Annotated in this window: 115 protein-coding genes (2 of these 115 cut by a window edge); 73 read left to right on the plus strand and 42 right to left on the minus strand. The window is 70.0% G+C overall.

Going from position 1 to position 109,459, the window contains the following annotated elements; translation table 11 throughout:
- Window positions 1-496: the 5' portion of an ArsA-related P-loop ATPase gene (locus ACIBHX_RS36445; protein ID WP_397071984.1), read on the minus strand. Its footprint begins 506 nt before the window's first position; 496 of the gene's 1,002 nt are visible here — the first part of the coding sequence; it begins with the start codon at window positions 494-496; the stop codon falls past the left edge of the window.
- Between the two features lie 127 nt (window positions 497-623).
- Between ACIBHX_RS36445 and ACIBHX_RS36450 the strand changes: the two genes are divergently transcribed.
- Genes ACIBHX_RS36450 through ACIBHX_RS36465 form a run of 4 tightly spaced genes read left to right on the plus strand, consistent with a single transcriptional unit; the run spans window position 624 to window position 2,877 of the window.
- Entirely contained in the window at window positions 624-779 is a 156-nt protein-coding gene (locus tag ACIBHX_RS36450; protein ID WP_397071985.1) for a hypothetical protein, read from the plus strand.
- On the plus strand, window positions 776-1,234 hold the full coding sequence (locus ACIBHX_RS36455; protein WP_397071986.1) for a RidA family protein: 459 nt from the start codon (window positions 776-778) through the stop codon (window positions 1,232-1,234). The genes ACIBHX_RS36450 and ACIBHX_RS36455 overlap by 4 nt, the downstream gene beginning before the upstream one ends.
- A gap of 57 nt (window positions 1,235-1,291) precedes the next feature.
- Window positions 1,292-2,083: an NUDIX hydrolase gene (locus ACIBHX_RS36460; RefSeq protein ID WP_397072117.1), complete on the plus strand. Its 792-nt coding sequence runs from the start codon at window positions 1,292-1,294 to the stop codon at window positions 2,081-2,083.
- Window positions 2,083-2,877, plus strand: a complete 795-nt coding sequence (locus ACIBHX_RS36465) for an MBL fold metallo-hydrolase (protein WP_397071987.1) — start codon at window positions 2,083-2,085, stop codon at window positions 2,875-2,877. The genes ACIBHX_RS36460 and ACIBHX_RS36465 overlap by 1 nt, the downstream gene beginning before the upstream one ends.
- Here ACIBHX_RS36465 and ACIBHX_RS36470 read toward each other — a convergent pair.
- Window positions 2,874-3,554 carry a Crp/Fnr family transcriptional regulator gene (locus ACIBHX_RS36470; protein ID WP_397071988.1) on the minus strand — a complete coding sequence of 227 codons (681 nt, stop codon included), beginning with the start codon at window positions 3,552-3,554 and terminating at the stop codon, window positions 2,874-2,876. The genes ACIBHX_RS36465 and ACIBHX_RS36470 overlap by 4 nt on opposite strands.
- A gap of 224 nt (window positions 3,555-3,778) precedes the next feature.
- Between ACIBHX_RS36470 and ACIBHX_RS36475 the strand changes: the two genes are divergently transcribed.
- The 5 genes from ACIBHX_RS36475 (at window position 3,779) to ACIBHX_RS36495 (ending at window position 7,641) form a co-directional block, all read left to right on the plus strand.
- Window positions 3,779-4,513 (plus strand): FadR/GntR family transcriptional regulator, encoded by a 735-nt coding sequence (locus ACIBHX_RS36475; protein WP_397071989.1) that lies wholly within the window; start codon window positions 3,779-3,781, stop codon window positions 4,511-4,513.
- Window positions 4,514-4,616: 103 nt separating this feature from the next.
- A complete protein-coding gene (gene nhaA / locus ACIBHX_RS36480) occupies window positions 4,617-5,837 on the plus strand; it encodes a Na+/H+ antiporter NhaA (RefSeq protein WP_397071990.1) in 1,221 nt (406 codons plus the stop codon).
- Between the two features lie 38 nt (window positions 5,838-5,875).
- Window positions 5,876-6,283: a phage holin family protein gene (locus ACIBHX_RS36485; RefSeq protein ID WP_397071991.1), complete on the plus strand. Its 408-nt coding sequence runs from the start codon at window positions 5,876-5,878 to the stop codon at window positions 6,281-6,283.
- A complete protein-coding gene (locus ACIBHX_RS36490) occupies window positions 6,273-7,187 on the plus strand; it encodes an alpha/beta fold hydrolase (RefSeq protein WP_397071992.1) in 915 nt (304 codons plus the stop codon). The genes ACIBHX_RS36485 and ACIBHX_RS36490 overlap by 11 nt, the downstream gene beginning before the upstream one ends.
- A gap of 10 nt (window positions 7,188-7,197) precedes the next feature.
- Window positions 7,198-7,641, plus strand: a complete 444-nt coding sequence (locus ACIBHX_RS36495; RefSeq protein WP_397071993.1) for a DUF309 domain-containing protein — start codon at window positions 7,198-7,200, stop codon at window positions 7,639-7,641.
- Here the strand turns inward: ACIBHX_RS36495 and ACIBHX_RS36500 are convergent.
- Window positions 7,638-8,828 carry a MarP family serine protease gene (locus ACIBHX_RS36500; RefSeq protein WP_397071994.1) on the minus strand — a complete coding sequence of 397 codons (1,191 nt, stop codon included), beginning with the start codon at window positions 8,826-8,828 and terminating at the stop codon, window positions 7,638-7,640. The genes ACIBHX_RS36495 and ACIBHX_RS36500 overlap by 4 nt on opposite strands.
- 82 nt (window positions 8,829-8,910) lie before the next feature.
- On the opposite strand from ACIBHX_RS36500, the gene ACIBHX_RS36505 reads away from it, so the two are divergent.
- On the plus strand, window positions 8,911-9,417 hold the full coding sequence (locus ACIBHX_RS36505) for a HEAT repeat domain-containing protein (RefSeq protein ID WP_397071995.1): 507 nt from the start codon (window positions 8,911-8,913) through the stop codon (window positions 9,415-9,417).
- Here the strand turns inward: ACIBHX_RS36505 and ACIBHX_RS36510 are convergent.
- The 4 genes from ACIBHX_RS36510 to ACIBHX_RS36525 form a co-directional block, all read right to left on the minus strand.
- Window positions 9,394-10,041, minus strand: coding sequence for an NUDIX hydrolase (locus ACIBHX_RS36510; RefSeq protein WP_397071996.1), 648 nt, complete (start codon window positions 10,039-10,041; stop codon window positions 9,394-9,396). The two genes, ACIBHX_RS36505 and ACIBHX_RS36510, sit on opposite strands and share 24 nt — an antisense overlap.
- A 41-nt stretch (window positions 10,042-10,082) precedes the next feature.
- On the minus strand, window positions 10,083-10,787 hold the full coding sequence (nth, locus tag ACIBHX_RS36515) for an endonuclease III (protein ID WP_397071997.1): 705 nt from the start codon (window positions 10,785-10,787) through the stop codon (window positions 10,083-10,085).
- A gap of 94 nt (window positions 10,788-10,881) precedes the next feature.
- The gene (locus ACIBHX_RS36520) at window positions 10,882-11,121 is read right to left on the minus strand and encodes a hypothetical protein (protein WP_397071998.1); all 240 of its coding nucleotides are present in this window, start codon (window positions 11,119-11,121) and stop codon (window positions 10,882-10,884) included.
- A 213-nt stretch (window positions 11,122-11,334) separates the two neighbouring features.
- Complete coding sequence (locus tag ACIBHX_RS36525) at window positions 11,335-11,979, minus strand: TetR/AcrR family transcriptional regulator (RefSeq protein ID WP_397071999.1); 645 nt, start codon at window positions 11,977-11,979, stop codon at window positions 11,335-11,337.
- Between the two features lie 51 nt (window positions 11,980-12,030).
- Here ACIBHX_RS36525 and ACIBHX_RS36530 point away from each other — a divergent pair, with 51 nt between their 5' ends.
- Window positions 12,031-12,330, plus strand: a complete 300-nt coding sequence (locus ACIBHX_RS36530) for a hypothetical protein (RefSeq protein ID WP_397072000.1) — start codon at window positions 12,031-12,033, stop codon at window positions 12,328-12,330.
- Between the two features lie 48 nt (window positions 12,331-12,378).
- Here the strand turns inward: ACIBHX_RS36530 and acs are convergent, their stop codons facing one another.
- On the minus strand, window positions 12,379-14,349 hold the full coding sequence (acs, locus tag ACIBHX_RS36535) for an acetate--CoA ligase (RefSeq protein ID WP_397072001.1): 1,971 nt from the start codon (window positions 14,347-14,349) through the stop codon (window positions 12,379-12,381).
- Window positions 14,350-14,759: 410 nt separating this feature from the next.
- Here acs and ACIBHX_RS36540 point away from each other — a divergent pair, with 410 nt between their 5' ends.
- The 9 genes from ACIBHX_RS36540 to ACIBHX_RS36580 all read left to right on the plus strand — a co-directional run bounded on the left by ACIBHX_RS36540 (window position 14,760) and on the right by ACIBHX_RS36580 (window position 24,922).
- Window positions 14,760-15,485 carry an oxidoreductase gene (locus tag ACIBHX_RS36540; protein WP_397072002.1) on the plus strand — a complete coding sequence of 242 codons (726 nt, stop codon included), beginning with the start codon at window positions 14,760-14,762 and terminating at the stop codon, window positions 15,483-15,485.
- A 606-nt stretch (window positions 15,486-16,091) separates the two neighbouring features.
- Window positions 16,092-17,120, plus strand: coding sequence for a septum site-determining protein Ssd (gene ssd, locus ACIBHX_RS36545; protein ID WP_397072003.1), 1,029 nt, complete (start codon window positions 16,092-16,094; stop codon window positions 17,118-17,120).
- Window positions 17,117-18,250: a TadA family conjugal transfer-associated ATPase gene (locus tag ACIBHX_RS36550; RefSeq protein ID WP_397072004.1), complete on the plus strand. Its 1,134-nt coding sequence runs from the start codon at window positions 17,117-17,119 to the stop codon at window positions 18,248-18,250. The genes ssd and ACIBHX_RS36550 overlap by 4 nt, the downstream gene beginning before the upstream one ends.
- Window positions 18,244-18,954 (plus strand): type II secretion system F family protein, encoded by a 711-nt coding sequence (locus tag ACIBHX_RS36555; RefSeq protein ID WP_397072005.1) that lies wholly within the window; start codon window positions 18,244-18,246, stop codon window positions 18,952-18,954. The genes ACIBHX_RS36550 and ACIBHX_RS36555 overlap by 7 nt, the downstream gene beginning before the upstream one ends.
- Window positions 18,955-19,295: 341 nt before the next feature.
- Entirely contained in the window at window positions 19,296-20,312 is a 1,017-nt protein-coding gene (locus tag ACIBHX_RS36560; protein ID WP_397072006.1) for a type II secretion system F family protein, read from the plus strand.
- Window positions 20,313-20,954: 642 nt separating this feature from the next.
- On the plus strand, window positions 20,955-21,215 hold the full coding sequence (locus tag ACIBHX_RS36565; RefSeq protein WP_397072007.1) for a DUF4244 domain-containing protein: 261 nt from the start codon (window positions 20,955-20,957) through the stop codon (window positions 21,213-21,215).
- Window positions 21,216-21,649: 434 nt separating this feature from the next.
- Window positions 21,650-21,964, plus strand: coding sequence for a TadE family type IV pilus minor pilin (locus tag ACIBHX_RS36570; protein WP_397072118.1), 315 nt, complete (start codon window positions 21,650-21,652; stop codon window positions 21,962-21,964).
- Window positions 21,965-22,345: 381 nt separating this feature from the next.
- Window positions 22,346-22,930: an Rv3654c family TadE-like protein gene (locus ACIBHX_RS36575; RefSeq protein WP_397072119.1), complete on the plus strand. Its 585-nt coding sequence runs from the start codon at window positions 22,346-22,348 to the stop codon at window positions 22,928-22,930.
- Window positions 22,931-23,308: 378 nt separating this feature from the next.
- Complete coding sequence (locus ACIBHX_RS36580; RefSeq protein ID WP_397072008.1) at window positions 23,309-24,922, plus strand: hypothetical protein; 1,614 nt, start codon at window positions 23,309-23,311, stop codon at window positions 24,920-24,922.
- Between the two features lie 511 nt (window positions 24,923-25,433).
- Here the strand turns inward: ACIBHX_RS36580 and ACIBHX_RS36585 are convergent.
- Window positions 25,434-28,067 (minus strand): DEAD/DEAH box helicase, encoded by a 2,634-nt coding sequence (locus tag ACIBHX_RS36585; protein WP_397072009.1) that lies wholly within the window; start codon window positions 28,065-28,067, stop codon window positions 25,434-25,436.
- Window positions 28,068-28,476: 409 nt separating this feature from the next.
- Between ACIBHX_RS36585 and ACIBHX_RS36590 the strand changes: the two genes are divergently transcribed.
- The 5 genes from ACIBHX_RS36590 to ACIBHX_RS36610 all read left to right on the plus strand — a co-directional run bounded on the left by ACIBHX_RS36590 (window position 28,477) and on the right by ACIBHX_RS36610 (window position 35,010).
- Complete coding sequence (locus tag ACIBHX_RS36590) at window positions 28,477-28,827, plus strand: STAS domain-containing protein (RefSeq protein WP_020542579.1); 351 nt, start codon at window positions 28,477-28,479, stop codon at window positions 28,825-28,827.
- Window positions 28,828-28,829: 2 nt separating this feature from the next.
- On the plus strand, window positions 28,830-29,258 hold the full coding sequence (locus tag ACIBHX_RS36595; protein WP_397072010.1) for an ATP-binding protein: 429 nt from the start codon (window positions 28,830-28,832) through the stop codon (window positions 29,256-29,258).
- Window positions 29,259-29,566: 308 nt separating this feature from the next.
- Window positions 29,567-31,882: a sodium-translocating pyrophosphatase gene (locus tag ACIBHX_RS36600; RefSeq protein WP_397072011.1), complete on the plus strand. Its 2,316-nt coding sequence runs from the start codon at window positions 29,567-29,569 to the stop codon at window positions 31,880-31,882.
- Between the two features lie 632 nt (window positions 31,883-32,514).
- Window positions 32,515-32,982: a SixA phosphatase family protein gene (locus ACIBHX_RS36605; protein ID WP_397072012.1), complete on the plus strand. Its 468-nt coding sequence runs from the start codon at window positions 32,515-32,517 to the stop codon at window positions 32,980-32,982.
- A gap of 18 nt (window positions 32,983-33,000) precedes the next feature.
- The gene (locus ACIBHX_RS36610) at window positions 33,001-35,010 is read left to right on the plus strand and encodes an FUSC family protein (RefSeq protein ID WP_397072013.1); all 2,010 of its coding nucleotides are present in this window, start codon (window positions 33,001-33,003) and stop codon (window positions 35,008-35,010) included.
- Between the two features lie 29 nt (window positions 35,011-35,039).
- Here the strand turns inward: ACIBHX_RS36610 and serB are convergent, their stop codons facing one another.
- The 3 genes from serB to ACIBHX_RS36625 are packed head-to-tail and all read right to left on the minus strand — an operon-like array spanning window position 35,040 to window position 37,923.
- Window positions 35,040-36,257 carry a phosphoserine phosphatase SerB gene (serB, locus tag ACIBHX_RS36615; RefSeq protein ID WP_397072014.1) on the minus strand — a complete coding sequence of 406 codons (1,218 nt, stop codon included), beginning with the start codon at window positions 36,255-36,257 and terminating at the stop codon, window positions 35,040-35,042.
- A gap of 26 nt (window positions 36,258-36,283) precedes the next feature.
- Window positions 36,284-37,270 carry an S-adenosylmethionine:tRNA ribosyltransferase-isomerase gene (locus tag ACIBHX_RS36620; RefSeq protein WP_397072015.1) on the minus strand — a complete coding sequence of 329 codons (987 nt, stop codon included), beginning with the start codon at window positions 37,268-37,270 and terminating at the stop codon, window positions 36,284-36,286.
- The gene (locus tag ACIBHX_RS36625) at window positions 37,267-37,923 is read right to left on the minus strand and encodes an SDR family NAD(P)-dependent oxidoreductase (RefSeq protein ID WP_397072016.1); all 657 of its coding nucleotides are present in this window, start codon (window positions 37,921-37,923) and stop codon (window positions 37,267-37,269) included. The genes ACIBHX_RS36620 and ACIBHX_RS36625 overlap by 4 nt, the downstream gene beginning before the upstream one ends.
- Before the next feature lie 82 nt (window positions 37,924-38,005).
- On the opposite strand from ACIBHX_RS36625, the gene ACIBHX_RS36630 reads away from it, so the two are divergent.
- Together ACIBHX_RS36630 and ACIBHX_RS36635 are read left to right on the plus strand one after the other, a co-directional pair.
- On the plus strand, window positions 38,006-39,121 hold the full coding sequence (locus ACIBHX_RS36630; RefSeq protein WP_397072017.1) for a GAF domain-containing protein: 1,116 nt from the start codon (window positions 38,006-38,008) through the stop codon (window positions 39,119-39,121).
- Entirely contained in the window at window positions 39,121-39,747 is a 627-nt protein-coding gene (locus ACIBHX_RS36635) for a response regulator (RefSeq protein ID WP_397072018.1), read from the plus strand. Before ACIBHX_RS36630 ends, ACIBHX_RS36635 begins: the two co-directional genes overlap by 1 nt.
- Here ACIBHX_RS36635 and ACIBHX_RS36640 read toward each other — a convergent pair.
- On the minus strand, window positions 39,728-40,465 hold the full coding sequence (locus ACIBHX_RS36640; protein ID WP_397072019.1) for a hypothetical protein: 738 nt from the start codon (window positions 40,463-40,465) through the stop codon (window positions 39,728-39,730). The two genes, ACIBHX_RS36635 and ACIBHX_RS36640, sit on opposite strands and share 20 nt — an antisense overlap.
- Window positions 40,466-40,530: 65 nt before the next feature.
- Between ACIBHX_RS36640 and ACIBHX_RS36645 the strand changes: the two genes are divergently transcribed.
- From ACIBHX_RS36645 to ACIBHX_RS36660, 4 genes are all read left to right on the plus strand, one after another.
- Window positions 40,531-41,319, plus strand: a complete 789-nt coding sequence (locus ACIBHX_RS36645) for an ABC transporter ATP-binding protein (RefSeq protein WP_397072020.1) — start codon at window positions 40,531-40,533, stop codon at window positions 41,317-41,319.
- Between the two features lie 94 nt (window positions 41,320-41,413).
- Window positions 41,414-42,337 (plus strand): SPFH domain-containing protein, encoded by a 924-nt coding sequence (locus ACIBHX_RS36650; RefSeq protein ID WP_397072021.1) that lies wholly within the window; start codon window positions 41,414-41,416, stop codon window positions 42,335-42,337.
- Between the two features lie 42 nt (window positions 42,338-42,379).
- Entirely contained in the window at window positions 42,380-43,135 is a 756-nt protein-coding gene (locus ACIBHX_RS36655; protein ID WP_397072022.1) for a sulfite exporter TauE/SafE family protein, read from the plus strand.
- A gap of 30 nt (window positions 43,136-43,165) precedes the next feature.
- Window positions 43,166-43,402, plus strand: coding sequence for a hypothetical protein (locus ACIBHX_RS36660; RefSeq protein WP_397072023.1), 237 nt, complete (start codon window positions 43,166-43,168; stop codon window positions 43,400-43,402).
- Here ACIBHX_RS36660 and ACIBHX_RS36665 read toward each other — a convergent pair.
- The 6 genes from ACIBHX_RS36665 to ACIBHX_RS36690 form a co-directional block, all read right to left on the minus strand.
- Window positions 43,381-44,184: an NAD(P)H-binding protein gene (locus ACIBHX_RS36665; protein WP_397072024.1), complete on the minus strand. Its 804-nt coding sequence runs from the start codon at window positions 44,182-44,184 to the stop codon at window positions 43,381-43,383. The two genes, ACIBHX_RS36660 and ACIBHX_RS36665, sit on opposite strands and share 22 nt — an antisense overlap.
- Window positions 44,185-44,323: 139 nt before the next feature.
- Window positions 44,324-45,196 carry a Rieske 2Fe-2S domain-containing protein gene (locus tag ACIBHX_RS36670; protein WP_397072025.1) on the minus strand — a complete coding sequence of 291 codons (873 nt, stop codon included), beginning with the start codon at window positions 45,194-45,196 and terminating at the stop codon, window positions 44,324-44,326.
- Window positions 45,197-45,259: 63 nt separating this feature from the next.
- Complete coding sequence (locus ACIBHX_RS36675) at window positions 45,260-45,871, minus strand: HD family hydrolase (RefSeq protein WP_397072026.1); 612 nt, start codon at window positions 45,869-45,871, stop codon at window positions 45,260-45,262.
- 1 nt (window position 45,872) lies between these two features.
- The gene (locus ACIBHX_RS36680; protein WP_397072027.1) at window positions 45,873-48,056 is read right to left on the minus strand and encodes a molybdopterin-dependent oxidoreductase; all 2,184 of its coding nucleotides are present in this window, start codon (window positions 48,054-48,056) and stop codon (window positions 45,873-45,875) included.
- Window positions 48,057-48,373: 317 nt separating this feature from the next.
- A complete protein-coding gene (locus ACIBHX_RS36685) occupies window positions 48,374-49,024 on the minus strand; it encodes a hypothetical protein (RefSeq protein ID WP_397072028.1) in 651 nt (216 codons plus the stop codon).
- A gap of 363 nt (window positions 49,025-49,387) precedes the next feature.
- Complete coding sequence (locus ACIBHX_RS36690) at window positions 49,388-49,522, minus strand: hypothetical protein (protein WP_397072029.1); 135 nt, start codon at window positions 49,520-49,522, stop codon at window positions 49,388-49,390.
- A 358-nt stretch (window positions 49,523-49,880) separates the two neighbouring features.
- Here ACIBHX_RS36690 and ACIBHX_RS36695 point away from each other — a divergent pair, with 358 nt between their 5' ends.
- Entirely contained in the window at window positions 49,881-50,744 is an 864-nt protein-coding gene (locus ACIBHX_RS36695; RefSeq protein WP_397072030.1) for a helix-turn-helix domain-containing protein, read from the plus strand.
- Window positions 50,745-50,795: 51 nt separating this feature from the next.
- On the plus strand, window positions 50,796-51,020 hold the full coding sequence (locus ACIBHX_RS36700; protein ID WP_397072031.1) for a DUF397 domain-containing protein: 225 nt from the start codon (window positions 50,796-50,798) through the stop codon (window positions 51,018-51,020).
- Between the two features lie 360 nt (window positions 51,021-51,380).
- Here ACIBHX_RS36700 and ACIBHX_RS36705 read toward each other — a convergent pair whose 3' ends face one another.
- Window positions 51,381-52,766, minus strand: a complete 1,386-nt coding sequence (locus ACIBHX_RS36705) for an MFS transporter (protein ID WP_397072032.1) — start codon at window positions 52,764-52,766, stop codon at window positions 51,381-51,383.
- A gap of 103 nt (window positions 52,767-52,869) precedes the next feature.
- Here ACIBHX_RS36705 and ACIBHX_RS36710 point away from each other — a divergent pair, with 103 nt between their 5' ends.
- The 4 genes from ACIBHX_RS36710 to ACIBHX_RS36725 all read left to right on the plus strand — a co-directional run bounded on the left by ACIBHX_RS36710 (window position 52,870) and on the right by ACIBHX_RS36725 (window position 57,352).
- On the plus strand, window positions 52,870-53,700 hold the full coding sequence (locus ACIBHX_RS36710) for a helix-turn-helix transcriptional regulator (protein WP_397072033.1): 831 nt from the start codon (window positions 52,870-52,872) through the stop codon (window positions 53,698-53,700).
- Window positions 53,701-53,760: 60 nt separating this feature from the next.
- Complete coding sequence (locus ACIBHX_RS36715) at window positions 53,761-54,840, plus strand: CapA family protein (RefSeq protein ID WP_397072034.1); 1,080 nt, start codon at window positions 53,761-53,763, stop codon at window positions 54,838-54,840.
- A 41-nt stretch (window positions 54,841-54,881) separates the two neighbouring features.
- The gene (locus tag ACIBHX_RS36720; RefSeq protein WP_397072035.1) at window positions 54,882-56,585 is read left to right on the plus strand and encodes an SDR family oxidoreductase; all 1,704 of its coding nucleotides are present in this window, start codon (window positions 54,882-54,884) and stop codon (window positions 56,583-56,585) included.
- Window positions 56,586-56,677: 92 nt separating this feature from the next.
- The gene (locus ACIBHX_RS36725) at window positions 56,678-57,352 is read left to right on the plus strand and encodes a TetR family transcriptional regulator (protein ID WP_397072120.1); all 675 of its coding nucleotides are present in this window, start codon (window positions 56,678-56,680) and stop codon (window positions 57,350-57,352) included.
- Between the two features lie 9 nt (window positions 57,353-57,361).
- On the opposite strand, the gene ACIBHX_RS36730 is transcribed toward ACIBHX_RS36725, so the two are convergent.
- Window positions 57,362-57,697 carry a hypothetical protein gene (locus ACIBHX_RS36730; protein WP_397072036.1) on the minus strand — a complete coding sequence of 112 codons (336 nt, stop codon included), beginning with the start codon at window positions 57,695-57,697 and terminating at the stop codon, window positions 57,362-57,364.
- Between the two features lie 162 nt (window positions 57,698-57,859).
- On the opposite strand from ACIBHX_RS36730, the gene ACIBHX_RS36735 reads away from it, so the two are divergent.
- Window positions 57,860-58,390 carry a hypothetical protein gene (locus ACIBHX_RS36735; protein WP_397072037.1) on the plus strand — a complete coding sequence of 177 codons (531 nt, stop codon included), beginning with the start codon at window positions 57,860-57,862 and terminating at the stop codon, window positions 58,388-58,390.
- Window positions 58,391-58,496: 106 nt separating this feature from the next.
- Here the strand turns inward: ACIBHX_RS36735 and ACIBHX_RS36740 are convergent, their stop codons facing one another.
- The 7 genes from ACIBHX_RS36740 to ACIBHX_RS36770 form a co-directional block, all read right to left on the minus strand.
- Window positions 58,497-59,195, minus strand: coding sequence for a hypothetical protein (locus tag ACIBHX_RS36740; RefSeq protein WP_397072038.1), 699 nt, complete (start codon window positions 59,193-59,195; stop codon window positions 58,497-58,499).
- A gap of 161 nt (window positions 59,196-59,356) precedes the next feature.
- A complete protein-coding gene (gene clpB / locus ACIBHX_RS36745; RefSeq protein WP_397072039.1) occupies window positions 59,357-61,930 on the minus strand; it encodes an ATP-dependent chaperone ClpB in 2,574 nt (857 codons plus the stop codon).
- Between the two features lie 5 nt (window positions 61,931-61,935).
- Complete coding sequence (locus ACIBHX_RS36750; RefSeq protein ID WP_397072040.1) at window positions 61,936-62,286, minus strand: heat shock protein transcriptional repressor HspR; 351 nt, start codon at window positions 62,284-62,286, stop codon at window positions 61,936-61,938.
- A gap of 4 nt (window positions 62,287-62,290) precedes the next feature.
- Window positions 62,291-63,466 carry a molecular chaperone DnaJ gene (dnaJ, locus tag ACIBHX_RS36755; protein ID WP_397072041.1) on the minus strand — a complete coding sequence of 392 codons (1,176 nt, stop codon included), beginning with the start codon at window positions 63,464-63,466 and terminating at the stop codon, window positions 62,291-62,293.
- Window positions 63,467-63,481: 15 nt separating this feature from the next.
- Entirely contained in the window at window positions 63,482-64,093 is a 612-nt protein-coding gene (grpE, locus tag ACIBHX_RS36760) for a nucleotide exchange factor GrpE (RefSeq protein WP_397072042.1), read from the minus strand.
- Entirely contained in the window at window positions 64,093-65,958 is a 1,866-nt protein-coding gene (dnaK, locus tag ACIBHX_RS36765; RefSeq protein ID WP_397072043.1) for a molecular chaperone DnaK, read from the minus strand. Before dnaK ends, grpE begins: the two co-directional genes overlap by 1 nt.
- Window positions 65,959-66,087: 129 nt before the next feature.
- Window positions 66,088-66,534, minus strand: coding sequence for a hypothetical protein (locus tag ACIBHX_RS36770; RefSeq protein WP_397072044.1), 447 nt, complete (start codon window positions 66,532-66,534; stop codon window positions 66,088-66,090).
- 49 nt (window positions 66,535-66,583) lie between these two features.
- Here ACIBHX_RS36770 and ACIBHX_RS36775 point away from each other — a divergent pair, with 49 nt between their 5' ends.
- The 5 genes from ACIBHX_RS36775 (at window position 66,584) to ACIBHX_RS36795 (ending at window position 71,883) form a co-directional block, all read left to right on the plus strand.
- Window positions 66,584-67,465, plus strand: a complete 882-nt coding sequence (locus ACIBHX_RS36775; protein WP_397072045.1) for a proline dehydrogenase family protein — start codon at window positions 66,584-66,586, stop codon at window positions 67,463-67,465.
- 9 nt (window positions 67,466-67,474) lie between these two features.
- Entirely contained in the window at window positions 67,475-68,269 is a 795-nt protein-coding gene (proC, locus tag ACIBHX_RS36780; protein WP_397072046.1) for a pyrroline-5-carboxylate reductase, read from the plus strand.
- 409 nt (window positions 68,270-68,678) lie between these two features.
- Entirely contained in the window at window positions 68,679-70,013 is a 1,335-nt protein-coding gene (locus ACIBHX_RS36785) for an efflux RND transporter periplasmic adaptor subunit (protein ID WP_397072047.1), read from the plus strand.
- On the plus strand, window positions 70,010-70,702 hold the full coding sequence (locus ACIBHX_RS36790; RefSeq protein ID WP_397072048.1) for an ABC transporter ATP-binding protein: 693 nt from the start codon (window positions 70,010-70,012) through the stop codon (window positions 70,700-70,702). Before ACIBHX_RS36785 ends, ACIBHX_RS36790 begins: the two co-directional genes overlap by 4 nt.
- Entirely contained in the window at window positions 70,699-71,883 is a 1,185-nt protein-coding gene (locus ACIBHX_RS36795; protein WP_397072049.1) for an ABC transporter permease, read from the plus strand. Before ACIBHX_RS36790 ends, ACIBHX_RS36795 begins: the two co-directional genes overlap by 4 nt.
- Here ACIBHX_RS36795 and ACIBHX_RS36800 read toward each other — a convergent pair whose 3' ends face one another.
- The 4 genes from ACIBHX_RS36800 to ACIBHX_RS36815 form a co-directional block, all read right to left on the minus strand.
- Window positions 71,884-72,618 (minus strand): ABC transporter permease subunit, encoded by a 735-nt coding sequence (locus tag ACIBHX_RS36800; RefSeq protein WP_397072050.1) that lies wholly within the window; start codon window positions 72,616-72,618, stop codon window positions 71,884-71,886.
- On the minus strand, window positions 72,615-73,505 hold the full coding sequence (locus ACIBHX_RS36805; RefSeq protein ID WP_397072051.1) for an ABC transporter ATP-binding protein: 891 nt from the start codon (window positions 73,503-73,505) through the stop codon (window positions 72,615-72,617). Before ACIBHX_RS36805 ends, ACIBHX_RS36800 begins: the two co-directional genes overlap by 4 nt.
- 72 nt (window positions 73,506-73,577) lie before the next feature.
- Window positions 73,578-74,237 carry a response regulator gene (locus ACIBHX_RS36810; RefSeq protein WP_397072052.1) on the minus strand — a complete coding sequence of 220 codons (660 nt, stop codon included), beginning with the start codon at window positions 74,235-74,237 and terminating at the stop codon, window positions 73,578-73,580.
- Window positions 74,234-75,358 carry a sensor histidine kinase gene (locus ACIBHX_RS36815; RefSeq protein ID WP_397072053.1) on the minus strand — a complete coding sequence of 375 codons (1,125 nt, stop codon included), beginning with the start codon at window positions 75,356-75,358 and terminating at the stop codon, window positions 74,234-74,236. Before ACIBHX_RS36815 ends, ACIBHX_RS36810 begins: the two co-directional genes overlap by 4 nt.
- A 110-nt stretch (window positions 75,359-75,468) precedes the next feature.
- Here ACIBHX_RS36815 and ACIBHX_RS36820 point away from each other — a divergent pair, with 110 nt between their 5' ends.
- The 10 genes from ACIBHX_RS36820 (at window position 75,469) to ACIBHX_RS36865 (ending at window position 83,626) form a co-directional block, all read left to right on the plus strand.
- Window positions 75,469-76,632: an acetoin utilization protein AcuC gene (locus tag ACIBHX_RS36820; protein WP_397072054.1), complete on the plus strand. Its 1,164-nt coding sequence runs from the start codon at window positions 75,469-75,471 to the stop codon at window positions 76,630-76,632.
- A gap of 13 nt (window positions 76,633-76,645) precedes the next feature.
- Window positions 76,646-77,428, plus strand: a complete 783-nt coding sequence (locus ACIBHX_RS36825) for a phosphatase (RefSeq protein ID WP_397072055.1) — start codon at window positions 76,646-76,648, stop codon at window positions 77,426-77,428.
- Between the two features lie 312 nt (window positions 77,429-77,740).
- Entirely contained in the window at window positions 77,741-77,944 is a 204-nt protein-coding gene (locus tag ACIBHX_RS36830; RefSeq protein ID WP_026214222.1) for a helix-turn-helix domain-containing protein, read from the plus strand.
- A gap of 164 nt (window positions 77,945-78,108) precedes the next feature.
- Window positions 78,109-78,207 (plus strand): 30S ribosomal protein bS22, encoded by a 99-nt coding sequence (locus ACIBHX_RS36835; protein WP_018654693.1) that lies wholly within the window; start codon window positions 78,109-78,111, stop codon window positions 78,205-78,207.
- Between the two features lie 22 nt (window positions 78,208-78,229).
- Entirely contained in the window at window positions 78,230-79,225 is a 996-nt protein-coding gene (locus tag ACIBHX_RS36840) for an NAD-dependent epimerase/dehydratase family protein (protein WP_397072056.1), read from the plus strand.
- Window positions 79,222-80,124, plus strand: coding sequence for a lysophospholipid acyltransferase family protein (locus ACIBHX_RS36845; protein ID WP_397072057.1), 903 nt, complete (start codon window positions 79,222-79,224; stop codon window positions 80,122-80,124). Before ACIBHX_RS36840 ends, ACIBHX_RS36845 begins: the two co-directional genes overlap by 4 nt.
- A 61-nt stretch (window positions 80,125-80,185) precedes the next feature.
- Entirely contained in the window at window positions 80,186-80,980 is a 795-nt protein-coding gene (locus ACIBHX_RS36850; RefSeq protein ID WP_397072058.1) for an SDR family NAD(P)-dependent oxidoreductase, read from the plus strand.
- Window positions 80,981-81,039: 59 nt separating this feature from the next.
- Window positions 81,040-81,621 carry an RNA polymerase sigma factor gene (locus tag ACIBHX_RS36855; RefSeq protein WP_397072059.1) on the plus strand — a complete coding sequence of 194 codons (582 nt, stop codon included), beginning with the start codon at window positions 81,040-81,042 and terminating at the stop codon, window positions 81,619-81,621.
- Window positions 81,622-81,623: 2 nt separating this feature from the next.
- Window positions 81,624-82,607 carry an LCP family protein gene (locus ACIBHX_RS36860; protein WP_397072060.1) on the plus strand — a complete coding sequence of 328 codons (984 nt, stop codon included), beginning with the start codon at window positions 81,624-81,626 and terminating at the stop codon, window positions 82,605-82,607.
- 32 nt (window positions 82,608-82,639) lie between these two features.
- Window positions 82,640-83,626 (plus strand): alpha/beta fold hydrolase, encoded by a 987-nt coding sequence (locus ACIBHX_RS36865; RefSeq protein ID WP_397072061.1) that lies wholly within the window; start codon window positions 82,640-82,642, stop codon window positions 83,624-83,626.
- Here the strand turns inward: ACIBHX_RS36865 and ACIBHX_RS36870 are convergent.
- The 3 genes from ACIBHX_RS36870 to ACIBHX_RS36880 all read right to left on the minus strand — a co-directional run bounded on the left by ACIBHX_RS36870 (window position 83,597) and on the right by ACIBHX_RS36880 (window position 85,820).
- The gene (locus ACIBHX_RS36870; RefSeq protein ID WP_397072062.1) at window positions 83,597-84,469 is read right to left on the minus strand and encodes an HAD family hydrolase; all 873 of its coding nucleotides are present in this window, start codon (window positions 84,467-84,469) and stop codon (window positions 83,597-83,599) included. The genes ACIBHX_RS36865 and ACIBHX_RS36870 overlap by 30 nt on opposite strands.
- A 14-nt stretch (window positions 84,470-84,483) precedes the next feature.
- Entirely contained in the window at window positions 84,484-85,110 is a 627-nt protein-coding gene (locus tag ACIBHX_RS36875) for a DUF5667 domain-containing protein (RefSeq protein WP_397072063.1), read from the minus strand.
- A gap of 71 nt (window positions 85,111-85,181) precedes the next feature.
- The gene (locus tag ACIBHX_RS36880; RefSeq protein ID WP_397072064.1) at window positions 85,182-85,820 is read right to left on the minus strand and encodes a sigma-70 family RNA polymerase sigma factor; all 639 of its coding nucleotides are present in this window, start codon (window positions 85,818-85,820) and stop codon (window positions 85,182-85,184) included.
- 179 nt (window positions 85,821-85,999) lie between these two features.
- Here ACIBHX_RS36880 and ACIBHX_RS36885 point away from each other — a divergent pair, with 179 nt between their 5' ends.
- Window positions 86,000-87,397 (plus strand): putative quinol monooxygenase, encoded by a 1,398-nt coding sequence (locus ACIBHX_RS36885; protein ID WP_397072065.1) that lies wholly within the window; start codon window positions 86,000-86,002, stop codon window positions 87,395-87,397.
- A gap of 9 nt (window positions 87,398-87,406) precedes the next feature.
- Here ACIBHX_RS36885 and ACIBHX_RS36890 read toward each other — a convergent pair whose 3' ends face one another.
- On the minus strand, window positions 87,407-87,643 hold the full coding sequence (locus ACIBHX_RS36890; protein WP_397072066.1) for a glutaredoxin family protein: 237 nt from the start codon (window positions 87,641-87,643) through the stop codon (window positions 87,407-87,409).
- Between the two features lie 105 nt (window positions 87,644-87,748).
- Here ACIBHX_RS36890 and ACIBHX_RS36895 point away from each other — a divergent pair, with 105 nt between their 5' ends.
- The 7 genes from ACIBHX_RS36895 to hemL all read left to right on the plus strand — a co-directional run bounded on the left by ACIBHX_RS36895 (window position 87,749) and on the right by hemL (window position 95,178).
- Window positions 87,749-88,426, plus strand: a complete 678-nt coding sequence (locus ACIBHX_RS36895) for a redox-sensing transcriptional repressor Rex (protein ID WP_397072067.1) — start codon at window positions 87,749-87,751, stop codon at window positions 88,424-88,426.
- Window positions 88,423-89,697: a glutamyl-tRNA reductase gene (locus ACIBHX_RS36900; protein ID WP_397072068.1), complete on the plus strand. Its 1,275-nt coding sequence runs from the start codon at window positions 88,423-88,425 to the stop codon at window positions 89,695-89,697. The genes ACIBHX_RS36895 and ACIBHX_RS36900 overlap by 4 nt, the downstream gene beginning before the upstream one ends.
- Complete coding sequence (gene hemC, locus ACIBHX_RS36905) at window positions 89,694-90,599, plus strand: hydroxymethylbilane synthase (RefSeq protein WP_397072069.1); 906 nt, start codon at window positions 89,694-89,696, stop codon at window positions 90,597-90,599. Before ACIBHX_RS36900 ends, hemC begins: the two co-directional genes overlap by 4 nt.
- Entirely contained in the window at window positions 90,596-92,143 is a 1,548-nt protein-coding gene (locus ACIBHX_RS36910) for a uroporphyrinogen-III synthase (protein WP_397072070.1), read from the plus strand. Before hemC ends, ACIBHX_RS36910 begins: the two co-directional genes overlap by 4 nt.
- On the plus strand, window positions 92,140-93,123 hold the full coding sequence (hemB, locus tag ACIBHX_RS36915; RefSeq protein WP_397072071.1) for a porphobilinogen synthase: 984 nt from the start codon (window positions 92,140-92,142) through the stop codon (window positions 93,121-93,123). Before ACIBHX_RS36910 ends, hemB begins: the two co-directional genes overlap by 4 nt.
- A gap of 124 nt (window positions 93,124-93,247) precedes the next feature.
- A complete protein-coding gene (locus tag ACIBHX_RS36920; RefSeq protein WP_397072072.1) occupies window positions 93,248-93,871 on the plus strand; it encodes a bifunctional DNA primase/polymerase in 624 nt (207 codons plus the stop codon).
- 14 nt (window positions 93,872-93,885) lie between these two features.
- The gene (hemL, locus tag ACIBHX_RS36925) at window positions 93,886-95,178 is read left to right on the plus strand and encodes a glutamate-1-semialdehyde 2,1-aminomutase (protein WP_397072073.1); all 1,293 of its coding nucleotides are present in this window, start codon (window positions 93,886-93,888) and stop codon (window positions 95,176-95,178) included.
- Here the strand turns inward: hemL and ACIBHX_RS36930 are convergent.
- Window positions 95,168-96,064: an EamA family transporter gene (locus ACIBHX_RS36930; RefSeq protein WP_397072074.1), complete on the minus strand. Its 897-nt coding sequence runs from the start codon at window positions 96,062-96,064 to the stop codon at window positions 95,168-95,170. The genes hemL and ACIBHX_RS36930 overlap by 11 nt on opposite strands.
- Before the next feature lie 171 nt (window positions 96,065-96,235).
- Here ACIBHX_RS36930 and ACIBHX_RS36935 point away from each other — a divergent pair, with 171 nt between their 5' ends.
- Window positions 96,236-97,156: a LysR family transcriptional regulator gene (locus ACIBHX_RS36935; RefSeq protein ID WP_397072075.1), complete on the plus strand. Its 921-nt coding sequence runs from the start codon at window positions 96,236-96,238 to the stop codon at window positions 97,154-97,156.
- On the opposite strand, the gene ACIBHX_RS36940 is transcribed toward ACIBHX_RS36935, so the two are convergent.
- Window positions 97,149-98,006 (minus strand): EamA family transporter, encoded by an 858-nt coding sequence (locus ACIBHX_RS36940; protein WP_397072076.1) that lies wholly within the window; start codon window positions 98,004-98,006, stop codon window positions 97,149-97,151. The two genes, ACIBHX_RS36935 and ACIBHX_RS36940, sit on opposite strands and share 8 nt — an antisense overlap.
- A gap of 226 nt (window positions 98,007-98,232) precedes the next feature.
- Between ACIBHX_RS36940 and ACIBHX_RS36945 the strand changes: the two genes are divergently transcribed.
- Genes ACIBHX_RS36945 through ccsB form a run of 5 tightly spaced genes read left to right on the plus strand, consistent with a single transcriptional unit; the run spans window position 98,233 to window position 102,707 of the window.
- Window positions 98,233-98,871, plus strand: a complete 639-nt coding sequence (locus tag ACIBHX_RS36945; RefSeq protein ID WP_397072077.1) for a histidine phosphatase family protein — start codon at window positions 98,233-98,235, stop codon at window positions 98,869-98,871.
- Window positions 98,872-98,926: 55 nt separating this feature from the next.
- Complete coding sequence (locus ACIBHX_RS36950; protein ID WP_397072078.1) at window positions 98,927-99,493, plus strand: TlpA family protein disulfide reductase; 567 nt, start codon at window positions 98,927-98,929, stop codon at window positions 99,491-99,493.
- On the plus strand, window positions 99,486-100,208 hold the full coding sequence (locus tag ACIBHX_RS36955; RefSeq protein ID WP_397072079.1) for a cytochrome c biogenesis CcdA family protein: 723 nt from the start codon (window positions 99,486-99,488) through the stop codon (window positions 100,206-100,208). Before ACIBHX_RS36950 ends, ACIBHX_RS36955 begins: the two co-directional genes overlap by 8 nt.
- Complete coding sequence (locus ACIBHX_RS36960) at window positions 100,208-101,770, plus strand: cytochrome c biogenesis protein ResB (protein WP_397072080.1); 1,563 nt, start codon at window positions 100,208-100,210, stop codon at window positions 101,768-101,770. Before ACIBHX_RS36955 ends, ACIBHX_RS36960 begins: the two co-directional genes overlap by 1 nt.
- Window positions 101,760-102,707 (plus strand): c-type cytochrome biogenesis protein CcsB, encoded by a 948-nt coding sequence (ccsB, locus tag ACIBHX_RS36965; protein ID WP_397072081.1) that lies wholly within the window; start codon window positions 101,760-101,762, stop codon window positions 102,705-102,707. Before ACIBHX_RS36960 ends, ccsB begins: the two co-directional genes overlap by 11 nt.
- A 412-nt stretch (window positions 102,708-103,119) precedes the next feature.
- On the opposite strand, the gene ACIBHX_RS36970 is transcribed toward ccsB, so the two are convergent.
- Window positions 103,120-103,410 carry a PLD nuclease N-terminal domain-containing protein gene (locus ACIBHX_RS36970; RefSeq protein WP_397072082.1) on the minus strand — a complete coding sequence of 97 codons (291 nt, stop codon included), beginning with the start codon at window positions 103,408-103,410 and terminating at the stop codon, window positions 103,120-103,122.
- 123 nt (window positions 103,411-103,533) lie between these two features.
- Here ACIBHX_RS36970 and ACIBHX_RS36975 point away from each other — a divergent pair, with 123 nt between their 5' ends.
- Complete coding sequence (locus ACIBHX_RS36975) at window positions 103,534-104,451, plus strand: hypothetical protein (RefSeq protein WP_397072083.1); 918 nt, start codon at window positions 103,534-103,536, stop codon at window positions 104,449-104,451.
- Between the two features lie 10 nt (window positions 104,452-104,461).
- On the plus strand, window positions 104,462-104,704 hold the full coding sequence (locus ACIBHX_RS36980; RefSeq protein ID WP_397072084.1) for a hypothetical protein: 243 nt from the start codon (window positions 104,462-104,464) through the stop codon (window positions 104,702-104,704).
- A gap of 43 nt (window positions 104,705-104,747) precedes the next feature.
- On the opposite strand, the gene ACIBHX_RS36985 is transcribed toward ACIBHX_RS36980, so the two are convergent.
- The gene (locus ACIBHX_RS36985) at window positions 104,748-104,969 is read right to left on the minus strand and encodes a BldC family transcriptional regulator (protein ID WP_157248821.1); all 222 of its coding nucleotides are present in this window, start codon (window positions 104,967-104,969) and stop codon (window positions 104,748-104,750) included.
- A 256-nt stretch (window positions 104,970-105,225) separates the two neighbouring features.
- Between ACIBHX_RS36985 and ACIBHX_RS36990 the strand changes: the two genes are divergently transcribed.
- Window positions 105,226-105,444, plus strand: a complete 219-nt coding sequence (locus tag ACIBHX_RS36990; RefSeq protein WP_397072085.1) for a DUF4229 domain-containing protein — start codon at window positions 105,226-105,228, stop codon at window positions 105,442-105,444.
- Here ACIBHX_RS36990 and ACIBHX_RS36995 read toward each other — a convergent pair.
- A complete protein-coding gene (locus ACIBHX_RS36995; protein ID WP_397072086.1) occupies window positions 105,441-106,625 on the minus strand; it encodes a hypothetical protein in 1,185 nt (394 codons plus the stop codon). The genes ACIBHX_RS36990 and ACIBHX_RS36995 overlap by 4 nt on opposite strands.
- A gap of 77 nt (window positions 106,626-106,702) precedes the next feature.
- Here ACIBHX_RS36995 and ACIBHX_RS37000 point away from each other — a divergent pair, with 77 nt between their 5' ends.
- Window positions 106,703-107,419 (plus strand): demethylmenaquinone methyltransferase, encoded by a 717-nt coding sequence (locus ACIBHX_RS37000; protein ID WP_397072087.1) that lies wholly within the window; start codon window positions 106,703-106,705, stop codon window positions 107,417-107,419.
- On the opposite strand, the gene ACIBHX_RS37005 is transcribed toward ACIBHX_RS37000, so the two are convergent.
- Window positions 107,406-108,092, minus strand: a complete 687-nt coding sequence (locus ACIBHX_RS37005; RefSeq protein WP_397072088.1) for a hypothetical protein — start codon at window positions 108,090-108,092, stop codon at window positions 107,406-107,408. The two genes, ACIBHX_RS37000 and ACIBHX_RS37005, sit on opposite strands and share 14 nt — an antisense overlap.
- Window positions 108,093-108,363: 271 nt before the next feature.
- On the opposite strand from ACIBHX_RS37005, the gene ACIBHX_RS37010 reads away from it, so the two are divergent.
- Window positions 108,364-109,236: a helix-turn-helix domain-containing protein gene (locus tag ACIBHX_RS37010; RefSeq protein WP_397072089.1), complete on the plus strand. Its 873-nt coding sequence runs from the start codon at window positions 108,364-108,366 to the stop codon at window positions 109,234-109,236.
- Between the two features lie 57 nt (window positions 109,237-109,293).
- On the plus strand, window positions 109,294-109,459 hold the 5' portion of the coding sequence (locus ACIBHX_RS37015) for a DUF397 domain-containing protein (protein ID WP_397072090.1). The gene runs 38 nt beyond the window's last position; 166 of the gene's 204 nt are visible here — the first part of the coding sequence; its start codon is at window positions 109,294-109,296; its stop codon lies beyond the right edge, outside the window.

Here is a 109,459-nt window from a genome sequence, read left to right on the forward strand (position 1 = left end):
TGACGTTCAGGAAACGCGTGATGCGGCCGGTCGGGGGCGCGTCGAGCACCACGGCGTCGTAGACGCGCTTGCCGTCCCTGCCGCGCCTGCGCACGGCCTCGGTGGTCTTGCCGGTGACCAGCACGTCGCGGAATCCGGGCGCGACCGTGGTGGCGAAGTCGACGATGCCCATCTTGGTCAGCGCGCGGCCCGCGCGGCGCATGCCGTAGAACATCTCCATGTAGTCGAGCATGGCCTCTTCGGGATCGATGGCCAGCGCGTAGACGTCGCCCCCCGAGGGCGCCACCGCGATCTTGCGCTCCTCGTAGGGTAGCGGCGGCAGGTCGAAGATCTGCGCGATGCCTTGCCTGCCCTCGACCTCCACGAGCAGCACCTTGCGGCCACCGGAGGCCAGGGCCAGGGCGAGTGAGGCGGCGACGGTGGTCTTGCCGGTGCCGCCCTTGCCGGTCACGACGTGCAGCCGCACGCCGTCCCAATCCGTGTCGCGGGACTCCACTCCTGAAGGCTACCGAACGGTCACTTGCCGAAACGTTGGCACGGGCCTTTGAGATTCGTCACAGTGGCGCCTGCCTCGCCGTTGCCTCGCTACTGACTCCGTGCGCTCCCTCACTAGGCTGACTCGCATGAAGAAATGGGAGTACCTCACGGCTCCGGTGTTGATCCACAACACCAAGATGATCCTGGACAACTTCGGGGCCGACGGCTGGGAGCTGGTGCAGATCCTGCAGGGCGCCAACCCCGAGCAGCTCGTCGCCTACTTCAAGAGGGAGAAGCAGTGAATCCGGAGGAGAAGCTCGCGGAGCTCGGGCTGACGCTGCCCGAGGTCGTGCCGCCGCTGGCCGCCTACGTTCCCGCCGTGCAGACCGGCACTCTCGTCTACACCTCCGGCCAGGTGCCGATGGTCGAGGGGAAGCTGGTCGGATCCGGCAAGGTCGGCGCCGACGTCACGCCCGAGGACGCGCAGGGCCACGCCCGCATCTGCGCGCTCAACGCCATCGCCGCGCTGAAGGCTCAGGTGGGCGAGCTGTCGCGGGTCAACAGGATCGTCAAGGTCGTCGTGTTCGTGGCCAGCGCCCCGGACTTCACCGGTCAGCCGGGTGTCGGCAACGGCGCCAGCGAGCTGCTGCGCGACGTCTTCGGCGACAAGGGCGTGCACGCGCGCAGCGCGGTGGGCGTCGCGGCGCTGCCGCTGGACGCTTCCGTCGAAGTGGAGTTGATCGCAGAAGTCAGCTGATACCCGGATATGTCACCATGACCGAGTGATGTTCTAGAAGGAGGTCTGGTGTCGGGAATCGTGCTGCCGCAGGAACTAGCCGATCGAGCCAGGGAGATCAACGCGGGCCATCTGGAGCCGGTCACGCCGCGCGATGCCGCCACGGTGGTGATCCTGCGACCCGGACCCGAGGTCTACCTGCTCAGGCGCAAGACCACGATGGCCTTCGCCGCCGGGGCCTACGTCTTCCCCGGCGGCTCGGTGGATCCGCGCGACGCGGACCACTCGGTCGCCTGGGCCGGCCCCACGCCCGCGCAGTGGGGCGAGGCCTTTACCGCGGACGAGCGTACGGCGCGCGGCCTGGTGTGCGCCGCCGTACGGGAGACCTTCGAGGAGTCCGGGGTGCTGCTTGCGGGGCCGGGGCCGGATTCCGTGGTCGAGGACACCACCGGCGACGACTGGGAGGCCGACCGGCTGGCCCTGATCGATCGGAGCCTGGCCTTCGCCGACTTCCTGGCCAAGCGGGGGCTGGTGCTCCGCTCGGACCTGCTGAAGCCGTGGGCTCACTGGATCACGCCGGAGCTCGAGCTCCGCCGGTTCGACACCCGGTTCTTCGTCGCGGTGCTGCCCGCCGGGCAGCGCACCCGGGACGTGGGAGGCGAGGCCGACCAGGTAGCGTGGCAGCGCCCGGCCGAGGCGATCGAGCTGGCCCATGAGGGGAAGATCTTCCTGATGCCTCCCACCTACCAGACGCTCAGCGAGCTGGCCGCCCACGACAGCGTGGAGTCGGTGCTGGCGGCCGAGCGCGAGATCGTCACCATCCTCCCCAGGGCCGTCGAGGTGGATGGCGAGATGCGGCTGATGACCTGATGAGCGGCCTGCACATTCCCCTCGATTCGCCCGACGGCTCCCGCACCGACCACGCCGAGAACCTGCTGGCGCCCAACCCGTCGCTGATGACGCTGGACGGCACCAACACCTGGATCATCGGCACCCGTGACGCCGTCGTCGTCGACCCCGGCCCCGAGGATGAGGCCCACCTACGCCGCGTCGCCGATCACCTGCGGGGGCGCAGGGTCACCGAGATCCTGCTCACCCACGGTCACGTCGATCACAGCGGCGGCGCCAGGCGCTTCGCAGAGCTCGTCGGCGCCCCGGTCCGCGCCCTGGACCCCAAGCACCGGCTGGGCAGCGAGGGGCTGGCCGGCGGCGACGTGGTGACCGTCGACGACCTGGAGATCAGGGTGTACGGCACGCCAGGCCACTCCTTCGACTCCCTGTGCTTCTGGCTGCCGCAGGATCGGGCGATGCTCACGGGCGACACGGTCCTGGGGCGCGGCACCACGATCATCGCCCGCGACGGCGGCCTGGCCGACTACCTGCGCAGCCTGGACGTCCTCAGGAAGGCGGCCGAGGAACTGGAGGCTCAGGCGCTGCTGCCTGGGCACGGCCCGGTGCTGCCCAATCCGATCGGGGCGCTCGACGGCTACATCGCGCACCGCCGCGAACGGCTCGACCAGATCAGGGCGGCCCAGGCGCAGGGCGCCAAGACACCGCGCGAGATCGTGAAGGTCGTCTACGCCGACGTGGACAGGTCGCTGTGGCCGGCCGCCGAGATGTCGGTGCTGGCTCAGCTGGACTATCTGGAGGACGTGGACCGCTAGCGCGAGCGGTTGTACAGGCGGTCCATGTCCAGGATGACGACCGCCTTGGCCTCGATGCGCAGCCAGCCGCGCTGGGCGAAGTCGGCCAGTGCCTTGTTGACGGTTTCGCGGGAGGCGCCGACGAGCTGGGCGAGCTCCTCCTGCGTGAGGTCGTGGTGGACGCGCACCCCTTCCTCGGTCTTGGTGCCGAAGCGGTCGGCCAGGTCGAGCAGCTGCTTGGCCACCCGCCCGGGAACGTCGGTGAAGACCAGGTCGGCCAGCACGTCGTTGGTGCGCCGGAGCCGCTGCGCGAGCGCGCGCAGCAGGTGGAGTGCGACCTCGGGCCGCCCGGTCAGCCAGGGACGCAGGTCGTCGTGGCCCAGCCCGGCCAGCCGTACGTCCGTCAGCGCTGTCGCCGAGGCGGTGCGCGGCCTGGGGTCGAACAGCGACAGCTCGCCGAACATCTCGCTGGGGCCGAGAACGCTCAGCAGGTTCTCGCGGCCGTCAGGCGACTGGCGGGAGAGCTTGATCTTGCCCTCGAGCACGACGTAGAGGCGGTCGCCCGTCTCGTTCTCGTGGAAGAGCGTCTGCCCCTTGGAGAGCTGGACCTCGGTGATGCTCGTGCGCAGCGCCGCGGCGCTCTCGCGGTCGAGCGCGGCGAACAGGGGGGCCTTGCCCAGCACGTCTTCGGTGTTCACTCTGCCTCCTCTGCTGCCATTGTGACTCACCCCACTCTGGGCGGTACACCTAGGTGGGGAATTGGGCGAAGCCTCGCTCCATCGGCGAAGTTTACGGACAAAACCCCCAGGTTAGCGAAATATCGTATAAGCCATGATGATTATGGTGATACGAGAGGCGAGCTGCGCCATCGGGTGAGACGTGCGAGGGTATTTGTCATAATCATTTCGCGATGGGAGGTGCGATGGCAGCGGAGAACGGCGCCGGTGAGCCGCCCGCGCCGCGGCGTCGCGACGGCGACCGGGCGGGCCTGCTGTCACGGGCGGAGGTGGCGGCCGACCAGATCGCCGCGCTCGCGGCCAGGGCCGAGCCGGGCTCACGGCTGGGCACCAAGGAGGAGCTGCGCGGACGCTGCGGCGTCTCGGTCGGCACGTTCAACGAGTCCCTGCGCCTGCTGCAGGCCCGCGGGCTGGTCACCGTGCGGCCTGGGCCGGGCGGCGGGCTGTTCGCCGCCGAGCAGACGCCGATGGTCCGGCTCGGCCACTCGATGCTGGCGCTGGATTCGCAGGTGTCGGACGTCGCCGAGGCCGCGCGCATCCGCGACGCGCTCGATCCGCTGCTGGTCGAGGACGCGCTCTGGCACGCCTCCCCGGCCGACATCGCCGAGCTGCGCGCCCGGCTGGCCGACATGCGGACCGCGGTGCGCGCCGAGGACCCCGACGCCTTCATCCGCGCCAACTGGAAGCTGCACGCGGCGATCGCCGAGGTCAGCCCCAACTCGCTGCTGCGCTCGCTGTACGTCACGCTGCTCGACCTGATCGAGGCGCACACGCTGTCGGTCCTGCCCGATGGGGAGATGCCGCTGATGCCGTACATGGCCGAGCGCTACAAGCTGCACGCGGAGCTGGTGGACGCGCTGGACGCGCGCGACCGCGACGAGGCGCTGCGGCTGGTCCGCCTGCACAACACCACCGGGTAACCGTCAAGGCGCGTATCGATAGGGTGATACCGGGTGTGCCGGGAAGACGGGTCGGCGTGTTGGGGGGACCGTCCCTCTGATTCCAGCCGCCTAGGGGGACCCCGTGCGCCGAGCCACCGAGAAGTGGCCCGTCAGGCCTACCGTCCGCTACGCCCGTACGCTCGCGGAAGCTCTCAGGACGGAGACGATCGGCGGCATCATCATGCTGGTCGCCACCGTGGCGGCGCTGATCTGGGCGAACGTCTCGATCGACAGCTACACGGCGCTGCAGGAGACCGTGGTCGGCCCGTCCGCCCTGCACCTGGATCTCGAGCTGTACCGGTGGGCGCAGAACGGCCTGCTGACGCTCTTCTTCTTCGTGGCGGGGCTGGAGGTCAAGGAGGAGTTCGTCCACGGCGAGCTGGCCAACCTGCGCAAGGCCGCGCTGCCGATCATCGCCGCGATCGCCGGGATGGTGGTGCCCGCGATCGTCTACCTGCTGGTGACCGCGGGCACGCCGGGTGTCGCGCACGGCTGGGCGATCCCGACGGCCACCGACATCGCCTTCGCGCTGGCCGTGCTCGCGGTGACCGCGAGCGCGATGCCGGCCTCGCTGCGGGCGTTCCTGCTCACCTGCGCGGTCGTGGACGACCTGGGCGCGATAACGATCATCGCGCTGTTCTACTCGGAGCATCTGAACCCGGTGATGCTCCTCATCGGGGTCGCGCTGATCGCGATCTACGGGTTCCTGCAGCACAAGCGGGTCAAGGGGTGGTGGATCTACCTGCCGCTCGCGGTGGCCGCCTGGTACTTCGTCGAGGTCAGCGGCGTCCACGCGACCGTGGCAGGGGTCGCGCTCGGCCTGCTGACCCGGGTGTCGGCCGACGAGGCGGAGCAGAGATCCCCGGCCGAGGCCGCGGACCACTACATCAGGCCGATCTCGGCCGGCGTGGCCGTGCCGGTCTTCGCGTTCCTGTCGGCCGGGGTCGAACTCGCCCCTTCCACCCTGGGCATGATGTTCACCGATCGGGTAGTGCTCGGGGTGATGGCCGGGCTCGTGATCGGTAAGTTCGTCGGTGTGTTCGGTGGGGCATGGCTGTCGGTACGGCTGGGCCTGGCCCGGCTGGCGGAGGAACTGCACTGGCGGGACATGGCGGCGGTGTCGCTGCTGGCCGGGATCGGGTTCACGGTGTCGCTGCTGATCGGCGACCTGGCCTTCGGCTCGGACCCGGCACGGAGCGACGGCGTGACCATGGGTATCCTCGCGGCCAGCCTCATCGCTTCGGTTCTGGCGGCGGTGCTCCTTCACCTACGGGTGCGCAACAGGACCCGTGGAGCTGGATGATGTTTGACAGGGCCACCGCGCCCCGATAGGAGACGTGCATGTCCCAGACTCCCGAAGAGGAAGAAACCCTGGGCTCGCTGATCGCCCAGGCGAGCGACCAGATCTCGATCCTGGTCCGCTCGGAGATCGAGCTGGCCAAGGCCGAGCTCAGGTTCGACGCCAAGCGGGTCGGCACCGCCTCCGGCCTGTTCGCCGCCGCCGCGTTCATGGCGCACCTGTGCCTGATCCTGGCCTCGTTCGCCATCGCCTACGCGCTTACCCTGATCATGCCGGCCTGGGCGGCCTTCCTGATCGTGACCGTGTTCTACCTGCTGGTCGCCGGTCTCCTGGTGTTCATCGGGGTCAGGCGGCTGAAGGGCCTTTCAGGGATGAAGCGGACGGGCCGCTCGCTCAAGGGCCTGAAGGAGATAGCCGAGCCAGAGCCGGTGAAACCCGATGCCGCCTGACGAGAGCGTCGTCCAGATCGAGGGCGCCTGGACCCACAGGGCCGTGCACGCCGGCGGCACCCGCTTCCACGTCGTGGAGGCGGGCGAGGGGCCGCTGGTGCTGCTGCTGCACGGGTTCCCCCAGTTCTGGTGGACCTGGCGCCACCAGCTCGCCTCGCTGGCCGCGGCCGGATACCGCGCGGTCGCGGTCGACCTGCGCGGGTACGGCGGCAGCGACAAGACGCCCCGCGGCTACGACCTGCCTACCCTGGCGGGCGACGCGACAGGGCTGATCCGCGCACTGGGCGAGACCGGCGCCATCGTGGTCGGCCACGACTGGGGCGGGCTGCTGGCCTGGACGATGGCTGTGATGGACGCCAAGAGCGTGCACCGCCTGGTCGCCGTGTCCGCCCCGCACCCGCTGCGGCTGCGCGCCTCGCTGCTGAGCCCCGGCCAGTTCAGGGCCAGCCGCTACGCCCTCGGCTTCCAGCTGCCGTTCCTGCCCGAGCGCAGGCTCGTGCGCAGGGACGCGGCGCTGGTCGGCGCCCTGCTCGACCAGTGGTCGGGCCCGGGCCGGCCGGACCCTGAGACCGCGGCCGTCTACCGGGAGGCCTTCAGCATCCCCGAGGTGGCCCACTGTGCGATCGAGTATCACCGCTGGTTCGGCCGCTCGCAGTTCCGCCCCGACGGGCTGCGCTACGCCAGGGCCATGCACACCGAGATCGAGGCGCCCACGCTGCAGCTGCACGGCGCGCTCGACCGGTGCGTCCTGCCCCGCACCGCGCAGGGTTCGAGCCGGTACGTGGCCGCGCCGTACCGCTGGCGGCTGATCGAGGGCGCAGGCCACTTCCCGCACGAGGAGACCCCCGAGGCCTTCGACGCCGAGCTGCTCGGCTGGCTGGCCGATCCCGAGCCGGACAGATAGGGCCCGAACGATGAGAGACCGCGATCCAGAAGGCAGGCCACGCAGCGCCCGGCCGCGCGACGCCTACGGCAGGCCCATGCCGTACGGCTCGACCGGCGTCCCGCGTGTCCCCGACGACTACGCGCCCACCACCGAGCAGGCGCTCGCCGACGGGCGCCGGTTCCTGCGTGACGGCATGCCGTTCAACGCCCATGAGGTCTTCGAGGGCCGCTGGAAGTGCGCGCCCGCGCAGGAGCGCGAGCTGTGGCAGGGACTGGCGCAGATCTGCGTCGGCCTCACCCACCTGCAGCGCGGCAACGGCCGCGGCGCGCTGACCCTCTTCGGCCGCGGCACCGCCAGAGTCCAGTCGTACGGCGAGCCGTACGACGAGGTGGGCCGCATCGCCTCCGCCTTCGACACCGACACCGACCCCGACGAGGCGATCACCGCCGTGCTGGCCGCCCTGCCCGCCTAGTCGCACTCCTGGGTGCCCGCGGGAGTGCTGTCGTTGCGCCCCTGGTCGGCGTCGGGCTTGACCTCGTCGGCCGTCAGCACGTAGCCGGTGTCCTCCTGGCTGATCGCGGCGGCGAAGATCACGCCGAAGACGCGGCCGTCGACGGTCAGCAGCGGGCCGCCGGAGTTGCCGGGCAGCACCTTGCCGCGGATGGCGTAGACCTCGCGGGTGACGTTGGAGCTGCGGTAGATGTCGGGCCCCTCGGCCTGCTGCTTGCTCCTGATCCTGGCCGGTTCGGCGGTGAAGCCCTGCCCCTTGGGGAAGCCGGCGATGATCGCGTTCCCCCCGGTCTTGCCGGCGCCGTCGAAGCTCAGCTGCGGCAGGCCCAGCCCGGGCACGTACAGGATCGCGATGTCGCGCTGCGGGTTGTAGCGCACCACCGTGGCCGCGTGCCGGTTGTTCTGGTAGTCGATGACCTCCAGTTCGCGGGTGACGCCGGCGACCACGTGCGCGTTGGTCATGATCCGGTCGCCGGCGTAGACGAAGCCGGTGCCCTCGATGTGCTTGTTGCAGCTCTCTGCGTTGCCCGAGACCTTCACGATGGCCTTCTGCGCGCGGCCGAGCCTGGCGCCCTGCAGGATGCTGCGCGCCGGCGGCGGTACGTCGACCAGCTGGCCGGCCCCGATCGCGTCGAAGACCGGCGGGAACTCCGAGCGGTCGATGAACTTCTTGAACGGCTGCTGCCAGTTGCGCGCGGACTGCGGGATCGCGTCGTCGACGGTGGTCAGCAGCAGCGAGTCCTTGACCTGCTGCACCAGCGGCGGGAACGAGGTCGACACGATCAGCGACCCGATCAGCCAGCCGATCACCAGCACCGACAGCGCGCTGGCGAACGTGCCGCCGACCGCGTCGGCCACCTTGGCCGGCTCCCAGGTCACGTGGCTGCGCACGACGGCGCCGATGGTGGAGGAGGCGAACTGGCCGATCGTGGCGGCCAGGAACACGATGACGATCGCGAGCAGTGCCTGCGGCGTGTCGCCGCTCACGACGGCCTTGGCGATGGGCGGCGCGATGAACACGCCGAGTACGGCCCCGCCGATGAAGCCCACGAAGCTCATGACGCCGATGATGAAGCCCTGCCGGTAGCCGGAGATGCCGAAGGCGATCACGAGGCCGATCAAGATGAGGTCAAGCAGATCACCGCGCACGCTTCAAAGGTATCCAGCGATCCGGTCAAGCGTGCACGTCTTCAGCCAGGACGGCGTTACCCGCCCGGCTACGGTGAGCGCTATGCCGCCCATTGGAGATCTCATCCAGGCAGCGCTAGGCGACACCGATCCTGACGGGCCGGTGCGCTGGCACGTGATCTCCGTTCTGCAGGAGCGGGCGGACCTGGAGGCCTTCACCGAGGCCCGCCGCCTGTGCGGGGCGCAGACGGTGGCCGAGCGGCTGCTCGGCGTCGACATCATGGGCAGGCTGGAGCCGTTCAAGGACCGGACGCTGCCGGTCCTGCGCTACCTGGCGGCCAGCGAGAGCGACGTCATGGTGCTCTACTCGGTGCTGATCGCCTTCGGTCACCTGGCCGACCAGCGCGCGCTGCCCTCGGTGATGGAGCTGTCCTGCCACCCCGACGCGCGGGTCAGGTACGGCGCGGCCTACGCGCTTCAGCACGTGCTCGGGGACCCGCCCGATCCCGCCGGGCTCGACGCGCTGCGCCTGCTGGCGGCCGACCCGGACGACGACGTGGCCGGCTGGGCCTCGCTCGGCGTCGCGCTAGCCACGAGCCGCAAGATCTAGCATGTCGGGCGGCATGTCCTCCACCCTGCTCGAATCCCACGGCCGCGCCAGCTCGCCGGCGTGCAGCACGGTGTCGAGCACCATCGCGGTGAACCCCCACACCAGCATCCCGCGCACCCGGAAGGCCGGCCCGGCGAAACCGCGCGGGTGGCGCAGCTTGAACCGGTTGCCGGGATCGACCAGCTCGGTGATCGGCACCCGCTCGACCGACTCGACCTCGTGCGGCGAGGCGGCGTGCACCGCCGACGGCTCGTGCCACCACCCGATCACCGGCGTGACCCGGTTGTCGCTGCGCCAGATGTAGAGCTCGCGCATCTCGCCCAGCACCGTCACGCCCGCGGGATCGAGTCCGGTCTCCTCCGCGCCCTCGCGCAGCGCCGCGGCCACGGTCCCGCCGTCGTCGGGATCGACGCCCCCGCCGGGGAAGGCGGGCTGGCCCGCGTGCTTGCGCCCACGCGAGCTGCGCTGGATGAGCAGCACGTCGGGCCCGAGCGGCCCCTCGCCGAACAGCATCAGCACCGCCGCCTCGCGCCCGCCCCTGGCGGGTGGCCGCATCCCTATGGGTACGGGCAGCTGTACGGCTCGCGCGGCCAGTCGGTCAAGCCAGTCGGGCACCTGTATCACGCATCCTCCAACACGCCGACGGGCCGGGGACTTCCCACGATCTACGAGAACGGCCCTGACCTGACGAGCTTCCTGGCCTCGTCGGCGCCCGTCGGCCCGGTGCCGAACGACGGGCACAGGGCGGCCAGCGGGCAGACGCCGCAGGCCGGCTTGCGCGAGTGGCAGATGCGCCGCCCGTGCCAGATCACCCGGTGGGAGAAGACCGTCCACTCGCGCTTGGGGATCAGCTCGCCCACGATGTGCTCGATCTTGACCGGGTCGGTCTCGTCGGTCCAGCCGAAGCGCCGCACCAGGCGCTGGAAGTGCGTGTCCACGGTCAGGCCGGGGACGTCGAAGGCGTTGCCGAGCACCACGTTGGCGGTCTTGCGGCCCACGCCGGGCAGCTTGACCAGGTCCTTCAGCTTGTTGGGGACTACGCCGCCGTGGAGGTCGCAGACGGCCTGGGCCATGCCGATGATGCTGTTGGTCTTGGCACGGAAGAACCCGGTGGACTTGATGATCTCTTCCATCTCGGTCCTGTCGGCCGCTGCGTAGTCCTCGACCGTCGGATACTTCGCGAAGAGGATGGGGGTCACCATGTTGACCCGCTTGTCGGTGCACTGGGCCGACAGGATGGTGGCGACCAGCAGTTCCAGCGGGCTGCCGAAGTCCAGCTCGCAATGGGCGTCGGGGTAGGTGTCCGCCAGGATCCGATTCATCCGGCGCGCTCGCCGTACCAAACCCAGCCGTGTCTCGGGCTTCGCCATGTGGTCAGCGTAGAGCCTCCGGCAATCCGAGTAGCCGTCCACTCGTGGAGCGGGGAACGCTCACGCCCGAGCACGGTGCCGTGCTCGCCACGCGTCAATGCCCGGGGTAGCCGGGGATCTGGCGACGCTGCGAGACGTTGGCCGCCCAGTGCGCCAAGTCGAAGAAGAGGGCGAGGACGATCCAGAACCAGTCCCAGCCACGCAGCCCGAACCCCGGGGTGTAGAGGATCACGTACATCAAGGTCGTGAACGGCAAGAAGATGATGCCGAGCACCGCGAAGAACCAGCTGGAGAAGGCGGCGTTGACCAACCCGGGTCGAGCGATCCAGATCATGACTACCGCGATGCGAGGAAAGAACCCGGCGAACGCTGCGAACAGGCAACCCATAACCGCTATGTGCCTGGATGCGTGGCTTCATAGCTCCATGGGACGGCAAAGTGTCAGGCGCGGGCTACACATTGGCGGCCTCGGCCGGGTCGCCGGGCCAGACCGAGCGCGATATCAGCGGAGCGTGATCCTCGCCGCGTCCCGGGCTTCGCCATGTCCTCAGTGTGGAGCCTCCGGCGGGAGCAGCAGCCGGGTCCAGGTGTCGGTGAGCCAGCGTTCGTAGTGGTCGGGGGTCCAGCCGCGCTCGCGCGTCAGCATGAGGTAGAGCTCGGCGGAGTTGGTGGCCCACAGGACGTCGGCGGCCTCGTCCTGCTCGACGCGGAGCGGGCCGAGGTCGGCGGCGACCAGGCGCATGTTGGCGGCCCGCCGCTGCGAGATCTCCTGCCACAGGGTCGTGAGGTCCGGGTGCGCGGCGGCCTGGAGCACGCCGAACAGCGGGGCCAGACGCTGATGGATGGAACGCACGGCGGCCGCGTAGATGGCGAGCTTGGCGCGCGGGTCGGGCTCGGCCCGCATCCGCCGCGCGTAGTCGCGCTCGGCTCCGGAGACGGCCTCGTCACCGCCGGACAGCGCCGTCTCGATCAGCAGCCGGAACAGCGCCGGCTTCGCGCCGACCGAGGCGTAGACGGTGTCGGCGTTGACGCCTGCGTGCCTGGCGATCGCGGCCATGGTGGTGGTCACGTAGCCGTGCTGGAGGAACTGCGCCGTCGCCGCGTCGAGGATCTTCCTGCGGGTCCTGGCCGCCGCCTCCCGCCGGCCGCTGCTGTCGTAGGGCCTCTTGACCTGGCCGCCGGACGGACTCATGCTGACATTATTCATCCGAGGCTCTCTCGGATCAAATTTGTGGAGGCGGGCATGACCTTCGCATTCACCTACGACGTGCCGATCGGCCGGGACGTCTACCAGCGGCTGGTGCGCGATCTCGGGCCGGAGTTCCCGCCCGGGATGATCCTGCACCTGGCCCACGAGATCCCCGGCGGGCTGCGGTACTTCGACGTGTGGGAGTCGAAGGAGGCGCACGCCGACTTCGTCGAGAACCGCCTCCACCCGGTGGTCGACCGGATCGTCACCGAGACGCTCGGCTTTCGGCCGCCGGAGCCACCGCACACGGAACTGACCGTCGTCGACGTCTGGGCGCCGGGGGCCGCGCATTAGAAAGCCCGCGTCCCTGTGGGGGACGCGGGCTTCGGAGGGCTCGCCGTACTAGTCCTCGGACTTGGCGGAGGGGAGCTTCTCCGAGATGAGGTTCATCACGGTGCTGTCGGCCAGCGTGGTGACGTCGCCGACGCTGCGGTTCTCGGCGACGTCGCGCAGCAGGCGGCGCATGATCTTGCCGGAGCGGGTCTTCGGCAGCTCGGGCACCACCAGGATCTGGCGCGGCTTGGCGATCGGGCCGAGCGTCTTGGCCACGTGGTTACGCAGGTCGCTGGCGATGTCGTCGCTCTCCTCCGCGCTGCCGCGCAGGATCACGAAGCTCACGATCGCCTGCCCGGTGACCGGGTCGGTGGCGCCGACCACGGCCGCCTCGGCGACCTTGGGGTGGCTGACCAGGGCGGACTCGACCTCGGTGGTGGAGATGTTGTGGCCGGAGATGAGCATGACGTCGTCGACGCGGCCCAGCAGCCACAGGTCGCCGTCCTCGTCCTTCTTGGCGCCGTCGCCGGGGAAGTACATGCCGTCGAAGCGCGACCAGTACGTGTCGATGTAGCGCTGGTCGTCGCCCCAGATCGTGCGCAGCATCGCCGGCCACGGCTCCTTGACCACCAGGAAGCCGCCGCCACCGTTGGGGACGCTGTTGCCCTGGTCGTCCACGACGTCGGCGACGATGCCGGGCAGCGGCTTCATCGCGGCGCCCGGCTTGCAGGCGGTGACGCCGGGCAGCGGGCTGATCATGATGGCGCCGGTCTCGGTCTGCCACCAGGTGTCGACCACCGGGCAGCGGTCGTGGCCGATGTGCTCGCGGTACCAGACGTAGGCCTCGGGGTTGATCGGCTCACCCACGGAGCCGAGGATGCGCAGGCTGGACATGTCGTACTTGGCGGGGATGTCGTCGCCCCACTTCATGAACGTCCTGATGGCCGTGGGCGCGGTGTACAGGATCGTGATCTTGTACTTCTGCACGATCTCCCAGAACCGGCCGCGGTGCGGGGTGTCAGGGGTGCCCTCGTAGATGACGCTGGTGGCGCCGTTGGCGAGCGGGCCGTACACGATATAGGAGTGGCCGGTCACCCAGCCGATGTCGGCCGTGCACCAGTAGATGTCGTCGTCGGGCTTGAGGTCGAAGACGGCGTGGTGCGTCCAGGCGGTCTGGGTCAGGTAGCCGCCGGTGGTGTGCAGGATGCCCTTCGGCTTACCCGTCGTGCCACTGGTGTAGAGGATGTACAGCGGGTGCTCGGCGTCGTGCGGCTCCGCCACGTGCTGGTCGCTCTGGCGCTCGACGATGTCGTCCCAGAAGACGTCGCGCTCGTTGACGGCGATCTCCTGGTTCGTCCGCTTCACCACGAGGACGTGCTTGATGCTCGGGGTGTTGGCCACGGCCTCGTCGACCGTCGGCTTCAGCGCGCTCGGGTTGCCCCTGCGGTAGCCGCCGTCGGCCGTGATCACCAGCTTGGCGTCGGCGTCCTCGATGCGGCTCTGCAGCGCGCTGGCCGAGAAGCCGCCGAAGACCACCGAGTGGACCGCGCCGACGCGGGCGCAGGCCAGCATGGCGATCGGCAGCTCGGGGATCATCGGCATGTAGATCGCGACCCGGTCGCCCTCGGCCACGCCAAGCTCGGTGAGCGCGTTGGCGGCCTTGTTGACCTCGCTCTGCAGGTCGGCATAGGTGAGGGTACGGCTGTCGCCGGGCTCACCCTCCCAGTGGTAGGCGACCTTGTCGCCGCGTCCCGCCTCGACGTGGCGGTCGACACAGTTGTAGGCGACGTTGAGCTGCCCGCCCACGAACCACTTGGAGAAGGGCGCGTTCCACTCCAGGGTGGTGTCCCATCTCTTGGCCCAGGTCAGCCGGTCGGCAGCGCCCTCCCAGAAGGCGAGCCGATCGGCGGCCGCCTCGTCGTACGCGGCGGCGGTCACGTTCGCGGCCGCTGCCAGGCTGGCCGGTGGTGCGAACCGGCGGTTCTCCTGCAGCAGGTTGGACAGCGCCTGGGTCTCGTTGCCAGGGGTCTCCGGGGCCACTTCGTGCTCCTTCTATGGCCAGGTTGCATAGGTCGTGTCTCACTTCACCAGCTCACGGGCTCCGGACACAAGAGGTCTAGACAGGTCTGTACCTGGGGGCGATCTGAGTGGTCCGCTTACCAGATGGCATGACAACTGCGATTAAACCGTTGTAATCCTGAAATCCGATAAAGATGGAACGGGCCAATTGCGGTCCATTATGGGTCCCCATTGAGTGGAGTACGGTGGGGGTTTCGGTCCGCGGTGCGCCCTCGGGCGGGTTGGGGGCGCCGTGGCGGCGGGAAGGTGTCCTCGACTCGCCGGAAGCGCCGGTCGCGGGTCGCCGGCCGGAGTGCGGCGGGCGGCCGGTGGGCGCGGCCCTGCCGTACCTCCCTCATAGAGAAGTGTGTACTGGCCGGTAGGGTCGTGATGTGAGCGATCCCCTGGCAGTCATCGCGCGGTTGCCCGGCGTCGAGGACGCGGTGGACGAGGCGCGGCAGGCCGTCGACAGGCTGTACCGGCATCGTGTGCTGCGGCGCGCGAGCCCCGCCGTGTCGGCGGAGTCGTCGCTGCGCGGCGCGCGGGCGTCGGCCGGGCTCGAGGGGGTCGACGTGGCGCTCGACGCGTTGCGGCGCGACGAAGCGCACGATCCTCTGGTCCAGGGCGCGCTGCGGGCGTCGGCGGAGCTCGGGCGGCTGGGGTCGACGTGGCGGCGCGCGCCCCGGCAGGTGCTGGCGCGGTTGCACAGCGTGGCCGCCGCGGGGCTGGTGGAGGAGTCCGCGCTGGGGCGGCCCACGTCGTCGCCCGAGCGGATGAACGGGCTGTTCGACCTGCTCGAGACGCCCACCAAGGCGCCGGCGCTGGTGCTGGCGGCGATCGTGCACGCGGAGCTGGCCGTCGTGCGGCCGTTCGGGAGCGCCGACGGGGTGGTCGCACGGGCCGCTGAGCGGCTGACGCTGGTGGAGTACGGGCTCGACCCCAAGTCGCTGGCCGTCGTCGAAGTCGGGCACCTGGAGCTGCCCTACACGGACGGGCTGGAGGCCTATCGGACCGGGACGCGCGAGGGTGTGGCGCGATGGGTACAGCAGTGTGCCTCTGCGGTCACCCTGGGCGTGCGCGAGGCAACGGCCATCTGCGAGGCGCTTCAGCGGGGTTGAGGGCATAGCTGACGGCGCCTCTGTATGAGACGCCGTCTGCCGGTACGTCACACCGGGTTACCAAGCGTGCACCTGTATTCGTCGCATCGGGTCAAGCCCGTCACGACGCGCCTCCCGCGGCTGGTCGCGCGTGGGTGCCCGGCTGACGCACCCGGACAAGTGGTCCGTGTCCTCTTTCTACGTCGGATTCGCCCTGATGGGAACCCCCGAGAGCAAGACCTTTACTCGTGCGTGGACCGCCCCGGCGCCCATCACGCTCCGTGATCGCCTTTATGTGATCGTTATGGGGCAGCGAAAAAAACTTGGCGAAAATACGAGATTGCTCCTCGACGAAACTCGAGTCGATCGGGCAGCATACGGGGGTATCTCCCGAAACTGGAGCGACTGTGCACGGGATAGCTTTGCAAGTCCCTTGCCATGCTCTGGTCAAGTGTTGAAAGCTTTCTTCTGAAACGGGACCGGCTCTACCCCCCCGGAGCCGGACCGGTCAGGCGACCCCCGCTCTCCCCCCCGGCGGGGGTCGCCCCTTTTCCACAGGACTGCGGCTGTCCACAGAACGCCGCTCGGCTCGTCGCGGCCACGCCCGCCTGCCGCATCGTGTGGGCCATGAACCGTCCACTGGTCATCACCGAGGATCGCGAGCTGCTCGACGACCTGGTGCGCATCGCCGCGGCCGCCGGCATCACGCTCGACGTCTGTGACGCGCCCGCGCACGCCCGCCCGTTCTGGAACCTCGCGCCGCTGGTCGTGGTCGGCGGCGACCAGGCCGAGGCGGTGGCCGCGGCCTCGCCGCCCGTCCGCGACCGGGTGCTGGTGGTGACCCGCCAGGGCGCCGAGCCCGACGTGTGGCGCCGCTGCGTGGCGGTGGGCGCCCAGGGCGTGGTCGACCTGCCCGAGGGCGAGCGGCGACTGGTGGAGGAGTTCGCCGACGCCATGGAGCCGGAGCCGCGTTCCGGCGAGGTGCTCTGCGTGATCGGCGGGCGTGGCGGGGTGGGCGCCAGCGTGCTGTCGGCCTGCCTGGCGCTGCGCGCCTCCGCCGACGGGCTGCGCACGCTGCTGGTCGACGCCGACCCGCTCGGCGGCGGCATCGACGCGCTGCTCGGCAGGGAGGAGTCCACCGGCGCGCGCTGGGCTGACCTGGTCTCACGTGAGGGCAGGGTCGGCTCGTCCGCGCTGCGCGCCGCCCTGCCCTCCTTCGGCGACCTGGCCGTGCTGTCCTTCCACCGCGGCGAGGTGCGGGCGATTCCCGCCCAGGCCATGCGCTCGGTGCTGGAATCCGGGCAGCGCGGCTTCGACCTGGTCGTCGTCGACCTGCCGCGCCACCTCGACCCGGCTGCTATCGAGGCGCTCGGCCGCGCCAACGGCACGTACCTGGTGGTCACCGCCGACGTCCGCGGCGTGCTGGCCGCCGCCCAGGTGCTCGGCGAGGTCAGCCGCCACACGGCCGACGTACGGGCCGTCATCCGCCCCGGCGTGCTCGACGAGGAGGCGGTGACCGGTTCGCTCGGCATCCCGCCCGCGGGTCACCTTCCCGACCAGCCTCGGCTCACGGCCACGCTCAACCGCGGCGAGCTGCCCCAGCTCGGCCCGCGTACCGTGCTCGGCGGCTTCTGCTCGTCCCTGCTGCGCTCATGATCTCTCCCGAGCTGGTCGAGGCGGTCCGGGTACGGCTGGCCAGGGCGGGCGTCGAGCCGAGCGCCGCCCAGGTCGCCGTGGCGCTGCGGGCCGAGCGTTCGGTGTACGGCGACGCCGAGATCCTGGCCGTGGCCAGGGCCCTGTGCGCGGACCTGATCGGCGCGGGGCCGCTCGAGCCGCTGCTGGCCGAGCCGGAGGTGACCGACGTCCTGGTGAACGGGCCGCGCGAGGTCTGGGTCGACGACGGGCGCGGCCTGCGCCGCACCGCGGTCACGTTCCCCGACGACGGTGCGGTCCGGCGGCTGGCGCAGCGCCTGGCGGCCGCGGCGGGCAGGCGGCTCGACGACGCCTCACCGTACGTGGACGCCAGGCTCGCCGGCGGGGTCCGGCTGCACGCGGTGCTGCCGCCGGTCGCCTCCGGGGGCACGTGCGTGTCGCTCCGGCTGCCGCCGCGGCGCACGTTCGCCCTGCCGGACCTGGTGGACGGGCCCGCTCTCGAGGTGCTGTCCGCCGTGGTGTCGGCGCGGCTGGCGTTCCTCGTCACCGGCGGCACCGGCACGGGCAAGACGACCCTGCTGTCGGCCCTGCTGTCGCTGGCCGATCCCGGCGAGCGGCTCCTGCTGGTGGAGGACTCGGCCGAGCTGCGTCCATCGCATCCGCACGTGGTCCGGCTGGAGTCACGCCCCGCCAACCTCGAGGGCGCGGGCGGGGTCGGGCTGCGCGATCTCGTACGGCAGGCATTGCGGATGCGTCCTGATCGGGTGGTCGTGGGGGAGGTCCGCGGTCCGGAGGTCGTGGATCTGCTGGCCGCCTTGAACACCGGGCACGAGGGTGGGTGCGGGACCCTTCACGCCAACGCGGCGGGGGACGTGCCTGCTCGGCTGGAAGCACTGGGGTGCGCGGCCGGACTCAGCCGGGAGGCGGTGCACAGCCAGCTGGCCGCGGCTCTGGATGTGGTGGTCCACCTGTCCCGCGCCGGTGGTCGTCGGCGGGTTTCGGAGGTCTGCCTGCTGGCTCGGGGTTCTGCTGGGTTCGTTGAGGCGGTTCCGGCTCTGACCTTCGGGGTGGATGCGGCAACGCGGATGGGAGTCGGCTATCAGGCCTTGCGGGAGCGGGTGGGGGGATGGTGATCGTTGCCCTGCTGGCCGGTGTGGCCGTCTGGGTGTGGACCGGGCCGGATGCGGCTGCTGTACGGGTGGCGAGGCTGGTACCGGGGTTCCGGAAATTTCGTGTTACGTCGCTGATGCGGGTGATACGTCCGAGTCGGGCTCGGCGTGCCGAGGCTTGGCGGCGGGCTTCGATCGAGCTGTGCCAGGCGCTGTCCGCCGAGCTGGCCGCCGGCCGTACTCCCGGGGAGGCGGTGGCCCGCGCCGTCGGCGCGGTCGGCTTCCCCGACCCGTCGTCTCTGCGTCCCCTGCTGGCCGCGGCCCGCGACGGCGGCGACGTCTCCGCGGCCTTACTCGCCCTCGCCCCTCCCGCGGGAGGTGAGGGCCTGCGCCGTCTTGCCGCCTGCTGGGAGGTCAGCGTGTCTTCGGGAGCCGGTCTGGCCGGCCTGGTGGAGCGCGTGGCGACCACGCTGCGCCACGCCGAATCCCACCGCCAGGACGTGGCCGCCCAGCTGGCGGGCCCCCGTGCCACGGCCCGCATGCTCGCCGTACTCCCGGCCCTCGGGCTCCTCATGGGCGCGGGGCTGGGCATGCACCCCCTCGGGTTCCTCTTCGGAAGCCTGCCCGGCCTGGCCTGCCTGATCACCGGGACAGCCCTGGACGCCTGCGGCCTCTGGTGGACCCACCACATGACCACCCACGCCCTCCACACCCACCCACCCTCCTGACCACCGACCCCGCGCCCACCCCAACCCGCCCCACACCCCGATCCGAACCACTTCAGACCCACAACCGCCCCGCAAACCCTGCCGCGCTGTCCCACAACCGCACCGCTCGATCCCGCAACCGAACGAGGAGTCGTATCGCCGTGATCCTGCTCGCCCTGCTCTGCGCCTGTGCCGCCACCTGGCTCTGGATCCCACCCCCGACCGCCGCCGCCCGCCTGTCTCGACTCCTCCCGTCCAGCCCTGCTCGGACGGGTCCCACCGCATCACGGGCACCCGGATCACCCGCAGCTGAGCCGTACCCCGCGGACCCAACGTCCCCTGCGCCCTACCCCATCGGTTCGATGTCGGCCGCCCCATTCCAGTTCGGCCAGGAGACGGGCACGGCCTTCCGCCACGGCAGCGAGGCTGCAGCCTTCCACGGTGGCGGGCCGCTCGCGGCTTTCCGACATGGAGGCGGGGAGGTCGCAGCCTTCCATGGCGGCGGGCCGCTCGCGGTCTTCCGGCATGGCGGAGGGGAAGTCGCGGTCTTCCGGCATGGTGGTGGGGAGGTCGCAGCCTTCCGGCATGGCGGCGGGGAGGCGGCAGGCTTCAACGGTGGCGGGGCGGTCTCGGCTTTCCGCGGCAGGGAGGGCGCGGCCTTCAGTGCCGGGACGGCGACTGCCGGGCCATTCCGCGCCGCGACGGTTCCAGCCGGAGCGCCGCCGCACGGTGAGCTCGCTCGTATGCCGTGGTTCGCCAGACCCTTCTCACTTCACAAGCTGGACCGCCGTACGGTCACCACGGCCATCCCCATCGCCATCGCCTGCGGACTCCTGGTAGGCGGCATCCCGGGAATCGCGGTCGGCGCGGTCGCCTTCATCGTGACCGCCCTGATCCTCCACCACCGCGAACCCCCGGAGACCAAGCAAGTCCGCGCCCGGCTGACCGCCGACCTCCCCTTCGCCGTAGACCTGATGGCCGCCTGCCTCCAAGCCGGCCACCCCATCTCCACAGCCACCGAAACAGCCGCAACCGCCATCAAAGGCCCCCTAGGCGACCGCCTGGCGTGGATCAGCACCCAACTCCGCCTAGGCGCAGACCCCGCCCCCACCTGGACCTACCTGACCACAGACCCACCCACGGCCCCCCTGGGCCGAACCATGAGCCGCTCCGCCCAAACCGGCGCACCAGTAGCCGACGCCCTGACCCGCCTGGCCAACGAATCCCGAGACGCCGCCCGCGGAGCCGCCCTCGCCACGGCCCGCACAGTAGGCATCAAAGCCGTAGCCCCCCTCGGCCTCTGCTTCCTCCCAGCCTTCGTCCTCCTGGGCATCGTCCCCGTAGTAGCCGGCCTAGCCTCCACCATCACCCTCCCGTAACCCCCTCACCCCGCGCCCGCCTCCCATCACGCTTCGCCCAGCCCCGCCCTGCCTCCGCCCTGCCAGCCACCGACTCGGGGCACTGAGAGCACGTCGCGCCGCCACCCCTCGCGCCCCCACCTGTCGCGCCCCCACCCGTCGCGCTTCCGCCTCGACATGGCCCGCCTCCGCCCCACCTGCCACCGACTCGCCGCGCCGGGAGCAAGTCAGCCCAGTCCCTCGCGCCGCTACCCGTCCCGCCCCTGTGCGTCCCTCGGCGGTGCGTCGGTGCATGGGCATGCGGACACACGAGTGCCGCCAGCCGCCCTTTCCCGCTCTTTCGGGAGTAGACCGCCCCTTAACGCGCCCTCATGTCCCCACTCCGGGCATGCGGTGACAACAACGCGCGCTCTGCTCAGCGCTCGCCTGGCGCAACATGTCTCGCGGCAACGCGTGCCCCCTCGCTATGGCGCAGCTCAGAGCTCGGCGATGTGCGACCGTCCCGCAATGCTTCGGTCGAGGGGCGGGTTATCCACAGGCCAGGGCGGTCGAGCAGGGTTGTCCACAGAGCGGTGTTCGGCTCCGTGGGGACGTGGCCACATCGACGACCCTTGGACTCCCAAACGCCGGACGACCCGGCGCCCGAGCATCTGGGAGGCACCGATGCACGACCTGCTCACCCGCACACCCAGCCCGGAGCCACGCCCATCGTCGATGGCCTCACGCCTGCGGCACTGGTGGAAGGCCCGACTGATCATGTACGCGACCACCAACCGGGAGCGAGGCATGTCCACCGCCGAATACGCCGTGGGCACCATCGCCGCCTGCGCCTTCGCTGCCCTGCTCTTCAAGGTGGTCAGCAGCCCAGAGGTCCACGACATGCTCGCCAAACTCATCGACCGAGCTCTCAAGATCGCCGGATGACCCACCCTTCCACCAAGTCGGCCCGCCGAGCCCACCCCGGCCCGGCGGCCGACGCCCCACCGCACCCCGAGAACCCCACAGCCTCCATCGCCGAGGTCAACGCGGGCTCCGATGCGAGCGCGGGGGCCACGGCAAGCTCCAGTGCGAGCGCGGGGGCAAAGCCAGGCTCCGGCACGAGGGCAGAGGTCAACGCTGGCTCTGGTGCGAGCGCGGGGGCCAAGGCGGGCTCTGGTACGAGCGCCGGGGTGGCCTCGCGTACCAAGGAAGGCGGGGGTTTCTCCACGACGGCTAGCGCGGGCTCCATCGCGAGGGCAGGGGCCACATCTCACGCGAAGGGTGGAGCGAGTTCTGATGGGAGGGCTGGGGCTGTCTTCGGTGTGTGGCCTGGAAGGGCTCAGAGGCGGCGTGGGCGGGCTTCGCGGGGCTCGGTGACCATGGAGACGGCCGCGGTGCTTCCGGCGCTCATGGTGGTTCTGGCGGCCGCGCTGTGGGTGATCCAGGTTGTTGGGGTTCGCCTCGAATGCGTTGATGCAGCCCGTACGGCGGCGCGGGCATCAGCCCGTGGCGAGGACCTCGACCAGGTCCGAGCCGTAGCTCAAGCCGCCACCCGCCCGAACGCCCAGATCGCCATCACCCGCGACCCTGACCACACCAGAGTCGAGATCACGATCGAGGTACGACCCGCCTGGGGCCCCACGTTCCCAGCCATCCAAGTCTCAGCCACCGCCACAACCGACACAGAGCCCTAACCCCGAGAACCGAACACGGCCACCACAAGCTGGAGCCCACCGCTGGGGAGTTCAACCGTGCCCGACGCAACCGGAGGTCTAGGAGGAAGGTTGCCCACCACCACCACCACCAAGGACCGCGCGACTGCCACCGCTGCCAATGACCGCCAGACCGCCAACGTAGGCAAGGACCGCCAGACCGCCGCAACCGACATGGAGCCCCGGACCGCCACACCTGGCACCGAGCACGGGGCCCTGACCACTGGTAAGGACCGCCAGACTGCCGCAACTGAGGTGGAGCGCGGGATCGTCGCAACCGACACAGAGGGCGGGATCGCCTCACCTTGCATGGAGCGCGGGACCCTGACTGCTGGCACGGATCGCCAGGTTGCCGCAAGCGGCATGGAGCGCCGGACCGCCACAGCTGGCATTGAGCGCGGGGCCCTGACCACTGGTAAGGATCGCCGGACTGCCGCAACTGAGGTGGAGCGCGGGACCGTCGCAACCGACACAGAGGGTACGGACCGTGGGTATGTGATCGCTGGCAGGGGTTGTGGGGCCGCGACCGCTGGACGGGAACGCAGGGCCGCGAGCGTTGGCAGGGAGCGTGGGGTCGTGACTGCTGGCGGGGAGCGTGGGTCTGCGACGTTGTGGGGAGTGACGGCCATGGCTCTGCTGATGGCGGTCGCCACGATCACTGCCACGGTGGGGGCTGTTCGCGTGGCTCGTCACAAGGTCTACGACGCCGCCGACCTCAGCGCCTTGGCAGCCGCCCGGCTGGCTCTGGCCGATCCCGAGGGCGCTTGTGCCCGAGCTGCCCGACTCGCCCGCCAGAACGGCGTAACCCTCGACCGATGCATCATCACCGACGAGATAGCCGACGTGTGGACCTCGATCTCGATCTCCATCCCCGGCCTGGGCCCGCGAACGGTGATCGGCCGAGCGCGTGCCGGCCCCGCCCAACCGGCACCCAGCATCCCGCCGTAACCCTCGCCTTAGCGACGCAAAGAAGTCCTCTGTAGGCAACGAGTCCGGTGGTGGCGTGTGGTGAATCGCGTGGTTGCGAATAAGGGTGGGGGCTAAATGGGTGAATGGGGCTTGTGGGGGAGAAGGGGCTAGGTCGCAATCGAATCACGACTTCTTAGACGCGGTGTCCAAGAGTTGGAAATCTCACATAAGGTGCCGCTTACCCTCGGTCCATGCCGTCTGGGGCGGAATTCCGGAGATGCCGGTGCCGGCTCGCTAAGGTGCGGAGCCGGGGGTGGTCGGTAATCGTATCGGCCGGGGGACTGCACTTCCGGTCGCCGCGTGGGCGCCCCGAGCGGGTGGCCGGGCGGCGGCGAGCTCTCGATGAAGGGAAGCGTCGTGACGGCGGTTGGCAGGATGACGGCTGCGGCGGTGATCGTGGCGGGTTCCATCATGCTCGGTGGCACCGCTCACGCTGCCGTGGCGGCACGGCAGGCCGCGCCGGTCCAGCTTGCTGTGCGCGAGGCGGAATCTGGGCAGATCACCTCGCCGTCGGACGGCCAGGTGATCACGAGCGGATCCGTGCCGATCTCCGCGCATACCGGGATGATGCAGCTCAGCATGGCTCTGTACGTCGAGGGTCCGTCCACGCCCAGGCAGAAGGTCGCCAGCGGTGGCGCGAACCAGACGTTGTCGGGCACCTTCGACGCCGGAAGCGCGCCGAACGGCACCTTCACCGTGACCCTCAAGGGTGAGATCACCGGGACGACCTACTCCACGAGCACGTTCAAACTGAAGCGCCCCGCCACCGCACCGAGCGGCGTGAACGCCGCGCTGCAGGGCAAGAACAAGATCGTCGTGACCTGGAGCAAGGGCTCGGAGCCCGATCTCCAGTCGTACGAGGTCTCCACCACGCAGTCCGGCATCGTGGGCCGCCTCGGCACCGACAGCGCGTGCTCTGGCTCCACCTGCAAGGCGACGCTCGCCGTACCGGCCAAGGCCGAAGGACAGAAGGTCGGATTCACGGTCAAGGCGTACCGGGGTGACGGCGACGGAGGGTCGATCGCCTCCAGCAGCTCAAGCCCGGCTTACGTGACGATCCCGGCGGCGGTGCAGCCGAAGAAGACCAAGAGCCCCACGAACCAGCAGTCTCCCAAGACGACCACGCAGAACCTGCCGACCCTCCCCAACGGCAAGAAGCAGACGCTGCCGACGGTCATCCCGACGCACCGGGCGGTTCCCAAGAATTCCAACAAGCTGCCGGCCATGCCCAACACCGACCCGAAGGGCAACTTCCCGCTGCCGACGGCTACCGAGGGCACCAACGACGGCCTCACGCCGGACACGAGCAAGACCGGGACGACCCCCGCCGACTCGCAGGTCAAGGCGCAGTCGTCCGAGTCGCCGATGGGCAATATCGGGCAGTACGGGCTCTATGTCGCCGGTGGATTGCTCCTCCTGCTGCTCGCGGCGCACGGTGGTGCGTGGGCACGCCGCAGGGCGCTGGCCGCGAACGGCGGCGGGGCCGCGGCGGCGGCGCCGTCGGTTGCCGTTCCCCCCGCGGGCGACGGGCCGAGGTTCGCCGAGAGCGTCCCGCCCACCACTACTGCGCCGCGCCGCCCCGCCGTCGTCCTGGCGGTCGCCAAGACCCGGACCACCGACACCGGGTCGAGCGATGCCCAGGGTGATCAGGCCAAGGACGAGGCGCGGACGAAGGTGCCCGAGCAGGCCCGCGTGGAGCCCGCCGCGCTCGCGCGCTACCTGAGCACCGACGACGTCTCCGAGGGTCGTCCGGAGCCCGTCCGGATCGCCCTGCCGAGCTCGGCGGTGACCGTGATGCCCGAAGGGTCCGTGACGCCGCCCGCCGTACGGATCGAGGACCGCTGGGACGACTACCTGCCGCCGTCGCCGCGCGCGATGGAGGACAGCGGCTTCTGGGAGCGCCCCGCCCCTGGCGACTTCTGGGCCGCCGACGAGGACCCCGCCTACGCCCGCCGCGCCGAGGAAAGCTGACCTCTCCGTCATCACGCTCGCGGTGCGATGCTTCCGCGCGGTGCACGGTGCTCGTGTGGGTTTGACGCTTGTTGTGCGGCCGGTCGTGATGTGTTCTGACGTGCTGTTATATGGCTGGTCGTGATGTGTTCTGACGTGCTGATATGCGGCTGGCTATGACGTGATCTGACGTGCTGTGGCTGGTTGTCATGTGATCTTGGCGTGCTCTCGTACGGCTGATTTGATGTGCTCTTGTACGGCGAGCCGTCCCACCGCCAGTCGCCGGCCAGGGTTGGCCGCCTCCAGGGAGACGCTCGCCGACCCGCACGCGCCGGCCGCCGTAACGCCGCTTTCTGCCCGCCTCCCAGGGATCTCATGGGCTTCTGCCCGCATCCCTGGGGTCCTTTGGGCTTCTGCCGCATTCCAGGGGGCTTTCGGGGTCCGCGTGCCGCGCGCATCGTGGGCCCGGCTTCGGCAAGGGTGGGTCATCGCCGCAGGAGCCTGGTGACGGTGACCCTCGGAATCAGTGGCGCTAGTGGGGGGCTAAGAGGGTGGCCAGGAGGCGGAGGGCGCCTTGTTTGTCCAGGGGGTCGTTGCCGTTTCCGCATTTGGGGGACTGGATGCAGGACGGGCAGCCGCGATCGCATTCGCAGGAGGCGATGGCTTCGCGGGTGGCCGTGAGCCAGTCCCTCGCGCGGGCGTAGCCACGTTCCGCGAAGCCGGCGCCGCCTTCGTGGCCGTCGTACACGAAGACCGTGAGCAGGCCCGTGTCCGCGTGCAGTTCGGTCGAGACGCCGCCGATGTCCCAGCGGTCGCACGTGGCGAACAGCGGCAGCAGGCCGATCGAGGCGTGCTCCGCCGCGTGGGCGGCCCCGCCGAGGTCGAGGCCCTCGGCGGCGAGCGCCGCCACCTCTGTGGCGGGCAGCGTCCACCAGACCGCGCGCGTGCGCAGCGTACGCGGCGGGAGGTCCAGCGGCTCGTCGCCGAGCACCTCGCCGGACTGGAGGCGGCGCTTGAGGTACGAGACGACCTGCCGCGTCACCTCGACCTCGCCGAAGTGCAGGCTGCCGGAGCCGAGGGGGCGCGAGCGCAGCGACGCCAGCACGGAGATCTCGGTGACATCCCGGGCGAAGGTCGTGTAATCGGGCTCCGCCGCCGCCACGAGCGCGACGCCCTCCTCCAGGTCGAGCTGCTCGACCAGGAAGGTCTCGCCCTGGTGCAGGTAGACGGCGCCGGTGTGGACGGTGGTGTGCGCGGACGGTTCGTCCACGCTGCCGAGCAAGCGTCCGGTGGAGGATTCGACGACCTGGATGGGCGCGCCACCTCCGCCTCGAATATCGGCCAGGTCTGTGGCCCGCTCTCGTCGTGTCCAAAACCAGCCGGCGGGACGCTTGCGGAGCAGGCCGTCGGTGACCAGACCATCCAGGACCTCGCCGGCCGTGTCGCCGAAGATCAGCAGGTCGTCGTCCGTCAGCGGGATCTCGGCGGCGGCCGCGCACAGGTGCGGGCCCAGGACGTACGGGTTGCTCGGGTCGAGCACGATGGCTTCAACCGGCTGTCCGAAAAGGGCCTGCGGGTGGTGGACCAGGTAGGTGTCGAGGGGGTCGTCTCGGGCGATCAGTACGGCGAGCGCGTCCTGGCCGTCGCGGCCCGCCCGGCCCGCCTGTTGCCAGAGTGATGCCCTGGTGCCCGGCCAGCCCGCTATGAGCACCGCGTCCAGGCCTGAGACGTCTACGCCGAGTTCGAGGGCATTCGTGGTGGCCAGGCCCATGAGGGTGCCCGCCCGCAGCGCCTTCTCCAGCAGCCTCCGGTCCTCGGCCAGGTAGCCGGCGCGGTAGGCGGCGACCTTGTTCGGCAACTCGACCCACTCAGGCTCGGTGTACGGCTCGGCCTCCCCGAGGGCGTCTCCCGCGCGGCTTCCCCCGGCCCCCGGGGCTTCCACTGCAGAGGGGCGGGAACCGGTGGGGTTCGAGGGGTTGCGCGCCGTGCGCGTTGCGCCGGGGTCCGCCGTGGGGGTGTTCGCCGTACCGGCGCCAGGGACGGGGGAGGTGGGGGGAGCCACGCTGAGGTCCGCGGTGGAGGCCGGTGGTGCGGCAGGGGAGGCCGCGTCGGTGCCGTCTTGGGGCGTGACGGAGGTTGCAGGGGCGGTCGTCGAGAGCGTGGCCCTGGCTTCCGTGGTGGTGGGGCGGGACGCGGGGGGTTCCGAGGGGTTGGGGGCCGTGCGGGTTGCGCCGGGGTCCGCCGTTGGGGTGTTCGCCGTATCGGCGCCAGGGACGGGGGTGGCAGAGGAGGCAGCGCCGGGGGCCGGGCTCGCCGTACCGGCGCCGGGGATGGTGGTGGCATGTGGGAGGGGCGCTGCTGGGGGCGTGGGGGGGCTTGTGGGGGCGTTGGAGGGGGTTGCGGGTGGGGGGTGGGGGGTGGCGGAGAGGGTTAGGGCTACGTCGGCGAGTTTGGCGCGGGCCGAAAGGGCGACCGTTTCCGCGCCTCGGCGGGAGCGGACGAAGGCGAGGGTGCGGACGTCCGCGAGGACGAGGTCCGCGAGGAGGTCCGCCGCTTCGGCGGTGGCCGTGCGGCGGACCGGGGCGCCGCCTTCGCCGCGGAGGTCCGTCAGAGGCGGCTCCCAGAGAGCGATGGTGGTCGAACCCCTGGGCGAGGCGTCCTCCGTCACCTCGGACATGTCCAGCCCTGTCAGGCGCCGCCCGAAGAGCCCGGGTTCCGAGGCCGTGGCGGAGGCGAGGAAGAACACGGGATGCGTGCCGTACCGGGCGCTGACGCGGCGCAGTCGCCGCAGGATCTGCGCGACGTGGGAGCCGAAGACCCCGCGGTACCCGTGGCACTCGTCCACGACGACGAGCCGCAACCGCCGGAAGAACGACGACCACTGGGCGTGCCGCGGCAGCACGCTCCGATGGAGCATGTCTGGATTTGTCAGGACGTAGTTGGCGTGCTGGCGGACCCACGTCCGCTCCTCGAACGGCGTGTCCCCGTCGAAGCAGGCCGCCCGCACCTGCGTGATACGCAACTCGCGCACCGACCGGAACTGGTCGGCCGCCAGCGCCTTGGTGGGCGTCAGGTACAGCACCGTGCCGCCGTCCAGGCACGCGGCCACCGCCGGGGCGAGGTACGCCAGGGACTTCCCGGACGCCGTACCGGTGGAAATGATCACGTTTCGGCCACGATGGGCCAGGTCGGCCGCTTCGTACTGGTGTGGCCAGAGACCCGATATGCTCCGGTTCGCCGAGCGCGTAACGAGCACTTCGGGGGTCCATTTGGGCCATCCCACTTGACCCGCCTGACGTGCTGGAACATGCTCCACATGAGTGACGCGCTCATGACGTGCGGGAACGCCGAGCAGGTGGTGGAGGAGTGGACCTGGCCGGTGTGGGGAGGAAGCGAAGGAAGTCACTGTTTCCAGTCTGGCATCCATGGGCAAAGTCGCCGGGAATCGTGATTTCGTATAGACACAAGCCAGACGCATGGTTGAATGCCGCGCGTCAGGGTCCGACGGTCGGGAGCCCCGCTCCAGACTGCCAGGCCCGCAAGGGTACTTTCGCAGGCGAGGCGCTGGAGGATCTGTGGATCTGAAGCTGGATCACCACAACGAGGACCGACTCACCATCGTGGAGGTCGAGGGTGAGATCGATGTCTACACCGCGCCGAGATTGCGTGAGCTGCTGATCGACCTGGTGAACAAGGGCAACTTCCACCTCCTGGTGAACATGGAGAAGGTCGACTTCCTCGACTCCACCGGTCTCGGTGTGCTGGTCGGCGGGCTCAAGCGGGTGCGTGCTCACGACGGCTCGCTGGAGCTGGTCTGCACGCAGGAGCGTATTCTGAAGATCTTCCGGATCACGGGTCTGACCAAGGTCTTCGGGATCTACGCTTCGGTCGACGAGGCCAAGGAAGCTCACGGCAAAGACAAGTAGTGATGGCTACCGTCGAGCTGACGTTCAGCGCTCTCCCCGCGCACGTGCGGACCGCCCGGCTGGTGGCCACGGCGATCGCACGCCGTACGGGCGTTGAGGAGTCCTTGCTGGACGAGGTCAGGCTCGCTGTGGGCGAGGCGTGTTCCCGGGCGGTCGAGGCGCACCGCGCCCACTGTCCGGGCGAGCCGATCCGGATCGAGCTGCGCGACGACGCGGGCCGGTTCGAGGTCACCGTCAGCGACCAGGCCCCCAGTGACGAGACCGACCACGAGCAGCCAGTGGATCTCGGCCTGCTCTCCGAGTCGTTCACCTCCGGATTCGGCATCGCCGTGATCGCCGGCCTTGCCGACGACGTGGAGGTCTTCCCCAGCCCCAAGGGCATGCGCATCCGTATGAGCTGGCCTGCCGCCCCCAACGCGGCCCCGGTCTGAGCACTCACCCCGGTTTACGGTCGGCACCTAACTAGGTGTTGTCATGACCGTAAACCGGGGGAAATTACGGTTGTCAAGGCATGATTCAGGCCATAGCCAGGGCCTAACCGAACGTTCCTCCAAATGGCCTGCTCCAGAGCCTTCATATCCACGCAGGCCGTGCGTAGACTCCCGGCACCGGCCAAGGTGATCCGGCATAACTGCGGACTCAACTGGAAGCGGCACCCACAGCCCGGATGGTGCCGCACCGCCCGACGACATTCGCAGCACCACCGGGCAGGACGTACCAGTCTTGCCGAGGAGAACGGATGTTTAGGCACTTGCTGGCGATGGAGCCGGCGTCCAATCTGGCCCTGAGCGGTAACAATCTCACCATCGTGATCGTGGTCGCCGCGGTCGCCCTCATCGCCCTCGCCGTAGCCGGCGGCCTGGTGCGCGAGGTGCTGTCCGCCGACCAAGGCACCGAGCGCATGCAGAACATCGCCCGGGCCGTCCAGGAAGGAGCCTCCGCGTATCTGGCGCGGCAGTTCCGCACACTGGCGATCTTCGTCGTCCTGATCCCCTTCCTCTTGTTCCTGCTACCGGGCGAGACCGATATCCGCATCGGCCGCTCGATCTTCTTCGTGGTGGGCGCGGTGTTCTCCGCGCTGACCGGGTTCATGGGTATGTGGCTGGCCGTGCGGGGCAACGTCCGCGTCGCCGCCGCGGCCCGCGAGGCCGGCGAGAAGCGGGCGATGCGGATCGCCTTCCGTACGGGCGGCGTGGCCGGCATGTTCACCGTGGGCCTCGGCCTGCTGGGCGCCGCGGTCGTCGTCCTGATCTACCGTGGCGACGCCCCGAGCGTGCTCGAGGGCTTCGGCTTCGGCGCGGCGCTGCTCGCGATGTTCATGCGAGTCGGCGGCGGCATCTTCACCAAGGCCGCGGACGTCGGTGCCGACCTGGTCGGCAAGGTCGAGCAGGGCATCCCCGAGGACGACCCGCGCAACGCGGCGACCATCGCCGACAACGTGGGCGACAACGTCGGTGACTGCGCGGGCATGGCCGCCGACCTGTTCGAGTCGTACGCCGTCATGCTGGTCGCCAGCCTCATCCTGGGCAAGGTCGCCTTCGGCGAGCAGGGTCTGATCTTCCCGCTGATCGTTCCCATGATCGGTGTGCTCACCGCCATCATCGGCATCTTCGTCACCCGCCTGCGCGACAAGGACCGCAACGGCATGGCGGCGATCAACCGCAGCTTCTTCATCTCGGCCGCGATCTCCGCGGTGCTGGTGGCGGGCGCGGCGTTCTGGTACCTGCCCGACAGCTTCAGCGGGCTGACCGGCTCGGCCGTGCAGTCGACCGCCAGTCCGCGCCTCATCGCGATCGGCGCGGTGCTCATCGGCCTGGTCCTGGCCAGCGCCATCCAGCTGCTCACCGGCTACTTCACCGAGACCAACCGGCGCCCGGTGAAGGAGATCGCCGCGAGCTCGGTCACCGGTGCCGCCACGGTCATCCTGTCCGGCATCAGCGTCGGCCTGGAATCGGCGGTCTACTCGGCGCTCATCATCGGCGGCGCGGTCTACGGCGCGTTCCTGCTCGGCTTCGGGAACGTGACGATCGCGCTGTTCGCGGTCGCGCTGGCGGGCACGGGTCTGCTGACCACGGTCGGCGTCATCGTCTCGATGGACACCTTCGGTCCCGTCTCCGACAACGCGCAGGGCATCGCCGAGATGTCCGGCGACGTCGAGGGCGAGGGCGCCCGGGTGCTCACCAGCCTGGACGCGGTCGGCAACACCACCAAGGCCATCACCAAGGGCATCGCGATCGCCACGGCCGTGCTGGCGGCGACCGCGCTGTTCGGAGCCTTCCGCACCTCGGTCGAGACCGAGCTCGCGGCGGCCACCACGTCGGTCAAGAACGCGCTCGGCACGTTCTCGACCTTCAGCCTCAGCATCGACCAGCCCAACGTGCTCGTCGGCCTGATCATCGGCGCGGCGGTCGTGTTCCTGTTCTCCGGTCTGGCGATCATGGCCGTGGGCCGCGCCGCCATGCGGGTGGTCTTCGAGGTCCGCGACCAGTTCCGCAACAAGCCCGGCATCATGGACGGCACGGAGACGCCCGAGTACGGCCGCGTCGTCGACATCTGCACCCGCGACTCGCTCCGCGAGCTGGCCACGCCCGGACTGCTGGCGGTCATGACGCCGATCGCGGTCGGCTTCGCCCTCGGCTACCCCTCGCTCGGCGCGTTCCTCGCGGGCGCGATCGCGTGCGGCACGCTGATGGCGGTCTTCCTGGCCAACTCCGGCGGCGCCTGGGACAACGCCAAGAAGCTCGTCGAGGACGGCCACTACGGCGGCAAGGGCTCCGAGGCCCACGCCGCCACGGTCATCGGCGACACGGTCGGCGACCCGTTCAAGGACACCGCGGGCCCGGCCATCAACCCGCTGATCAAGGTGATGAACCTGGTCGCACTCCTGGTGGCTCCCGCCGTCGTGCTGTACGCCGGCAACCCGGCGGTCCGCATCGTCGTCACCGTCGTCTCGGTGGGGGTCGTCGTGGGCGCCATCATCATCTCCAAGCGCCGCTCGGCCGCGGTCGAGCCCGCCAACGACAACAACCGCGAACAGGCTCCGGTCGCGTCGTAGCTCATCCCGTAAACGCCCGTCCTCGCCATCCGCGCGAGGACGGGCGTTTTCCTTTCCCCGAGGTCCTGCACGGCGAGTTCTCGAGGTCTTTAAGGCCGAGTTCTCAACTCTTGTACGGCGAGCCGCCCCATCCGGCCGCCCGCCGCACTTCGGCTCAGGACCTGCGCCCGGCGCTTCCGGCGAGTCGGGGACTGCTGCCCGCCGCCACGGCGCTTCGTCATCGTGGCGCGCCGGGCCCCGGCTCGTCGCCGTACATGGCGCCGCCCTTCGCCGTACGCCGTCCCGCCGACCCGGCGCCTGGAAGGGCGAGCCCATGGGCGCCAGCACCGCCCATGCGGGTCCCAGCCGTACAGCACCGCCTATGCGGGTCCCAGTCGTGCAACACCGCCCAAGCAGGTCTTAGCCGTACAAGGCGTACAAAGAGCGCTCGAGAGGACGGAGACACATCGGGGATCACAAGTCGTCAAGGGCGTCTTCGTGAGGGACTGGGGGCTCCCGGTGGGAGACTGGGCGGATGGAAGACAGGCCGCCGACCGGCGGCAAGACGCTGGCGCTCATCCTCCTGGCGATGCTGGTGATCCTTGCTGTGATCGTCGCGCTCGCCACCTGGGCGTCGAGGGGTGGGTGATCGCGTGCGCAGGCTGATCGTGTTCCGGCACGCGAAGGCCGCCCAGGTGCCGGGGCTGGACGACCGCGAGCGCCCGCTGACCGAGCGGGGCGAGACGGACGCCAGGCGGGCGGGGAACGAGATCCGAGGTCTGGGGCTGCAGCCCGACCTGGTGCTGTGCTCGCCGTCGCTGCGCACCAAGCAGACGGCCGAGCTGGCCTTCCCCGGAGGGCCGATCAGCTTCGAGACGGAGATCTACCAGGCCTATCCGGAGGAGCTGCTCGAGCTGGTCCGGGGGGCCGATCCGGAGTTCGACACGGTGGTGCTGTGCGGCCACAATCCGGGCGTCCACGAGCTGGCGATCGCGCTGGCGGGCGGTGAGTACCCGTTCAGGCCCGGCGCGTTCGCCGTGATCGAGGTCGATTCGCCGTGGGTAGACCTCTGGCCAGGGGAGGGACGCCTGGCGACACGCTGGGATCCCAAGGGGGTCTAGACACATCGGGGGAAGCCCATGCGGGGGGCCGCGCTCGCGCTGCGACGCGGCTTCTCGCTGCCCGCGCGCCCGCCGTGGGGGTACGGCCTGCTGTGCGCGGTGGCGATCGCGTCCCCGCTCCTGCTGGGCGCGCTGACCAGGCAACCGGTCACGGGCGTCTTCGTCGCCCTCGGCGCCTATTTCACCGCTTTCGGCGACCTGTACGGCCAGCCGTACGGGACCCGGGCGAAGACGCTCGTGGTGAAGCTGGTGCTGATCGCGTTGGGATGCTGGCTGGGCCTGCTGGTGGCGCCCTGGCCGTGGGTGGGCGTTGTGGTGGTGGGCCTGGTGGCCGCTGCCGGCGGGCAGTGGCGGCTGATCGGGATGCCGCCGGTGCTGGCCACGGTCATCGGGTTCTACGCGCTTGTGCCCGCGAGTCCAGGGCCACCGCTGCAGATGGCGCTGGGCGGGCTGGTGTTCTGCGTGCTGGCGCTGGCGCTGTGGCCCTTCCGCAGGCTCGACCCGCTCAAGGACGCGCTCAACGATGCCGTCGAGGCGATGGCGGCCATGCTAGACGGCCTGGCCCTGCCCGAGGAGGAGTGGGCCGAGCGGCGCGAGCACGGCTCGAAGGCGCTGGACGCCGCCGACACGGCCTCGGCCGCCTTCCACAGCACCGATGACAAGACCCGCTCCGCCGACGCCGCGGTGCAGACCCTGGTGCGGGTCTTCCACGAGAGCGTCGCCCTGCGCGCGCTGCGGGCAGAGACGGTCGAGGATCAGGCCGAGATCGACACGGTGGTGTCCGACCTGTCGGCGGCGCTGCGCGACTCGACCAGGGTCGCCCCCGCCCTGGCGCGGACGGCGGCCCTCGCCGAGTGGATCTCCGGGCTGCGCGCCCGCCGGCGGACCGATCCCGCGTCGCTGCGCAGGATCGCGGTTCTCGGGCAGGTACGGCGGTGCCTGGACCGGATCGCGGTGGCCGTGCGCACGGTCGGGATGCTGGCCACCGACGGGGTCCGGGCGCCCGCCCGGCTGCCCCGCTTCTCGTGGAAGCTGGGCAGCGAGGAGCCGGAACACGCCAGCAGGCTGGGCATCGCGGCGGCGGTCGCGATGGCGCTGATGGTGGGGCTGCACGAGCACTACGGCAAGTGGTTCGTCTTCACCGTGATGCTGGCCCTGCGCTCGACCTACGGCGACACGGTCGACCGGGTGGTGCTGCGGGTGTCGGGCACCGTCGTCGGTGCCGCGATGGCGGCGGTGATCCTGGCGGCGGTGCCGGGGCCGTACACGATCGTGGGGACCGTGCTGGTCCTCGCCACGCTCGGGTTCGCGCTGCGGGTGGTCAGCTACGCCTACTGGTCGGTGTTCGCCACGCCGCTGGCGATGCTGCTCGCCGACTTCTCCACCCGGCTGGACTGGAAGGCCGCCGCCGTCCGGCTGGTGCTCACGGCGGCGGGCGGCGTGCTGGCACTGGTGGCCGCGCGGGTGCTGTGGCCTCGGGGCGAGAAGAGCAAGATTCCCGGGCTCATCGTGGACCTGCTGCGCGAGCACGGCATGCTGGTGCGGGCGCTGGCCGAGCGGGAGCTGGACCGGGTCCCCGAGCTGACCGAGTCGGCGGGGCAGGCGGCCGACCGGCTGGCCGACTCGCTCGACCGGCTGGAGAAGGAGCCGGGCGGCAGCGCTCCGCCGGGGCTGCGCGAGGCGGTCATCCGGGCCCGGCGGCTGCGGGACGACGCCATCCTGGTCGCGGCCGTGCTACGCGGGTCGGAGATCGGGCTGGACGCCACCGCGGCGGTGCTCGACGCGGTGGCGGACCGGCTGGCGGCGGTGGCGCAGGCCGTACAGGATGACAAGGAGCCGCCGGAGGCCGACGAGTTCGAGGCGGGGCTGTCGGAGCTGGCCGGTGAGGTGAGCTCGCTGATGGAGGAGGCGGCGGCGGGCGAGCCGACCGCGGTGCGCAGGCAGCTGCGGCACGCGGTGACAGTCCACCCGGCGCTGAAGTCGCTGAGCAAGGACGCGCTCGCCCTCGCGCAGGCGGTCACCCGATGAGCCCAGGCGTTACCTGGTGAGCTCAGGCGTTACGCGGTGAGGACGCCGTCCTCGGCGTCGGCCGCCTCGACCTCGTCTCGGGAGATGCCGAGCAGGTAGAGGATCGAGTCCAGGTAGGGCGTGTTGACGGCGGTGTCGGCGGCCTGCCGTACGACCGGCTTGGCGTTGAAGGCGATGCCGAGCCCGGCGGCCGCGATCATGTCCAGGTCGTTGGCGCCGTCGCCGATCGCCACGGTCTGGCTGATCGGCACCCCGGCCTCCAGGGCGAAGCGCTCCAGGGCGCGGGCCTTGCCGGGCCGGTCGACGATCTCGCCGAGCACCTTGCCGGTGAGCTTGCCGTCGACGACCTCGAGCAGGTTGGCCGCCGAGTAGTCGATGCCCAGCTCCTCGACGAGGGCGTCGGTGATCTGGGTGAAGCCGCCGCTGACGATGGCGAAGCGGTAGTCGAGCCGCTTGAGCGTGCGGACCAGGGTGCGGGCGCCGGGGGTGAGCACGACCTCCTGGCGCACCTGCTCGAACACCTCGGCGGGCAGGCCCTTCAGCAGCGCCACCCGGCGGCGCAGCGACTCGGCGAAGTCCAGCTCGCCGCGCATGGCCTCCTCGGTGACCCTGGCGACCTCCTCCAGGCAGCCCGCGTGAGCCGCGAGCAGCTCGATGACCTCGCCCTGGATCAGCGTGGAGTCGACGTCCATCACGATCAGCCGCTTGGCCCTGCGCGACAAACCCGTGCGCTGGACGGCCACGTCGACCTGGTGGGCGGCGGCCTCGGCCACCAGCTCGCCGCGCAGCGCGGACGGGTCGGCGCCGGAGACCGACATCTCGACGCAGGTGACCGGCCACTGCGCCAGGCGCTCGATGCGGTCGATGTTGGCGCCCGCGGCGGCGATCCGCCCAGCGATGCCCGCGATCGCGGCGGGCGACAGCGTGCTGCCGAGCACGCTGACCGACAGGCGGCCGCGGCGGCGCTGCTCCTTGGTCTGCGACCCGGTGGACAGCTCCACCTCCATGCCGAGGTCTTCTGCGACCCGTTCGACCGCGGTCCACATGGCGCCGAGCGTGCTGCCCGTGCCGGTGGACGGGCCGCCCGCGTAGGCCACGAGCACGCCCAGGGTCAGCCTGCCCCGGATGACGACCTGCTCGATGTCGGCCACGTTGACTGGGAAACCGGACAAAACGGAGAACAGGCGCGAAGTAACACCAGGTCGGTCGGGGCCGGTGAGCGTGATCAGGAGCGTGCGCTGGTCCACATCGAGCCACGGTACTGTGCCCCGTCCTATGCGCGTGCAGCCGACCCCAGGATCAGGTGGGAGTCGCCGAATTCGTGCCAGAGGTAGCCCTCTCGCAGTGCCGCCTCGTAGCCCCTGGTCAGGGCGGTTTCGCCGGCGATGGCCGACAGCATCATCAGGTGGGTGGAGCGCGGCTCGTGCAATCCGGTGATCAAACCGTCCACCACGTGGACACCCGTCTCCGGGGTGACGAGGTGGGTCGTCCATCCGGAGGCGGGACCGCCGTGCGCCACGGTTTCCAGCGCGCGGACCACGGTGGTGCCCACCGCGATCACCCGCCCGGCGTGCTCCACCTGACGCCTGGTCCAGTCGGGGACCTCGTACCACTCGGCGTAGGGCGGCTCGTCCTTCTCCGGCGAGGCGACCCCGGTGTGCAGGGTGATCGGCGCGATCCCGATGCCCCTGGCCACCAGGGCGGTCACCAGGTCCGCGGTGAAGGGTCGCCCGGCGCTCGGCATCTCGGCGCTGCCCGGCACGGTGCCGAACACCGTCTGGTACTCGGCCAGTGGCCAGTCGCGGCGCACGTAGGAGTACCGGATCGGCGCGCCGTACTTATCGAGATATTTCAGGACATCTTGGTCGAGGGACGCCTGCCACAGCCGGGGCGTCTCCCGCGCGAGGAGCCGCAGCGTGGCGCCCCCCGGCAGCGGTAGCCACTCGCCCGCCTCACCGCCGTGGTAGGGCTCGGAGGCCTTGGCCGTACGGCGGCGCAGCTCGATCAGCCACGTCCCGTCCTCCCGCGCAGTGGAGAAGTGCACGGACAGCCGGTCCAGCCGGACCGCCGCGGGAATCGTCGCGGAGTTGTTGACCACCAGCAGGTCGCCGGGCTCGAGCAGCTCCGGCAGGTCGCGGAAGCGGTGGTGCGTGGGCTCCCGCTCGCCGTCGGACATCAGCAGGCGGACCCCGTCCCTGACCGGGGGCGGCTCGTGCGCCGACAGCGCGTCCGGCAGCGCGAAGTCCAGCGTCGCGGTCATTGCAGGCTCACCCTGCCGCTCGCGGGCCGGGCCCTGACCAGGTCGTGCAGCGCCGCCGCCACCTTGGCGGGGTCGGTGGCCTGCGCGGCTTCCTCGGCTCCGACGGCGTCGGCCAGCATCCTGGTGTGCATCTCGCCCGGGTCCACCCACCAGACCGCCAGGTCGGGCTCCTCGGCCGAGAGCACGTTGGACAGCTGCTCGAGTGCCGCCTTGGTGGCGCCGTACCCGCCCCAGCCCTCGTAGGCGCCGGTCGCGGCGTCGGAGGTGATGTTCACGACGGCCCCGTGCCTGGCGCGCAGCGCGGGCAGCGTGGCCTGGATGAGCGCCAGCGGCGCGGTCACGTTGGTCTCCAGCACCACCCTGAACGCCTCGAGGGGGTATCCGGCCAGCTTCGGCAGCGGGGTCACGCCCAGGTCGCTGGCGTTGTTCACCAGCAGGTCCAGCTCGGGGACCGCCTCGGCCAGCCGTTCTATGTGCGCGGCCTCCGTCACGTCGCCAGGGATCGCCGTGGCGCCCAGCTCAGACGCGACGCGCCGCAGGTCGTCCGCCCCGCGGGCGGTGAGCACCAGGCTCCAGCCCGCACCCGCCAACGACCTCGCCAAAGCGAGACCGAGACCGCGGGAGGCGCCGGTGATGAGTGCGGTGTTCGTCATGCCTCGAAGCTACGAACGGCGGCGGAAAGGCACATCGGGCTGCGGGTCTGGGCACTTGGACCTAGGACCATAGAGTGGGTCCGTGACGCCCGACCGAGACGAGATCCTGCAGGCTGTGAGCTCGGCCGTGCTCGCCGTCACCCGCCACCTGTCGGTGCGCGAGGTGCTGCAGGTCATCGTGCGGTCGGCGCAGCGGCTGCTGGACGCCCGCTACGCCGCGCTCGGCGTGCCCGACGAGGACGGGTCCTTCGCCGAGTTCGTCGCCGAGGGCATCACCGACAAGCAGTGGGACGCCATCGGCCCGCTGCCCCGCCAGCACGGCATGCTCGCCGCGATGCTTCAGGAGGGCGTGCCCGCCCGGCTGCCCGACGTGCGCGAGGACCCGCGCTTCGGCTGGTGGCCGAAGGCGCACCCGGTGATGAAGGACTTCCTCGGTGTCCCCATCCGCGACGGCGAGCAGGTGCTCGGCATCATCTTCCTGGCCAACAAGCGCACGCCCGGCGGCTTCACTCAGGAGGACCAGGAGCTGCTCACGCTCTTCGCCGCGCACGCCTCGATCGCGCTCATCAACGCCAGGCTGTACGAGCGCGGCCGCGAGCTGGCCATGCTGGAGGAGCGCAACCGGATGGCCCGCGAGCTGCACGACGCGGTCACCCAGAAGCTGTTCTCGCTGCGCCTGACCGCCCAGGCCGCCGCGGCGATGCTGCAGAGCAGCCCGGAGAAGGCCGAGGTGGAGCTGGAGCGGGTGCAGAAGCTGGCCGGGGAGGCGCTGGCCGAGCTGCGCGCGGTGATCGTCGAGCTGCGCCCCGCCGAGCTCGACAGCCACGGGCTGGCCGAGACACTGCGCAAGCACGTGCGGATGCTCGACCGGCTGTACTCCTCGCAGGTGAACTTCGAGTTCGACGAGCTGCCGCCACTCGACCCGGAGATCGAGGTCGTGGTGCTCAGGGTGGCGCAGGAGGCGCTGCACAACGCGCTGCGCCACTCCGGCGCCTCGCGGGTGGACGTACGGCTGGCCTACGAGGGAGGCAAGCTCGCCCTCACGATCACCGACGACGGCAGCGGCTTCGAGCAGGCCGACAGCCGCGGGCTCGGATTGATCTCGATGCGCGACAGGGCGGAATCCGTGGGCGGAGCCATGACCGTCGGCTCGTCCCCCGGCGCGGGTACGACGGTCCGCGTGGAGGTGGGGGTCTGATGATCAGGATCGTGATAGCCGACGATCATCCGGTGGTACGGCAGGGCCTGCGCACTTTCCTCGACCTGCAGGACGACCTCGAGGTCGTGGGCGAGGCCGCCGACGGCGAGCAGGCCGTCGAGCTGGTCGGAGAGCTGAAGCCCGACGTGCTGCTGCTCGACCTCAAGATGCCGGTACTCGACGGGCTGGGCACGCTCGGCAGGCTGTCGGGCTCGGCCACCAGGATCGTGGTGCTCACCTCGGTGAGCGACCGTTCCGACGTGGGCCCGGCGATGCGCGCGGGCGCCTCGGGGTTCCTGTACAAGGACGTCGACCCGCCGGCGCTCGTGCAGGCCGTGCGCGCCGTGCACGGCGGCCAGGTGCTGTTGGCCCCCGAGGCGGCCGAGGCCGTGCTCGGGGGTTCAGGCGGCGCGGCTCCCAGCGTGCCGGGTCCCGCGCCGCTGACCGAACGGGAGCGTGAGGTGCTCGCCCTGATCGCGGCGGGCCGCTCCAACAGGGAGATCGCCAGGGCGCTCACCGTGGCGGAGAAGACCGTGAAGACCCACGTGTCCAACGTGCTGATGAAGCTGGGCGTACAGGACCGCACCCAGGCGGCCCTGTACGCGGTCAGGCACGGTCTGGCGTAACCGGCTCGAAGATCGCGTGGTGGGCCGCCACCAGGGCCCTGCGGACCGCGCGGTCGAGCTCGCGCAGTGCCTCGCCACTGGCGGCGATCTGGCCCGAGGTGAGGCCGCGCTCGTCCGCCGCCCGCACCACCGCGGCCAACCTGCCCGCCAGCTGCGCCACCCGGTGGGCGCGCCCCGGGTAGCCGGGTGCCAGCTCCGCGCCCGCTCTGCCCAGCCTGCCGGGCCGCTCCTGCGCGGGGCCGTCGACGCCGCTCAGCGCCTCGGTCGCCGAGCGCATCGCGGCCGACAGCTCCCGCTCGGCCTCGGCCAGCGACGGCAGGTCCTGCCGCACGGGTCCGGACTCGTGTACGGCCAGCCGTACGCCGACGTAGGACGAACCGCGCACGTCGGGCTCGGGCACGAGACCCGCGCACGCGTCCTTCAGTACGGCTATCGCGGCCTGGCCCGCGTCGACGGCCGCCGAGTTGAAGGCGGGCGGGCCGGACAGGCCCAGGGGGTCACCGGGGGCGGGAAGCGCCAGGCGGAGTTCGCTGAGGCCGGCCGTACGCAGGTCCGCCAGGTAGCGGCGCAGCGGCACGTCGCCGTCAGGACCGGCGACGACCGTCGGCCCGGTGATGGTCTCCACCTGGTCGGCCGCCTCGTCCAAACCGACCTGACCGCGCAGCCAGGCGTTGCCCCAAGCGACCAGCGCGAGGGATATGGGTGATTCAGAGGGCACCGATCCACGATAAGCGCTCGCCCTGCAATAGGTTTGTTCCCAGCGGTCGCAAGGGAGGTTCGGGGATGGGTGGTCAGGTGCTGCGGCTCCAGGACGTCGCCGTCAGGCGCGACGGGGCGGCCTTGCTCCGCGGCATCGACTGGACGGTCAACGAGGACGAGCGCTGGGTCGTCATCGGTCCCAACGGCGCGGGCAAGACCACGCTGCTGCAGGTGGCCGCCACGCTGCTGTATCCGAGCGAGGGCGAGGTCGAGGTGCTCGGCGAGCGGCTCGGCCAGGCCGACGTCTTCGACCTGCGGCCGAGGATCGGGCTGGCGAGCGCCGCGCTGGCCGAGAAGATCCCGCCGGAGGAGAAGGTCATCGACCTCGTGCTCACCGCCTCCTACGCGATCATGGGCCGGTGGACCGAGGAGTACGACTCCAACGACGTCACCAGGGCAGTCGAGCTGATCGACATGATGGGCGCGGCCCACCTGATCCGCCGTCGGTTCGGCACCCTGTCGGAGGGCGAGCGCAAGCGGGTCCAGATCGCCAGGGCGCTCATGCCCGACCCCGAGATGCTGCTGCTCGACGAGCCGGCCGCCGGCCTCGACCTGGGCGGCCGCGAGGACCTGGTGCGCCGGCTGTCGCTGCTGGCCGGCGACTACCGCTCGCCCACGCTGGTGCTCGTCACGCACCACGTCGAGGAGGTGCCGGTCGGCTTCACCCACGGGCTGCTGCTGCGGCACGGCTCGGTGGTGGCCCAGGGGCCGCTGGAGCACGTGATGACGCCCGACAACCTGTCGCGCACGTTCGGGGTGCCGCTGTCGCTGGAGCGCAACGCCGAAGGCCGTTGGTACGCCAGGGCGTACTAGATCGCTTTCGTGCTTAAACACTGATACCGACCGCTACAAGGCAAAACCAAATATCATTTCCGACGTCGGGCCCCCACGACTTCGGAGCGAAGCCATGACCACCGCGCAGCTCATCGTCGCCCTCGTCGTGGTCGCCGCGGTCGTCTTCGGGGTCGTCCGGACGGTCCGCATCATCCCGCAGGCCACCGCCGCCATCATCGAGCGCCTGGGCCGCTACCACCGCACGCTGACTCCCGGGCTCAACCTGGTCGTGCCGTTCATCGACCGGATCAAGGACATGATCGACCTGCGCGAGCAGGTGGTGTCGTTCCCGCCCCAGCCGGTGATCACCTCCGACAACCTGGTCGTCTCCATCGACACCGTGATCTACTTCCAGGTCACCAATCCCAAGGCCGCCACCTACGAGATCGCCAACTTCCTGGTCGGCGTCGAGCAGCTGACCGTGACCACGCTGCGGAACGTCGTCGGCGGCATGGACCTGGAGCGCACGCTGACCTCCCGCGAGGAGATCAACACCGAGCTGCGCGGCGTCCTCGACGAGGCGACCGGCAAGTGGGGCATCCGGGTCAACAGGGTCGAGCTCAAGGCGATCGACCCGCCCACCTCCATCCAGGACTCGATGGAGAAGCAGATGCGCGCCGACCGCGACAAGCGAGCCGCGGTGCTGACGGCCGAGGGGCAGCGGCAGGCGGCCATCCTGGCGGCCGAGGGCGAGAAGCAGGCCGCCGTCCTGCGTGCCCGTGGCGAGGCCGAGGCCGCGGTGCTGCGGGCCCAGGCAGAGGCGGAGGCGGCCGCCATGCGGGCCAAGGGGCAGGCGGACGCGATCGGGATGGTGTTCAAGGCCATCCACGAGGGCAACCCCGACCAGAGGCTGCTGGCCTACCAGTACCTCCAGATCCTGCCGGAGATCGCCAAGGGCGACGCCAACAAGATCTGGATCATCCCGTCGGAGATGGGCAAGGCCCTGGAGAACCTCGGCGGCCTGTTCTCCCCGCCGAAGGACACCGAAGAGCGGTAGCCGTACAAGATCGCGAAGGCCGCGTCCCCTAAGGTCTGGCCCATGGGTCCATGGGAGGCGGTCGCAGTTGTCGCCGCAGGTGTGCTGGCAGGCGGCATCAACGCGGTCGTCGGGTCGGGGTCTTTGATCACTTTTCCGACGCTGGTGGCGGTCGGCCTCGACCCCATCACCGCGAACGTCTCCAACAACATCGGGCTCGTCCCCGGGTCCTTCACCGGGGCGTACGGCTACCGCGCCGAGCTCGAGGGGCAGCGGGAACGGCTGCTCAGGCTGGGCGCCGCCTCGGCGCTCGGGTCGCTGATCGGCGGGATCCTGCTGCTCTACCTCAACCCGAACGTGTTCCACTTCGTCGTCCCGGTGCTGATCGGCCTGGCCTGTGTGCTCGTGATCATCCAGCCCAAGCTCAACGGCTGGCTGGCGGCACGTCGAAAGGAGCCACACCCGCACGGGGGGATCGAGCTGTGGCTGGGCGTTCTGGGCGCCGGGATCTACGGCGGGTACTTCGGCGCGGCGCAGGGCGTGCTGCTGATCGGCCTGCTCGGCAGCTTCCTCGACGAGCCGCTGCAGCGCGTCAACGCGGCCAAGAACGTGTTGTCGCTGATCGTGAACGCGGTCGCGGCCGTGCTGTTCATCCTGATCGCGCCGGTGAACTGGTGGGCGGTACTGGCCGTGGCGGTCGGCACCGCCGTGGGTGGGTTCCTGGGCGCCAAGATCGGCCGCAGGATCCCGGCGCCCCTCCTGCGCGGCGTCATCGTCCTGGTCGGCGTCGTCGCGATTATCAAACTGGTGTACGTATAAATATCAGCCTTTCTGGGTATAAATCTGGACATGAAGGGTGATCGGGTGGAGATCGTCATCGACGCGGGCGGTTCCCCGCGCACCTACGAGGTCGTCGCCACTCGCGCCGGTCGGCGCGTCGAGGTGACCACGCGACGCGGGCTAGTCGAGGTGAGCGAGGTCACGCGCAGCGGTACCTCGGTACGCACCGCGCGCTTCATGTCCAGCCGCATCCTCGCCCTGGTCGAGCACCCCGCCGACGAGAATCAGCGGAAGTCGTCCGCGTGATCCTCCGCCCACTGGCGGAACGTCAGCGCCGGCCTGCCGAGCAGGCGCTCGACGGTCGCGGTCACCTCCTCCGGTGAGGTGACGAACGCCTTCCAGGTCTCGAGCGCCGTGTCGACGAAGCCGGGATCGCCCCAGGCCGCCAGCAGATGCTCGCGGGCGACCTCGGGGGACAGGTCCTCCCAGCGCACCTGCCTGCCGACCACCTCGCCGATGGTCCGCACCTGGTCCTCCTGGCTGATCACCGCCGGCCCGCTCAGCTCGTACGCGGCGCCGCCGTGCCCGGCCGAGGTGAGGGTGTGTACGGCCACGGCCGCGATGTCCTTCTCGTGGATCAGCGCCCGCCTGGCCTGCCCGTACGGCCAGCGGACCACCCCTTCGCGGATCTGCGCGGCCCAGCCCAGCGTGTTCGCGGCGAAGCCACCTGGTCGCAGGAACGTCCAGCTCAACCCCGTCTGCCTGATCAACCCCTCCACACCCTGGTGAAAAGCGGTCCCATGGCTGGCCGACAGGTACACGATCCGCCGGGCGTGCCGGGCGATCCGCTCGATCACGGGGGCGGCGGCGCTCGCCTCGAAGCCGGGCCAGACCAGGAAGACGCTCTCCACGTCCCGCAACGCCCCGTCGATACTCCCGGGGTCGGTGAGGTCACCGCGTACGGCGTCGCCCGGCACCTTCTCGGGGTTCCGCACGAGCGCGCGGACGTCCAGACCGGCCTCGGCCAGGGTGGAAAAGACGTGCTTGCCGACATTGCCGGTCGCGCCGGTCACAAGAATCCTGCTCATGCCCCGACGCTAAAACCTCAACCAAACCTAAGGTCAACCCCGGCGGAGGGGGACCTAAGGTCAACCCAGGTGGAGGGGAACCTCAGGTCAACCCCGATGGAGGGCGAACTGCAGGTCAACCCCCGGGAGAGGGCGGACCTCAGGTCAATCCTGGGCGCACCTGGATGGTGCCGTCGCGCCGGATCCGGGTCTCGAAGCAGGGTGCGGGCGCGGTCGCGGGGCCGTGCTTGACCGAGCCGTCCACCAGCCGGAACGTGCTGCCGTGCCACGGGCACACCACGCAGGCCTCGCCGTTCTCCACGACCAGCGTCCCCTGGTGCAGCGGGCCCGCCAGGTGCGGGCAGCGGTCGGCCAGCACCGTGACTCCCTCGCCGGTCCGCAGCACGAACAGCTGGATGTAGCCCAGCCGCCTGGCCACCGGCCGCCCTTCGGGCAGGTCCTTGATCGGGCACAGGTCGTGCCAGCCCAGCGGGACGAGATGGGAGACCTGGGGCGCGTGGTTGGCGCCCGCCCCCTGCCGGTAGGCCAGGATCCCGCCCAGATAGCCGCTGACCGAGGCCGCGGCGAGCCCCGCCAGCGACAGCGCCCGTCCCCGCCCGCCGTTCAGCCGGGAGATCAGCGAGGCGGAGAACAGGGCGAGCGCGCTCAGATTTGCCAGGATGTGCACGAACCCGACACGCTGCTGCTCGCGGTGCAGGGAGGACCAGTCGGTGAGCCCGGCCGCCGCGGTGGGGGCCGCGGAGCCGATCCCGACGGCGAGCAGCAACTGGGCCGCCCGGGGATCGGCATCGGAGAAGTCGAGCACCGTCGAGGAGATCCAGCAGCCCAGGCTCACCGTGGCCAGCGGCGGGTGCAGCGGCTTCCCGGTGGGCACGCCGTGCAGGAAGTCGCGGATGCGACCCTGGGGAAGCGCCGAACGTACGGCCTTGGCCAGCACCCTGATCGGCCCATCGAACGTCTTGGATTTCTCGAGCCGGTCGGTCAGCCCGACCGGCCCCACGAAACGCCGCAAGTGGCGACGTGACGCTCGTACAGTCTCTTTCACGACAAGTCACCTACCCGGGACACTGCCGCATCACTCGGACAGGTGACCTCGGGCGACCGACAGCCGGACCAGCTCGCGGGCGTAGGCGCCGAGCGAGGGCGAGCCCTCTTCGATGATCTGAACCTTCTCCAGCACCTGACCGGCCCGCACCTTGAACTGGCTCCAGGTGCCGCCGTCGGTGTGGTGGTTGGCCAGGATCGGCGCGAACCGGTCGAGCGCCTTGGCGAAGCGGGCCTCCTGCGTCTGCCTGGCCTCGAACTCCGCCCACAGCTCCCGCAGCTCGGCGGCCTGGTCCTCGGGCAGCAGCCCGAAGATCCGCTCGGCCGCCGCCCGCTCCGCCTCCTCCTGGGCGGCCACCGCGCCCGGGTCGTAGATGAAGGTGTCGCCCGCGTCGATCTCCACCAGATCGTGCACCAGCACCATCGCGCCCACCCGCTGCAGGTCGGTCCCCGGTGGGGCGTGCTCGCCCAGGACCAAGGCCAGCATGCCCAGATACCAGGAATGCTCTGCGTCGTTCTCCCGGCGTGAGCCGTCCATCAGGAGGTTGCGGCGGATGACCCGCTTCAACTTGTCGATTTCGACGGCGAAGGCGATCTGGGTGTTCAGGCGGTCCTCTTCTGACGCGATAGTCACGCGCGACACCCTAATGTGCGGTGATCACACCGGTTGGCAAAATGCTGACCGGAACGCCGTTGAACACGGCATTGCCGGAGGGCACGTCCACCGCAGACTCATCGGTCAGAATGTTGACGCTGACCCCGGCGTGCTCGGCCGCCACGCCCTGGCTGCTGCCTGAGTGGCCCCAGCCGTGCGGCAAACTGACCACTCCCGGCATGATCGTGTCGGTCGGCTCGAGCGGCACCGTGACCTCGCCGGTGGCCGAGCGGACCACCGCGTGCCCGTCGAGCCCGAGCCTGGCCACGTCGGCCGGGTTGATCTGCAGCGTGCAGGTGTTGCTGCCGCCGACCAGCGGTGCCACGTTGTGCAGCCAGCTGTTGTTGGAGCGCAGGTGCCTGCGCCCGATCAGCACGATGTCCGGCGGCTCCTGCTCCAGCCGCTCGCGTAGCCGCTGCACGTCCTCGACGAGCTGTGGCGGCGCCAGCTCGATCACCCCCGAGGCGGTCTTGAGCACCTCGGGCAGCCGCGGCTCCAGCGCGCCCAGGTCCAGGCCGTGCGGGTTGTCCAGCAGCGCGCGCAGCGACAGCTCACCCTTGCCCGACCACTCGCCGTAGGGGCCGAGTTTGAGCATCAGGTCGAGCCTGCGTTCCGCTCCCGTCCCGCCTTCCAGGCTTTCCCGCAACTCGGATACGTCCCGGCCTTCGACCCCCGACCCGGGGGTGTCCACGGCCTTGCGCAGCATCTGGTCGATCACGAACTCGTCCAGGTCACCCTCGAGCCCGGAGGCGATCATCGCCAGCCTGGCCAGGATCTGCGCCTCCGACGGCCGGTCGTCGCCCAGCGGCAGCAGCGGCGGGGAGTAGCGGGCGTAGTTGCGCACCGCGAAGCCCAGCAGCGCGAAATCGTAGTGGCCCGCCTGCAGCATCCGCGGCGGCGGCAGGATCACGTTCGCGTGCCTGGTGGTCTCGTTGAGGTACGGGTCGACGCTCACCATGAAGTCCAGCGTCGCGAACGCCTGGTCCAGCCTGGCCCCGTGCGGCGCCGACAGCACCGGGTTGCCCGCCACGGTCATCAGGAACCTGATCTGGCCCTCGCCGCCTGTCTCGATCTCGTCCGCGAGCGTCGCCACGGGCAGCTCGCCGTTGCACTCGGGCAGGCCCCTGACACGGCTGCGCCACCTTCCCGTCGTGTACGGCCGGCGGCCCGCGCCGAACTCCGTGGCGGGCTTGGGGAACATGGCGCCGCCCGGGCGGTCCAGGTTGCCCGTCAGCACGTTCAGCACGTCGACGAGCCACTGGGCCAGCGTGCCGAACTCGGCGGTGCACGTGCCGATCCTGGCGTAGACCGCCGCCGTCCTGGCGCCTGCCAGCTCGCGGGCCAGCCGTACGATCGTCTCCGCGGGAACGCCCGTACGGCGGGCCGCCACCTCCGGCGGGAAGTGCTTGGCCGCCTCCCTGACCTCGTCGAGCCCGTTGACCTCGTGGCGGAGCTCGACCAGGTCCTCGGCAAGCAGCGTGTGGACCAGGCCGAACAGCAGGTAGGCGTCCGAGCCGGGCCGGACGAAGACGTGCTCGTCGGCCAGCGCGGCGGTCCTGGTGCGGCGCGGGTCGACCACGACCAGCTTGCCGCCGCGCGCCCTGATCGCCTTGAGCCGGCCGGGGAAGTCGGGCGCGGTGCACAGCGAGCCGTTGGACTCCAGCGGGTTCGCGCCCAGCATCAGCAGATAGTCGGTGCGGTCCAGGTCGGGCACGGGAACGGCCAGCGGGTGGCCGAACATCAGGCCGCTGGCCACGTGCTTGGGCATCTGGTCGGCGGTGCTCGCGCTGAAGATGTTGCGGGTGCCGAGCGCCTTGATCAGCGGGGTGGCGTAGAGCTGGCCTGCCATGCTGTGCGCGTTGGGGTTGCCCAGGTAGACGGCCACGCTCCTGCGGTCGGTGACCCTGCCGAGCGCCTGCCTGACCGTGTCGAAGGCCTCCTCCCAGTTCGCCTCGCGCCACAGCTCGCCCTCGCGGATCAGCGGCTTGCGCAGCCGGTCGGGGTCCTCGTCGAGCCTGCCGAGGCTGGCGCCCTTCGGGCAGATGAAGCCCCTGCTGAACGGATCGTCCCGATCGCCCCTGACGCTGGTCACATGCCCGCCCTCGTCCAGGGTGAGCGTCAGGCCGCAGACGGCCTCGCACAGGGGACAGGTCCGGTGGACGGTCGACGTCATCGCCACTCCTGAGTTCGTCAGCTGAACTCATCTTGTCCTCCGGACGCGTATTAGTGAAGCAGTGTTTTACCGCTGTACGGCGGGCGGAGAAGACCGCGATACCCGGCCTACGAAGCGCCGTGACGGCGGGTAGGCGTCCCCGACTCGCCGGAAGCGCCGGTCACGGGCCCTCAGCCGAAGTACGGCGGGCGGCCGGTGGCGGCGGCCCCGCCGTACAACAGATAGGTGATGAAGGGTGGGAAGCCCCGGAGCCCCCGCGGTCTCCGGGGCTTGCTCTGGAGCGGGCCCGCGGTCGTGGGCTGGACGCGCCCCAGGTCTCAGCCGATCTGCTTCAGCAGGACTCTGGTGCGCAGATCGGGGGGCTCCTCGATGTCGGATCTCAGCGACATCCAGGAGCGGCGGCCGTAGAGGCGGTCGAGGCCGGGCGAGGCGGCCCCGGGGGCCTCGTCCCTGCGCACGATCTCGACGATCAGCAGGTGGGCACGCCTGCGGTGGCGGTAGACATTGACGCTCCTGGCCCAGCAGGCGGCCGCGATCTCCTCGGCGTAGGCCTCGAACTCCTCGGCGCAGATGCCCGCCCTGGTGAGGATGAGCGCCTTCTCGCCGGTCGTCGTGGGCGTGATCCACAGCACCAGCGGGATGCGTCCCGCTCTGGTGTGCATCGTCGTCTCCAGGCAGGTGCGTTGCAGGCGGTGCCTGGACACCACGCACCAGAAGTGGGCCACGGCCCAGTTGCGGCCGATCCTGGTCACCGCGGGGACCGAGACCGCGCTGGTGAGCATGATGAACGGGATCCATCTGCCCTGCTGGGTCGCGGCCAGCGTGGTCACCGTGAACAGCGTCAGACCGCCGATGAGCAGCAGCTCCGTCCGTATCCGCCAGAGCCTGGCCAGCAGGGTGGTACGGCCGGCGCCAGGGAGGTCCTCGTACGCCGGATAGATCTGGTTACGTGGGTTTCTCGGCGACATTTCAGGACACCTCCTCTGGGATGCGGGGACCGATGGTGAGCTGGTCAAAGCGGGGATCGCGGTAACGGCGGGCCCCGAATCCCGCCTTCGTTACAGTCCAGCCGCGCCGGTATGCGAACTCGTCCTCTTCGGCGCAGAGTTCACGGTCGGCCCATGCGATGAGTTCCCGGATCCGGGACTTGATTCGGCTGAGTCCCTTGGTACCTTGTGAGTACATAGAAGACCCCTTTCGCGGCATTACTCGAGGTGGCTTCTTACGCCGGACCGATCCCCGGTCGCCGGCGTCGTCGCAGGGTGGCAGCCCTTTGTGCGGCGACGGGGCGCCCGATTTCGGTCCGGCTTTTTTCGTGCTCGAATGAGCGTTCAGTAGCGCGTGACGTCCTTCCGGCAAGCGGCCTCCCTGGGGTAGCTCTTCTTATCGGGAACGGCGACGCTGCCGAGGATGCGGCCTGTGCGGCCGCTCGCGATCGTGATCGGGAGAGCCGGGTTCCGTGTCATCGCGGCCTCCTCTCCCTCCAGGCCTCGATCGTCTACCTGGGTCGATGATGCTGCAATAGTCTGAGCAAGAGAAGATTTAGATTTCTTCGCACCTTGCCTGCCTGTTTGCGATGCATCTACATATGCAACTTGCACGAGAACTATCGGAGGCCTGCGAGACGAGAGAGAATCCGGGAACAGGTGGTTCTCACCGAAGGCTCGCTTGCCCGTCACGGTCTCTCCGTGGAAGCTTTGAAGCAAGCCCAAGCGGCACTGCTCGTGCAAGTTGCAGTGTAAGATTGAGCGGAACGGCCCACAATCCCGGGCTCCAAACGACCCTTTCCCGCTACACCTTCATTCCCGACGAGGAGAGTGGACGGTGCCATCAGAGCAGGGCAGCCCGACAGTTCGCAGGCTCAGGCTAGGTCTGGAACTGCGCCTCCTCCGCGAACGCAGGAAGCTCACCGGCGCCGCGGCCGCGCGATCGTTGGGCTGGTCCGCCAGCAAGATCAGCCGGATCGAGTCCGCCAAGACGATGCCGAGCGTCGACGACATCAGGGGGATGGGGAAGCTCTACAAGATCGACGACGAGAAGCTTGAAGAACTCTTCAGCCTGCTGCGGGATGCGGATCAACGAGGCTGGTGGGAAGATTACGAAGACGCTCTGCCGGGGGAATACACAAGATTCCTCGGGTTGGAGGCGGAGGCCATCCTTCATCGACACTGGGAACCCCAGGTGGTGCCGGGCCTCCTGCAGACCGAGGCGTATGCGCGGGAGGTCATCCTGGCCACTCGCGGCATCGTGCGCATCACGCACAGCGGTGTCCGCAGCAGGGTCGAGGCCCGCCTCGACCGGCAGCAGCGAGTCATCAGGCGACCCGACCCTCCCGCGTTCCAGGCGGTGGTGGAGGAGTCAGCTCTGATGCGTCGTTTCGGCGAGCCCTCGGTCATGCGCGAACAGATGGAGCATCTCATTGAGGCATCGCTGTTGCCGCAGGTGAGCGTGCGTGTGTTGCCGCTGGAATCACTCCATCCGGTCAACACCGGCGCGTTTATCCATCTGAGGTTCAAGGATTTCGACGATGTTGTATACCTGGAGCAGTTGTACAACGCTCAATTCGTCGAAGACCTCGCACTGGTGGCTGGATACGAGACAGCCTTCGACCACATCAGGTCCGAAGCGCTCGACGAGGACGAATCGCGGGTCCTCATCCAGCGCAAGGCCATGATGTGGCGTCGTTGAAGACGGATACCTAGAGGGGCAACGGTGCCCCTTCGCCCATTTGGGGAGAAAATGCACATCGACAGCACGGCGGCGGCTTGGCGCAAGAGCCGCTTCTGTAACGGATCGTCGGCCTGTGTCGAGGTCGCCGGCCTCGCGGACGGCAATGTCGCGCTCCGTGACTCCAAGCAGCAGGACGGTCCCGTCCTGGTGTTCACGCCGGACGAGTGGGCCGCCTTCGTCGCGGGTGCTCGCGAGGGCGAGTTCGACCTGGCCGCGCTGACAGCCGGGGTATGAAGAACGGCCCCGGGGTGTTGGTGGACACCGGTCAGGGCCGCTCTCGAGAAGGCTTGTGACAGCCTCTTTCATCACACTTCGGCTCGCGGTCCAAGTCGAGCGTCGAAGGGTTCTCATCCTGGCACCCGGCGCCGTGATGATCAAGATGATCCGGCGGGGTGTCTTTTCATGCGGGCGTGACCGCCCGAGCTGAAAGATTTCCACGACGCCTGCTTCATGCCACACGAAGAGTGAAATCTCCGCGACAAAGAGTTGGCATGACGTGCTGAAATGCCTTTTTATGCGAGGCTGAGTCCCTGGGCGACGCCGTGGCCGTTGTTCAACTTGAATAATTCAACTTAAGCAGTCATTCAAGTTATCTCAGGCTCGCTGGCGGACCAGGAAGATCGCGCTGATGCCGGCCAGCACCGCGAGCAGAGCCAGCGCCGACGCCGTGCTCATCGAGGCCGAGCCGACGTGCGCCGAGCTCAGCGAGATGAACAGCGTTCCCACGGTGGCCACTCCGATGACCTGGCCGAGCTGCATCACGGTCAGCAGCGCGCCGCTGGCGTCCGCCGCGTACTGCGACTCGACCTGCTGCGTCGCCATGTTCGTCACCGCGATCTGCACGCCGAGCCCCGCCCCGATGAGCGCGCTCAGGATGGCGTACGGCACGCCACCCCCCGAGGCGAGCCCCAGTCCGAAGTAGGCGGGCGCGGCCACCACGTACCCGTAGGGCACCAGCGAGCGCTGCAGCTTGGGGGGAAGCCGCGGCCACCCGAGCCCGACGACGGCGAAGGCCAGCGCGCAGGGGACCAGCATCATGCCCGAGGCCAGCGGCGTCAGGTGCAGTTCGCCCTGCAGGTGCAGCGCCGAGGTGAACAGGAACGCACCCCAGGTGGCGGGCCCGAACAGCAGCACCATCAACCCGGGCCGCATGCCGGGCGCCCGCAGCACCCTGGCGTCCACCAGCGGCCGCCCGCCCCGGGAGGTCACCCACCGCTCGACGCGGACGAAGGCCCCGAACGCCACCACGCTCAACGCCATCGAAGCCCAGCCCCACGCCGGCCAGTGCAGATCCCGCCCCAGCACCAGGGGAACGACCAGCAGCAACACCGCGGCGGACAGGCTGACAAGTCCCCACGGGTCCAACCCGGCCTTGCCGCCGCCGTGGTCGGCGGGCAGCACGCGGATCCCGGCGATCCACAGCACCACTCCGATGGGGACCAGAACCAGGAACACGATCCGCCATCCGGCGCCGAGTCCCAGCAGGATCCCGCCGAGCGCCTGCCCGACCACGATCCCGCCGCTGACCACCGCCGACCACAGGCCGAGCGCCCGCCCGCGGGCGGCGCCGGTGTAGTTGCGCTGGATCAGCGTCATCACCTGGGGCATCATCATCGCGGCCCCGGCGCCCTGCGCGAAGCGGAAGGCGACCAGCGAGCCGGTGTTCGGCGCCAGCCCGGCGCCCAAGGTGGTCAAGTTGAACAGGGCCAGTCCGATCAGGAACGCCCGGCGGTAGCCGAACAGGTCCCCGACCCTGGCTCCGGTGATCAAAAGGACGGCATAGACAATGGTGTATCCGGCCACGATCATCTGCAGCCCGGCGCCCGACGAGTGCAGGTCGGCCTCGATGGTGGGCGTGGCCACGTTGACGATGTTGACGTTGAGAATGGCCAGGAACTGCCCGACGAGGATGATCGCGAGAAGCAGTCCGCTGGACCTGGTCCTTTCCGGCTGGGTGGTCAGATCGGCGGTAACGGTCATGTCATAAAGGATGCCGCCATCCTGGTACCAGTAACGAGTGCCCAGTTATCCTGGTATTAGCACCACCTGGATGCCCTCCTTCCCCTGCCTCCATAGTGAAGGGGTGACCGTGACAGCAGACAAGCGCTCCGACCTGGCGGCCTTCCTGCGCACCCGCCGGGAACGCATCACCCCCGAGATGGTCGACCTGGCCCCCGGGCCGCGCAGGCGCACGCCCGGTCTGCGCCGCGAGGAGGTCGCGCAGCTGGCGGGGGTCGGCGTCACCTGGTACACGTGGCTGGAGCAGGGGCGCCCGATCAATGCCAGCACGCAGGTGCTCGACGCCATCGCGCGCACGTTGCGGCTGGACAACGCCGAGCGCCAGCACCTCTACCGTCTGGCGGGCCAGTCCGAGGTCCGCCCGGCGCGCGACGGCGAGCGGGTGACCACGGCGGTGCAGCAGATCCTCGACCAGCTCGACGACATGCCCGCGGTGATCTCCACCAGCCGCTACGACGTGCTGGCCTGGAACGCGGCCTACGCCGCGGTCTTCCCCGAAGTGGTGGATGCCGAGGGCGACGAGCGCAACACGATGTGGCAGACCTTCGTCCAGCCGACCTGGCGCGCCACGCTGGTCAACCGCGAGCAGGAACTGCCGCGCGCGGTGGCCGTCTTCCGCGGCGCCTACAGCCGGTACGCCTCCGACCCGTGCTGGCAGGACTTCGTGCGCAGGCTCTGCGCGGCCAGCCCGGAGTTCGCCCGGCTCTGGGCCAGACAGGACGTGGCCGATCCCGCGCCTCGGGTGAAGATCTACAAGCACGACGTGGTCGGCGAGCTGTGCTTCGCCACGACCAGCTTCAACTGGTCGGCGGCACCGGACACCCGAATGATCGTTTATAGCCCCGTGAACGACGAGACCCGGACAGCCCTCCGATGGGTGATGGACCACACCTAAACGGTCATTTCGTGGCATGCTCGTTTCCTGAATCGCAGGATCGAGTGGAAGCGGCGCCAGATGAGAGTCCCCCGTCCGCTCCCGGTGCTGGCTTCCGCCGTCGTCGCGCTCACCGGGTGCACCACGGCCAGCTCCGAGACGCCGAAGAAGGAGCAACTGGCCGCGACCTCGCCGGCGCGGAAACCCAGCCAGAAGCCCGCCCAGGAGCGCCGGCCGTACACCATCTCCTTCGGCGGTGACGTGCACTTCGAGGGGTCGCTGCGCGGGCGGCTGGGCGATCCGGCGACCGCGCTGGGGCCGATCGCGCAGGTGTTACGCAAGTCCGACCTGGCGATGGTCAACCTGGAGACCGCGATCACCGAGGGCGGCACGCCCGCGCCGGGCAAGAAGTTCACCTTCCGTGCGCCGGCCACCGCGTTCGCCGCGCTGAAGGGCGCCGGGGTGGACGTGGCGTCGATGGCCAACAACCACGGCATGGACTACATGCAGGGCGGGCTGGCCGACTCGCTGGCCGCGATCAAGCGGACGAAGTTCCCGGTGGTGGGCATCGGCAAGGACGAGGACGCCGCCTACAAGCCGTTCACCAGAACCGTCAACGGCAACCGGGTGGCGATCATCGGGGCCACCCAGGTGATGGACGCGGAGTTCGTCCAGACGTGGACAGCGGGCCCCGGCAAGCCCGGCCTCGCCTCGGCCAAGAACGAGGAGCGCCTGCTGCAGGCCGTACAGCAGGCCCGCAAGAGCGCCGACACCGTGATCGTCCACCTGCACTGGGGCACCGAGCTGCAGAAATGCCCGAACCAGGCCCAGCTCGGGCTGGCCCCCAAGCTGGTCAAGGCCGGCGCCGACGTCGTGGTCGGCGGCCACGCGCACATCCTGTTAGGCGCGGGCTACCTCGACAGCGCCTACGTCAGCTACGGCCTGGGCAACTTCGTCTTCTACAACTCCAGCCGCGGCACCACCGGCAGAACGGGCGTGCTTACACTCACCATCAAGGGTCGCAAGGTGCTCAAGGACAGCTGGACACCGGCCGAGATCCAGGGCGGCCTGCCGATCCCGCTGACCGGATCCGCCGGGACCCAGGCCGTGGCCGAGTGGCGGGCGCTGCGCCCGTGCAGCGGGCTGGCCGCCAAGCCCTGACGCGACCTATATTTGGACGCACCGTCCAATAGGAGGCCGCGATGCGCTTGATCGAGTCGGGGGACGTACGGCTGGCGCTCTTCGAGGAAGGCGATCCCGGCAATCCGACCATCCTGCTCGTGCACGGCTATCCCGACACCCACCGCGTCTGGGACGAGGTGGCCGAGATCCTGCGCGAACGCTTCCACGTGGTCCGCTACGACGTGCGCGGCGCGGGCCGCTCGACCGCCCCGCGCGACCACCACGACTACGACTTCGACCACCTGGCCGCGGACCTCGTCGCGGTCCTGGAGGCGATCGGCAAGCCGCGGGTGCACCTGGTCGGCCACGACTGGGGCTCGCTGCAGTGCTGGGAGGCCGTCACCCGGCCGCGCGTGCGCGCGCGGGTGGCCTCCTTCACCAGCTTCGGCGGCCCAGGCCTGGACCAGGCCGCCGCCTTCATGCGGTACGGCAAGCGGCGCGAGGTCCTGAGCCAGCTGACCCGATCCTGGTATATCGGCGCTTTCCAGACCCCGGTGCTGCCGGAGCTGGCCTGGCGCAGGCTGATGCCCGCGGCGCTGGCCAGGACGATGCACGGCGAGGGCATCGAGCCCCGCCCCGGCCACCCCGCCGACACCCTGGTCAGGGACGGCCGCAACGGGCTGTGGCTGTACCGGGCCAACATGATGAACCGGATGCGCGTGCCCGGCGACCCCAACGTGGACGTGCCCGTGCAGCTCATCGAGACCACCCGGGACATCTTCGTCGCGCCCGCGCTGCTGGCCTCCGTGGGGCAGTGGGTCCCGCGCTTCTGGCACCGCCGGGTGCCCGCCGGGCACTGGGCGCAGCGCAGCCACCCAGGGGTGGTCGCCCGGATGGTCGCCGAGTTCGCCGACCACCTGGAGGGCGCCCCGGCCGCCAGGGGGCTGCGCAGGGCCCGCGTCGCCGAGGGTAGTAAGGCCTTCGAGGACCGGCTGGTGGTGGTCACCGGCGCGGGCAGCGGGATCGGGCGGGCCACGGCTCGGGCGTTCGCGGCGCACGGGGCCGAGGTGGTCTGCGCCGACCTGGATCCCGCCGCTGCCGCCAGGACCGCCGACGAGATCGTCAAGGATTTCGCCGGTACGGCTCACGCCGTCGAGGTGGACGTGTCGTCCGCCGATCAGATGGAGACTTTTGCAGGAAATATCGCGAAAAATCATGGGGCGCCAGACATTGTCGTGAACAATGCGGGAATCGCGATTGCCGGTGGTTTTCTCGACCACTCGCTCGAAGACTGGCGCAGAACGCTCGACGTGAACCTGTGGGGCGTCATCCACGGCTGCCGGTTGTTCGCCGCCCAGATGGTCGAGCGAGGCGAGGGCGGCCACATCGTCAACATCGCCTCGATGGCCGCCTTCACCCCGTCGCGGCCACTGCCCGCCTACTCCGCCTCCAAGGCGGCGGTGAAGATGCTCAGCGAGTGCCTGCGGGCCGACCTGGCAGGTCAGGGCATCGGAGTCACCGTCATCTGCCCGGGATTCGTCTCCACCGCGATCGCGCGCAACGCCACCTACCGCGGCGCGGAGGTGCGGGAGGCGGCCGTGCGCGGGCTGGCGATGCGCGGGTATCCGCCCGAGCGGGTGGCGGCTCACGTGCTGCGGGCCGTACATCGTAATGAGGCCGTCGTGCCGGTCAACCTGGAAGCTCAGGTGGGATACGCGCTGTCGCGGCTCTCGCCGGGCGCGATGCGCGCCTTCGCGCGGCTGACCGGTACTATCCGCCGGTGATAAATGCGGGCATTACCGGATGGACCGGCATATCGGCGCGGTAAGAAATCCGGAAATTGGAAGGTAACGATCGCGCATTTGGGGGGAAGATGATGCTCGTGTCCTCCCCGCAGACTGACGACGAATACGATTGTGCGCAGTCGAAGCCGCTCCGGCGGCAGCCTACGCAGCGCCGCAGCGCGCGCCGGGTCGAGCGGATGCTCGACGCCTGCGCCGAGCTGCTCGACGAGATCGGCTACGAGGCGCTGTCCACCACCCGCATCGCCGACCGGGCCGGTGTGGCCATCGGGTCGGTCTACCAGTTCTTCCCCGACAAGCGGGCCATCACCCAGGAGCTGACCAGGCGCAACGTGGAGCAGTTCGTCTCCAGGGTGGGCGCCAGGTTCCTGAAGGAGGACTACCGCGGCTGGTGGGAGGCGGTCGACGCGATCATCGACGAGTACGTCGACATGCACCGCTCGGTTCCCGGGTTCCGTAGCCTGCACTTCGGGGACGTGGTCGACCTCAACCTGCTCGACTCCTACTCCGACAACAACACGGTCATCGCCGGGCGGCTGCGCGGGCTGCTGCTGAAGGAGTTCGGGCTGGCCGACAGCCAAGAGCTCGACGTGGCGGTCCTGGTGGCGGTCGAGGCCGGCGACGCGGTGCTCAAGCTGGCCTTCCGCCACAACCCCGACGGCTCGCCCGAGATCATCGAGGCGGCCAAGCAACTGATCAGGGGCTTCCTGTCGCGCCAGCTGCGTTCCTGGTCGCCCAGGGGCGCCTAGCCCGGGCCGTCAGTCGGCCGTGCTGTTCTGCAGCCAGGCGGGCGGCGGCGCGACGGGCAGGCGCTCGTGCTTGCGATGCTGCTTGGTCTCGGGGCTCTGCGCGAACAGGGTCTGCGGCACCTGACCGGAGATCGTCGACTGCTCGCACGGCGCGGGGAACGACACCGGCCGCGCGTGCCGGCTCTCGCGGGCCATCCGGGCGTTCAGCCGCATCTCGGTGGCGTGCAGGCTCCGCTCGGCCGCCTCGACGGCCTCGAACCGGGCCGAGAGATAGCCCGCCACCCCCGGGACAACGGCCGACAGCGCCACAACGCACGCCAGCGTGAAGGTCATGTGCCTGCCCATCACATACCCCTCCCGTCGCCGTCGCGCGAGGCCTATATGCCCCCGGCCCTGCACAGACACGCGGTGTGTGACCAGCCTTGTGCGAAACGTTGCCAAACCCGTGCGGGATCGGCGATGTGCATTGGCCGGGCAAAGCCGTACCAGGCTCGGTAGTCTCGCGGTGTGGCGCATGTTACCCGTGAGCACCTTGATCGCCTGCTCGAGCAGGCACTTCTGGCAGATGACCACAGTTCGCTGGCGCGGCGGCTGGACGAGGTCGCCTCCGGCTACTCGTCGGGTGACGTCTCCAGGGCATCCATTCTGGTGCTGGCCGCCGAGGAGTGGAGGGCGGCCGGACAGCCCGCGCGCGCCATGGACTGCTTCCAGCGCGCAGTGGAGGACGGCGGCGAGGCCGGCATCGATCCGCGGGCCGGCATCGCCGACACGCTGTTCGAGCTGGAGCGCCCTGACGAGGCGCGGGAGGTCATCGAGACGATCCGCGCCGAGGGCGACATCAGGCCCGCGACCGCGCACACGATCGCCGAGACGCTCGTCGCCTACGGCGATCTGCCGGCCGGCCACGAGTGGGCGACGCAGGCCGTCCTGGCCTGCGACGAGGACGATCCCGAGCACCTGGCCCTGCTGCGCACCCGCTACCGCATCCGGGTCGATCTCGGCTTGCCGGAGGACGAGCTCGACGCGCTGGTCTCGTGACCACGGGCCGCTCGGGACGTCGAAAGGGCCGCGACCTGCCGGTCGCGGCCCTTTCGACTGGAAGATCCGCGGGCGGATGGCGCGCCGCGCCCGCGGATGCGATCGCTCAGTGCAGGTGCAGGCCCCCGAGCAGCCTGTCGACGATGCCGGAGGCGGGCTTGCCACCGGGCACGGGCACCGTGGTCTTGATGCCGTCGAGCGCCTTGGGCGCCTGAGGCAGCGTCTGGGTGACGCGGCTCTTGACCGTGTTGACCGGCTCGGGCAGCGAGAGGGGCGCCTTGCCGCCGATCACGCCGGTGGCGTCCGGCAGCTCGTCGATCGCGAGCCTGCCGGGCAGCTCCGCAGCCCCGACCGCAGGCAGACCCGGCTTGCCGGCCGCGGCGAGCCTGGCGGGCATCGCGGGCAGCCCGGGCACGTCAGGCGCCGCGGGCAGCAGGCTCGACACGTTGGGAAGTCCTGCCCTGCCCGGCTTGGTCATGGGCAGCGCGGGCATCCCCGAGGCGGCCGCCACGCCGCCCACATCGGCCACGCTCAGCACCGCGGTGGCCTGGTTGAGGCCCTGCAGGTGCAGCCGCCTGGCCACCTGGTCGGCGGTCGCGGCGGCGCCACCCGGCCTGGTGGCCAGCCTGTCCCCGTAGGTGGTGTCGGCGTGGATGCTGGTGAGCTCCCCGCAGACAGAGGAGACGTCGGCCGGAAGGACCTTGCTCCGGCACGCGTCAGCGGACGCGGGACCCGTCGCCAGCCAGCTCACCCCCGCGGTCAGAGCGGCCAGCGCAAGGATGCACCGGATATTCCGAGATGACACTTCACGTCCCCCTGATCGTTTTCGTGATCCGACGAACGCTGAAGCTAGTCAGCCGCTCAGGGCGCGACATGCCGCTTGCCCGAACGGTGAGCCTTCCTTTGCCCTGGCGCGCGCGTGCCCCGGCGGTCCGAAGATCCGCCGGGGCACGGGGAAACGACAGGTCAGGCTGCGCGCTCGATCGTGAGCTCGTCGTCGCCGAGATCCACCTTGACCTCGTCGCCGTCCACGACCTCGCCCGACAGGACCGCCTTGGCCAGCTTGTCGCCGATGGCCGACTGGACCAGGCGGCGCAGCGGCCGCGCGCCGTACATCGGGTCGTAGCCCGTCATGGCCAGCCAGTCGCGGGCGGCCGGCGTGACCTGGAGCGTCAGCCTCCTGTCGGCCAGCCGGTCGGCCAGGCGCCGCACCTGCAGGTCGACGATCCGCTCCAGCTCCTCGGTGCCGAGCGCGTCGAAGAGGATCACGTCGTCGAGCCGGTTGAGGAACTCCGGCTTGAACGAGGTCCGCACCGCGGCCATCACGGCCTCGCGCTTGGCGCCGTTCTCCAGCTTGGGATCGACCAGGAACTGCGAGCCGATGTTGGAGGTCAGGATCAGGATCGTGTTGCGGAAGTCCACGGTCCGCCCCTGACCGTCCGTCAGCCGCCCGTCGTCCAGCACCTGCAGGAGGATGTCGAAGACCTCGGGGTGCGCCTTCTCCACCTCGTCGAGCAGCACCACGGTGTACGGCCGGCGGCGCACCGCCTCGGTCAGCTGGCCGCCCTCCTCGTAGCCCACGTAGCCGGGCGGGGCGCCGACCAGCCTGGCGACGCTGTGCTTCTCGGAGTACTCGCTCATGTCGATGCGGGTCATCGCCCGCTCGTCGTCGAACAGGAACTCCGCCAGCGCCTTGGCCAGCTCGGTCTTGCCCACACCCGTGGGGCCGAGGAACACGAACGACCCGGTCGGCCTGTCGGGGTCGGCGATGCCGGCGCGGCTGCGCCGTACGGCGTCGGAGACGGCCTGGACGGCCTGGGACTGGCCGATGAGGCGCCGGCCCAGCTCCTCCTCCATCCGCAGCAGCTTGGCCGTCTCGGCCTCGAGCAGGCGTCCCGCGGGGATGCCCGTCCAGGAGGAGATGACCTCGGCGATATCGTCGGCGCCGACCTCCTCCTTGACCATGGCGTTGGCGGGCTGCTCGGCGGCCGAGGCCTCGCGCAGCGCCTGCTCCAGCCGGGGCACGTCGGCGTACATGAGCCTGGAGGCGGCCTCGAAGTCGCCGTCACGCTGGGCGCGCTCGGCCTCGCCGCGGGCCTGGTCGAGCTGCTTCTTCAGCTCACCGACCTTGTTGAGCCCGGCCTTCTCCTGCTCCCACCGGCCGACGAGGGCGTTGAGCTCCTCCTGGCGGTCGGCCAGTTCCTTGCGCAGGCGCTCGAGGCGCTGCACGGAGGCGTCGTCGGTCTCCTTGGAGAGCGCCAGCTCCTCCATCTTCATCCGGTCGACGTTGCGCTGGAGCTGGTCGATCTCGACGGGACGCGAGTCGATCTCCATGCGCAGCCGCGAGGCGGCCTCGTCGACCAGGTCGATGGCCTTGTCGGGCAGGAAACGGCTGGTGATGTAGCGGTCGGACAGCGCGGCGGCCGCCACCAGCGCGCTGTCGGCGATCTGCACCTGGTGGTGGGCCTCGTAGCGGCCCTTCAGCCCGCGCAGGATCGCGATGGTGTCCTCGACCGTGGGCTCGCCCACGTAGACCTGCTGGAAGCGCCGCTCAAGGGCGGGGTCCTTCTCGATGCGCTCGCGGTACTCGTCCAGCGTGGTCGCGCCGATCATGCGCAGCTCGCCGCGGGCCAGCATCGGCTTGAGCATGTTGCCCGCGTCCATCGCGCCCTCGGCGGCTCCCGCGCCGACGACCGTGTGCAGCTCGTCGATGAAGGTGACGACCTGGCCGTCGCTCTCCTTGATCTCGGACAGCACGGCCTTGAGCCGCTCCTCGAACTCGCCGCGGTACTTGGCGCCCGCGACCATCGCCCCGAGGTCCAGGCTGATCAGGCGCTTGTTCTTCAGCGACTCGGGCACGTCGCCCGCCACGATCCGCTGCGCCAGCCCCTCGACGACGGCGGTCTTGCCGACGCCGGGCTCGCCGATGAGCACCGGGTTGTTCTTGGTCCTGCGTGACAGCACCTGGACGACCCGGCGGATCTCGGAGTCACGGCCGATGACCGGGTCGAGCTTGCCCGCGCGGGCCAGCTCGGTCAGGTCGACGCCGTACTTCTCCAGCGCCTGATAGGTGTCCTCGGGCGTCTCGCTGGTGACGCGGGCGTGGCCGCGCACCCTCTCGAACGCGTCGAGCAGCGCCTGCGGCGTGGCCCCCTGCTGCTTGAGCAGCTCCGCCACCTGACCTCCGTCGGTGGCCAGACCCACCAGCAGGTGCTCGGTGGAGACGTAGTCGTCCTCCAGCCGCTGTGCCCGCTGCGCCGCCGTGTTGATCACGGTCAGCAGCTGCCGCGAGCTCGACGGCGCGCTGACCGTGGCCCCCTGTGCCTTCGGCAGCTGCGCGAGCAGCTCCTCGGTGTGCGCGCGTAGCGTTTTCCAGTCGGCGCCGACGGCCTCCAGCAGAGGTACGGCGGTGCCGCCCGTCTGGGAGAGCAGCGTGGTAAGCAGATGGGCCGGGGCGATCTCGGGGTTGCCCTCCGCGGCGGCACGCCGCATGGCCCCCGAGAGAGCCTCCTGGCTCTTCTGGGTGAGCTTTGTGTCCATATGTTCTAGGCCCCCGGTGGAAGCTCGTAACGAATGAGCGCCCTCACCATCCGCATCTCGGCCCTGAGTCGGTGGACCTCCTCACGCAGCCTCAGGGATTCGTTCTCGAGTTCGAGGATCCGCTTGATGCCTGCCAGGTTGATGCCCTCCTCCTGGGACAGGCGCTGGACCTCGCGGAGCATGATGATGTCGCGCGTCGAGTACAGGCGCCCCCGCCCCGCGGTCCGGCCGGGGGAGACCAGGCCGAGGCGGTCGTACTGCCGCAGGGTCTGCGGGTGCAGACCCGACAGCTGCGCGGCCACCGAGATCACGTAGACGGGGGTCTCATCTGAGAGGTCGAAATAGTTGGCGTCCATCGGCTTACTCGCTTCTGGCTCGCTGGATGAGTTCCGCCCGCGGGTCCTCTCCCGCGGCCGCGGTGTTGAACTCCGACAGGAGCTCGCGTGACTTGTCGTCCAGCGTCTTGGGCACGACGACCTCGACACTGGCCAGCAGGTCACCCTTGGTGCCGTCCTTGCGGGTGACACCCCTGCCGCGGATACGGAACGTGCGCCCGTTGGGCGTGCCCGCCGGGATCCGCAGCGTCACCGGCATGCCCTTGAGCGTCGGGACCTTGATCTCGGCCCCGAGCGCGGCCTCGGTGAACGTGACCGGCACGGTGATGGTCAGGTTCTCGCCCGACCTGCCGAACACGGCATGCGCCTTGACGTGCGTCTGGATGTACAGGTCGCCCGCCGGGCCGCCGTTCTCGCCAGGCGCGCCCTTGGCCTTCAGCTTGACGCGCTGGCCGTCGGCCACGCCGGCCGGGATCCGCGCCTGGATGGTGCGGGTGCTCTTGGCCCGGCCGCTGCCCTCGCACACGGGGCAGGGGTCGTCCACGATCAGCCCGCGACCCTTGCAGTCGCGGCACGGCTCGGAGAAGGCGAAGTTGCCCAGGTTACGGCTGGCCGCCCCGGTGCCCTCACAGGTGGGACAGACCCTGGGGGTCGTGCCCGCCTTGGCGCCGGTGCCGCTGCACCCGGTGCAGGCGGCGGAGCTGGTCAGCCTGAGCGACACCGTGCTGCCCTCGACCGCCTCGGTGAAGTTGAGCGTGACCTCGGACTCGATGTCCTGCCCGCGGCGCGGCCTGGTGGTCGCGCCGGTGGTACGGGTCTGGCCGCGGTTGAACAGGCCGCCGAACAGGTCGCCGAGGCGCTCTCCCGCGCCCCCGCTGCTCTGCTGGCCCGCCGTACCGCCGAACAGGTCGCCGAAGTCGAACGGGAATCCGCCACCGCCGGGCCGCTGGCCTCCGACGCCCGAGCCGAACAGGGTGCGCGCCTCGTCGTACTCCTTGCGGCGCTTGCTGTCGGACAGGACGTCGTAGGCCTCGGAGACCTCTTTGAACTTGGTCTCCTTGGCGGTGTCACCCGGGTTCGTGTCCGGGTGGTACTGCCTGGCCAGCTTCCGGTACGCCTTCTTGATCTCTTCGGCGGTGGCGGTCTTGGGCACACCAAGGACGGCGTAGTAGTCCTTCTCCAGGTAGTCCTTGGTGCTCATCTATGGCCCTTCGTCCTAGTTCTCGTCGTCATCCGCAGACGCGGGGGATGCGTCGCGGTCGGATTCCTCGGCCGGCTCGGAGGGCTCGGCGACCGCCACCCGCGCCGGGCGCAGGACCCGTTCGCCGATCCGGTAGCCGGGCTGGAGCACCTCGATCGCGGTGGGCTCGGTCACGTCGGGCGAGTAGCTGTGCATCAGCGCCTCGTGGACGGTCGGGTCGAACGGGTCGCCCTTCTGTCCGAACGCGGTGAGCCCGAGCTTGGTGACGACCGCTTCCAGTGACTCTGCCACCTTCGCGAAGCCGCCGGTCAGCTCTCCGTGGTCGCGAGCCCTGCCGATGTCGTCGAGCACGGGCAGGAGCTCGGCCAGCGTGCCGGCCACCGCCTGCTCGCGCATCGAGACCCGATCGCGGTCGACCCGCCTGCGGTAGTTGGTGTATTCGGCCTGGAGCCGCTGCAGGTCCGCGGTCCGCTCGGCGAGCAGGTCGCCGTCCACCGGCGCCTCCTCAGCCTGGGGGGCCGGGGCCTCCTGGGTGGCGGAGGCCCCACGCACCTGCCCCGTTTCCGGGTCGATCTTGCGGTTGTCGCGGATCACCGGCTCCTCTTGCCCGTTATCACGCGGCGGCATCACTGGTCCTTCTTCGGCTGGTCTTCGTCGACGATCTCGGCCTCGACCACGTCCTCGTCGGCCTTGGCCTGCTCACCCTCCGGACCGGGCTGGCCCTGAGCGGCCTGCTCCTGTCCCTGGCTCTGGGCGTAGATCGCCGAACCCATCTTCTGGCTGACGGTGGCGAGCTTCTCGGCGCTGGTGCGGATGGCGTCCGTGTCGGTGCCCTCCAGCGCGTTCTTCAGCTCGGAGAGCGCGTCGTTGACCTCGGTCTTGATGTCGCCCGGGACCTTGTCGTCGTTCTCGCGGAGGAACTTCTCCGTCTGGTAGGCCAGACCGTCCGCGTTGTTGCGGACCTCGGCCTCCTCGCGGCGCTTCTTGTCCTCCTCGGCGTACGACTCGGCCTCGCGCATCATGCGCTCGATGTCGTCCTTCGGCAGCGCGGAGCCGCCGGTGATCGTCATCGTCTGCTCCTTGCCCGTGCCCAGGTCCTTGGCGGAGACGTTGACGATGCCGTTGGCGTCGATGTCGAAGGTGACCTCGATCTGCGGGATGCCGCGCGGCGCCGGCGCGATGCCGGTCAGCTCGAAGGTGGCCAGCTTCTTGTTGTACGAGGCGATCTCGCGCTCGCCCTGGTAGACCTGGATCTGCACCGACGGCTGGTTGTCCTCGGCCGTGGTGAAGACCTCCGACCGCTTGGTCGGGATGGTCGTGTTGCGCTCGATGATCTTGGTGAAGATGCCGCCCTTGGTCTCGATGCCCAGCGACAGCGGGGTCACGTCGAGCAGCAGGACGTCCTTGACCTCACCCTTGAGCACACCGGCCTGCAGCGCGGCGCCGATGGCGACGACCTCGTCCGGGTTGACGCCCTTGTTGGGCTCCTTGCCGCCGGTCAGCTCCTTGACGAGCTCGGAGACGGCGGGCATGCGGGTCGAGCCGCCGACGAGCACCACGTGGGCGATGTCGGCGACCTTGATGCCGGCGTCCTTGATGACCTGGTGGAACGGGCCCTTGGTCCGCTCGAGCAGGTCGGCCGTCAGCCGCTGGAACTCGGCCCTGGTGAGCTTCTCGTCCAGGTGCAGCGGGCCCTCGGAGGACGCGGTGATGTAGGGCAGGTTGATGTTGGTCTCGGCCTGGCTGGACAGCTCGATCTTGGCCTTCTCCGCCGCCTCACGCAGGCGCTGGAGGGCCATCTTGTCCTTGGCCAGGTCGACGCCGTGCGCGTTCTGGAAGCGCTTGACGAGCTCGTCGACGACGCGCTGGTCCCAGTCGTCGCCGCCGAGGTGGTTGTCGCCGGAGGTGGCCTTGACCTCCACGAAGCCGTGCCCGTCCTCCTGGCCGACGTCCAGCAGGGACACGTCGAACGTGCCGCCACCGAGGTCGAAGACCAGGATCGTCTGGTCCTTCTCCTTGTCGAGGCCGTAGGCGAGGGCCGCCGCGGTCGGCTCGTTGATGATGCGGAGCACGTTGAGGCCCGCGACCGTGCCGGCCTCCTTGGTGGCCTGGCGCTGGGCGTCGTTGAAGTACGCCGGAACGGTGACCACCGCGTCGGTGATCTTCTCGCCCAGGTAGGCCTCGGCGTCCTGCTTGAGCTTCTGCAGCACGAAGGCGCTGATCTGCTGCGGGGAGAACTTCTTGCCGTCGATCTCCTGGGACCAGTTGGTGCCCATCTCCCGCTTGACGGAGCGGATGGTCCGGTCCACGTTGGTGACGGCCTGGCGCTTGGCGACCTCGCCGACCAGGACTTCGCCGTTCTTCGCGAAGGCGACCACGGACGGCGTGGTCCGCGAGCCCTGCGCGTTGGCGATGACGGTGGGCTCACCGCCCTCGAGGATCGAGACGACGGAGTTGGTCGTCCCAAGGTCGATACCTACCGCACGTGCCATGAGTACGTCCTTGTAGTCAAAGTTGAGTCGGTCAGACTCAACCTACGAATGCCAGGGTCATCTGTCAAACGAGTTGAGCCTACTCGACTCAACCCGCCTGAGTGCTCCGACATTCCCGGCTACGTGGACTTATTTCTGCTTGCCTCCGTCGACGAGCTTGCGGTGGCCGAGCGGGGACTTGAGCTTCACGATCGTGGTCTTCTGGATGGCGATCATGATGCAGGAGACGTTCTTGGACTTGGCGCCCTCGTAGATCGTGAGGGTCACGCGCCTGGCGGTCTCCGTGACCTTGACGTGGTCCAGCACGGTGCACGGGGCCACCCCCGACCACCAGGTGAGCTTGATGTCACGGCCCTTCGCGACCGCCTTCTCCCAGGGGACCTTGTGGGGGTTGATCGTGTGCCCGACGGGCTTGACCGGCTGCGGGGCCTTGGTGGGGGAGGTCGTCACCGGGCTCACGGCAGCGGGGGTCTGCGGGGCCTGGGCCGAGGTCTTCGTCGCGGCGGGCGCGCCTCCGCAGCCCGCCGCGATCAGACATCCGGCCATGAGGGTCGCCGTCGCTGTGATAGTCCGCATATCGATAGGACGAACGAGATGGTCGCCAGGTTCAAGTTAGGCTTGGCATGTGCTGCGTGAGGCCTTGCTGGCCATCTCTAAGAGCAGGCGCGCGGAGCGCCTGATCTCCACCTCACCGCTGACCCGCGACGTGGTCAGGCGCTACGTGGCCGACGACATCGGCGCCGTGGTGCCCGAGCTCACCCGGCGCGGGCTGCTGGTCACCGCTGACCACCTGGGTGAGGAGGTGCGCGACAGGGCGGAGGCCGAGCGGGTCGTCCGGGCCTACGTGGACCTGCTCGACCGGCTGCCCGCCGGCGCCGACGTCTCGGTCAAGCTCACCGCGCTCGGGCTGCGGATGTCGGAACAGCTCGCGCTCGACAACGCGGCCACGATCTGCGAGGCGGTCGCCGAGCGCGGGATCACGCTGACGCTCGACGCCGAGGAGCACGACACGCTCGCGAGCCAGCACTCCGCGCACGCCACGCTGCGCAAGGAGTATCCCGACGTGGGCATCGTCGTGCAGGCCTACCTGCGCGAGGCCGAGGAGCGCTGCCGCCGGCTCGAGGGGGCCCGGGTCCGCCTGTGCAAGGGTGCCTACACCGCCCCCGGGGCATTCCTGTCGGTCAGGGACATCGACCGTTCCTACGCCCGCTGCCTGCGCGTGCTCATGTCCGGCACCGCCTACCCGATGGTCGCCACGCACGACCCGCGCCTGATCGAGATCGCCTCGGCGCTGGCCGTCCTGCACGGCCGCGAGCCGTCCGGCTTCGAGTTCCAGATGCTGTACGGCGTGCGGCCCGCCGAGCAGGAGCGCCTGGCCGGGCTCGGCAACCAGGTCAGGGTGTACGTCCCCTACGGCGAGGACTGGTATCCGTACCTGATGCGCCGTCTGGCTGAAAGGCCCCGCAACCTGGCCTTCTTCGCCAGGTCCCTGCTGTCGCGGCGGTAGGCTGCCTGCATGATTGCGATCCTCGGCACGGGCAAGATGGGCGAGGCTCTGCTGTCCGGGCTGCTCAGGGCGGGGTTCAAGCCGGGCGACATCCTGGCCACGACCCGCCGTCCCGAGCGGGCGCAGGCGCTCAGTGAGTCGTACGGCGTGCGCACGGTGTCCAACCCGGAGGCCGCCAAGGCCGCCGACACGCTGATCCTGGCGGTCAAGCCGCAGGACATGGCGACCCTGCTGGCGGAGATCGCGCCCTACGTGCCCGCCGACCGGCTCGTCATCACCGCGGCCGCCGGCATCACCACCGCCTTCGTCGAGCAGCGCCTCGGCGTCGAGGTGCCCGTGGTGCGCGTCATGTCCAACACGCCGATCCGCTTCGACGAGGCGATGAGCGTGATCTCGGCCGGGGCGCACGCGGGCGAGGAACACCTGCGGCTCACCGAGGACCTCCTCAAGCCGGTCGGCAAGGTCCTGCGCATCCCTGAGTCCCAGCAGGACGCCGCCACCGCCCTTTCCGGCAGCGGCCCCGCGTACTTCTTCTACCTGGTCGAGGCCATGGTCGACGCGGGCATCCTGCTCGGCATGCCGCGCTCGGCGGCCCTCGACATGGTCACCCAGTCCATCGTCGGCGCCGCGGTGATGCTCCGCGACTCGGGCGAGCACCCGGTCATCCTGCGCGAGGCGGTCACCTCGCCCGGCGGCACCACGATCGCGGCGATCGCCGAGCTCGAACGCCACAGCGTCCGCGCCGCCTTCCTCGCCGCCATCGAAGCCGCCCGCGACCGCGGCCGCGAACTCGCCTCCGGCTAACCCCACCCACCCGCCCAACGGGCACAGAGCACCCCGAAAACCTCACGAAAAGGCCCAGGACACCAGGGCGCCCCCACAGCAAGAACCTCGACGGGTCACCCCCAGGGCGCCGGGTCGGCGGGACGAGGTAGGGCGAAGGCGGCGCCCATCAACGGTGGCCAGCCAAGGGCCGGGCGTGCCACGGTTACGAGGCGTCGTTGCGGCGCGCAACCCCGCATCGCCGGAGGAGCGTCTCCCTGGACGGGGCCCGGCCGAAGTGCGGTGGGTGGCGGGAGGGTGGCTTGCCGTACAGCCGAAAGCCCTGAGAAAGGCTAAGTACCCGACTTGCCGTACTGCGCCGTACAGCCGAAAGACCGTAACTACCCGCCTTGGCGTACGGCCGAAAAGGGTGAGCCATACGATGTTTCGGGTGACGATTCGTCGCGGAGTTCTTCCGCTGCTCGTCTTACTCGCGCTGACCGGATGCTCCTCGGGGCAGCCGTCGAACATCCAGGTGGGCGAGGTGAGGCGCGCTCCCGTGACCGAGGTGGTCGAGGCCCCCGCCACCATCGGCGCCCGCGCGACCGCGACCATGCGTTCCCCCGCGCAGGGCACCGTGAAGCGCCTGTACGTCTCCGAGGGCCAGCACGTCGACAAGGGCCAGATCCTGGCCACGATCAGCTCCCCGCAGGCCAGGGACCAGCTGAAGCAGGCGCGTCAGGCCGCGAAGACCCCGGCCGCCCCGAGCCTGGGCACGCCGGGCTTCCACGTCGCCTCGCTGGACACCAGCGCGTTCGACCGGGCGCTGGGCAAGCAGTTCGAGCGCGCCAGAACAGAAGCCAGGAAGATCGAGGACGCCAGAGCCCGCAAGCAGGTCCTGCACGCCATCGGCGTGGCGCAGGCGCAGCAGCGGGCCCAGTCCAAGGCGCTGGCCGACATCACCGCCCAGCTCGGCCGCTCGATCAGCGGCGCGCTGTCCGGCATGACCAGCGGGCTGGCCGCGTCGATGTCCTCGCTGCAGGCCGCCTCGAAGGGGCAGGCCAAGGCGGCGGTGAAGGTGGCCCAGGGCACGGTCGACGCCCTCACGATCAAGGCCCCGTTCGCCGGAGTGGTCACGCTGGGCCGCGCGTCCGGCGGCGGTGGAGGCGGCACGGGCGGCCTGACGAGCCTGCTGAGCCAGCTGCCCGTCCAGCCGCAGCCGGCGGCGGGCACCGGCACCCAGGTCGCCACGGGCGTCCCGGTGTCGGCGGGCGACGCGATCGTCACGGTCACCGACGTCTCCAGGCTCACCCTGGCGGCCAACGTCGACGAGACCGACGTGTTGCTGGTCAAGCCGGGCACGACGGCCACGGTCGAGCTCGACGCGGTCCCCGGCGCCACCTACCAGGCCGGCGTCACCGGCATCGGCGTCACCCCGATGGAGGGCACCACGGGCGGCGTCAGCTACCCGGTGCAGCTGCGGCTCGGTGGCGGCACGTTCGACGACGGCGGCAAGGCGCCCACCCCGAAGCCGGGCATGAGCGCCGTGACTCGTCTCACCGTCCGCCAGGCCCCCGACGCCGTCGCCGCGCCTGCCTCGGCGATCGTCACCAGCGGCCGCGAGAGCGTGGTCTGGCTCGACAGGAACGGCACGGCGGAGCGGCGCGTGGTCAAGCTGGGCGCCCAGGGCGAGGCGGTGGTGCAGATCACCGAGGGTCTGTCGGTGGGCGACCGCATCGTCGTCAAGGGCGCGGACTCGGTACGGCAAGGCCAGGCCCTGTCGTGACACCGGCGTTGGAGTGCGTCGACGTCATCCGCCGGTACCAGCTCGAAGGCGTCGCCGTGGAGGCGCTCAGGGGCGTGTCGCTGAGCATCGGCCAGGGCGAGTTCGTGGCGATCCTCGGCCCGTCGGGGTCCGGCAAGTCGACCCTGATGCACCTGCTCGGCTGCCTCGACAGGCCCACCTCGGGACATCTCAGGGTCAACGGCGTGGAGATGTCGGGCCTTACCGACACCCAGCTGGCCGAGCTGCGCAACCGCACGATCGGCTTCGTCTTCCAGTCCTTCCACCTCCTGGCCCGCACCTCGGCCCTGGAGAACGTGGCCCTCCCCCTCGTTTATCGCGGAATTTCGCGCAATGAGCGGATAAGTCGGGCGAAGGCGGCGCTGGAGTCCGTGGGGCTGGGCCACCGGATGGAGCATCGGCCCTCCCAGATGTCCGGCGGCGAGCAGCAGCGGGTGGCGATCGCCAGGGCGCTGGTGGGCGAGCCCAAGGTGCTGCTTGCCGACGAGCCCACCGGCAACCTCGACACCGCCAACGGCACCGAGGTGATGGCCATCCTCGACCGGCTCAACTCCGAGCGGGGCGTCGCGGTCGTCCTGGTCACCCACGAGCCGGACGTCGCCGCTCACGCCCGCCGCCAGATCCACGTCCGCGACGGCTTGGTGGAGCTGGACACGGGGGCCGCGGCGTGAGGGGGCGCGAGGCGTTCGGGATGGCGCTGGAGGCGCTGCGGGTCAACCGGATGCGCAGCGCGCTCACCATGCTGGGCGTGATCATCGGAGTGCTCGCCGTCGTCGTGCTGGTCTCGGTGGGGACCGGCGCCAAGGACGCGGTGGAGAAGGAGATCTCTGGCCTGGGCACCAACATCATCCTGGTCGTGCCCGGCCAGCTCAGCGTCGGCGCCGCTCCCACGCAGAGCAGGATGACCCTGGACGACGTGGCCTACCTGCGCCGCGTGGTGGGCGATCCGGCGCGGGTCACCGTATCGCTGCAGTCGGGCGAGACCGTCAGGGTGGGCAGGGCCGAGTCGTTCGCCACGATCGTCGGCACCGACCAGAACCTGACCAACATCTTCGAGCGGCCCGTCGCCAAGGGCCGCCACCTGAGCGAGACCGACGTCGACACCCGGCGGCGGGTGGCCGTGCTCGGCTCGGAGGTGGCCGCGAAGCTCTTCGGCGACCTGGACCCGGTGGGCCGCCAGCTGACGATCGCGGGCGCGCGGTTTCGTGTCGCGGGCGTCTACTCCAAGATCGGGCAGACGTTCGGCGTCTCGCGCGACCAGGAGGTGCACGTCCCCGTCACCACCGCGCAGCGGCTGTTCGGCATCCCGCGCATCAACGGCGTCGCGATCGGGGCCGCGACGCCCGACGAGATCGACTCGCTGCAGGGCCGCGTGGTGGCGGCGCTGCAGACCAGGTATCCGGGGGAGAAGTTCTCCGCCGTCACCCAGACCCAGCTGCTCGGCACCATCGGCAGCGTGCTCGGCATGCTCACGGGCGTGCTCGCCGCGATCGCAGGCATCTCGCTGCTCGTGGGCGGCGTCGGAGTGTCGAACATCATGCTGGTCAGCGTCCGGGAGCGGACCAAGGAGATCGGCCTGCGCAAGGCGCTGGGCGCGCGCCAGCGCGACGTGCTGGTCCAGTTCCTGATCGAGGCGGTGCTGCTGACCACGATCGGCGGGCTGATCGGGATCGTGCTGGGCGTCGGCGGCGCGCTGGCCATCAAGGCGCTCACCCCGGTGCCCGCCTCGATCACCTGGTGGTCGATCACGCTGGCGTTCGGGGTGTCGGCCGCCGTCGGTGTCTTCTTCGGCGTGGCGCCGGCGCGCCGGGCGGGACGGCTGGATCCCGTCATCGCCCTGCGCGCCGAGTGATCAGGCGTCCCGCCGCTGCAGCAGCACCGTGCCCGCGACCAGCGTGACCGCGATCCAGGCGAGGTAGACGGCGTAGCCGCCCCAGGCCTTGCCCGCGTCGGGCGAGGAGATCAGTGTCAGGCCGGCGTTGGTGGTGAAGTTGTCGTGCACGAACCTGCCGACATGCCCCGGGATCGCGTTGGTGAGCTGGGGCAGCACGGTCATCAGGGCGATGGCGGAGACGATCGCGCCCGGCGTGTGCCGGATCAGCGCGCCGAGCGCCAGCCCGAACAGCCCGCAGGCGGTCAGGAACAGCCCGGTGCCGTAGGTCATCCGCAGCACGCCAGGATCCCCGAGCGAGCCGAGGTTCAGGATCGTCATCCCGGTGACCACGGTGACGAAGGCGGAGACCATGGAGACCACCAGCGCGATCGCCGTGAACACCAGGACCTTGGCCGCCAGCAGCTTCGGCCTGACCGGCACCGCGAGCAGCGAGGTGCGGATGCTGCCGGTCCGGTACTCGCCGCTGATCACCAGCACGCCGAGGGTGGCCAGCGACACCGCGGCGAACTGCGTGCCCTGCAGCGACAGGGCGGCGGCGTCCAGCGCGGTCTTCGCGCCGTCGACCTGGTTCCTGGCCGACAGGGTGAGCAGCACGCAGAGGCCGAGCATCAGCAGCGCGGTGATGGCGAGGGTCCAGACCGTGGACCGCACGGACCGGATCTTGGTCCATTCGGATCTGATGACGTCGATCATGCCGAGAACTCCAGGCTGTCCTTGGTGAGCTCCATGTAGGCGGCCTCCAGCGTCGGCTGGACGAGCGTCAGCTCCTCCAGCTCCAGCCCGGCCCTGGCGGTGACCCTGCCGATGTCCAGCGGCGTCATCGAGGTCACCCGCAGGTGGTCGTGGTGCAGCTCGCCCACCCCGATCAGCTGCGCCACCTCCGACAGGCGCGGCGAGCGGATCCTGACGTAGGACTGCGAGCTGCGACCGATGAACTCCTCCATGCCGGTGTCGGCGATCAACCGCCCCTTGCCGATCACGATGAGGTGGTCCGCGGTCTGCGCCATCTCGCTCATCAGGTGGCTGGAGACGAACACGGTCCGCCCCTCGGCCGCCAGCTTGCGCATGAACGTGCGGATCCACAGGATGCCGTCGGGGTCGAGCCCGTTGACCGGCTCGTCGAACATCAGGATCTCCGGATCGCCGAGCAGCGCCGCCGCGATGCCGAGCCGCTGCGCCATGCCCAGCGAGAACCCGCCGATCCGGCGGCCCGCCACGTCGGCCAGCCCGACCTGTTCCAGCACCTCGCCGACCCTGGCCCGGCCCAGGCCGTTGCTCTGCGCGATCGCCAGCAGGTGATTGCGCGCGCTCCTGCCCCCGTGCACGGCCTTGGCGTCGAGCAGCGCCCCCACCTTCCGCAACGGCTGCTTGAGCTGCGCGTACGGCACGCCGTCCACGAGCACGGAGCCGTGGGACGGCCGGTCGAGCCCGAGGATCATGCGCATCGTGGTGGACTTGCCCGCCCCGTTCGGCCCCAGGAACCCCGTCACCACGCCGGGCCGGACGTCGAAGGAGAGATCGGAGACGGCGGTCGTCTTTCCGTAGGTTTTCGTCAGGTTGCTTGCCCGAATCGGGATCATGCCTCAAGCGTCGCGGCGCTCCTGCCGGTTTTCGTCGTGCTGGAGGACCGTTTCGGACCTGGGAGCCAGGTCCTACTCGCCCGGCGAGATCAGACCTGCCTCGTACGCCACGATGACGGCCTGCGCCCGATCCCTGACCTCGATCTTGGAGAACACGCTGGTCACGTGGTTCTTGACGGTGGAGGGCGAGACGTCGAGCTCGGCGGCGATCTCCGCGTTGGACCTGCCGCGCCCGATGAGCACGAGGATCTCCCGCTCCCGGTCGGTCAGCCCGGCCAGCTCCGGCGGCACCCGCTCCGAGCGTGGCCTGGCGGCCCGCACGAACGTACCGATCAGCCGGGTCAGCAGCCGCGGCGCCACCGCCGACTCGCCGCGGTGCACCACGCGCACGCCCTCGACCAGCTCCTCGGGCGAGACGTCCTTGGGCAGGAACCCGTCGGCGCCCGCGCGCAGCGCCGCCACCACGTTCTCGTCCAGGTCGAACGTGCTCAGCGCGAGCACCCGCACGCCCGCCAGCTCGCCGGTGATCAGCTCGGTGGCCTTGACCCCGTCCATGCCGGGCATGTGCAGGTCCATCAGCACCACGTCGGGCCTGAGCCGCCTGCTCAGCTGGACCGCCTCCGCACCGTCGGCGGCCTCGCCCACCACGGACAGATCGGGCTGGGCGTTCAGCATCAGCCTGAAGCCGGTGCGCACCAGCGCGTGATCGTCGACCAGGAGCACTGTGATCATGGTTTCTCCAGCGGGATGCGGGCGTGCACGCGGAAACCGCCCTCAGGGCGGGGGCCGGTCTGGAGCTGACCGCCGCTGAGGGCCACCCGCTCGGCCATCCCGCCCAACCCGAAGCCCGGCGTGCCCGCCGGGCCCGCGACGCCGTCGTCCAGCACCAGGACCTCCACCGCGCCGGGCTCGTAGGCCAGGCAGACCGTAGCACGCGCCCCCCGGGCGTGCTTGCGCGTGTTGGTGAGCGCCTCCTGCACGATCCGGTAGACGGCGTGGTCGACCGCGGCGGGCAGCGTCACGGCGCTCCCGGTCACGGTCAGGCTCGCCGGCAGGCCCGCGGTCCTGGCCTCCTCGATGAGCGCGGGCAGCCGGGCGGCGCCCACCCCGGTGGAGGCGTCCGCGCCGTCCCCCTCGTCGGCCCTGAGCACGTCCAGCAGCTGACGCATCTCGGCCAGCGCCTGGCGGGTGGTCTGCTCGGCGCTGGACAGCGCGTCACGCGCGTCGCCCTGATCCTTCGGCAGCGTCGCCCTGGCCCCGCCGACCAGTGCGTTGACCACGCTGAGGTGGTGTGCCACGACGTCGTGCAGCTCGCGGGCGATCCGCCGCCGCTCCGCGCGTACCGCGTTGTCGGCCCGCTCGCGTTCCCTGCGCTCCTGGAGCTCGTGGCGCAGCCGGACGAACTGCCCGATACCCACCATGATCAGCGGGGCGACCATGCCGCCGAACCACGAGCCGGGACCCGGCATGGCCACCTGGTAGACCACCGCGAAGACCAGGGCGCCGACGGCCGTGGCGATCGCGGTGGTGCGGCCGGAGGTGTAGCGGCCGACGCTGTAGTACGCGATCGACTCGGGGATGCTGGCGGTGTTCGCGATGCCGGTGAGCAGCCCGATCGCGTCCAGCACGGTCACCGCGGCCGCTGCCACGAGCGGCCTGCGGCGGCGCACCAGCAGCGGCAGGGTGGACACCAGGAAGTGGGCTGCCGCGGGCAGCACCGGGTTCGGGTTGACGAGCGCGACGACCACGACGATGGCCGCGATGCCCGCGAGCACGGCGACGAGCGTGGTGTCGAAGACCCGTGGACGTTTGAAGAATCGCCATGCGGCCTGGAACGGACGCACGAAGCGCATGATCCGACTCTATGCGGAAAATTCTCGGAGTTAACCGGGCAGGCCGTCTGGACCTTGGTCGTTGACGCTGCGGTAACGTCGGCGCAAGGGCCAGGGAACAGGGAGCACGTATGAGTCGGACGGCACGGGTCATCTGGGACGACGCTCTCATCACCTACGACTTCGGCCACGAGCACCCGCTCGCGCCCGTCCGCGTCGAGCTGACCATGGCGCTGGCCCGCGAGCTCGGCGTGCTCGACAAGGTGGAGGTCACCGGGTGCGCGCCCGCCACCGACGACGAACTGGCCCTGGTGCACAAGCGCGACTACATCGAGGCCGTCAAGCGCGTGTCCGCCACCGGCACGCCCGACCTGTCCGTCGGCCTGGGCACGTCCGACAACCCGGCCTTCGCCGGCGTCCACGAGGCCTCCGCGCTCATCGCCGGCGCCTCGCTCGCCGCCGCCCGCGCGGTGTTCGACGGTACGGCGGAGCACGCCGTGAACGTGGCCGGCGGCCTGCACCACGCGATGGCCAACCTGGCCAGCGGATTCTGCGTCTACAACGACCCGGCGGTGGCCATCGCCTGGCTGCTCGCCCAGGGCGTGGGCAAGATCGCCTACGTGGACGTGGACGTGCACCACGGCGACGGCGTGCAGGCGCTGTTCTACGACGACCCGCGGGTGCTGACGATCAGCCTGCACGAGGGGCCGCGCACGCTGTTCCCCGGCACCGGCTTCCCCGAGGAGACCGGCGCCGACGGCAGCGCGGTCAACGTGGCGCTGCCCGCGGGCTGCGGGGACGCCGGCTGGCTGCGGGCCTTCGACGCGGTGGTGCCGCCGCTGCTGCGCGAGTTCCGCCCCGACATCCTGGTGACGCAGCACGGCTGCGACAGCCACGCGCTCGACCCGCTGGCCCACCTCATGCTCAGCCTCGACGGCCAGCGCACCGCCTACGAGGCGCTGCACCGCCTGGCGCACGAGACCGCGGGCGGGCGCTGGCTGGCCACCGGCGGTGGCGGCTACGAGCTGGTCCAGGTGGTGCCCAGGGCGTGGACCCACCTGATCGCCGAGCTGTCGGGCCATCCCGTCGATCCCGCCACGCCGACGCCCGAGGCCTGGCGCCAGTTCGCCAGGGAGAGGACGGGCGAGGCGCCGCCGCTGACGATGACGGACGGCCGAAATCCGGAATTCCGCGACCTATCCGGTGGTTATGACCCTGCGGACCCCATCGACCGTGCGGTCATGGCGACCCGGAACGCGGTGTTCCCCCTGCACGGCCTCGACCCCATGCCCTAGCGAGGAAGTACCTGTGCTGAGCCGCGACGAACTCCGTGAGCACCTGATCAGAACCCGGATCGCCGGCGATGTCGCGACCTCGCGCGAGAACAACCTCGACCACTACAGCTCGCTGGCCAACCGCGACCCCTACTACATGCTGGGGCTGACGCTGTCGCAGCCCTGGTCCTTCCGCGACATCCTCGCCCTGATGGCCAAGTCCTGCGGCGTCGTGGCCGATCCCGGGCACCGCTGGGGCCAGGACACCATCGACCCCGAGCGGACCATTGACGCGCTCGACGCCATGGCCGACCGCATCGCGGCGGTGCTCTCCCAGGACAGCCCGCGCATCCTGTTCGCCACGGGTCACCCGACCGGGCTGCTCGCCATCCATCTGCCGCTGGCCGCGTTCGCTGCGGAGCACGGCGCGAGGCTGCTGACGCCGGGGGAGGGCTGGACGTACACCGGGTCCGGGTTCGGGCGGGCCAGGAAGATCCGCTACCTGGGCGACGTGGCGATGCTGGACGACAAGGGCGGCTTCGTGCACACCCACGACTCCACGCCGATGGAGCGCATGCTCGCCGAGCTGGGGACGGACCTGCCCGATCTGGTCGTGGCCGACCACGGGTGGGCGGGAGCCGCGGGCGAGGCGGGGGTGCCCACAGTGGCCTTCGCTGACTGCAACGATCCAGCGCTGTTCCTGGGCGAGGCCGAGGGGAAGATCGACGCGGTCGTCCCGCTCGATGACAATGTGCTACCGCGCTATTACTCTCCGCTGACCGAGAGGCTCGTCACACGAGTCTCATGGGGCCTTTGAGTCGAATTCGGTCCTCCCGATACCGTCTTTTCGCGCCTGCATTCCAAGAGGCTCGCAGTCCCTTTGCCAACTTTTGATGGGGGCTGGGCGACTCTTATGTGTACGAAGTTGGACAGTTCCAACCTGATGGCGAGGGGCACGGCCCGGCTGCTGGCCAGCGATTTCGCTGGTTCCGCTGACAGGCGGCTCCGATAACTGGAAAAATAGGGGGTTTGCGCACTCGGAGTCCCGACTTACGCTGACGGCAGTACACGTGCGTGAGCAATGGCACCAGTGGGGATAACCCGGAAACACGTGCGGAAGAGGCGTCCGATGGGTGCAGGCGAAAGACCTCTCAGCGAGGTGAAGTTCCTGACTGTGGCTGAGGTGGCCACGGTCATGCGGGTGTCCAAGATGACTGTGTACCGACTCGTGCACTCGGGCGAGTTGCCGGCCATCCGAGTAGGGCGGTCGTTCAGGGTCCCGGAGCAGGCGGTACACGACTATCTGCGGGAGGCCTACATCGAGGCAGGTTGAAGCAGGAGTAGCGGCGTGCGGGCCCAGATCTCCAGTACGCCGTGAATGCGGTCGCGGGAGGGGTCCGGTCGCCACAGTGCGACCGGGCCTTGACCCTCCGGTAGTCTGTGAGCCGGTGTGCGCTCGCACGCCGTCTCGACTTGCTACCAGTACCTGGGGGTCCCGTGGGCTCTGTGATCAAGAAGCGCCGTAAGCGGATGGCCAAGAAGAAGCACCGCAAGCTGCTGAAGAAGACGCGCATCCAGCGGCGTAACAAGAAGTAACAGACGCAGCTGTGAGGCGCTGATGACCCGTACCGTGCTTGTCACCGGGGTCTCGCGCCACATCGGCGCCCGGGTGGCGAGCGTTCTCGCGACGGACCCGGACATCGGCCGCGTCATCGGAGTGGACACCGTGCCGCCCCCCTCGCTGACCCGAGACGGCGGCGTCTCACTCGGTCGCACGGAGTTCGTCCGGGTCGACCTGCGCAGTCCCGACATCGCGCAGGTGATCGCGGCGGCCGATATCGACACCGTTGTGCACATGAGTCTGGTGAGCGCGCCCTCGCGTAATGCGGGGCGTTCTTACATGAAAGAGCACAACGTCATCGGCACCATGCAGCTGCTCGGCGCCTGCCAGCGGTCGGCGACCGTACGGCGCGTGGTGGTGCGCTCCACCACCGCGGTCTACGGCTCGTCGCCCACGGATCCGGCGGTGTTCACCGAGGACCTCGAGGCCCACGAAAGCCCGAGCCACGGTTACGCCAAGGACGCCGTCGAGGTCGAGGGCTACGTGCGCGGTTTCGCGCGCCGCCGCCCCGACGTCGCTGTCACGCTGCTGCGCTTCGCCAACTTCATGGGGCCCGGCGTCGACTCGCCGCTCACCCGTTACTTCTCCCAGCCGCTGCTGCCGACCGTGTTCGGCTTCGACCCCCGGCTGCAGTTCGTCCACGAGGACGACGCGGTCGAGGTGCTCAGAAGGATGGCGCTGGAAGACCACCCCGGCACGTACAACGTGGCCGGGGCAGGCGTGTTGCTGCTGTCGCAGTGTGCGCGCCGGGCAGGACGGGTGTCGCTGCCGCTGCCCTCGCCGGCCTTCGGGCTGATCGGCGGGGCGGTGCGGCGGATCGGGCTGGTCGACTTCTCACCCGAGCAACTGCGGCTGATGAGCTTCGGGCGGGTGGTCGACACCGGGCGGCTGGAGGCCGAGCTGGGCTGGAAGCCCAAGTTCACCACCACGGCCGCCTACGACGACTTCCTCGACTCGCGCGGGTTGCACGCGCTGGGAGCTGACCGGCGATGAGCGCGCACAGGGAAGAGCAGGAGGCGCAGGTGATCCCGATCACCTCGGCGCCGTCGTTCGCGGAGCCGGACGCGCTGGCCGCCGCGCTGGCGTTCGTGCGCAGGCGGATCGCGGGCGACTACGAGGTCGACGAGTTCGGCTACGACGCCGAGCTCACCGACAAGGTGATGCTCGAGCTGATCAGGCCGCTCTACCGCCACTGGTTCAGGGTCGAGACCGTCGAGCTGAAGAACGTGCCCGACGAGGGCGGCGCGCTGGTGGTGGCCAACCATTCGGGCACGCTCCCCGTCGACGCGCTGATGATGCAGGTGGCGCTGCACGACGAGGCGGGCAGGGCGCTGCGGCTGCTCGGCGCCGACCTGGTCTACCAACTGCCGCTGCTCGGCCACCTGTCGCGCAAGACCGGGCACACGCTGGCCTGCCCCGAGGACGCCGACAGGCTGCTGCGCAAGGGCGAGCTCGTCGGGGTGTTCCCCGAGGGGTTCAAGGGCGTGGGCAAGAAGTTCTCCGAGCGGTACCGGCTGCAGCGCTTCGGCCGGGGCGGCTTCGTGGCCTCGGCGATCCGCGCCGGGGTGCCGATCGTGCCGGTGGCGATCGTGGGCGCGGAGGAGATCTATCCCAAGATCGGCGACCTGAAGTCGCTCGCGCGGCTGTTCGGCCTGCCGTACCTGCCGATCACCCCGTTCTTCCCGCTGCTCGGGCCGCTGGGGCTGATCCCGCTGCCGTCCAAGTGGATGATCGAGTTCGGCGAGCCGATCAGGACCGACGAGTACGAGCCGTCGGCCGCCGACGATCCGATGGTGGTCTTCAACCTCACCGACCACGTGCGCGAGGTCATCCAGCAGATGCTCAACGAGCTGCGACTGCGCCGCGGCCACGCGTTCCCGCCGTTCCTCTGAAAAAGCCGCAACCGTCCGGATTCCACGGGTGTTCTCTCGGACACCAAACGGAAGGAATCCCATGGACCTGCAGCTTTCTGGCCGGGTGGCCATCGTGACCGGCGCCTCCAAGGGCATCGGACTGGCCGTCACGCGGACCCTGGTGGAGGAGGGCGCCCACGTGGTGGCCGCCTCGCGGACCCGTACCCCCGACATGCCGGAAAAGGCAGTACACGTCCCGGTGGACCTCATGGACCCCGAGGCGCCCGCCCAGGTGGTGGCCCGGGCCGTGGCCGAGTTCGGCGGGCTGGACATCCTGGTCAACAACGCCGGCGGCCCGCCGCCCGGCATCACGATGCCCCGGGTGGGCTTCGCGGCGCTGGACGACGCGGATTGGCAGGCGATGTTCGAGTTCAACCTGTACTCGGCGGTGCGGGCGATCCGCGCTGCGGTGCCGGCCATGCTGGCGCGCGGCGGCGGTTCGATCGTGAACATCTCCTCCGGCTCGGCCAGGCAGCCCTCGCCGATGAACGTGGACTACGGCGCGGCCAAGTCGGCGATGAACCACGTCAGCAAAGCCGTGGCCGAGGAGTACGGTCCGCAGGGCATCAGGGTGAACACGATCTCCCCTGGACCGGTCCTGACCGCCTGGTGGACCGAGGAAGGCGGCGCCGCCGACGTGATCGCCGGAATGACGGGCGCCGACCGTGACACCGTCATCAAGCAGGCGGCGCCCGAGATGATGCGGCTGACCACGGGCAGGCTGGTGGATCCGCAGGAGATCGCCGACGCGGTGGCGCTGCTGGTCTCGCCGCGCTCCGGCAGCACGACCGGCGCCGACTTCGCGATCGACGGCGGGTTCCTGAAGGAGCTGTGAACCCATGTGGCGGGTTGTGGCGAGATATCCGTGATTGCTTCCTCACAAGAAGGGCGGAGATGATCGCGCAACCCGCCACCAGGGCCGCTGACGCGGATCTCGTCAGCGCGTCCTGGACCGAGCCCGAGGCGTTCGCGGAGCTGTTCGACCGCTACGCCGGCATGCTCTACCGCTACGTCTCCAAACGGCTCGGTCCAGAGCCGGCCGAGGATCTGGTCGGCGAGACCTTCCTGGTCGCCTTCGCGCGCAGGAGGAGCTACGACGTGGCCTACCTGGACGCCAGGCCGTGGCTGTTCGGCATCCTCACCAAGCTCATCTCCCGCCACCACCGCACGGAATCCGCCCGCTACCGGGCCCTGCTGCGCGCGCCCGTGGACGGCTCGGTGGACTCTCCGGCCGATCGGGTCGCCGCGGGAGTGAGCGCCGAGGCGGCGCGACCCGAGCTGGCGGCCGCGCTGGCCAAGCTCCCGGCCAAGGACCGGGACGTGCTGCTGCTCATCGCCTGGGGCGATCTCACCTACGAAGAGGTCGCCCAGGCGCTGGGCATCCCGACCGGCACCGTGCGCTCCCGCCTCAACAGGGGCAGGCGGAAGGTCAGGGCCGCGCTGGGCGAGACGAACCCGCTGCAGGGAGAGGAGTGACGATGGACGACCTGAAGCTGCTCCGCGACTTCGGCAGAGAGCTCGAGCACCAGCCGCCCGCCACGCTGGCCCGCCAGCGCAACCGCCTGCTGAGCGCGCCGCCCCGCCGCCGCAGGATGAGCTGGCTGTTGATGGCCCTGGTGGCCGCCGTGACCGCCGCCGCGATCGCCGTCCCCGCCACCCTGATCAGCCTCAGCGGCAACAAGCACTCCGCCATCCTCACGCAGCCCCCCGCGGAGATCTCGGGCGCGATGAACGTGCTGCTCATCGGCTCCGACTCGCGCGAAGGCCCCAACGGCCAGTACGGCAGGCCCAACGGGCGCCGCGCCGACACCATGATGATCGTCCACATCCCCGCCAACCGCGGCAAGGTGACCGCGGTCGATCTCCCGCGTGACTCGATGGTCCAGATCTCCGCGTGCAGGTCCGACCCACCACGGATGGCCATGCTCAACTCGGCCTACGGGACCGGCGGGACCTCCTGCCTGATCAAGACCGTCGAGCAGCTGACGGGCCTGCGCATGGACCACTTCGTCGAGCTGGACTTCACCGGTTTCAAACGCATGGTCGACGCGGTCGGCGGCGTCGAGGTCACCCTCCCGCGGCCGGTGAACGACTCGCAGGCCAAGCTCAACCTTCCCGCGGGCAAGACCATCCTCAACGGTGAGCAGGCGCTCGGCTACGTCAGACTGCGCCGCTACGGCGACGGGTCCGATCTCCAGCGGATCAAGCGGCAGCAGGCGTTCATGAAGTCGATGCTGACCAAGGTCCGCGAGGACCCGACCAAGATCCGCCCCCTCCTCACCGAAGTCCGCAAGGCGGTCAAGACCGACCTCGATCTGGAGACCATGTACCGGCTGGCCACGCAGCTGCAGGGCAGCAAGGTCAGCTTCGTGGTCGTCCCGTGGGAGCCCGCACCGACGGACAGGAACAGGATCGTCTGGAAGGAGCCGGAGGCCCACCGGCTCTTCGATCAGCTGAAATAGTCTTATTAGACAGAAAGTCCTATAGTCGCCCCATGGGCTTCAGTCGCGCGGCGCTGGGCGCCGGTCTGCTGGTCGGGGCGGCTATCGGGATCGCCAGGCGCCGCGGGCGACCGTACGAGCCGCTCGGCGGTCACCAGGGCAGGGCGCTCACGGTGGAGACGGAAGACGGCGTACGGCTGGCGGTGGACGTCGAGGAGCCGCCGGACCCCGCGTACGCCGTGGTGTTCGCCCACGGGTGGGTGCTCAACCGGCATTCCTGGCACTACCAGCGGGAGGCCCTGTCCGGCCAGGCCATCCTGGTCACCTACGACCAGCGCGGACACGGTGCCTCCACCACCGGCCCCGGCGCGGGCCACACCATCGAGCGCCTCGGCGAGGACCTGCGTGCCGTCATCGAGGCCGCGGTCCCGCCGGGGCTGCCGATCGTGCTGGTCGGCCACTCCATGGGCGGGATGACGATCATGGGGCTGGCCGCGAGCCACCCCGAGCTGTTCGGCGACCGGATCAGGGCCGTCGCGCTGCTCAGCACCTCGGCCGGGCGGTTGGGCGAGGGCGGCGCGCTGCCAGGCCCCGTGCGCCGGATGACCTCGCTGGTGCTCGACCGGATGCGGGCCAGGGCGGCGCTCATCGACGGGCGTCCCTTGCTCAAGGAACGCGCCAATCTCCCGGTGACCCGCTATGCCGCCTTCGGCCCCAGGCCGCGGCCCGACCACGTGCGGTTCGTCAACAGGATGATCGCGGCCACGCCGACCGAGGTCATGGTGGGCTTCTTCCACGGCATGATGGCCCACGACAAGCTGGCGGCGCTGACGGCGCTCGGCCGGGTCGAGACGCTGGTCATGGTGGGCACCCACGACCGGCTGACCACGCCCGTGCACGCGCGCAGGATCGCCGGGGCGATCCCCGGCGCGCGCCTGGTGGTGGTCCCCGGGGTCGGCCACATGCTGGGGATGGAGAACCCCGAGGTGGTCAACAGGGAGCTGGCAGGGCTAGTCGAGCGCGCGGTAGTGCTTGCGTAGCGCGACGCCCGCGGCGATACCGCCCGCGACCGCGCCGACCCCCGCCGCGATGGGCAGTGCCGCCAGGGTCGCCTTGCGCCCGGTGCGGAAGTCCTTGATCGGCCAGCCGTGCTTCCTGGCGTGCTCGCGCAGTTCGGCGTCGGGGTTGACGGCCACCGCGTGCCCCACCAGCGACAGCATCGGCAGGTCGTTGGCCGAGTCGCTGTAGGCGCTGCACCTGGTCAGGTCGAGCCCTTCGCGCCTGGCCAGCGCCCGCACCGCCTCCGCCTTGGCGGGACCGTGCAGCAGGTCGCCGACCAGCCGCCCGGTGTAGATGCCGTCCCGCGACTCCGCGACCGTGCCGAGCGCTCCCGTCAGGCCGAGCCGCTGGGCGATGACCCTGGCCAGCTCCACGGGCGTGGCCGTGACGAGCCAGACCCGCTGCCCGGCGTCCAGGTGACGCTGGGCCAGCGCCCTGGTGCCCGCCCAGATGCGGTCGGCCATGACCTCGTCGTAGATCTCCTCGCCGAGCCTGACCACGTCCTCGACCTTCGCGCCCGCCACGAACGCCAGCGCAGTCTCGCGGGCGACCTTGATGTGCTCGGGGTTCTCGTTGCCGCGCAGCCGGAACACCGCCTGGCCGATGGCGAACTTGAACAGGTCGGAGGTGGTGAACATGCCGCGCGTGGCCAGTCCGCGGGCGAAGTGGTAGATGGAGGCGCCGCGCATCATCGTGTTGTCCACGTCGAAGAAGGCGGCCGCCTGGGTGTCGGGCTCGATGGGGGCCATCTCGAGCGCGGCCGCCGCCGCGGCCTCGCCGGCGACCTCCGCATCAGCCTCGTGCCGTCGTCGAAGTAGCCGCATGGGCTTCAGCTTACCTAGCCCGGGGGAACCAGCCCCTGGATGTAGGTGAGGTATCCCGAGGCCTGATCCTGCTGCGAGGGGTCCAGCCGTTCCAGCATGGGCTCGACCATGTCCTTCTGGTCCTGCGCGAACTGGTTGATCTTGGGGGAGCGCGGCTCGGCCCGCTCCAGCATGCGGATCCCCGAGCGGGTGGAGTCCTCCATGTCCTTCAGCGTCTTGGTCACCAGCGGGCCGTCGCTGGAGGAGCCGAGCAGCTGCGCCACCTCGGCCGCCCTGGTCTTGGCCGAGTCCAGCTCGCGCTCGGCCCGCTCCACGTCGTCGGTGCTGAGCCTGACCAGTGTGCTCTCCGCGGCCCGCTTGAGCGGGTACAGGGTGTCGCCGGGGACCGCGTGGTAGGTGGCGAACGCCGAGACCATCATCCCGGCCGCCAGGCCCAGCGTGGCCAGCTGGGAGAACCACGAGATGCGCGGGGTGGGGCGGCGATGGGAGCGGGGGGCATGCCGTACCGGATCCTGGCCGGAGAGCAGCTCGCCGCGCAGGCGATCGCGGAACGCCGTGGACGGGCCGCCGCCGAGCGGGAGCCCGCGCAGCTCCGTGAGGTGATCGAGTACGCGCTCGCGGTACCTGCGCGCCCTATCCATGCCTGCTCCCTGAAACCCCCGACACATGATGCTGCCGTGACACCTGCCTAACGACGAGCCGCAGGTGGAGGTTACGCAAGGTCGTGTTTGAGCGCTCTGGCCAGTGCCTTGATCGCGCGGAACTGCAGCGCTTTGATCGCTCCACTCTTCTTCCCCATGATCAACGCGGTCTCTGCCAGTGACAAGCCGTGCAGGAAGCGCAGCACCACGCACTCCTGCTGCTCCGGGTTGAGCTCTCGTACGGCACGCAGCACGCGGTCGTTGATGATGGCGGTGACCACGGCGTTCTCCGGGATGTGCGGTCCGTCGAGCGGGACGTCGATCACCTCGCCGGTGGCGATCTCCAGGCGGTAGCGGCCTGACTTGAAGTGGTCGGTGACCAGATTTCTGGCGATGGTCACGAGCCAGGCGCCGAAATCACGGCCTTGCCAAGTGAAGTCCGAAATTCGGCGAAGAGCGCGCAGGAAGGTCTCGCTGGTCAGATCCTCGGCTAGTGGATGGGAGCCGACGCGGAAGTAGATGTAGCGATAGACAAGATCGAGATATCGGTCATAGAGCGTGCCAAAGGCATCCGTGTCGCCTGTCTTCGCACGTAAGACCAGCGTGCGGAGGTCGTCGGGGATCTCTTCGCGCACGGCAAGCTCGCTCGTCCGGGCGGGACCAGCGACCGCTGGTGCAAGCAGCCCGGCGAACGGCCACGAGTCAGGCATCCGGTATCCCTGGGGGTAAGGGGTGCGGCGTGCTCGAACACTCTAGAAATCAACCGGAAATTCCACAATCCGCTTCGCGATGGCGGGACTAACCGTAACCGGCGGATACCGTGTTGGACCGACCCGTTCCCTCTTCGGCTACCGGCTGGGAGGCATCGTCCGGCAGCATTGGAGTCACCATGGAGATCCTCGTTGCTGTCATCGCGTTCGCGGGTGCGATTCTCGCCGCGATCGCCGCCGGTGTCTTGATCCGCCGACTGCGCGACGAGCCTGAGGGCTGGCTGATCGCGTGGAGCGCCGCCGCGGCCTCGCTGTGCCTGTCACTGGCCGCGATCGCCATCGGCTACCTCATGGGGTTCGGGCCTGCCACCTTCAAGGTCTTCCAGGTGGCAGGGTCGCTGCTGGCGCCGCTGTGGCTGGGCGTCGGGCTGATCCAGCTGCTGGCGAACAGGACGCCGCCGAAGTTCCTGGGCTGGCTGTTCGGCCTGGCGGTCACGGTCGTGAGCGGCGTGATCATGGTGGTCGACCCGCTCATCAAGAGCGACGGCTGGGCCAAGTCGCTGCCCTCCTCGAGCGTGTACTGGGGGATCATCCCCAAGAACCTGCTGATCGGCGTGCACGTCATCGCGGTCCTGATCATGCTGGCCGCCGTCGTGATCGCCGCCGTCAGGTGGCGCAGCGGTGACGAGCTCGACACCGACAACCTGCACGCCACGCTGGTGATCGCCCCCTCGGGGATCGCGCTGGTGGGCGCCATGCGCTTCGCGGTGCCGGGGATCTTCACCACCGCCCTGCTGGTGGTGGCCGCGGCGGCCGTCTGGTACGCCGTGCTGCGTCCGCTGGCGCCGTACGAGGACGACGAGGAGGACGACATCGAGCAGCCCCAGCACGCCCCCGCCGGCCGCCGCGCCAGGCAGGAGCCGGTTCCGGCCGCGCACCACGAGATGGCCCCGCCGCCGGTGGAGCCGCGGCGGCCGCCGAGTCCCGGTCTGGGCGACCTGGTGGCCGAATACCGGGCAGGCGACCAGAACGTCGACTACGCGGCGCGGATGGCCCCGCCAGTGCCCGAGACGGGGCCGGCGACGGGCTACGTGATGAACGGCAGGCACGGCACGGGCCCGCAGGACTTCCCTCCGGCCCCCGCCACGGGCGCGATCTATCCGGGAGCGGAGCTGTTCACCCCCGCACAGCAGCCACCGCCACCGCCGCAACCCCAACCGCAGCAGCAGGCGGGGACGAGCCGCCCCTCACCCAGCATCTTCGGCCTGCTCACCGTCTTCACGCTGATCGACGGCTCGGGGGAGGCCTTCGACCGCCTGGCCGACCAGACCGTGGAGGCGGTCAGGCGCGGCGAGCCCGACACGCTCGTCTACGCCTGCCACGCGGTCAAGTCGGCCCCGCTGCAGCGCATCGTCTACGAGCTCTACCGCGACGAGGTGGCCTACCACGACCACCAGCGCCAGCCCCACGTCGAGCGCTTCGTCAACGAGCGTCAGGCCATGGTGCTCGCCACCAACATCATCGAGCTGAACGTGAACGCGGCCAAGGTCGTGCCGCTGCCCACCGTGATGTTCTAGCGTGGTGTTCTAGGACGACAGCGCGGCGCGGAGCCGGTCCTCCGAAACCCGCCAGAAGTCGTGCTGGACACCGTCGACGAGTGTGACGGGAATCATCTCCCAGTATTTCTCCAGCAGCTCGGGCGACGAGTCGATGTCGATCTCCTCCCACGGCACGCCGAGCTCGCCCGCCACCTTGGCGATGACCTCGCGCGCGTCGTCGCAGAGATGGCAGCCGGGCCTCCCCAGCAACGTGATGCGATGCATGCCACCCACGCTACTTTGTGCATCGGTTCACAAAGGGATTAACCTGAAAGACGGTCCGATTGTGTTCACGCGGCTCAAGCCGCCCGTTCCCTGGAGCTCTGGCACGTGAAGAGCCCGTCCCACCCCCGTGACCGAGGCATCCCCGAAGCCACGGTCGCACGGCTCCCGCTGTATCTGCGGGCGCTGAACGGGATGGCAGAAAGGGGCATCGCGACGGTCTCCTCGGAGGATCTGGCCGTGGCGGCCGGGGTCAACTCGGCCAAGCTTCGCAAAGACCTCTCCCACCTGGGCTCCTACGGCACCAGGGGCGTCGGCTACGACGTGGAGTACCTCGTCTACCAGATCTCCCGCGAGCTCGGCCTGACCCAGGACTGGGCGGTGGCCATCGTCGGAGTGGGTAACCTCGGTCGTGCGCTGGCCAACTACGGCGGGTTCGTCTCTCGTGGCTTCCGCATCGCCGCGCTCGTGGATGCCGACCCCGAAGTCGTGGGCGACGACATAGCGGGGTTGAATGTGGAGCACATCGACGAGCTGGAAGCCGTGATCAAACGGCGTGGAGTTTCGATCGTGGTTCTGGCGACACCGGCTGCGGCGGCACAGGAGGTCTGTGATCGCGTGGTCGCCGTGGGCGTGACCAGCATCCTGAACTTCGCCCCTGTTGTGCTTTCCGTGCCGGACAGCGTCGATGTCCGTAAGGTCGACCTATCAATTGAACTTCAGATCCTTGCGTTCCACGAGCAGCGCAAAGGTGGGGGGCCACTCATGGCCGTGGACAGCCAATGAGCGTTCTGGCGATCGGACTCAGCCACAGGACCGCTCCCGTGGCCATGCTCGAGCGCGTCTCGCTCACGGGTGACACGCTGACCAAGCTCCTGCACGACGTGCAGCAGGACGCCTGCGTGGCGGAGGCGATGGTCGTATCGACCTGTAACAGGGTCGAGGTCTACGCCGAGGTCGAGCGTTTCCACGCCGCCGTGACGGCCGTCAGCCGGCTGCTGAGCGTCCACTCGGGCGTTCCCGTCGACGAGCTGACGCCGCACCTGTACGTCCACTACGAGGACCGCGCCGTGGAGCACCTGTTCTCCGTGGTGTGCGGCCTCGACTCGATGGTGGTGGGCGAGCAGCAGATCCTCGGGCAGGTTCGCCAGGCGCTCAAGCTGGGCCAGAAGCACGGCACGGTCGGCGCCACCCTCAACGAGCTGGTCCAGCAGGCGCTGCGGGTCGGCAAGCGGGCCCAAACCGACACCGGCATCGACCGCGCGGGAGCCTCCCTGGTCACCGCCGGGCTCGCCCTGGCCGGCTCGCTCGAGGGCAAGCGCGCCCTGGTGGTGGGCGCCGGCTCGATGAGCTCGCTGGCCGCCGCCACGCTGGCCCGCGCCGGCGTCACCGACATCGTGGTCGCCAACCGCACCTACGACCGGGGCGTACGGCTGGCCGATTCGGTGGGCGGGCGCGCGGTCGAGTTCTCCGCCGTTCCCCGAGAGCTGGCGGAGGCCGACCTGGTCATCACCTGCACGGGCGCGGGCCGCCACCTGATCACCCCGGACCTCGTGCACGAAGGGCTCTTCCTGCTCGACCTGGCCATGCCGCGCGACATCGACCCCTCGGTGCGCGAGGTGGCCGGCGTCACGCTGGTCGACCTGGAGGCGATCAGGGAGTCGGGCATCGGCTCGCGCGAGGGCGACGCGGTCGCCGCTGTGCGCGCGCTGGTGGCCGAGGAGCTGACCGCCTACCTGAACGCCGAGCGCGCCTCCCGCGTCACCCCCACGGTCGTGGCACTGCGCAGCAAGGCCGCCGGAGTGGTGGAATCGGAGTTGGGGCGCCTGCTGATGCGGCTGCCCGAGCTGGACGGCAAGGTCCGCGACGAAGTGACCCAGACGGTGCAGCGCGTCGTCGACAAACTGCTCCACGAGCCGACCGTGCGTGTCAAACAGCTCGCCACCTCGCCTGGAGGCGATCATTATGCGGAGGCTCTGCGTGAGCTGTTCGACCTCGCTCCGGACAGGCCGGACGCCGTGACGACGCCCGAGGCCGTGAGGGAGGTGGAGCTGTGACGCTCCGGTTGGGGACGCGCAGGAGCCTGATGGCCACCACGCAGTCGCAGATGGTCGCCGACTCCTACGTCTCGCTCACCGGCAGGGCGGTCGAACTGGTGGGCATCACCACGTTCGGCGACGTCACCAAGGCCCAGGTGGCCCAGCTCGGCGGCACAGGCGTGTTCGTCAGCGCGCTGCGCGACAAGCTGGTCGAGGGCGAGATCGACTTCGCCGTGCACTCGCTGAAGGACCTGCCCACCAAGCAGGACGAACGCTTCACCCTGGCCGCGCTCCCTGCCAGGCACGACCACCGCGACGCGCTGGTGGGCCCGCACAAGCTCGCCGACCTGCCCTCGGGCGCCCGGGTCGGCACCGGCTCGCTGCGCCGCGTGGCCATGCTGCGGATGCTCAGGCCCGACCTGGAGTACGTCCCGATCCGCGGCAACGCCGACACGCGCATCGGCAAGGTCGCCTCCGGCGAGCTTGACGCCGTGGTGCTCGCCTCGGCCGGCCTTACCAGGATCGGCCGCGACGCCGAAGTGGCCCAGATTTTCGAGGTTGAGGAGCTGCTACCGGCTCCCGGGCAGGGCTCGCTGGCCGTCGAATGTCTCAGCAACCGCTCTGACCTGGTTGAATTCCTCAGCGTGCTCGACGACCCGCGGACCAGGTCCGCGGTCACCGCCGAGCGCGCAGTGCTGTCCGCCCTCGAGGCGGGGTGTTCAGCTCCCGTGGGTGCTTTCGCCGTCGATGACGGGCAGACTTTGAACCTGACCGCTATGGTCGTCGCGCTCGACGGCCAGCAGGCGGTCCGCAAGTCCGCCGCCGGCTCTCCTTCGGACGCCGTCAATCTGGGCCGCCTGCTGGCGGGCGAGATGATCGCCGAAGGGGCCGACAGATTGATGGGGGAGCAATCCCATTGAGCGCCGATAGTCCAACCTCCGGTCTCGTCGCGTTCGTAGGTGGTGGTCCAGGTGACCCGAACCTGCTGACGCTCCGCGGTGCCGAGCTGCTCGCCAAGGCCGACGCCGTCGTCCTGGACGAGGAGCTGTACGGGCCGCTGCTGAAGCTGTGCCGCGAAGGCGTGCAGATCGCCTCCGACGACTTCGTGGCGCGTGCCAAGAACGGGCAGCTCGTCGTACGCGTGTGCGAGGGCGACCCGATGTTGTTCTCCTCGATCACCGAGGAGGTCGCGGCCTGCGCCGCGGCGGAGGTGGACTTCGAGATCGTGCCCGGTGTCCCGCCGGCGACCGCGGTGCTCACCTACGCGGGCATCCCGCCGGCGACAGCCGTACCCGAGTTCAGGATCGTGGACGCCGCGCAGGAGCAGGACTGGGCCTCGCACGCGGCCTGCCCCGGCACGCTGGTGATCTACAACGGCATCGCCGAGGCCGTGGCGATCGGCAAGGCGCTGGTCGCGGGCGGCAAGCCCGACACCACGCCCGTCGCCGTGAGCAGCGGGGGCACCACGACCGAGCAGTACACCGTCGTGTCCTCGCTGGGGCGGCTGCAGGCCGACCTCAAGCACGCCGGCTTCGCCGAGCCCGCGCTGATCGTGGTGGGCGAGGCCGTGGGCCTGCGCGACAAGCTGTCGTGGTTCGAGACCAAGCCGCTGTTCGGCTGGCGGGTGCTGGTGCCGCGCACCAAGGAGCAGTCGGCGTCCCTGTCGGAGCAGCTGGTCTCCTACGGCGCGGTGCCGGAGGAGGTCCCGACGATCTCCGTCGAGCCGCCGCGCACGCCGCAGCAGATGGACCGCGCGATCAAGGGCCTGGTCACAGGCCGCTACGAGTGGGTCGCCTTCACCAGCGCCAACGCGGTCAAGGCCGTGCGGGAGAAGTTCGAGGAGTACGGGCTGGACGCGCGTGCCTTCGCCGGGCTGAAGGTGGCCGCCGTGGGCGATGCCACCGCGCGGGCGCTGGTCGACTTCGGCGTCAAGCCCGACCTGCTGCCCTCGGGCGAGCAGTCCTCCGAGGGCCTGGTGGCCGAGTGGCCGCCCTACGACTCGATGCTCGACCCGATCAACCGGGTGCTGCTGCCGCGCGCCGACATCTCCACCGACACGCTCGTGGCCGGGCTCACCGAGCTGGGCTGGGAGTGCGACGACGTCACCGCCTACCGCACCGTGCGCGCGGCGCCGCCGCCCGCGCCGGTCCGCGAGGCGATCAAGGGCGGCGGGTTCGACGCCGTGCTGTTCACCTCGTCCTCGACCGTGCGGAACCTGGTCGGCATCGCGGGCAAGCCGCACAACGTCACGGTGATCGCGGTCATCGGGCCGCAGACCGCCAAGACCGCCGAGGAGTTCGGCCTGCGCGTCGATGTCATGGCGGACAATCCATCGGCTTCCGCGCTGGCCGCCGCCCTGGCGGAGTACGGTGCCAAGCAGCGGCAGGCGGCCCTGGCCGCCGGCGACGCGCCGCGCAAGCCCTCGCAGAACCGCAGGGGCGCCCGTAGGAGGGGAGTCAAGTGAGCGCCGAGTTTCCCGTCGCGCGGCCGCGCCGGTTGCGCAGTTCACCCGCCATCAGGCGGATGGTGGCCGGCACCAGGCTGCACGCCGCGGACCTGATCCTGCCCATGTTCGTCAAGGAGGGCCTCGCGGAGCCCGCGCCCGTGAGCTCGATGCCCGGGGTGTACCAGCACTCGCGCGACTCGTTGCGCAAGGCGGCGCACGAGGCGGCCGAGGTGGGCGTCGGCGGCGTGATGCTGTTCGGCATCCCGCGGGCCAAGGACGCGCGCGGGTCGGCCGCCGACGATCCCGACGGGATCCTGCAGCAGGCGCTGCGGGACGTGGTGGCCGAGGTGGGCGACGCGCTGGTCGTGGGCGCCGACACGTGCCTGGACGAGTTCACCGACCACGGGCACTGCGGGATCCTGACCGAGGATGGCGAGGTGGACAACGACGCCACGCTGGAGCGCTACGCCTCGATGGCCGTCGCCCAGGCCGCGGCGGGGTCCCAGCTGATCTCGCCGAGCGGGATGATGGACGGCCAGGTGGGCGTGATCCGGTCGGCGCTCGATGTCGCCGGTTACGGAAATGTGCCGATTTTGGCGTATACGGCGAAGTACGCGTCGGCCTTCTTCGGGCCGTTCCGCGAGGCGGCCGAGTGCGCGCCCCAGTTCGGTGACCGCAGCTCGCACCAGCAGGACCCGGCGGGCCCGCTGGAGGAGGCGCTGCGCGAGGTGCGGCTCGACCTCGCCGAGGGCGCCGACATGGTGATGGTCAAGCCCGCGATGTCCTACCTGGACATCATCCGGCAGTTCAGGGACAACGTGGACGTCCCCGTGGCTGCCTACCAGGTCAGCGGCGAGTACGCGATGATCGAGGCCGCCGCCGCCAACGGCTGGATCGACCGCGACCGCATGATCATGGAGTCGCTGGTCTCGATCAAGCGCGCGGGAGCCGACCTGATCCTGACCTACTGGGCGACCGAGGTGGCGCGCCGCCTCTAACCGGGGGTTTCCCGCTCAGCTCTGTGGCCTGTGCGTTAGAGTGCGATGACAAGTGCTGGTGTGTCCCGCGTGTGCGGATGGCCCGGGGAGCGCCTCAGGCACTTGGACTTCGACGGGAGACACCATGGTGGGGGTACCGCTCGCTCGGCGTACCAGAAAACGGGCGCGACCGACACGGATCGACTCCGTGCTTGAGTACGCCGCTCTGGGCTGGCCGAGCGTCCCCGGTGCCCATCCGCTGCGCCACGGCTCGCGCGCGTGTTCCTGTGACAGGCTCGGGTGTCCCGACCCGGGCGCGCATCCGCTGTCTCCCGCCTGGCAGTTGCAGGCCACGACGGACGCCACCCAGCTCATGCGCTGGTGGCAGGCCGATCCGGAGGCCAATGTGATCCTCCCCACGGGCCGCGTGTTCGACGTCTTCGACGTACCGCTGGCCCAGGGGCTGGACGCCATCAACCAGATTCCCGAGGCTCATTCAGGCCCGGTCGCCGTCAACGGCGACCGGGCTCTGTTCTTTGTGGCCACCCGCGGCAACCCCGACGACGAGGACGAGTGGTGGTCCTGCCAGCTCGACTGCGACCCGGCAGGCATCGACGCCTCGCCCGGGCTGCGCTGGCACTGCCGCGACAGCTACGTGCTCGCCCCGCCCTCACTGCTGCCCTCCGGCAGGCCGGTGTCCTGGCTGCGCGCGCCTGACGGCCGCCCGCTGCCGGATCCCGTGCGGCTGCTGGAGTGGCTGGCAGCCTGAGTACGCTTGAGGCCGTGAGCCGTACAGACAAGTCCGAGCAACTGTTCGCGCGTGCCCAGGCCGTCGTGCCCGGCGGGGTCAACTCGCCCGTGCGGGCCTTCGGGGCGGTCGGCGGGACGCCGCGCTTCATGGTCTCCGGGCAGGGCCCGTACATCACCGACGCCGACGGCAACCGCTACGTCGACCTCGTCTGCTCGTGGGGGCCGATGATCCTCGGCCACCGGCACCCCGCGGTGGTGTCCGCGGTCGAGGACGCCGTCGCCCACGGCTTCTCGTACGGCACGGCCACCCCGGGAGAGGTCGAGCTGGCCGAGGAGATCGTCGGCCGGGTCGTGCCCGTGGAGCGGCTCCGCCTGGTCAGCTCCGGCACCGAGGCCACGATGAGCGCGGTACGGCTGGCCCGCGGGTTCACCGGGCGGTCCAAGGTCGTCAAGTTCGCCGGGTGCTATCACGGGCACGTCGACGCGCTGCTGGCCTCGGCGGGCTCCGGCGTGGTGACCTTCGGGCTGCCGGACACCCCCGGCGTGACGGGGGCCTCCGCGGCCGACACGATCGTGCTTCCGTACAACTCGGTGGAGGCGGTGGAAGAGGCGTTCTCGTCCTTCGAGATCGCCTGCGTGATCACCGAGGCGTGCCCGGCGAACATGGGCGTGGTGCCGCCCGGGCCCGGGTTCAACCAGTTCTTGCGGGAGATTTCCGCGCGCAACGGGGCGCTGCTGATCATCGACGAGGTGCTGACCGGGTTCCGCGTGTCGTCTTCCGGCTGGTACGGGCTCGATCCCGTGGACGCCGACCTGATGACGTTCGGGAAGGTCATGGGCGGCGGCCTGCCCGCCGCGGCCTTCGGCGGCCGCGCGGACGTGATGGCGTACCTGGCTCCCGAGGGCCCCGTGTACCAGGCGGGCACGCTGTCGGGTAACCCGCTGGCCTGCGCCGCGGGCCTGGCCACGCTGCGCAATCTGGACGTGCCGGCCTACCAGCGGGTGGACGCCGCCGCCTCGGCCGTCGGCCGCGCCGCCTCGGAGGCGCTGTCGGCCGCGGGGGTTCCGCACCGCCTGCAGACGGCGGGCAGCCTGTTCTCGATCTTCTTCACCGACGGCCCCGTGACGAACTTCGACCAGGCCAGGACGCAGAACACGGCCGCCTACACGGCCTTCTTCCACGCGATGCTGGACCAGGGCGTCTACCTGCCGCCGTCGGCCTACGAGGCCTGGTTCCTGTCGGCGAGCCACGACGACGAGGCGCTCAACCGCATCGCGGACGCCCTGCCGGCCGCGGCGAAGGCGGCCGCGGAAGTCAGCGGGTGAGCGCGGGTTCCTGCTGGAGTACGGCGGCCTTGCGGCGGCGGGTGTTGGTGTAGAGGACGCCCGCGACGATGAGGGCGGCGGCGGCGAGCTTGAGCCAGGAGAACGGCTCGCCGGTGACCAGCGCCGCCGATGACATGCCGAACACCGGCACGAGGAGCGTGTAGGGCGCCACGGTCGAGGCGTCGTAGCGGCGCAGCAGCCAGCCCCAGACGCCGAAGCCGCCGAGCGTGGAGATGAAGGCCACGTACAGCAGCGACAGCCAGCCCTCGGCGGAGGCGGCGGAGGCGAGCGAGGGAACGCCCTCCAGGGTCAGCGACAGCAGCAGGAGCGGAGGCGCCGACAGCGCGCTGACCCACACCATGAAGCGCAGCGAGTCGGGCGGCGCCGCCTTGCGCTGGGCGACGTTGCCCAGTCCCCAGGCGGCCGCGGCGGCCACGCACAGCGCGAAGGCCACGACGGGCGCGGCGGCGTGGCTGGTGCGGGTGAAGTCGACGGCCACGAGGGCCAGCCCGCAGAACGCGATGGCCAGGCCGATGACGCGGCGGGCGGAAAGCCGCTCACCCAGGAGCGTCACCGCGAACACGACGGTGAACAGGGCCTGGATCTGCAGGATGAGAGAGGTGAGTCCGGCGGGCATCCCTGCCCGCATGCCCACCAGCAGCAGGCCGAACTGGCCGACGCCGATGGTCGCCGCGACCGCGAACACCCACCGCCACGCCACCCCTGGCCGTCCCACGAACAGCAGCGCGGGGAACCCGGCCAGGGTGAATCGGAGCCCCGCGTAGAGCAGGGGCGGGAAGTGGCGGAGGCCCGCCTGCATCACGACGAAGTTGAAGCCCCACACCGCCGCCAGGCCGACGGCCAGTGCCAGGTGGCGGGGCCTCACTTCTTGCGGCGGTTGCGCTGCTCGCGGGCCTGCTCGGCGAGGACCTTCAGGTAGGAGGTGGTCTTGAACGGCTTGCTGATCGCCTTAACGTTTCTCATGCATATATTTTCTATCGCTACACATTCCAGCACAAGCGAGACTTTCTACGCTAAACACTTTAGACTGGCTTACATGTTGGACTTGAACCGCCTCAAGGCACTGCACGCCGTGCACGTCTACGGATCCGTGGGCGCCGCCGCCGACGCGCTCACGGTGACCCCGTCGGCCGTCTCACAGCAGATCGCCAAGCTGGAGCGCGAGATGGGCGCCAGGCTCGTCGAGCGCAACGGGCGCGGGGTCCGGCTGACGGACGCGGCCGGGCTGCTCGCCGAGCACGCCGAGCGGATCCTGGCCCTGGTCGAGACCGCCGAGGCCGACTTCGAAGCACACCGCGGCGAGGTCGTGGGCCGGCTGAACGTCTCGGCGTTCCCCACCGCGGCCCGCGGCATCATGCCGGCCGCCCTGACGGACCTGCGCGGACGCCACCCCGACCTGTGGGTGCAGCTCACCGAGCGGGAGCCGGAGCGGGTCGTGCGTGAGGTCGCCAGGGGCGAGCTCGACCTGGGCATCGTGCAGGACTGGCTGGACCGCCCGATGGCGATGCCCGAGGGCCTGTCGAAGGCGGTGCTGCTGGACGACGTGGCCGACGTGATCGTGCCCGCCGACCACCCGCTGGCCGACAGCAGGGAGATCGAGCTGGCCCAGCTGCACGGCGAGAGGTGGATCAGCTCCTCGCCCGGCACGGTGTGCCACGACTGGCTGGTCTTCACGCTGCGCAGCGCCGACCTGGAGCCGGAGATCGCCTGCATGGCCGACGAGTACCCGACCCAGCTGGCCCTGGTCGCCGCCGGGCTGGGCTGCGCGATCATCCCGCGGCTCGGGCGCGACCACGTGCCCGCGGGGGCCAAGGTGATCCCGATCCGGCCGCGCAAGACCAGGCGCATCTACGCCATCTGGCGCACCGACGCCGCCCGGCGCCCCGCGATCAGGGCCGTCGTCGAGGCTCTCGCCGAGGCCAGCCGTGGCGAGGAGAACGCCTGGGCGGTCAGCTGAGCGCGATCGCCAGCACGCCGCCGAGGATCACCCCGGCGGCGAGCAGGCGGCGGCGCAGGTCGCCCTCGGCGAGCAGCCGCCCGCCCAGCACGACCGCGATCAGCACGCTGATCTCCCGCGTGGGCGCCACCACGCTGACCGGCGCCATCGTGAAGGCGAACAGCACCAGCAGGTACGACAGTGGGATGAGGACCGCCGCGCCGACCACCCGGAAGCGGTGCTCGCGCCAGATCTCGCCGATGCGCGCCCGCCGCGAGCCACCGAGCACGACCGGGGTCAGGGTGAGCGCGCGACCGGCCTCGCCCAGGTAGTTCAGGATCATCGGCGGGACGGCGAGCGCGCTGACCACGTGCGCGTCCCACACCGTGTACGCGGCGATGAACACGCCGGTGGCCAGCCCGTACGCCAGCCCCTTCACGTCGCGGCGCCCGCCGCCGCTCATCATGAACACACCGATGCCGACCAGTGCGATCCCCGTCACACCCGCGGGCCCGGGGTGCTCGTGCATGAACAGGACCGCGACCAGGCTGGCCAGCATCGGTCCCGTGCCGCGCGCGACGGGATAGACCATCGACAGGTCGCCGTGTCCGTAGCCACGCTGGAGCAGCACGAAGTACCCCAGGTGCAGCGTCAGGCTGCCGGAGATCACCGCCACCTGCCCCCACGTCACCGGAGCCCCGGTGATCAGCAGGAAGCCGGCGAACACCGGAGCCCACAGCACGGAGGAGGTGACCGCCACCAGCCAGAGGAAGACGATGCCGTCGGCCTGCGCGGCCTTCTTGCTCAGCAGGTTCCACGAGGCGTGGGCGACGGCGGCGACGAGAATGAGGACGAGAGCCCAGGGGTTCACCGGGGCGACTCCTTCCGAACAGGCGGATAGGAGCCTCCAGGCTTTTGTCCCGTCAGCTGTACGGCTCTCGCATGCGAGGCCGCGGCGCCGCTCGGACCTGACGTCCGCGAAAATGCGGATTCGGAACCCTAGGCGCGATCGACCTCGACTTTACCTGTCGGCTACTTTTCGGGTGAGACCGGCCCCGCCTATGCGGCCCATCGAAAGAGCTAGGCTGTGCCACACCATGGCTGAAACGACCGTCGTCCACCTGCTGCGCCACGGTGAGGTGCACAATCCCGCCGGCGTCCTGTACGGCAGGCTGCCCGGATACCACCTGTCCGAGACCGGCAAGCTGATGGCGGAGACGGTCGCCAAGGCGGTGGCCGAGCGCGACATCGTCGCCCTCCACAGCTCGCCCCTGGAGCGCGCCCAGGAGACCGCGACCCCCATCGCCGCCACGCTGGGCCTGACGGTCCGGCTGGACGAGCGGCTGCTCGAGGCCGACAACATGCTCCAGGGCCGCACGGTCGGCCAGGGTCTGGGCATACTGCGCAACCCGCGCAACTACCGCCACTTCTGGAACCCGCTGCGCCCCTCGTGGGGCGAGCCGTACACGCGCATCGTCCTGCGGATGCGCAGCATGATCGACGACGCCCGCGCGGCCGCGAGGGGGCACGAGGCGGTGCTGGTCAGCCACCAGCTGCCGATCTGGACGATCAGGATGGCGGCCGAGGGCAGGCGGCTCTGGCACGACCCGCGCCGCAGGCAGTGCGGCCTGGCCAGCCTCACCACGTTCACCTTCGACGGCGACCGCCTCGTCAGCGTCGGCTACAGCGAGCCCGCCGGGTCCCTCGCGCGGGGACCCAGCGTCCCGGGCGCCTGATACCGCCGGTAGAGTTACAAGCTCTACCGGTTGTAGTACAAGGAGATCATCCTCCGTGCGCGCGACGTCCCTCACTCTCGTCCTGCTGGCCGCGCTCGCCGCCGGTTGCGCGGGCAACCAGGGCGGCCAGCCCCAGGCCGGCGACACCCGCTTCGTCGCAGGCGACGGGACGATGCAGGTCTTCGCGGCGGCCGACCGCAAGAGCGCGCCCGCGGTGGAGGGCACCACGCTCGACGGCTCCTCGGCGTCGCTGGCCGCGCACAAGGGCAAGGTCGTCGTGCTCAACTTCTGGGCGTCGTGGTGCGGGCCGTGCCGGGGCGAGGCGCCGACGCTGAAGGACGTGGCCGCCAAGACCAAGTCCAGCGGGGTGGAGTTCCTCGGCGTCGACTTCAAGGACCGCCAGGCCGACGCGCAGGCCTTCGAGCGCACCGAGCAGACCGGTTACCCGAGCATCTTCGACCAGCCGGGCAAGGTCGCGCTGTCGTTCCAGGGCACCGTGCCGCCGGCGGCCATCCCGTCCACGCTGATCATCGACAAGCAGGGGCGGATCGCGGCCAGGGCGCTGGGCGCCGTCAAGTACAGCGACCTGATGAGCACGCTGACGAAGGTCCGCGATGAATGACGTGGTCGCCTCGGGCTCGCTCATGCTCGCCGTGCCGATCGCGGTGCTGGCCGGGGTGGTCTCGTTCCTGTCGCCGTGCGTGCTGCCGCTGGTGCCGGGCTACCTGTCGTACGTGACGGGCATGAGCGCCGATCCGCGGCGCGGGCGGCTCGTGCTGGGGACCGTGCTGTTCGTGGCCGGTTTCGCGGCCGTGTTCGTGCTCAGCGGCGCGCTGTTCGGCGGGCTCGGCTCGGTGCTGCTGGGCAACGCCGAGATCATCACCCGGGTGCTCGGCGTGCTGACCATCGTGCTCGGGCTGGCCTTTCTCGGCGTGATCCCCGGGCTCATGCGTGATGTGCGCATCCACCGGATGCCCGCCGCGGGCCTGGCCGGCGCGCCACTGCTCGGCGTGGTGTTCGGGCTCGGCTGGACGCCGTGCATCGGGCCCACGCTGGCCGTCGTGCTCGGGCTCGGGCTGAACGAGGGCAGCGCCACCCGCGGCGCGCTGCTGGCCGTCGCCTACGCGCTCGGGCTCGGGCTGCCGTTCGTGGTGGCGGCGCTGGCCTACAGCAAGGCGCTGGCCACCTTCCGCGCCATCCGCAAGCATTCCCGGCTCATCACCCGGATCGGCGGCGGCATGATGGTCGCCGTCGGCATCCTGCTGGTGACCGGTCTGTGGGGAGAGATGATCGCCACACTCCAGGGACTCATCGGCGCGTTCAGGCCGGTGATGTGATGACGGTGGACGAGCTGCAGAAGGCGCCGGAGTCCCCGAGACCCGTTCCGCTCGGGCTGGTCGGCTGGCTGCGGTGGGGGTGGCGCACGCTCACCGCGATGAAGACGGCGCTGATCCTGCTGTTCCTGTTCGCGCTGGCCGCCATCCCCGGCTCGCTGCTGCCGCAGCGCAGCGTCGTGCCCGACCAGGTCGCCACGTTCTACCAGAACAATCCGACGCTGGCCCAGTGGTACGACCGCTTCCAGCTGTTCGACGTCTTCACCTCCGTCTGGTTCGCCGCGATCTACCTGCTGCTGTTCACCTCGCTGGTCGGCTGCATCGTGCCGCGCACCGCGACCTACTTCCGCGAGCTGCGCCGCCGCCCGCCCGCCGCGCCACGCCAGCTGTCGCGCCTGCCGCACTACGCCGAGATCCCGGGAGAGCTGACGGTCGAGGAGGCCGCCAGGCGGCTGCGCAAGCTGCGCTTCCGCGTCGAGGTCGGCGACGGCTGGGTCTCCGGCGAGAAGGGCTACCTGCGCGAGACGGGCAACCTGCTCTTCCACATCGCGTTGCTCGGCCTGCTGGTCGCGGTCGGCATCGGCTCCCTGTACGGCTACCGCGGCAACGTGCTCGTGGTCGAGGGCGACGGCTTCGCCAACACCGTGGCCGCCTACGACCGCTTCATGCCGGGGCGGCAGGTGTCGGCCGAGTCGCTCGAGCCGTTCTCGTTCACGCTGACCGATTTCAAGGCCAGCTACCAGGTCGCGGGGGAGAAGAAGGGGCAGGAGCTCGACTACTCCGCCTACCTGAAGGTCACCGACAGGCCCGGGGCGCCCGAGCACGACTACGACCTGAAGGTGAACGAGCCGCTGGAGGTCGGCGGCACCCAGACCTACCTGATCGGCCACGGCTACGCGCCCGAGTTCAAGGTCACCGACGGCAAGGGCCAGGTCGCCTTCCAGGGCCCGGTGCCGTGCCTCATCGAGATGAAGGCCACGCTCACGTCCGGATGCGTGGTCAAGGCGCCGGACGCGCAGCCTCAGCAGCTGGGATTCCTGCTGCGCTTCCTGCCCACCGCCGTGCCGCTGACCGACGGCACCTACGCCTCGGCCTTTCCCGGCGAGCTCCAGCCCGGTGTGCAGGTCCTGGGGGCCTTCTCCGGTGATCTGGGCGTGCGTTCCGGCAAGCCGCAGTCGGTCTACGAACTGGCCCCGCCCGACGTCCTGCGCAAGATGAAGCCGCTGGTGATGGGCAAGGACGTGCCCAAGCCGCTGTCGGTCGGGGACAAGCTGCCCCTGCCCGGCGGCGCGGGCACGCTGGAGTTCACCGGGGTCAAGGAGTGGATGACGCTCCAGGTCACCTACGATCCGGGGCGCATCCCGGCGCTGCTGGCCTCGGCCCTCGCCACGGTCTCCATCGCACTGTCGCTCATGATCCGCCGCCGCCGCGTCTTCGTGCGCGTGCGTGGCGGCAAGGCGGAGGCGGGCGGCCTGACCCGCACCGAGGGCTCCGCGGCGGGCTTCACTGAAGAGTTCGCCGACATCGTCAACGTCCTATCAGCAGGAGACAAGGATGCCCGCTGAGCAACTCGCCCAATTCAGCGACCTCCTCGTGGTCGCCGCCGTCCTGCTCTACCTCTTCGCCATGATCGGGTTCGCGCTCGAGCTGGCCTTCGGGCGATCCAGGGCGAACTCCGCACGCAAGCCGGTTGCCGTCCCTGTGTCGGTGGGCGCTTCGGAAGCCGCCGTAACCGACATTCCCGAAACTGTCGGGACCGGGCCGGCGCCGCCGAGCTGGGCGCCCGCGGCCGGGCGCATCGCGCTGGCACTGGGCTGGCTCGGCTGGGCGGCGAACATGGGCGCCATCGTCACCCGCGGCCTCTCGGTCGACCGGTGGCCGTGGGGCAACATGTACGAGTTCGTGGTCGCCATCTGCTTCGCCGCCGTGACCGCGTTCCTCGGCACGCAGATCCGGCAGAACGTGCGCTTCCTCGGCCCGTTCGTCATGGTCACCGCGGCGCTCGGTCTCGGCTTCGCCGTCAAGTTCCTCTACACCGCCGCCGGGCCCGTCGTGCCCGCGCTCAACTCCTACTGGGTCGCCATCCACGTCACGGCGGCGATCCTGGCCAGCGGGCTGTTCATCGTGGCGGGTGTGTGCGGCGTCCTCTACCTGTCCCGCGGCGACGGCCTGTCGCGCCTGCCCACCAAGGCCGACCTGGAGCGCGTCGCCCACCGGCTCATCGTGCTCGCCTTCCCCGTCTGGACCTTCGCCGTCATCGCCGGCGCCCTCTGGGCGGACAAGGCGTGGGGCCGTTACTGGGGCTGGGACCCCAAGGAGGTCTGGGCCTTCATCACCTGGGTCGGCTACGCGGCCTACCTGCACGCCCGCGTCACGGCCGGCTGGCGCGGCCGCGCCGCCACGATCGTCCAGCTCATCGCTTTCGGGTGCCTGCTGTTCAACCTGGTGGGCGTCAACATCTTCATCAGCGGCCTGCACAGCTATGCCGATGTGAATCCCTAACTTCTCGCCGACCTCTTTCTTGCTCTTTTACGGCAAGCCCGGCCACCCGCGACCCGTCGCACGTGGCCGGGCTCCGTCATTTCCACGCCACTCCAGCGGCGCCGCCGCGCCACCGTAACGTCGCGCCCGAACCCACCCGAGGCTTCCCACCTCGAGCGCCGTCCACGTGCGCCGACCTCCACCGCACATCTTCTCGCCGCCCCGGCGCTCTAGGGACCCGCGGGGGACGTGGGGGCGCAAAGCGTGGGGGACGTGGGTGCACCAAGGGCGGGGAAGGGGTTCCGTGCGCCGTGGCGGTGAGCAACCACGTGCGTCATGCGTGTCGTCCGGCACTCAGGCGAGCGTTCTATGGCGGGGGGCGGTTGGTGGCTTGCCGTACAAGAAGATGCTGCCAATGAGAGAGAAGAAGAAGTCAGTGGTCGTCGTCGCGGAGGCGGCGGTCTAGTTCGCGGAGGAATTCGGGGTCGTCGTCGGGGCCCTTGGGGGCGGGCTGGGCCGAGGGGACGGACCAGGTCTCGCGGGCGTCGCGGGGGCGGCCTCGCATGAGCCAGATGATGCCGCCGAGCAGCGGCACCAGGGCCACCGTCAGGACCCAGACGCTCTTTGGTACGTTCCTGACCTCGTCCTCCGGGGTGGTGATGACGTCGAACAGCGAGTACAGCCAGAAGGCCAGCAGAGCCAGGCCGATAACGACACCTGCCATGCCCGAACTGTAAGTCATTCGCGTCGTGATCGTGCTTTACCGATGTCCTGTTTCGGGTGACTGCGGAAGATCTGCGACGTACCGTGGAACCGGTCCAGGGGTGGGATGGCGCTGAGGGGTGCGATGGCGTTTTCTAGCGACAAGGGCCGCCATCGGCGGGGTCGTTGGTGGCGGCGCGGTTCGTACCTCTTCTCCCGGCGCAACGAGGCGCCGCCCGACGCCTACCGGTCGTTCTGGGCGGACGAGCGCCCCAAGGAGCGGCCGTCCCAGCAGCCCAAGGACAGGCGCAGGTCGTGGCCGGGCGAGCTGCCCGAGCGGACGAACCGCGCGGAACGGCTGTCGGCCTCGGTGGTGGACCGGCCGCAGTACACCTGGCAGGACTTCGAGCTGGACGACGTTCGGCCGCGCGCGCAGCCGAACAGGCCGGAGGCGCCCGCGCAGGGCGACGGCTTACGCCACTGCGGCAAGCTGGAGCAGGTCCTGCACCGCCAGTGGGACGCCCGCAACGGTCCGCCCTCGGCCGACGCCGTCCGGGCCGTGGAAAGCCTGGCCAGGCTGCCCGACAGGCTGAAGGACATGCTCGCCGCGGGCCTGGAAGGCATCTACGTGGGCGCGGGGGGCGTTCCGGACCTCGACGACATGGGTTACCTGCGCGGCGCTCCGCTGCCCTCTGGGAGGGCTACGTGGGACATCTGCGCAGGAGCCTACGGCGACAGGAAGATCGTGGTGGGCGACCGGCCGTCGCCCACGCCGGACGTGATGATGCACGAGGTGGGCCATGCCGTCGACGACCTCGACTCGGCCCACGGCGACTGGGTTTCGGACTCACCGGAGTTCGTGGCACTCTACGAGCACGTCACGCCCCTGCTGGCCTCGGCTTTCCACCGGCAGGGCGGCGGGCTGGGGCGCAAGGAGTTCTTCGCGGACGCCTTCGCCGCGATCGTCTCGCGGCAGCGTCCCGCGCTGGTCGACATGCTGGGTGGTGACACGCGGATGGCGCTCAACGTCATGCTGTTCTTCAACCGGCGCTACGGAATCTAGGTGATCAGCCATGTACGTGATCCGGCTCGCTGACGGGACGCTGCGCGTGCCGCAGAGCCTGACCAGCGAAGATGGGCGCCTGCTGGGGAACGCGTACGTGGAACTCGCGCCCGGCGATCCCGGCTATGAGCAGTGGCTGTCGGAGTCGATCACCGAGGAGGAGGCGGAGGAGCGCCGCAGCAGATGGCAGGCGGACAACGACGAGCTGGAACGAGAGTTCCTGGCGTTCAAGACGCGGGAGGAGGGCGCATGACGTAGGCCGGTGATCCGAACAAGGACCACCGACCGGTGGAACGTCACACGCGCGGGGACTCCCCTGCCGGCCTTTCGGCCGTCAGAACGTCCTCGCCGCGGAGAAGGGCGTGCACTTCCGACTCGCGGAACCGCCGGTGCCCTCCGGGGGTGCGGATACTACTGATGCGGCCTGCCGCAGCCCAGCGTGTAACCGTCTTTGGGTCTACCCGGAAGAGGGCGGCAACCTCTCCTGGGGTCAGCAGACGCTCGCTGCTACTCTCCACCAATCTCTCCCCCTCGCATCCCGCTTCCTGCCAGCGGGCGGACAGGTAACCAGTGTGTCGAGCGAAGCCTGATTTATCCGTGGTTTTCTACAAAGATCACGGGTTGTTATCAGCTGACTGCCCGATTGTTATATGATAGAGCCTCTTTGGGGCTCTCGTGGGTGTTTCTTTACGAAACTCCCTGACTGGGAACAGTAGCAGCGCTCGCGCCTGATGCGAAGAGCGCCCCGATCGCCCTTGCGGGTAATCTCGAGCTGTGCATCCCGTTCTCGTTTACACCGCGTCGCGGATCGGCCTGTTTGCCGTGGCCTTCGGTGTGCTCTACCTGCTTGGCCTGCAAAACTGGCTTCTGCTGATCGTGGTGTCCTTCGTGATCAGCGGCATAGCCAGCTATGTCCTGCTGTCCAAGCAGCGCGACGCCGTGAGCACGCGCATCAGCGACAAGGTCGACCGGCCGAAGCCGAGCGACGACTAGGGCAGGGGGAACATGCCAAGACGGGCATGGTACTCCCGTCCGAGTCGCGTTGTGTCGCTACCAACGAGTAGCCCGCCACTGTGCGCCGAAAACGCTTTGACGCCGATGCCGCGCTCCCGTCCCGGATTCCAGCTGAGCGCCTTTCCCGTGCGCGGATCAAGCGCCGCGATGCCTTCCCGCGGCACCGCTCCGGGCCCCGCCGAGTCGTGGCCGAGCGGGTTGTTCATCCAGCGCTGGTGTCCTCCGACGTATACCGCCGCGCCGGTCGCGCTGACCGCGTAGAGCGAGTCGCCGCCCGTCTTGTTGACCCACGTCGGCGTGATCCGCTGACCCGTGGCATGGGTCTCGAACCTGACCGCGCTGTCGCACAGCCGCGCGCCTCCCCGTGGACCGCCGGTGCTGACCACCACGAAATAGCGCCCGTCGGGTGACAGGTCCAGCCCGCGCACGTAGGACGGGAACGTGTCCATGCACTTCGGGATGTAGGCCTCCGTGCGCCAGTCGGCGACCTTGCCCGTGGCCGTGTCGATCACGCCGAGCTGTGGCCTGGACTTGCCTGCCAGCGTGGTGAAGCTGCCGTCGACCACGAGCCGGTCGCCGCTCACCGCGAGCGCGTAGACCTTGGCCCTGGGGGTCAGCGGTGCGCCGGGCGTCACCGTGAAGCGCGGGTCGGCCGCGCCCGTGGTCGCGTCCAGCCGCGCCAGCGCCGTGCGCGGCCGCGTGAAGTCGCCGCCGGCGTACAACTGCGACCCGCTCCGGGCGAGCGTCGTGACCATCCCGCCGCTGATCCTCGGCTCGAACCCCGGTACGGCGGAGCCGTCCGTGAGGCTGAGCCGGGTCAGCGAGCCGGAGAAGTCGCCGCCCACGTAGACGGTGCCGCCGGGTCCGGCGGCCAGGCCGTACACCGGACCGTCGAGGTCCGGCTCGAAGCCGGTCAGGACCCGGCCGGTGGCCAGGTCGAAGGCGAACAGGTAGTCGCGGTCGAACGTCGTCCTCCGCGAGGAGTCGGCCACTTCGGTGAAGGACCCGCCGACCACGACGGTACCGCCGACCAGCGCGATGGCGTTGACGATGCCGTCGAGCACGTGAGGGGTGTAGTCCACCGGGTCGGCCGAGACGACGCGCTGCTGCGCGACGGGGGCCAGGGCGATGATCGCCGCAAGGGTGACACGGGCAAACATCCGCCAAGTTTTAGCAGACTCTGGGTAATGAGGTCGCTACTTTCCGTTGATTGTGCGGATAGCCCTAGGCTTGGGGCATGACGCGCGCTCAACTGGACAAGCAGCCACACGAGGTCGCCGCGATGTTCGATCGCACGGCCCGGCGGTACGACCTGGTCAATGACGTGATCTCGCTGGGCCAGGTGCGGTTGTGGCGCAAGGCGACGGCTGCCGCGGTCGACGCGGGTCCCGGCGAGGTGGTGCTGGACCTGGGCGCGGGCACCGGGACGTCGACCGACAGCTTCACCGAGTTCGGCGCCAGGGCGATCGCCTCGGACTTCTCGCTCGGCATGCTCAGGACGGGGGTGGCACGCCACGGCGGCAACTCGCTGACCGGGCCCGGCATCCCGTTCGTGGCGGGTGACGCGCTGCGGCTGCCGTTCGCCGACAACGCCTTCGACGCGGTGACGATCTCGGTGGCGCTGCGCAACGTGCACGACACCCGGCAGGCGCTGCGCGAGATGCTCCGGGTGACCAGGCCGGGCGGCCGCCTGGTGATCCTGGAGTTCTCGCACGTCACGGTGAAGGCCTTCGACGTGGTCTACCGCGAATACCTGATGCGCCTGCTGCCCCAGGTGGCCAAGCTGTTCGGCTCCAACGACGACTCCTACGCGTACCTGGCCGAGTCGATCAGAGACTGGCCCGACCAGCCGACGCTCGCCCGCACGATCCAGGACGCCGGCTGGGAGCGGGTCGCCTGGCGCAACCTCACGCTCGGCATCGTGGCGCTCCACCGGGCCTTCAAGCCCGAATGAGCTCCATGGTGAGCAGGTGCGGCCAGCGGTAGTGCGGGAAGATCCGCACCTCGCGGGCGAAACAGGCGACCTTGATCTCGGGGATGTAGTCCTCGAACAGCTCCACGCTCATCCCCGACCGCAGCCAGATCAGCATCACCATGCCCTCGCGCGTGCTGCTGGTCTGGACGACCAGCGGCAGCCGGCCCGCCGCCGTGCGTAACGAGGTCCGCAGGCACAGCCCCTGGAACCTGTGCCGCACGACCAGCCGCCCGGCCAGCCGCTTCAGCGGCGGGATGACGGCGCCCGCCAGCGCGGACGTGCCGCCGACGATCACCGCGGCGTGCGGTCCGATCCAGTCCACCAGCGGGATGGCCACCAGCGGTACGGCGAGCTCGACCCGCCACCGCCACAGCATCCCGACGAAAGCGATCAGATCCCGCGCCCGCGGGATCCGTGGATGGTTGCGCGGGAAGCCGTCCCCGGCGATGAACCGGTTCGGCGGCTCCGACCCGCCTCCTGCTCCTTCGGCTCGCCGGAGATCCGGAAGGTCGTCGAAGCGGGGATCGCGGTAGCGCCGCCCGCCCCATGACCTCTTGCCGACCTGCCAGTCACGCTCGCGGGCGAACGCGTCGTCCCGCCGCCAGATCCTGGCGTCGACCTGCGCGCCCAGCTGCCTGATGCCGTTGTTCATGCGCGGCTCCGATGTCCTGTCAGGGTTGCTGACGTGGGTGCTGCGGGACCCTGGGCACCGTTGCTCAGAGCCGATGTCTCATCTCGGCTTCATTGCTTGCCTGCCTGTGGGTGTGGCGGGCTACTCTCAGGATGTGCCGGAGAAAGGCCCCGTGCAATTCCCGCAGGGATGAGTAGAGGGACTCTTTCCGGGACGGAACATGCTCTTCCCGGCGAGGATTGCCACCGACGAGGAGTGGGCATACTCACCAGGTTTCGCGAGAGGAGAACGGGTGATCGCCGAAGGCAGCCCGACACTCCGCCGCCGCAAGCTCGCCGCCGAGCTCCGGCGGCTACGCGAGGATGTGGGCCTGAACGGCGTGCAGGTGGCCAAGGCCCTGCGCTGGTCCACCTCCAAGATCTCCCGCATGGAGAACGGCCAGGTGGCCCCCACCGCCAAGGACGTCGAGAAACTCCTCAAGCACTACGGCGCGCCGTCCGACCTCGGCGGGCTGCTGCTGTCCCTCGTCGACACCGAGGGCCGGGCCTGGTGGGACTCCTACGCCGACGTGCTGTCCGAGCCGGTGATCGAGCTGTTCGGCATGGAGGCCGGGGCGGTGCAGGTCAAAACCTGGCATGCCACCCTGATCCCCGGCCTGCTCCAGACCCGTGCCTACGCCGCCCAGCTCGGCTACCTCTACCAGTCCATGGAGATGATCCCGCCCAAGTGGGTCGACCGGAGGGTCGAGGCGAGGATGCGGCGGCAACGCCGGCTGACGGGTGACGATCCGCTGAGGGTGGCCGCCGTGCTCGAGGATTCGGTCCTGGAGCGGCAATTCGGCCGCATCGACGAGACGCTGATGGCCGATCAGCTTCGTCACCTGGTCAAGCTGAGCGAGCTGCCCAATGTGACGATCCGCGTCCTGAAGCTCGATCAGCCACACCCGTTGGACATCAACAACTTCATGATCATGTCGTTCCCCTCGGTGCCCGTCCTGGGGTCACTGTCGCAGGACGTCATCTATTTCGAGAACTATCCGCCGACCGCGCCCTCCGACGACGAGCAGACCGTCTACCAGTACTCCCTCGTCTTCGATCGCCTGCTGGACGCCGCGCTGGACGACGAGGCGTCCAGGGAGTTCATCGCCTCACTCGCGGGAATGTAGACATTTCTCGTTTTCGGGGAATGAGGAGACTTAGCCCCCCTAGGTGAGGACCGCTGCATGATCAGATGGCGCAAGAGCAGTCGAAGCATTGGAGCGGGAGAGTGTGTCGAGGTCGCGCGCCTCGCTGATGGAAGCATCGGTGTGCGGCACTCGCGCGACCAGGACGGGCACGTGCTGGTGTTCACCCGCCGCGAGTGGGCCGCGTTCCTGGATGGTGTCCACG

The organism is Nonomuraea sp. NPDC050536 (assembly GCF_044457685.1).
In the GTDB taxonomy this organism is placed as follows: Bacteria; Actinomycetota; Actinomycetes; order Streptosporangiales; family Streptosporangiaceae; genus Nonomuraea.

Excerpts from the sequence above, each read along its gene's own strand:
- ACIBHX_RS36450 (WP_397071985.1), top strand. The coding sequence starts at position 624 with ATGAAGAAATGGGAGTACCTCACGGCTCCGGTGTTGATCCACAACACC.
- ACIBHX_RS36465 (WP_397071987.1), top strand. The coding sequence starts at position 2,083 with ATGAGCGGCCTGCACATTCCCCTCGATTCGCCCGACGGCTCCCGCACC.
- ACIBHX_RS36475 (WP_397071989.1), top strand. The coding sequence starts at position 3,779 with ATGGCAGCGGAGAACGGCGCCGGTGAGCCGCCCGCGCCGCGGCGTCGC.
- ACIBHX_RS36485 (WP_397071991.1), top strand. The coding sequence starts at position 5,876 with ATGTCCCAGACTCCCGAAGAGGAAGAAACCCTGGGCTCGCTGATCGCC.
- ACIBHX_RS36490 (WP_397071992.1), top strand. The coding sequence starts at position 6,273 with ATGCCGCCTGACGAGAGCGTCGTCCAGATCGAGGGCGCCTGGACCCAC.
- ACIBHX_RS36495 (WP_397071993.1), top strand. The coding sequence starts at position 7,198 with ATGAGAGACCGCGATCCAGAAGGCAGGCCACGCAGCGCCCGGCCGCGC.
- ACIBHX_RS36505 (WP_397071995.1), top strand. The coding sequence starts at position 8,911 with ATGCCGCCCATTGGAGATCTCATCCAGGCAGCGCTAGGCGACACCGAT.
- nth (WP_397071997.1), bottom strand. The coding sequence starts at position 10,787 with ATGGCGAAGCCCGAGACACGGCTGGGTTTGGTACGGCGAGCGCGCCGG.
- ACIBHX_RS36520 (WP_397071998.1), bottom strand. The coding sequence starts at position 11,121 with ATGATCTGGATCGCTCGACCCGGGTTGGTCAACGCCGCCTTCTCCAGC.
- ACIBHX_RS36525 (WP_397071999.1), bottom strand. The coding sequence starts at position 11,979 with ATGAGTCCGTCCGGCGGCCAGGTCAAGAGGCCCTACGACAGCAGCGGC.
- ACIBHX_RS36530 (WP_397072000.1), top strand. The coding sequence starts at position 12,031 with ATGACCTTCGCATTCACCTACGACGTGCCGATCGGCCGGGACGTCTAC.
- ssd (WP_397072003.1), top strand. The coding sequence starts at position 16,092 with ATGAACCGTCCACTGGTCATCACCGAGGATCGCGAGCTGCTCGACGAC.
- ACIBHX_RS36550 (WP_397072004.1), top strand. The coding sequence starts at position 17,117 with ATGATCTCTCCCGAGCTGGTCGAGGCGGTCCGGGTACGGCTGGCCAGG.
- ACIBHX_RS36555 (WP_397072005.1), top strand. The coding sequence starts at position 18,244 with ATGGTGATCGTTGCCCTGCTGGCCGGTGTGGCCGTCTGGGTGTGGACC.
- ACIBHX_RS36560 (WP_397072006.1), top strand. The coding sequence starts at position 19,296 with ATGTCGGCCGCCCCATTCCAGTTCGGCCAGGAGACGGGCACGGCCTTC.
- ACIBHX_RS36565 (WP_397072007.1), top strand. The coding sequence starts at position 20,955 with ATGCACGACCTGCTCACCCGCACACCCAGCCCGGAGCCACGCCCATCG.
- ACIBHX_RS36570 (WP_397072118.1), top strand. The coding sequence starts at position 21,650 with ATGGAGACGGCCGCGGTGCTTCCGGCGCTCATGGTGGTTCTGGCGGCC.
- ACIBHX_RS36575 (WP_397072119.1), top strand. The coding sequence starts at position 22,346 with ATGGAGCGCCGGACCGCCACAGCTGGCATTGAGCGCGGGGCCCTGACC.
- ACIBHX_RS36595 (WP_397072010.1), top strand. The coding sequence starts at position 28,830 with ATGGCTACCGTCGAGCTGACGTTCAGCGCTCTCCCCGCGCACGTGCGG.
- ACIBHX_RS36600 (WP_397072011.1), top strand. The coding sequence starts at position 29,567 with ATGTTTAGGCACTTGCTGGCGATGGAGCCGGCGTCCAATCTGGCCCTG.
- ACIBHX_RS36610 (WP_397072013.1), top strand. The coding sequence starts at position 33,001 with ATGCGGGGGGCCGCGCTCGCGCTGCGACGCGGCTTCTCGCTGCCCGCG.
- ACIBHX_RS36620 (WP_397072015.1), bottom strand. The coding sequence starts at position 37,270 with ATGACCGCGACGCTGGACTTCGCGCTGCCGGACGCGCTGTCGGCGCAC.
- ACIBHX_RS36625 (WP_397072016.1), bottom strand. The coding sequence starts at position 37,923 with ATGACGAACACCGCACTCATCACCGGCGCCTCCCGCGGTCTCGGTCTC.
- ACIBHX_RS36635 (WP_397072018.1), top strand. The coding sequence starts at position 39,121 with ATGATCAGGATCGTGATAGCCGACGATCATCCGGTGGTACGGCAGGGC.
- ACIBHX_RS36645 (WP_397072020.1), top strand. The coding sequence starts at position 40,531 with ATGGGTGGTCAGGTGCTGCGGCTCCAGGACGTCGCCGTCAGGCGCGAC.
- ACIBHX_RS36650 (WP_397072021.1), top strand. The coding sequence starts at position 41,414 with ATGACCACCGCGCAGCTCATCGTCGCCCTCGTCGTGGTCGCCGCGGTC.
- ACIBHX_RS36655 (WP_397072022.1), top strand. The coding sequence starts at position 42,380 with ATGGGTCCATGGGAGGCGGTCGCAGTTGTCGCCGCAGGTGTGCTGGCA.
- ACIBHX_RS36660 (WP_397072023.1), top strand. The coding sequence starts at position 43,166 with ATGAAGGGTGATCGGGTGGAGATCGTCATCGACGCGGGCGGTTCCCCG.
- ACIBHX_RS36665 (WP_397072024.1), bottom strand. The coding sequence starts at position 44,184 with ATGAGCAGGATTCTTGTGACCGGCGCGACCGGCAATGTCGGCAAGCAC.
- ACIBHX_RS36680 (WP_397072027.1), bottom strand. The coding sequence starts at position 48,056 with ATGACGTCGACCGTCCACCGGACCTGTCCCCTGTGCGAGGCCGTCTGC.
- ACIBHX_RS36685 (WP_397072028.1), bottom strand. The coding sequence starts at position 49,024 with ATGTCGCCGAGAAACCCACGTAACCAGATCTATCCGGCGTACGAGGAC.
- ACIBHX_RS36690 (WP_397072029.1), bottom strand. The coding sequence starts at position 49,522 with ATGACACGGAACCCGGCTCTCCCGATCACGATCGCGAGCGGCCGCACA.
- ACIBHX_RS36700 (WP_397072031.1), top strand. The coding sequence starts at position 50,796 with ATGCACATCGACAGCACGGCGGCGGCTTGGCGCAAGAGCCGCTTCTGT.
- ACIBHX_RS36705 (WP_397072032.1), bottom strand. The coding sequence starts at position 52,766 with ATGACCGTTACCGCCGATCTGACCACCCAGCCGGAAAGGACCAGGTCC.
- ACIBHX_RS36715 (WP_397072034.1), top strand. The coding sequence starts at position 53,761 with ATGAGAGTCCCCCGTCCGCTCCCGGTGCTGGCTTCCGCCGTCGTCGCG.
- ACIBHX_RS36720 (WP_397072035.1), top strand. The coding sequence starts at position 54,882 with ATGCGCTTGATCGAGTCGGGGGACGTACGGCTGGCGCTCTTCGAGGAA.
- ACIBHX_RS36725 (WP_397072120.1), top strand. The coding sequence starts at position 56,678 with ATGCTCGTGTCCTCCCCGCAGACTGACGACGAATACGATTGTGCGCAG.
- ACIBHX_RS36730 (WP_397072036.1), bottom strand. The coding sequence starts at position 57,697 with ATGGGCAGGCACATGACCTTCACGCTGGCGTGCGTTGTGGCGCTGTCG.
- clpB (WP_397072039.1), bottom strand. The coding sequence starts at position 61,930 with ATGGACACAAAGCTCACCCAGAAGAGCCAGGAGGCTCTCTCGGGGGCC.
- ACIBHX_RS36750 (WP_397072040.1), bottom strand. The coding sequence starts at position 62,286 with ATGGACGCCAACTATTTCGACCTCTCAGATGAGACCCCCGTCTACGTG.
- dnaJ (WP_397072041.1), bottom strand. The coding sequence starts at position 63,466 with ATGAGCACCAAGGACTACCTGGAGAAGGACTACTACGCCGTCCTTGGT.
- grpE (WP_397072042.1), bottom strand. The coding sequence starts at position 64,093 with ATGCCGCCGCGTGATAACGGGCAAGAGGAGCCGGTGATCCGCGACAAC.
- dnaK (WP_397072043.1), bottom strand. The coding sequence starts at position 65,958 with ATGGCACGTGCGGTAGGTATCGACCTTGGGACGACCAACTCCGTCGTC.
- ACIBHX_RS36770 (WP_397072044.1), bottom strand. The coding sequence starts at position 66,534 with ATGCGGACTATCACAGCGACGGCGACCCTCATGGCCGGATGTCTGATC.
- proC (WP_397072046.1), top strand. The coding sequence starts at position 67,475 with ATGATTGCGATCCTCGGCACGGGCAAGATGGGCGAGGCTCTGCTGTCC.
- ACIBHX_RS36800 (WP_397072050.1), bottom strand. The coding sequence starts at position 72,618 with ATGATCGACGTCATCAGATCCGAATGGACCAAGATCCGGTCCGTGCGG.
- ACIBHX_RS36805 (WP_397072051.1), bottom strand. The coding sequence starts at position 73,505 with ATGATCCCGATTCGGGCAAGCAACCTGACGAAAACCTACGGAAAGACG.
- ACIBHX_RS36810 (WP_397072052.1), bottom strand. The coding sequence starts at position 74,237 with ATGATCACAGTGCTCCTGGTCGACGATCACGCGCTGGTGCGCACCGGC.
- ACIBHX_RS36815 (WP_397072053.1), bottom strand. The coding sequence starts at position 75,358 with ATGCGCTTCGTGCGTCCGTTCCAGGCCGCATGGCGATTCTTCAAACGT.
- ACIBHX_RS36820 (WP_397072054.1), top strand. The coding sequence starts at position 75,469 with ATGAGTCGGACGGCACGGGTCATCTGGGACGACGCTCTCATCACCTAC.
- ACIBHX_RS36830 (WP_026214222.1), top strand. The coding sequence starts at position 77,741 with ATGGGTGCAGGCGAAAGACCTCTCAGCGAGGTGAAGTTCCTGACTGTG.
- ACIBHX_RS36840 (WP_397072056.1), top strand. The coding sequence starts at position 78,230 with ATGACCCGTACCGTGCTTGTCACCGGGGTCTCGCGCCACATCGGCGCC.
- ACIBHX_RS36845 (WP_397072057.1), top strand. The coding sequence starts at position 79,222 with ATGAGCGCGCACAGGGAAGAGCAGGAGGCGCAGGTGATCCCGATCACC.
- ACIBHX_RS36850 (WP_397072058.1), top strand. The coding sequence starts at position 80,186 with ATGGACCTGCAGCTTTCTGGCCGGGTGGCCATCGTGACCGGCGCCTCC.
- ACIBHX_RS36855 (WP_397072059.1), top strand. The coding sequence starts at position 81,040 with ATGATCGCGCAACCCGCCACCAGGGCCGCTGACGCGGATCTCGTCAGC.
- ACIBHX_RS36860 (WP_397072060.1), top strand. The coding sequence starts at position 81,624 with ATGGACGACCTGAAGCTGCTCCGCGACTTCGGCAGAGAGCTCGAGCAC.
- ACIBHX_RS36865 (WP_397072061.1), top strand. The coding sequence starts at position 82,640 with ATGGGCTTCAGTCGCGCGGCGCTGGGCGCCGGTCTGCTGGTCGGGGCG.
- ACIBHX_RS36870 (WP_397072062.1), bottom strand. The coding sequence starts at position 84,469 with ATGCGGCTACTTCGACGACGGCACGAGGCTGATGCGGAGGTCGCCGGC.
- ACIBHX_RS36875 (WP_397072063.1), bottom strand. The coding sequence starts at position 85,110 with ATGGATAGGGCGCGCAGGTACCGCGAGCGCGTACTCGATCACCTCACG.
- ACIBHX_RS36880 (WP_397072064.1), bottom strand. The coding sequence starts at position 85,820 with ATGCCTGACTCGTGGCCGTTCGCCGGGCTGCTTGCACCAGCGGTCGCT.
- ACIBHX_RS36885 (WP_397072065.1), top strand. The coding sequence starts at position 86,000 with ATGGAGATCCTCGTTGCTGTCATCGCGTTCGCGGGTGCGATTCTCGCC.
- ACIBHX_RS36890 (WP_397072066.1), bottom strand. The coding sequence starts at position 87,643 with ATGCATCGCATCACGTTGCTGGGGAGGCCCGGCTGCCATCTCTGCGAC.
- ACIBHX_RS36900 (WP_397072068.1), top strand. The coding sequence starts at position 88,423 with ATGAGCGTTCTGGCGATCGGACTCAGCCACAGGACCGCTCCCGTGGCC.
- ACIBHX_RS36920 (WP_397072072.1), top strand. The coding sequence starts at position 93,248 with ATGGTGGGGGTACCGCTCGCTCGGCGTACCAGAAAACGGGCGCGACCG.
- ACIBHX_RS36935 (WP_397072075.1), top strand. The coding sequence starts at position 96,236 with ATGTTGGACTTGAACCGCCTCAAGGCACTGCACGCCGTGCACGTCTAC.
- ACIBHX_RS36945 (WP_397072077.1), top strand. The coding sequence starts at position 98,233 with ATGGCTGAAACGACCGTCGTCCACCTGCTGCGCCACGGTGAGGTGCAC.
- ACIBHX_RS36955 (WP_397072079.1), top strand. The coding sequence starts at position 99,486 with ATGAATGACGTGGTCGCCTCGGGCTCGCTCATGCTCGCCGTGCCGATC.
- ACIBHX_RS36960 (WP_397072080.1), top strand. The coding sequence starts at position 100,208 with ATGACGGTGGACGAGCTGCAGAAGGCGCCGGAGTCCCCGAGACCCGTT.
- ccsB (WP_397072081.1), top strand. The coding sequence starts at position 101,760 with ATGCCCGCTGAGCAACTCGCCCAATTCAGCGACCTCCTCGTGGTCGCC.
- ACIBHX_RS36970 (WP_397072082.1), bottom strand. The coding sequence starts at position 103,410 with ATGGCAGGTGTCGTTATCGGCCTGGCTCTGCTGGCCTTCTGGCTGTAC.
- ACIBHX_RS36975 (WP_397072083.1), top strand. The coding sequence starts at position 103,534 with ATGGCGTTTTCTAGCGACAAGGGCCGCCATCGGCGGGGTCGTTGGTGG.
- ACIBHX_RS36980 (WP_397072084.1), top strand. The coding sequence starts at position 104,462 with ATGTACGTGATCCGGCTCGCTGACGGGACGCTGCGCGTGCCGCAGAGC.
- ACIBHX_RS36995 (WP_397072086.1), bottom strand. The coding sequence starts at position 106,625 with ATGTTTGCCCGTGTCACCCTTGCGGCGATCATCGCCCTGGCCCCCGTC.
- ACIBHX_RS37000 (WP_397072087.1), top strand. The coding sequence starts at position 106,703 with ATGACGCGCGCTCAACTGGACAAGCAGCCACACGAGGTCGCCGCGATG.
- ACIBHX_RS37005 (WP_397072088.1), bottom strand. The coding sequence starts at position 108,092 with ATGAACAACGGCATCAGGCAGCTGGGCGCGCAGGTCGACGCCAGGATC.